At 63.4% G+C, this 110,000-nt stretch carries 96 protein-coding genes, 6 tRNA genes and 2 rRNA genes (2 of these 104 running past the window's edge); 42 read left to right on the forward strand and 62 right to left on the reverse strand.

Going from position 1 to position 110,000, the window contains the following annotated elements; genetic code table 11:
- The 4 genes in view from ACT7DK_RS17700 to ACT7DK_RS17715 are tightly spaced (at most 12 nt apart) and all read right to left on the reverse strand, a layout consistent with a single transcriptional unit that may run on beyond the window.
- Positions 1–664, reverse strand: the 5' portion of a protein-coding gene (locus ACT7DK_RS17700; RefSeq protein ID WP_445401475.1) for an ABC transporter ATP-binding protein. 314 nt of this gene lie to the left of the window's left edge; 664 of the gene's 978 nt are visible here — the first part of the coding sequence; its start codon is at positions 662–664; the stop codon falls past the left edge of the window.
- The gene (locus tag ACT7DK_RS17705; protein ID WP_445401477.1) at positions 664–2,466 is read right to left on the reverse strand and encodes an extracellular solute-binding protein; all 1,803 of its coding nucleotides are present in this window, start codon (positions 2,464–2,466) and stop codon (positions 664–666) included. The genes ACT7DK_RS17700 and ACT7DK_RS17705 overlap by 1 nt, the downstream gene beginning before the upstream one ends.
- Positions 2,467–2,478: 12 nt before the next feature.
- The gene (locus tag ACT7DK_RS17710; RefSeq protein WP_445401479.1) at positions 2,479–3,525 is read right to left on the reverse strand and encodes an ABC transporter permease; all 1,047 of its coding nucleotides are present in this window, start codon (positions 3,523–3,525) and stop codon (positions 2,479–2,481) included.
- Positions 3,518–4,537 carry an ABC transporter permease subunit gene (locus ACT7DK_RS17715; RefSeq protein ID WP_445401481.1) on the reverse strand — a complete coding sequence of 340 codons (1,020 nt, stop codon included), beginning with the start codon at positions 4,535–4,537 and terminating at the stop codon, positions 3,518–3,520. The genes ACT7DK_RS17710 and ACT7DK_RS17715 overlap by 8 nt, the downstream gene beginning before the upstream one ends.
- Before the next feature lie 248 nt (positions 4,538–4,785).
- Between ACT7DK_RS17715 and metN the strand changes: the two genes are divergently transcribed.
- The 4 genes from metN to rfaH all read left to right on the forward strand — a co-directional run bounded on the left by metN (position 4,786) and on the right by rfaH (position 7,907).
- A complete protein-coding gene (metN, locus tag ACT7DK_RS17720; RefSeq protein ID WP_445401483.1) occupies positions 4,786–5,829 on the forward strand; it encodes a methionine ABC transporter ATP-binding protein MetN in 1,044 nt (347 codons plus the stop codon).
- Positions 5,810–6,463: a methionine ABC transporter permease gene (locus ACT7DK_RS17725; protein ID WP_445401485.1), complete on the forward strand. Its 654-nt coding sequence runs from the start codon at positions 5,810–5,812 to the stop codon at positions 6,461–6,463. The genes metN and ACT7DK_RS17725 overlap by 20 nt, the downstream gene beginning before the upstream one ends.
- A 19-nt stretch (positions 6,464–6,482) precedes the next feature.
- Positions 6,483–7,313, forward strand: coding sequence for a MetQ/NlpA family lipoprotein (locus ACT7DK_RS17730; RefSeq protein WP_445401487.1), 831 nt, complete (start codon positions 6,483–6,485; stop codon positions 7,311–7,313).
- A 96-nt stretch (positions 7,314–7,409) separates the two neighbouring features.
- Positions 7,410–7,907 (forward strand): transcription/translation regulatory transformer protein RfaH, encoded by a 498-nt coding sequence (gene rfaH / locus ACT7DK_RS17735; protein WP_445401489.1) that lies wholly within the window; start codon positions 7,410–7,412, stop codon positions 7,905–7,907.
- A gap of 15 nt (positions 7,908–7,922) precedes the next feature.
- Here the strand turns inward: rfaH and ACT7DK_RS17740 are convergent, their stop codons facing one another.
- The 3 genes from ACT7DK_RS17740 to arcB form a co-directional block, all read right to left on the reverse strand.
- The gene (locus tag ACT7DK_RS17740; RefSeq protein WP_445401491.1) at positions 7,923–9,110 is read right to left on the reverse strand and encodes an inverse autotransporter beta domain-containing protein; all 1,188 of its coding nucleotides are present in this window, start codon (positions 9,108–9,110) and stop codon (positions 7,923–7,925) included.
- A gap of 95 nt (positions 9,111–9,205) precedes the next feature.
- Positions 9,206–10,558: a dGTPase gene (dgt, locus tag ACT7DK_RS17745; protein ID WP_445401493.1), complete on the reverse strand. Its 1,353-nt coding sequence runs from the start codon at positions 10,556–10,558 to the stop codon at positions 9,206–9,208.
- Complete coding sequence (arcB, locus tag ACT7DK_RS17750) at positions 10,555–12,885, reverse strand: aerobic respiration two-component sensor histidine kinase ArcB (protein ID WP_445401495.1); 2,331 nt, start codon at positions 12,883–12,885, stop codon at positions 10,555–10,557. The genes dgt and arcB overlap by 4 nt, the downstream gene beginning before the upstream one ends.
- Positions 12,886–13,491: 606 nt before the next feature.
- Between arcB and gltB the strand changes: the two genes are divergently transcribed.
- The 6 genes from gltB (at position 13,492) to ACT7DK_RS17780 (ending at position 22,687) form a co-directional block, all read left to right on the forward strand.
- Positions 13,492–17,949, forward strand: coding sequence for a glutamate synthase large subunit (gene gltB / locus ACT7DK_RS17755; RefSeq protein WP_445401497.1), 4,458 nt, complete (start codon positions 13,492–13,494; stop codon positions 17,947–17,949).
- 12 nt (positions 17,950–17,961) lie between these two features.
- A complete protein-coding gene (locus ACT7DK_RS17760; protein WP_445401499.1) occupies positions 17,962–19,377 on the forward strand; it encodes an FAD-dependent oxidoreductase in 1,416 nt (471 codons plus the stop codon).
- Positions 19,378–19,560: 183 nt separating this feature from the next.
- Positions 19,561–20,259: a 5'-methylthioadenosine/S-adenosylhomocysteine nucleosidase gene (gene mtnN, locus ACT7DK_RS17765; protein ID WP_445401501.1), complete on the forward strand. Its 699-nt coding sequence runs from the start codon at positions 19,561–19,563 to the stop codon at positions 20,257–20,259.
- Between the two features lie 6 nt (positions 20,260–20,265).
- Positions 20,266–21,189 carry a cobalamin biosynthesis protein gene (locus tag ACT7DK_RS17770; RefSeq protein ID WP_445401503.1) on the forward strand — a complete coding sequence of 308 codons (924 nt, stop codon included), beginning with the start codon at positions 20,266–20,268 and terminating at the stop codon, positions 21,187–21,189.
- The gene (locus ACT7DK_RS17775) at positions 21,182–21,994 is read left to right on the forward strand and encodes a cobalamin-binding protein (protein ID WP_445401505.1); all 813 of its coding nucleotides are present in this window, start codon (positions 21,182–21,184) and stop codon (positions 21,992–21,994) included. Before ACT7DK_RS17770 ends, ACT7DK_RS17775 begins: the two co-directional genes overlap by 8 nt.
- Before the next feature lie 63 nt (positions 21,995–22,057).
- A complete protein-coding gene (locus ACT7DK_RS17780) occupies positions 22,058–22,687 on the forward strand; it encodes a trimeric intracellular cation channel family protein (protein WP_445401507.1) in 630 nt (209 codons plus the stop codon).
- A gap of 85 nt (positions 22,688–22,772) precedes the next feature.
- Here the strand turns inward: ACT7DK_RS17780 and tyrS are convergent, their stop codons facing one another.
- Positions 22,773–23,969, reverse strand: a complete 1,197-nt coding sequence (gene tyrS, locus ACT7DK_RS17785; RefSeq protein ID WP_445401510.1) for a tyrosine--tRNA ligase — start codon at positions 23,967–23,969, stop codon at positions 22,773–22,775.
- Between the two features lie 214 nt (positions 23,970–24,183).
- On the opposite strand from tyrS, the gene ACT7DK_RS17790 reads away from it, so the two are divergent.
- Positions 24,184–25,476 (forward strand): peptidoglycan DD-metalloendopeptidase family protein, encoded by a 1,293-nt coding sequence (locus tag ACT7DK_RS17790; RefSeq protein ID WP_445401512.1) that lies wholly within the window; start codon positions 24,184–24,186, stop codon positions 25,474–25,476.
- Between the two features lie 275 nt (positions 25,477–25,751).
- Positions 25,752–26,180: a universal stress protein gene (locus ACT7DK_RS17795; protein ID WP_445401514.1), complete on the forward strand. Its 429-nt coding sequence runs from the start codon at positions 25,752–25,754 to the stop codon at positions 26,178–26,180.
- 64 nt (positions 26,181–26,244) lie between these two features.
- Here the strand turns inward: ACT7DK_RS17795 and ACT7DK_RS17800 are convergent, their stop codons facing one another.
- The 4 genes from ACT7DK_RS17800 to ACT7DK_RS17815 are packed head-to-tail and all read right to left on the reverse strand — an operon-like array spanning position 26,245 to position 28,040.
- Entirely contained in the window at positions 26,245–26,673 is a 429-nt protein-coding gene (locus ACT7DK_RS17800) for an HIT domain-containing protein (protein ID WP_445401516.1), read from the reverse strand.
- Positions 26,670–26,993, reverse strand: coding sequence for a glutaredoxin family protein (locus tag ACT7DK_RS17805; RefSeq protein WP_445401518.1), 324 nt, complete (start codon positions 26,991–26,993; stop codon positions 26,670–26,672). Before ACT7DK_RS17805 ends, ACT7DK_RS17800 begins: the two co-directional genes overlap by 4 nt.
- Positions 26,994–27,001: 8 nt before the next feature.
- Positions 27,002–27,346 (reverse strand): iron-sulfur cluster insertion protein ErpA, encoded by a 345-nt coding sequence (gene erpA, locus ACT7DK_RS17810; protein ID WP_445401520.1) that lies wholly within the window; start codon positions 27,344–27,346, stop codon positions 27,002–27,004.
- A 55-nt stretch (positions 27,347–27,401) separates the two neighbouring features.
- A complete protein-coding gene (locus ACT7DK_RS17815; protein WP_445401522.1) occupies positions 27,402–28,040 on the reverse strand; it encodes a DUF6776 family protein in 639 nt (212 codons plus the stop codon).
- A 154-nt stretch (positions 28,041–28,194) separates the two neighbouring features.
- Between ACT7DK_RS17815 and hemL the strand changes: the two genes are divergently transcribed.
- On the forward strand, positions 28,195–29,481 hold the full coding sequence (hemL, locus tag ACT7DK_RS17820; RefSeq protein WP_445401524.1) for a glutamate-1-semialdehyde 2,1-aminomutase: 1,287 nt from the start codon (positions 28,195–28,197) through the stop codon (positions 29,479–29,481).
- Positions 29,482–29,502: 21 nt separating this feature from the next.
- Here hemL and ACT7DK_RS17825 read toward each other — a convergent pair whose 3' ends face one another.
- From ACT7DK_RS17825 to hrpB, 3 genes are all read right to left on the reverse strand, one after another.
- The gene (locus tag ACT7DK_RS17825; RefSeq protein WP_094041021.1) at positions 29,503–29,928 is read right to left on the reverse strand and encodes a VOC family protein; all 426 of its coding nucleotides are present in this window, start codon (positions 29,926–29,928) and stop codon (positions 29,503–29,505) included.
- Between the two features lie 61 nt (positions 29,929–29,989).
- Positions 29,990–32,335 (reverse strand): penicillin-binding protein 1B, encoded by a 2,346-nt coding sequence (gene mrcB / locus ACT7DK_RS17830; RefSeq protein WP_445401527.1) that lies wholly within the window; start codon positions 32,333–32,335, stop codon positions 29,990–29,992.
- A 1-nt stretch (position 32,336) separates the two neighbouring features.
- Positions 32,337–34,769, reverse strand: a complete 2,433-nt coding sequence (gene hrpB, locus ACT7DK_RS17835; protein WP_445401529.1) for an ATP-dependent helicase HrpB — start codon at positions 34,767–34,769, stop codon at positions 32,337–32,339.
- 64 nt (positions 34,770–34,833) lie between these two features.
- Here hrpB and thpR point away from each other — a divergent pair, with 64 nt between their 5' ends.
- On the forward strand, positions 34,834–35,352 hold the full coding sequence (gene thpR, locus ACT7DK_RS17840; RefSeq protein WP_445401531.1) for an RNA 2',3'-cyclic phosphodiesterase: 519 nt from the start codon (positions 34,834–34,836) through the stop codon (positions 35,350–35,352).
- Here thpR and sfsA read toward each other — a convergent pair.
- Positions 35,342–36,046 carry a DNA/RNA nuclease SfsA gene (gene sfsA, locus ACT7DK_RS17845; RefSeq protein ID WP_445401533.1) on the reverse strand — a complete coding sequence of 235 codons (705 nt, stop codon included), beginning with the start codon at positions 36,044–36,046 and terminating at the stop codon, positions 35,342–35,344. The genes thpR and sfsA overlap by 11 nt on opposite strands.
- 293 nt (positions 36,047–36,339) lie before the next feature.
- Between sfsA and dksA the strand changes: the two genes are divergently transcribed.
- From dksA to panD, 7 genes are all read left to right on the forward strand, one after another.
- Positions 36,340–36,792 carry an RNA polymerase-binding protein DksA gene (gene dksA / locus ACT7DK_RS17850; protein WP_094039516.1) on the forward strand — a complete coding sequence of 151 codons (453 nt, stop codon included), beginning with the start codon at positions 36,340–36,342 and terminating at the stop codon, positions 36,790–36,792.
- Positions 36,793–36,808: 16 nt separating this feature from the next.
- Positions 36,809–37,732 carry a tRNA glutamyl-Q(34) synthetase GluQRS gene (gene gluQRS / locus ACT7DK_RS17855; RefSeq protein WP_445401535.1) on the forward strand — a complete coding sequence of 308 codons (924 nt, stop codon included), beginning with the start codon at positions 36,809–36,811 and terminating at the stop codon, positions 37,730–37,732.
- Positions 37,733–37,804: 72 nt separating this feature from the next.
- Positions 37,805–39,166 (forward strand): polynucleotide adenylyltransferase PcnB, encoded by a 1,362-nt coding sequence (pcnB, locus tag ACT7DK_RS17860; protein ID WP_445402402.1) that lies wholly within the window; start codon positions 37,805–37,807, stop codon positions 39,164–39,166.
- Complete coding sequence (gene folK, locus ACT7DK_RS17865) at positions 39,163–39,651, forward strand: 2-amino-4-hydroxy-6-hydroxymethyldihydropteridine diphosphokinase (protein ID WP_445401537.1); 489 nt, start codon at positions 39,163–39,165, stop codon at positions 39,649–39,651. The genes pcnB and folK overlap by 4 nt, the downstream gene beginning before the upstream one ends.
- A gap of 12 nt (positions 39,652–39,663) precedes the next feature.
- Complete coding sequence (gene panB / locus ACT7DK_RS17870) at positions 39,664–40,458, forward strand: 3-methyl-2-oxobutanoate hydroxymethyltransferase (protein ID WP_445401539.1); 795 nt, start codon at positions 39,664–39,666, stop codon at positions 40,456–40,458.
- A gap of 9 nt (positions 40,459–40,467) precedes the next feature.
- The gene (gene panC / locus ACT7DK_RS17875; protein WP_445401541.1) at positions 40,468–41,313 is read left to right on the forward strand and encodes a pantoate--beta-alanine ligase; all 846 of its coding nucleotides are present in this window, start codon (positions 40,468–40,470) and stop codon (positions 41,311–41,313) included.
- Between the two features lie 183 nt (positions 41,314–41,496).
- A complete protein-coding gene (panD, locus tag ACT7DK_RS17880; protein ID WP_445401543.1) occupies positions 41,497–41,883 on the forward strand; it encodes an aspartate 1-decarboxylase in 387 nt (128 codons plus the stop codon).
- Positions 41,884–42,283: 400 nt separating this feature from the next.
- Here the strand turns inward: panD and ACT7DK_RS17885 are convergent, their stop codons facing one another.
- From ACT7DK_RS17885 to mpl, 5 genes are all read right to left on the reverse strand, one after another.
- Entirely contained in the window at positions 42,284–43,057 is a 774-nt protein-coding gene (locus ACT7DK_RS17885) for an ABC transporter permease (protein WP_445401545.1), read from the reverse strand.
- Positions 43,054–43,974 (reverse strand): ABC transporter ATP-binding protein, encoded by a 921-nt coding sequence (locus tag ACT7DK_RS17890; protein WP_445401547.1) that lies wholly within the window; start codon positions 43,972–43,974, stop codon positions 43,054–43,056. The genes ACT7DK_RS17885 and ACT7DK_RS17890 overlap by 4 nt, the downstream gene beginning before the upstream one ends.
- An 86-nt stretch (positions 43,975–44,060) precedes the next feature.
- Entirely contained in the window at positions 44,061–44,591 is a 531-nt protein-coding gene (gene hpt / locus ACT7DK_RS17895) for a hypoxanthine phosphoribosyltransferase (protein ID WP_445401549.1), read from the reverse strand.
- 81 nt (positions 44,592–44,672) lie between these two features.
- Complete coding sequence (locus tag ACT7DK_RS17900) at positions 44,673–45,305, reverse strand: flavin prenyltransferase UbiX (protein ID WP_445401551.1); 633 nt, start codon at positions 45,303–45,305, stop codon at positions 44,673–44,675.
- Positions 45,298–46,656: a UDP-N-acetylmuramate:L-alanyl-gamma-D-glutamyl-meso-diaminopimelate ligase gene (gene mpl / locus ACT7DK_RS17905; protein ID WP_445401553.1), complete on the reverse strand. Its 1,359-nt coding sequence runs from the start codon at positions 46,654–46,656 to the stop codon at positions 45,298–45,300. Before mpl ends, ACT7DK_RS17900 begins: the two co-directional genes overlap by 8 nt.
- A gap of 195 nt (positions 46,657–46,851) precedes the next feature.
- On the opposite strand from mpl, the gene ppa reads away from it, so the two are divergent.
- The 3 genes from ppa (at position 46,852) to ACT7DK_RS17920 (ending at position 49,063) form a co-directional block, all read left to right on the forward strand.
- Positions 46,852–47,382 (forward strand): inorganic diphosphatase, encoded by a 531-nt coding sequence (ppa, locus tag ACT7DK_RS17910; protein WP_094039527.1) that lies wholly within the window; start codon positions 46,852–46,854, stop codon positions 47,380–47,382.
- A gap of 128 nt (positions 47,383–47,510) precedes the next feature.
- On the forward strand, positions 47,511–48,056 hold the full coding sequence (locus ACT7DK_RS17915; protein WP_445401556.1) for a YtfJ family protein: 546 nt from the start codon (positions 47,511–47,513) through the stop codon (positions 48,054–48,056).
- 200 nt (positions 48,057–48,256) lie between these two features.
- The gene (locus ACT7DK_RS17920) at positions 48,257–49,063 is read left to right on the forward strand and encodes a TIGR03899 family protein (RefSeq protein WP_445401558.1); all 807 of its coding nucleotides are present in this window, start codon (positions 48,257–48,259) and stop codon (positions 49,061–49,063) included.
- On the opposite strand, the gene cysG is transcribed toward ACT7DK_RS17920, so the two are convergent.
- From cysG to ACT7DK_RS17950, 6 genes are all read right to left on the reverse strand, one after another.
- Entirely contained in the window at positions 49,060–50,460 is a 1,401-nt protein-coding gene (gene cysG / locus ACT7DK_RS17925; protein WP_445401560.1) for a siroheme synthase CysG, read from the reverse strand. The two genes, ACT7DK_RS17920 and cysG, sit on opposite strands and share 4 nt — an antisense overlap.
- Positions 50,461–50,551: 91 nt before the next feature.
- Entirely contained in the window at positions 50,552–50,953 is a 402-nt protein-coding gene (locus ACT7DK_RS17930; protein ID WP_445401562.1) for a CBS domain-containing protein, read from the reverse strand.
- Between the two features lie 26 nt (positions 50,954–50,979).
- A complete protein-coding gene (locus ACT7DK_RS17935; RefSeq protein ID WP_445401564.1) occupies positions 50,980–51,747 on the reverse strand; it encodes a phosphoadenylyl-sulfate reductase in 768 nt (255 codons plus the stop codon).
- On the reverse strand, positions 51,737–53,440 hold the full coding sequence (gene cysI, locus ACT7DK_RS17940; protein WP_445401566.1) for an assimilatory sulfite reductase (NADPH) hemoprotein subunit: 1,704 nt from the start codon (positions 53,438–53,440) through the stop codon (positions 51,737–51,739). The genes ACT7DK_RS17935 and cysI overlap by 11 nt, the downstream gene beginning before the upstream one ends.
- A complete protein-coding gene (locus ACT7DK_RS17945) occupies positions 53,430–55,232 on the reverse strand; it encodes an assimilatory sulfite reductase (NADPH) flavoprotein subunit (RefSeq protein WP_445401568.1) in 1,803 nt (600 codons plus the stop codon). Before ACT7DK_RS17945 ends, cysI begins: the two co-directional genes overlap by 11 nt.
- A 125-nt stretch (positions 55,233–55,357) precedes the next feature.
- Positions 55,358–55,816 (reverse strand): copper chaperone PCu(A)C, encoded by a 459-nt coding sequence (locus ACT7DK_RS17950; protein WP_445401570.1) that lies wholly within the window; start codon positions 55,814–55,816, stop codon positions 55,358–55,360.
- Between the two features lie 84 nt (positions 55,817–55,900).
- Between ACT7DK_RS17950 and ACT7DK_RS17955 the strand changes: the two genes are divergently transcribed.
- Positions 55,901–56,653, forward strand: a complete 753-nt coding sequence (locus ACT7DK_RS17955; RefSeq protein WP_445401572.1) for an enoyl-CoA hydratase-related protein — start codon at positions 55,901–55,903, stop codon at positions 56,651–56,653.
- 63 nt (positions 56,654–56,716) lie between these two features.
- Here the strand turns inward: ACT7DK_RS17955 and rpoC are convergent, their stop codons facing one another.
- The 14 genes from rpoC to ACT7DK_RS18025 all read right to left on the reverse strand — a co-directional run bounded on the left by rpoC (position 56,717) and on the right by ACT7DK_RS18025 (position 70,478).
- A complete protein-coding gene (rpoC, locus tag ACT7DK_RS17960) occupies positions 56,717–60,928 on the reverse strand; it encodes a DNA-directed RNA polymerase subunit beta' (protein WP_445401574.1) in 4,212 nt (1,403 codons plus the stop codon).
- Between the two features lie 85 nt (positions 60,929–61,013).
- A complete protein-coding gene (gene rpoB / locus ACT7DK_RS17965; RefSeq protein ID WP_445401576.1) occupies positions 61,014–65,042 on the reverse strand; it encodes a DNA-directed RNA polymerase subunit beta in 4,029 nt (1,342 codons plus the stop codon).
- Between the two features lie 224 nt (positions 65,043–65,266).
- Positions 65,267–65,632: a 50S ribosomal protein L7/L12 gene (gene rplL / locus ACT7DK_RS17970; protein WP_094039539.1), complete on the reverse strand. Its 366-nt coding sequence runs from the start codon at positions 65,630–65,632 to the stop codon at positions 65,267–65,269.
- A gap of 54 nt (positions 65,633–65,686) precedes the next feature.
- The gene (gene rplJ / locus ACT7DK_RS17975; RefSeq protein WP_445401579.1) at positions 65,687–66,190 is read right to left on the reverse strand and encodes a 50S ribosomal protein L10; all 504 of its coding nucleotides are present in this window, start codon (positions 66,188–66,190) and stop codon (positions 65,687–65,689) included.
- A 238-nt stretch (positions 66,191–66,428) separates the two neighbouring features.
- Positions 66,429–67,127 carry a 50S ribosomal protein L1 gene (rplA, locus tag ACT7DK_RS17980; RefSeq protein WP_445401581.1) on the reverse strand — a complete coding sequence of 233 codons (699 nt, stop codon included), beginning with the start codon at positions 67,125–67,127 and terminating at the stop codon, positions 66,429–66,431.
- 4 nt (positions 67,128–67,131) lie between these two features.
- Positions 67,132–67,560 carry a 50S ribosomal protein L11 gene (gene rplK / locus ACT7DK_RS17985; protein ID WP_445401583.1) on the reverse strand — a complete coding sequence of 143 codons (429 nt, stop codon included), beginning with the start codon at positions 67,558–67,560 and terminating at the stop codon, positions 67,132–67,134.
- Positions 67,561–67,690: 130 nt separating this feature from the next.
- On the reverse strand, positions 67,691–68,233 hold the full coding sequence (gene nusG, locus ACT7DK_RS17990; RefSeq protein WP_445401585.1) for a transcription termination/antitermination protein NusG: 543 nt from the start codon (positions 68,231–68,233) through the stop codon (positions 67,691–67,693).
- Positions 68,234–68,242: 9 nt separating this feature from the next.
- Positions 68,243–68,614: a preprotein translocase subunit SecE gene (secE, locus tag ACT7DK_RS17995; protein WP_445401587.1), complete on the reverse strand. Its 372-nt coding sequence runs from the start codon at positions 68,612–68,614 to the stop codon at positions 68,243–68,245.
- 64 nt (positions 68,615–68,678) lie between these two features.
- Positions 68,679–68,755, reverse strand: a tRNA-Trp gene (locus ACT7DK_RS18000).
- 52 nt (positions 68,756–68,807) lie between these two features.
- The gene (tuf, locus tag ACT7DK_RS18005; RefSeq protein ID WP_445396129.1) at positions 68,808–69,992 is read right to left on the reverse strand and encodes an elongation factor Tu; all 1,185 of its coding nucleotides are present in this window, start codon (positions 69,990–69,992) and stop codon (positions 68,808–68,810) included.
- Between the two features lie 98 nt (positions 69,993–70,090).
- Positions 70,091–70,166, reverse strand: a tRNA-Thr gene (locus ACT7DK_RS18010).
- 2 nt (positions 70,167–70,168) lie between these two features.
- Positions 70,169–70,243, reverse strand: a tRNA-Gly gene (locus ACT7DK_RS18015).
- Between the two features lie 64 nt (positions 70,244–70,307).
- Positions 70,308–70,392: transfer RNA gene (locus ACT7DK_RS18020), tRNA-Tyr, on the reverse strand.
- A 10-nt stretch (positions 70,393–70,402) separates the two neighbouring features.
- Positions 70,403–70,478 (reverse strand) — tRNA-Thr (locus tag ACT7DK_RS18025).
- Positions 70,479–70,706: 228 nt separating this feature from the next.
- Between ACT7DK_RS18025 and coaA the strand changes: the two genes are divergently transcribed.
- Positions 70,707–71,648: a type I pantothenate kinase gene (coaA, locus tag ACT7DK_RS18030; RefSeq protein WP_445401589.1), complete on the forward strand. Its 942-nt coding sequence runs from the start codon at positions 70,707–70,709 to the stop codon at positions 71,646–71,648.
- A 140-nt stretch (positions 71,649–71,788) separates the two neighbouring features.
- Here the strand turns inward: coaA and birA are convergent, their stop codons facing one another.
- Complete coding sequence (gene birA / locus ACT7DK_RS18035) at positions 71,789–72,760, reverse strand: bifunctional biotin--[acetyl-CoA-carboxylase] ligase/biotin operon repressor BirA (protein ID WP_445401591.1); 972 nt, start codon at positions 72,758–72,760, stop codon at positions 71,789–71,791.
- A complete protein-coding gene (gene murB / locus ACT7DK_RS18040) occupies positions 72,748–73,782 on the reverse strand; it encodes a UDP-N-acetylmuramate dehydrogenase (protein ID WP_445401593.1) in 1,035 nt (344 codons plus the stop codon). The genes birA and murB overlap by 13 nt, the downstream gene beginning before the upstream one ends.
- Before the next feature lie 190 nt (positions 73,783–73,972).
- Between murB and ACT7DK_RS18045 the strand changes: the two genes are divergently transcribed.
- The 3 genes from ACT7DK_RS18045 to ACT7DK_RS18055 are packed head-to-tail and all read left to right on the forward strand — an operon-like array spanning position 73,973 to position 75,848.
- Entirely contained in the window at positions 73,973–74,383 is a 411-nt protein-coding gene (locus tag ACT7DK_RS18045) for a ketosteroid isomerase-related protein (protein WP_445401595.1), read from the forward strand.
- Complete coding sequence (locus ACT7DK_RS18050) at positions 74,380–74,979, forward strand: GNAT family N-acetyltransferase (RefSeq protein WP_445401597.1); 600 nt, start codon at positions 74,380–74,382, stop codon at positions 74,977–74,979. Before ACT7DK_RS18045 ends, ACT7DK_RS18050 begins: the two co-directional genes overlap by 4 nt.
- Before the next feature lie 2 nt (positions 74,980–74,981).
- Positions 74,982–75,848 (forward strand): carbon-nitrogen hydrolase family protein, encoded by an 867-nt coding sequence (locus ACT7DK_RS18055; protein WP_445401599.1) that lies wholly within the window; start codon positions 74,982–74,984, stop codon positions 75,846–75,848.
- 6 nt (positions 75,849–75,854) lie between these two features.
- Here the strand turns inward: ACT7DK_RS18055 and ACT7DK_RS18060 are convergent, their stop codons facing one another.
- The 8 genes from ACT7DK_RS18060 to ACT7DK_RS18095 form a co-directional block, all read right to left on the reverse strand.
- Positions 75,855–77,027: a trypsin-like peptidase domain-containing protein gene (locus ACT7DK_RS18060; RefSeq protein WP_445401601.1), complete on the reverse strand. Its 1,173-nt coding sequence runs from the start codon at positions 77,025–77,027 to the stop codon at positions 75,855–75,857.
- Between the two features lie 82 nt (positions 77,028–77,109).
- The gene (locus tag ACT7DK_RS18065) at positions 77,110–79,062 is read right to left on the reverse strand and encodes a DNA topoisomerase III (protein ID WP_445401603.1); all 1,953 of its coding nucleotides are present in this window, start codon (positions 79,060–79,062) and stop codon (positions 77,110–77,112) included.
- A 54-nt stretch (positions 79,063–79,116) separates the two neighbouring features.
- Positions 79,117–79,578: a hypothetical protein gene (locus ACT7DK_RS18070; protein WP_445401605.1), complete on the reverse strand. Its 462-nt coding sequence runs from the start codon at positions 79,576–79,578 to the stop codon at positions 79,117–79,119.
- Positions 79,579–79,618: 40 nt separating this feature from the next.
- Positions 79,619–80,239, reverse strand: a complete 621-nt coding sequence (locus ACT7DK_RS18075; RefSeq protein WP_445401608.1) for a protein-methionine-sulfoxide reductase heme-binding subunit MsrQ — start codon at positions 80,237–80,239, stop codon at positions 79,619–79,621.
- The gene (msrP, locus tag ACT7DK_RS18080; RefSeq protein ID WP_445401610.1) at positions 80,239–81,252 is read right to left on the reverse strand and encodes a protein-methionine-sulfoxide reductase catalytic subunit MsrP; all 1,014 of its coding nucleotides are present in this window, start codon (positions 81,250–81,252) and stop codon (positions 80,239–80,241) included. Before msrP ends, ACT7DK_RS18075 begins: the two co-directional genes overlap by 1 nt.
- 63 nt (positions 81,253–81,315) lie before the next feature.
- The gene (locus ACT7DK_RS18085) at positions 81,316–82,656 is read right to left on the reverse strand and encodes a sigma 54-interacting transcriptional regulator (RefSeq protein WP_445401612.1); all 1,341 of its coding nucleotides are present in this window, start codon (positions 82,654–82,656) and stop codon (positions 81,316–81,318) included.
- Complete coding sequence (locus ACT7DK_RS18090) at positions 82,653–83,150, reverse strand: hypothetical protein (RefSeq protein WP_445401614.1); 498 nt, start codon at positions 83,148–83,150, stop codon at positions 82,653–82,655. Before ACT7DK_RS18090 ends, ACT7DK_RS18085 begins: the two co-directional genes overlap by 4 nt.
- Entirely contained in the window at positions 83,151–84,581 is a 1,431-nt protein-coding gene (locus ACT7DK_RS18095) for a sensor histidine kinase (RefSeq protein ID WP_445402404.1), read from the reverse strand.
- 509 nt (positions 84,582–85,090) lie between these two features.
- On the opposite strand from ACT7DK_RS18095, the gene ACT7DK_RS18100 reads away from it, so the two are divergent.
- Positions 85,091–85,498 carry a CBS domain-containing protein gene (locus ACT7DK_RS18100; protein ID WP_445401616.1) on the forward strand — a complete coding sequence of 136 codons (408 nt, stop codon included), beginning with the start codon at positions 85,091–85,093 and terminating at the stop codon, positions 85,496–85,498.
- A gap of 66 nt (positions 85,499–85,564) precedes the next feature.
- Here ACT7DK_RS18100 and asnA read toward each other — a convergent pair whose 3' ends face one another.
- Positions 85,565–86,557, reverse strand: coding sequence for an aspartate--ammonia ligase (asnA, locus tag ACT7DK_RS18105; protein ID WP_445401618.1), 993 nt, complete (start codon positions 86,555–86,557; stop codon positions 85,565–85,567).
- Positions 86,558–86,699: 142 nt separating this feature from the next.
- Here asnA and asnC point away from each other — a divergent pair, with 142 nt between their 5' ends.
- Complete coding sequence (asnC, locus tag ACT7DK_RS18110) at positions 86,700–87,170, forward strand: transcriptional regulator AsnC (RefSeq protein WP_202087934.1); 471 nt, start codon at positions 86,700–86,702, stop codon at positions 87,168–87,170.
- A 6-nt stretch (positions 87,171–87,176) separates the two neighbouring features.
- Here the strand turns inward: asnC and ACT7DK_RS18115 are convergent, their stop codons facing one another.
- Positions 87,177–87,647 (reverse strand): hypothetical protein, encoded by a 471-nt coding sequence (locus ACT7DK_RS18115; RefSeq protein ID WP_445401621.1) that lies wholly within the window; start codon positions 87,645–87,647, stop codon positions 87,177–87,179.
- Between the two features lie 182 nt (positions 87,648–87,829).
- Here ACT7DK_RS18115 and ACT7DK_RS18120 point away from each other — a divergent pair, with 182 nt between their 5' ends.
- From ACT7DK_RS18120 to ACT7DK_RS18135, 4 genes are all read left to right on the forward strand, one after another.
- Entirely contained in the window at positions 87,830–88,555 is a 726-nt protein-coding gene (locus ACT7DK_RS18120; protein ID WP_445401623.1) for a response regulator, read from the forward strand.
- Positions 88,545–89,912, forward strand: coding sequence for an ATP-binding protein (locus ACT7DK_RS18125; RefSeq protein WP_445401625.1), 1,368 nt, complete (start codon positions 88,545–88,547; stop codon positions 89,910–89,912). Before ACT7DK_RS18120 ends, ACT7DK_RS18125 begins: the two co-directional genes overlap by 11 nt.
- 66 nt (positions 89,913–89,978) lie before the next feature.
- Positions 89,979–91,247 carry an O-acetylhomoserine aminocarboxypropyltransferase/cysteine synthase family protein gene (locus ACT7DK_RS18130; RefSeq protein WP_445401627.1) on the forward strand — a complete coding sequence of 423 codons (1,269 nt, stop codon included), beginning with the start codon at positions 89,979–89,981 and terminating at the stop codon, positions 91,245–91,247.
- A gap of 129 nt (positions 91,248–91,376) precedes the next feature.
- Positions 91,377–93,134, forward strand: a complete 1,758-nt coding sequence (locus ACT7DK_RS18135) for a trans-sulfuration enzyme family protein (RefSeq protein WP_445401629.1) — start codon at positions 91,377–91,379, stop codon at positions 93,132–93,134.
- On the opposite strand, the gene ACT7DK_RS18140 is transcribed toward ACT7DK_RS18135, so the two are convergent.
- Positions 93,129–93,758, reverse strand: coding sequence for a LysE/ArgO family amino acid transporter (locus ACT7DK_RS18140; protein ID WP_445401631.1), 630 nt, complete (start codon positions 93,756–93,758; stop codon positions 93,129–93,131). The two genes, ACT7DK_RS18135 and ACT7DK_RS18140, sit on opposite strands and share 6 nt — an antisense overlap.
- Before the next feature lie 97 nt (positions 93,759–93,855).
- Between ACT7DK_RS18140 and ACT7DK_RS18145 the strand changes: the two genes are divergently transcribed.
- The gene (locus ACT7DK_RS18145) at positions 93,856–94,779 is read left to right on the forward strand and encodes a LysR family transcriptional regulator ArgP (RefSeq protein WP_445401633.1); all 924 of its coding nucleotides are present in this window, start codon (positions 93,856–93,858) and stop codon (positions 94,777–94,779) included.
- A 271-nt stretch (positions 94,780–95,050) separates the two neighbouring features.
- A complete protein-coding gene (locus tag ACT7DK_RS18150) occupies positions 95,051–97,309 on the forward strand; it encodes a heavy metal translocating P-type ATPase (RefSeq protein WP_445401635.1) in 2,259 nt (752 codons plus the stop codon).
- A 63-nt stretch (positions 97,310–97,372) separates the two neighbouring features.
- Here the strand turns inward: ACT7DK_RS18150 and metF are convergent, their stop codons facing one another.
- The 3 genes from metF to csiR all read right to left on the reverse strand — a co-directional run bounded on the left by metF (position 97,373) and on the right by csiR (position 101,521).
- Positions 97,373–98,269: a methylenetetrahydrofolate reductase gene (gene metF, locus ACT7DK_RS18155; protein WP_445401637.1), complete on the reverse strand. Its 897-nt coding sequence runs from the start codon at positions 98,267–98,269 to the stop codon at positions 97,373–97,375.
- A gap of 34 nt (positions 98,270–98,303) precedes the next feature.
- Positions 98,304–100,592 carry a 5-methyltetrahydropteroyltriglutamate--homocysteine S-methyltransferase gene (metE, locus tag ACT7DK_RS18160; RefSeq protein ID WP_445401639.1) on the reverse strand — a complete coding sequence of 763 codons (2,289 nt, stop codon included), beginning with the start codon at positions 100,590–100,592 and terminating at the stop codon, positions 98,304–98,306.
- Between the two features lie 239 nt (positions 100,593–100,831).
- Positions 100,832–101,521: a DNA-binding transcriptional regulator CsiR gene (csiR, locus tag ACT7DK_RS18165; RefSeq protein ID WP_445401641.1), complete on the reverse strand. Its 690-nt coding sequence runs from the start codon at positions 101,519–101,521 to the stop codon at positions 100,832–100,834.
- A gap of 163 nt (positions 101,522–101,684) precedes the next feature.
- On the opposite strand from csiR, the gene glaH reads away from it, so the two are divergent.
- Together glaH and lhgO are read left to right on the forward strand one after the other, a co-directional pair.
- Positions 101,685–102,653 (forward strand): glutarate dioxygenase GlaH, encoded by a 969-nt coding sequence (gene glaH / locus ACT7DK_RS18170; protein WP_445401643.1) that lies wholly within the window; start codon positions 101,685–101,687, stop codon positions 102,651–102,653.
- A gap of 110 nt (positions 102,654–102,763) precedes the next feature.
- The gene (lhgO, locus tag ACT7DK_RS18175) at positions 102,764–103,975 is read left to right on the forward strand and encodes an L-2-hydroxyglutarate oxidase (protein ID WP_445401645.1); all 1,212 of its coding nucleotides are present in this window, start codon (positions 102,764–102,766) and stop codon (positions 103,973–103,975) included.
- Between the two features lie 85 nt (positions 103,976–104,060).
- Here the strand turns inward: lhgO and ACT7DK_RS18180 are convergent, their stop codons facing one another.
- Entirely contained in the window at positions 104,061–104,669 is a 609-nt protein-coding gene (locus ACT7DK_RS18180; RefSeq protein WP_445401647.1) for an OmpW family outer membrane protein, read from the reverse strand.
- Positions 104,670–104,911: 242 nt separating this feature from the next.
- Between ACT7DK_RS18180 and rnk the strand changes: the two genes are divergently transcribed.
- The 3 genes from rnk to ACT7DK_RS18195 all read left to right on the forward strand — a co-directional run bounded on the left by rnk (position 104,912) and on the right by ACT7DK_RS18195 (position 107,361).
- The gene (rnk, locus tag ACT7DK_RS18185; RefSeq protein ID WP_094041004.1) at positions 104,912–105,316 is read left to right on the forward strand and encodes a nucleoside diphosphate kinase regulator; all 405 of its coding nucleotides are present in this window, start codon (positions 104,912–104,914) and stop codon (positions 105,314–105,316) included.
- A gap of 122 nt (positions 105,317–105,438) precedes the next feature.
- The gene (locus tag ACT7DK_RS18190; protein ID WP_445401650.1) at positions 105,439–106,395 is read left to right on the forward strand and encodes an AEC family transporter; all 957 of its coding nucleotides are present in this window, start codon (positions 105,439–105,441) and stop codon (positions 106,393–106,395) included.
- Between the two features lie 66 nt (positions 106,396–106,461).
- Positions 106,462–107,361 (forward strand): LysR family transcriptional regulator, encoded by a 900-nt coding sequence (locus ACT7DK_RS18195; protein WP_445401652.1) that lies wholly within the window; start codon positions 106,462–106,464, stop codon positions 107,359–107,361.
- A 1-nt stretch (position 107,362) separates the two neighbouring features.
- On the opposite strand, the gene ACT7DK_RS18200 is transcribed toward ACT7DK_RS18195, so the two are convergent.
- The 4 genes from ACT7DK_RS18200 to ACT7DK_RS18215 form a co-directional block, all read right to left on the reverse strand.
- Positions 107,363–108,061, reverse strand: coding sequence for a phosphatase PAP2 family protein (locus tag ACT7DK_RS18200; RefSeq protein ID WP_445401654.1), 699 nt, complete (start codon positions 108,059–108,061; stop codon positions 107,363–107,365).
- 143 nt (positions 108,062–108,204) lie between these two features.
- Positions 108,205–108,281: transfer RNA gene (locus ACT7DK_RS18205), tRNA-Asp, on the reverse strand.
- A 67-nt stretch (positions 108,282–108,348) separates the two neighbouring features.
- Positions 108,349–108,463 (reverse strand): 5S ribosomal RNA (rrf, locus tag ACT7DK_RS18210).
- An 80-nt stretch (positions 108,464–108,543) separates the two neighbouring features.
- A 23S ribosomal RNA gene (locus tag ACT7DK_RS18215) occupies positions 108,544–110,000 on the reverse strand (it continues 1,434 nt past the right edge of the window).

Raw genomic sequence — 110,000 nt, forward strand, 5'->3', positions numbered from 1 at the left:
GGGCCACCACTCCTAGGTCGTGGGTGATAAAGATCACCGCCATGCCGGTCTTTTGCTGCAGCTCCCGGATCAGGTGCAGGATCTGCGCCTGTATGGTCACGTCCAGGGCCGTGCTGGGCTCGTCGCAGATCAACAGGTCAGGCTCGCAGGCCAGGGCCATGGCGATCATCACCCGCTGGCGCATGCCGCCGGACAACTGGTGGGGGTAGGATCCGAGCCGGGCTTCGGGCTCGGGGATCCCCACCTGGCGCAGCATCTCCGCCGCCAGGGCCCTGCGCTCCCGCTTGCCAAGTTCGGGCCGGTGCAGCTCGTAGACTTCCATCAACTGACGGCCGACGCTGTGCACCGGATTGAGCGCCGTCATCGGCTCCTGGAAGATCATGGCTATCTTGTTGCCGCGGATGCGGTAGCGCTGCTCGGGCGACAGCGCCAGCAGATCCTGCCCCTGGAACAGGGCTCGCCCGCCAACCACCCGGCCGGCGGGCTTGGGCAGCAGCCCCAGCAGGCTCAGCGCGGTCACGCTCTTGCCGCAGCCGGACTCCCCCACCAGCCCCAGGGTTTGGCCCGCCGTCACCGAAAAGCTCACGTCGTCCACTACCCGGAAACTGCCGGCTTCGGTGGTAAAGCTCACCGCCAGATTGTCGACCTTGAGCAGGGGCGTCATCAGGGCTCCTTGCGCCGCCAGGTTTCCACCACTTCCAGCACCGGCTCATAGTGCTTGCCGCCTGCCTTGATCTCGGCCTTGAGTTCCTGGTCGATCCAGAACAGGCCGCCGGTGCTGTGGGGAGCGCCCTCCATCGGCCAGAACAGGGACGGCGACTGGGCCGTACCCTTGGCTTCGGGCAACTTCACATAGCGCCAGTAAGCCTCCCGGGTATAGGGCACCTGGTAGCCGGGGATAAAGATGGCCAGCTCATGCACCCGCTGCTGGATCCGGCGGGAAATGGCCGCCTTGGCGTCCAGATCCATGGTGATCCGGTATTCCTCTATCAGGGTGTCCAGCTGTTCGTCGCTGATATTGAACAGGTTGTTGGTCTGGGGCTTGTCGGCGTTGACCGAATGGAAGAATTCCCAGTACTGGGGATAGAGACCACCGCCGCCCCAGCCCAGCCAGGCCGCCTCATGCTTCTTTTCCAGCATGGCCTTGAAGCCGGTGGCGCCGTCCACCAGGTTGAGCTGCAGATCCAGCCCCGCCTTGCGCGCCTCTTCCCGCAATATCGCCAGCCTGGCGGTATGTTCCTGGGTGGTGTAGGTCACCGCCAGGCTGAGGCGATCATTGGCGGCGTTCATCAGTATGCCGCCGGGACCCTGGCGATCGTAGCCGGCCTCGGCAAACAGGGCCCGCGCCCGTTCGATATCGAACTCCCGGGCCCGGATATCGGTGTCGATAAAGTCGCCATAGCCAGTACCGAAGGTGTGCATGCGCTCGTAGTCGCCCCGCAGTATGGTGTCCAACATGCGCTGCATGTTGATGGCATGAGCGATGCCCTCCCGCACCCGGACGTCCCGCAACCGCGGATGGGCGGTGTTGAGATGCAGCCCCTGGGGCCCCTGCTGGGTGTCGTTGTAGAACCAGATTCGATTGATAAGGCCGTTGCGGTACTCGGGGGTGTCGGTCTTGTCGTGCCACCACTCGGGCAGGATCAGGCCGAAGGTATCCACATCGCCCCGCAGAAAATGCCGGTAGGCGATGTTCAGATCCCGCACCACGCTCAGGCGGATCTCGTCCACGTTGAAACGGTGTTGGTAGTAGCGGAGCTCGTTGCCCCACCAGTCGTCCAGCCGCTTGAAGGTGATGACGCGGCCGCGCTTGACGTCGCTGATCACATAGGCGCCGGTCACCGGCACCACTTCCCAGTTGTAGCGGCGCACCCAGTCTTCGCTCAGCTCGTAGAAATGTTTGGGCTGAGGGGTAAGGCCAAGGGTATTGAGCAGTTCGCGCCGGCTTTTGGGACTGCCGGCCGTCACCGAGATGGTATGGTCGTCGTACTTGGTGATGTCGACAATTTCTTCCGAATAGTAGTTGTTATACCAGGGAGCCCGGATCACCTCGGAGCGCATGAACTCCAGGGCGAACAGGAAATCGTCGGCGGTGACCGGCACCCCGTCGGACCAGCGAGCCGCGGGGTTGAGCCTGAAATACATGGTCTTGTCGTCGTCGCCGAAGGCCCAGTGCGTGGCCAGGGCGGGAAACGGGTTTTCGGTGTCGGGATGCAGGCCGTAGAGGCCGAGCTGGTTTTCCAGGATAAAGGAGCGGAAGGCGGTATTGGAGTCCGGCCCGACGGTGCGGAAGGTAAGCGGGAAGCTCAGCATCATCATGTTGAACTCACCACCCCGCCTGGCCTCGGGCGAGGCGAAGAGGGGGTCCGCGTCATTGGTCTCCCACTGGAGATTGGCGGGCAGTTCGGCGGCCGCCAGGCCGAAGACCAGGCACCAGAGGGTCAGTATCGCAGTCAGTTTTTTCATCGCGTTCCCTGCCTATTCGTAACGGGAAAAATGTTTGGGATCGAAGGCTTCCCGGATCGCCTCGCCGATAAAGGAGACGGTGATCAACACCAGCGACACCGCCGTCACCACCGATGCCACTATCCAGGGCGCATCCAGGTTGTTGACCCCCTGGCGCAGCAGTTCGCCCCAGCTGGGGGTGGGCGGCGCCAGGCCGAAGCCCAGGTAATCGAGCGCCGTCAACAAGGAAATATTGGCCACCACGGTAAAGGGCGCCAGGGTCACCACCATCACCAGGGTATTGGGCAGTATGTGGTGCACTATGACGCGCCAGAGGCCTGCCCCCTGGGCCCGGGCCGCCAGCACATAGTCCCGGGCCTTTTCCTTGTAGGTGAGGGTGCGCATGTACCAGGTGATGCCCATCCAGCCGAACAGCACGTTGATGCCCACGAACAGCAGGAAGTTGGGCTGGGTCAGGGACACCAGTATCATGATCACATAGAGGAAGGGCACCTGGGACCAGATCTCGATAAAACGCTGGAACAGCAGATCGAAGCGCCCGCCGACAAAGCCCATCAGGCAACCCAGCATCACGCCGATGGCATAGCTGGCGGTCAGCGCGATAAAGGCAAAGCCCACCGCCGTGCGAAAGCCGTATACCAGCCGGGCCAGTATGTCCCGGCCCGAGCTGTCGGTGCCGAGCAAGTGCCGACTTTCCAGGCTGGGGGCATGGGGCGGAAAACCGTCGGCGCTGTAGTCCTGCTCATAGGGGCTCCAGGGCACCGGCGGCAGCAGCACCCAGTTGCCGGGCTGGCCGGCCAGATGCTGCTTGAGCTCGCGGTAGTTGGTCTCGTACTGGTAGCCCAGGCCGAAGGTCTCACCGGTGATCACCGCCCCGTAAGTGGGGAAGTAAAGCCGGCCCTCGTACTTGACCAGCAGCGCCCGGTTGCTGGCCCACAGCTCGGCACAGAGTGCCAGCAGTACCATCAGCATAAACAGGCAGAAGGCGTAGTAGCCGCGGCGGATGCTGCGAAAACGCCGCAGTTTCTTCAGGGTCAGGTCGGAGAACAGGCTAGCCATCGAAACGCACCCTGGGATCTACCAGCGCCACACAGATATCCGACAGGATATTGCCCACCAGCATCAGCAGGGAAGTGATGGCCAGTATCCCCATCACCACCGGATAGTCCCGCTCCACCACCGCCTCATAACCGAGCAGGCCCAGGCCGTCGATATTGAAGATCACTTCGATCAGGAAAGATCCGGCGAAGAACACCGAAATCACGTTGCCAAAATGGCTGGCAATGGGGATCAGGCTGTTGCGCAGGGCGTGGCGGGTCACCGCCTTGCGAAAGGGCAGCCCCTTGGCCACGGCGGTGCGCACGTAATCGGCGGACAGGTTTTCCATCAGGCTATTCTTCATGGTCATGGTCAGTACCGCGAAGTCGCCGATGGCATAGGCGACAAGCGGTAGCAGGGCATGATGGAACAGGTTGAGCGCCTTGGGCCAGAAGCCGTCCAGATAATGAAAGTCGTCACCCACGAAGCCCCCCATGGGAAACCAGCCGAGCTGAAAGGCGAACACGGTGAGCAGGAAGATGCCCACCACATAGGCCGGCAGGGCATAGCCGGCGTAGATCAGCATGGAGCTGATGCTGTCGAAACGGCTATTGTGCCTGAGCGCTTTGAGGATGCCGAGGGGGATGGACACCAGGTAGCTGAGGAGGAAAGTACAGATGCCGAAGAAGGCGGAGACCGGCAGCCGCTCCTTGATCAGCTCCCACACCGGCAGGTAGTAGCGGGTCGACTCGCCCAGATCCAGCCGCATCAGCTTGCCCAGCCAGTCCCGGTAGGCTTCCAGCATGGGCTTGTCGAGGCCGTAGAAGGCTTTCAGCTCGTCTATCTGCTCGGAAGACAGCACCTGACTGCCTCGACTGCTCTGGCTGAATTCGCTGGTCTGCAGCTGGCTCTCCATCAGCATCCGTTCCACCGGGCCACCGGGCACGAAACGGGTAATGGCGAACACGACCAGGGTAATGCCCAGAAAGGTGGGGATCAGTAACAGTAACCGGCGCAGAAAATACTGGCCCATAAATTTCCTTTGCTCTCGTTCCCTGAACACGGATTGGCGGGGTCACAACGAATACCCTATCCCATTAACAAGTTATATAGCAAGACCGGTACCAACCGCCGATGATCGCCAGGCTGGCGGGGAAATTTACATTGACTTGGACGTCCAGACGGCCTAGCATCCTCTGCCATTAATAACGCTTGCATGACTTGTCTCTACAGCCATCTGTTATTGCAGTGGATAACCATACCGGAAGGGCTCATCCTCCGATGATCAAACTAACAAATATCACCAAACGCTACGGCGAGGGCGTCGATGCCGTCCACGCCGTGAAGAATATCGATCTGGAGGTCTCCGCCGGCCAGATCATGGGCGTGATCGGCGAGTCCGGTGCCGGCAAGAGTACCCTGATCCGCTGCGTCAACATGCTGGAACGCCCCACCGAAGGCAGCGTGGTGGTGGACGGCCAGGAACTGACCGGGCTCGACAGCCATGAGCTGCCCCGGGCCCGGCGCAAGATCGGCATGATCTTCCAGCACTTCAACCTGCTCTCTTCCCGCACCGTGTTCGCCAACGTGGCGCTGCCACTGGAGCTGGCAGGCATGGACAAGGCCGCCATCCGGCAACGGGTGGACGAGCTGCTGGATCTGGTGGGTCTGTCGCACCGGGCCAAGGCCTACCCCAGCGAACTGTCCGGCGGCCAGAAACAGCGGGTGGCCATCGCCCGCGCCCTGGCCCCCAAGCCCAAGGTGCTGCTGTGCGACGAGGCCACCTCGGCGCTGGATCCGCAGACCACCCAGTCGATCCTCACCCTGCTCAAGGACATCAACAACAAGCTGGGGCTGACCATACTGCTGATCACCCATGAGATGCAGGTGGTCAAGAGCATCTGCGATCGGGTAGCCATCATCAACGACGGCGAGCTGGTCGAGCAGGGCGAGGTGTCCTGGTTTTTCGCCAATGCCAAGACCGATCTCGCCCGGCGCTTTATCGCCTCCACCATCCATCTGGAAATCCCGGAGGAATACCAGCGTCGGCTGTCGGCGGAGCCGGTGGCGGATGCCCTGCCACTGGTGCGGCTCGGCTTTACCGGCGAAACCGTGGACACCCCGCTGATCTCCATCTTGAGCCGGGAGCTGGGCGTGGACGTGACTATCCTCAGCGCCGACATCGAATACGCGGGCGGAGTCAAGTTCGGTTTTATGCTGGCCGAGCTGGACGGCCAGCCGGAGCAGACCCGGACCGCCCTCGCCTATCTTCAGGATCACAAAATTCAGGTGGAGTTACTCGGTTATGTCCGACGCCATGATTAATCTGCTGCTCTCGGCACTGTGGGAAACCCTGATCATGACCTTCGGCTCTGGTGCCATCGCCTGTGCCTTAGGCGTTCCGCTGGGCATTGCCCTGCACGTCAGCAAGCCCGGCCAGATCTGGGAAAACCGCGCCTTCAACAAGGTGCTGGGCACCGTGGTCAACATCGGCCGCTCCATCCCCTTCATCATACTGCTGGTGGCCATCATCCCCTTTACCCGCTTCGTGGTGGGCACCAGCATCGGCACCGTCGCGGCGGTGGTGCCGCTGACCGTGGCCGCCATCCCCTTTGTGGCACGGCTGATGGAAGGCGCCCTGATGGAAATCCCGGCCGGCCTGGTGGAAGCGGCCCAGGCCATGGGGGCCCGCCGGCTGCAGATCATCTACAAGGTGCTGCTGCCCGAGGCCCTGCCCGGCATGCTCAACGGCATCATCATCACCCTGGTGACCCTGGTGAACTATTCGGCCATGGCCGGCGCCATCGGCGGCGGCGGCCTGGGGGATGTGGGCATTCGTTACGGTTATCAGCGCTTCGATCCCCAGATCATGCTGATCACCGTGGTGATGCTGGTAGTACTGGTACAACTCATTCAGAGCGCCGGCGAACGCCTGGTGGCTTATGTGGATCATCGTTGATTTATAAAGGAGTTACCCCATGAAATTAGGTTTCAAATCGCTCGCCACCGTCAGTGTTCTGGCCTCCGCCCTCGCCCTGGCCGGCTGTGGTGAACAGGCCCAGGAAAGCACCCAGGAAGCCGCACCAGCCAAGCCGCTGCGCCTGGGCGTGATCGCCGGCGCCGAAGAGCAGGTGGCGGAAGTGGCGGTCAAGGTGGCCAAAGAGCAGTACAACCTGGAGGTCGAGCTGGTTTCCTTCAGCGACTACGTCACCCCCAACGTGGCTCTGAACGACGGCAGCCTGGACCTCAACGCCTTCCAGCACCAGCCCTACCTGGACAAGCAGATTGCCGACCGCGGCTACAAGCTGGTGGCCGTAGGCAATACCTTCGTTTACCCCATCGCCGGCTATTCCAAGTCCATCCAGTCGCTGGATGAGCTGGCCGAGGGCGCCAAGGTCGCCGTGCCCAACGATCCCACCAACCTGGGCCGCACCCTGCTGCTGCTGGAGCAACAGGGACTGATCGAAGTGAACGATGAGGCCGGGCTGGAAGCCACCACCCTGGATATCACCGCCAATCCGAAAAACCTGCAGATCATCGAGCTGGAAGCCCCCCAACTGCCCCGCTCGCTGGAAGACGTGAGCGTGGCGGTGATCAACACCACCTATGCCTCCCAGATCGATCTGCTGCCCACCCGCGACGGCCTGTTCGTGGAAGACAAGGAATCCCCCTACGTGAACCTGATCGTGGCGCGGGAAGACAACCGGGACGACGAGCGAGTGCAGACCTTCGTCAAGGCCTACCAGAGCGAAGAGGTGTATCAGGCGGCGCTGGAGCTGTTCAAAGGCGGTGTGGTCAAGGGCTGGTAAAGATCCGCTCACAAAGACAGCAAGGCCACGGCAAGCCGTGGCCTTTTTTATTTGTACTGTCATAATAATCATTTAAACCACGCGCCAGGGTGTTCTATGCATAAGTGGTATCTGGCCCATTGCCGGCCCCGGGAAGAAAGCAGGGCACTGCAGAACCTGAACAACCAGGACATCGAGGCCTTCTATCCCTTCGTGGAAGTCCAAAAAATCGTCCGGGGCAAAAGGGTCTGCCGCACCGAAGCCTTGTTTCCCGGCTATCTCTTCGTGCGTGCCGATCTGGATATCACCAGCTCCACGACCATCAGTTCCACCCGCGGTATTCGTAACCTGGTCCGCTTCGGCATCCTGCCCTGCGTGGTCCCTTCTGAACTGGTTTATGAACTGATGTGTCGATCGGACAGTGATGAGCTGCGAGAAAAGCTGAGCGACCTGCCCAAATGCGGCGAGCGTGTGCAGATCAGCCAAGGACCTTTCGCCGGCCTGGAAGCCATCTACCAGGAAGCCGACGGCAATACCCGCGCCATATTGCTACTGACCCTGCTACAGAAGGAAACCCCGGCCAGCATCGCCAACAGCGACTATACCCGTCTGTAAGCCGCCACTCGCAGCCTATTGGCGCTCCAGCACCATCACCTTGTGATACTGCAGGGGCAGGTAGCCATCATAGCGGGCCCCCTTCTCCGGATTTTGCCACCAGTGCCCGGGAGCCATCAACAGGGGCAGCTCTATGCCCAGCCTCAGCCGGGATTCAAATCTGGCCTCGTTATTGGTCAACAGGGAGCCCTGTACACGGAAGACGCGCCAGGGGATGTAGCTGAGCGACCACTGGCGGGAGGCTGCCGCCTCGTATTTGTCACCGCTGCCGAACAGGTTGAGCTGCCGTCCCTGCCATTGGTACTGCTGGCCGGACAGGGTGACCCCGGGCAAGAATGGCAGCCGACCCTCGCCAAACCAGAGTTCGCCCGACGCGGGCCGCTCCCTTCCTCCGTTTCCCGCCCGCCAGGCGGACATGGCACGGTATCGTCCCGCCCCCAGGCTCCAGTCGGCATGACTCAGAAACAACAGCAGGCCACCCCGACGGTGGGAAAACGGTTCCTGATAATCGACCACCGGCTCCAGATGCGCCGCGATCCCTCCCCCCAGCTCCGCTCTATAGCGTAGCCCCAACTGATAGGTCAGCCGCTCCTCCCGGTAGTCCACGCCCAGTTCGCTATGGAATTGCGGCGCCACCGGCAACGCCATGCGGCTGTTCAGGCGGGGGCTTTTGTTGAACAGGGGGAGCTGGTAGTCCCATTCCCAGTCATCGGGATTGAGCCAGGGCAGGGCGGTCAGTTGGCGGGTACCGAAAGACAGGGTGTCGTCGGTCAGGCTGGTGGTCTGCTGCTCCACAAACTTGCCTAGCTCGTCGGTGGCCGCCGCCTTGGCCGCGCTGGCGATGGCCAGCAGCAGTTGGTCGCTCTTGGGGGCAGCGGCGGGGGCCGGAGGCCCCAGCAGAGGCAGCTCTGTCACCGGCCATGGTTCGACCGTCTCCCTGGGTGGAGGCTCGGTGCCGGCAGCCACGGTCACAACCGGCTGCGGTGGCCGATCCGGTACCCAGACCCAGTCGCCGGCGACCAGGGGAGTCATGAAGCGCTCGCGGTTGAACTCCATCCGCAGGACAGGCTCGCTCACCTGATAACGCCTGGCCAGGGAAGGCCAGTCTTCACCGGGAGACACCTGATGCATCACCATCACGGGGCCGGAGGCCAGCACCGGGCTATTCAGGAACAACGAAAAAACCAGTAGCAGATAAAGCATGTTCAGGCTTCCTTGGATCATCCCTCGACATGCCGGGCCTACCGACCGTCGCCAGCGCCTTCTTCCATCCCCTAACCTTTGGTTTCATGGCCGGATCAGCCCTGAAAGCCGCACAACAGGCGGTACTCCTCCAGGACATAAGTGTCGGTCATGCCACTGACGAAATCCAGCAGCAGCCGGACCCGGAAGTACCACTCCCGCTCTCGCTCATCCTCGAAGTAGGCGGCACCCTGGCTGTCCCGACGGTAGGCCGCGAGATGACGGGGCGGCAGTCGATGATAGAGCCGCCGCAGCACCAGGCCGTTGGCATCCTGGCGGCTGTCCAGGCTGGTGAATTCCGCCGCCGACAGCGCCAGCAGGGGGGAAAAGGCCTCCAGCACTCCTTTGAGAGCGGCGAAGCCGGACAGCTCCAGCGCCTCCACTTCCCGTCGCTTGAATACCCGCCGGTGGGCGAATTCCTTCAGCCACTGCAACGCCTGGGCCGGCGCTTCCTCCACCGCCAGCAGGGGAGAGTCATGTATCCCCTCGAGGATGGCCTGGTGGTGCCGGAGATACTGCTCGCTGACCAGGGTCAGCAGATCCCGATTGATGCCCTGGCGGAAGCGGCTGAAAAAACCGGGCTCGGCCATCGTCGCCTGCTGCCAGCAGGATTTGAGGTAGTCATTGCCCTCGCTCAGGAGCGCCTGCTCCAGCTCCGCCAGGCTGAGCACCCCCCGGTCCACCGCGTCTTCCAGATCGGCCACCCCGTAGGCCATGTCGTCGGCCGCCTCCATCAGGTAGGTGAGCGGGTAACGCCCCCTGGCGGTACTCGGGAAGCGGGCCCGGACCTGCTGTACCAAGGGTCGTTCACTGAAGAAATGCCCCGGCTTCTGCTGCCACAGCCCCGAGGTCTTGCGCTGGTAGGCACCGCGCACGTACTTCTGCAGCGCGGCGAGCTGGCTCAGGGTCAGGTTCAACCCCTGCAGGCTGTGCAGCAGCCGCAGGCTCTGGGCATTGCCCTCGAACTGACGCAGATCCGCCATCAGCATGGGCCATTGGCGGGAGCCCTTGCCCACCGCCTGGCGGAACAGCGCCGGCAGGCGTGAGCCGAGCCAGTCGATGATCACCACCTCGCCGAAATGCCCGAAGGGCGGGTTGCCCACGTCGTGCAGCAGACAGGCCATTTCCACCAGGCTGATAAAGGCTTCCTTGTCCACTTCCTGCGCCACTCCGGGCAAGACCCGGAGCGCCAGCTGCCGGCCGGTCTCCTTGACCTCCAGGGAGTGGGTCAGGCGGCTGCGCACCGACGCCTTGACGTCGAGGGGAAACACCTGGGTCTTCTGCTGCAGCCGGCGCACCGGCGAGCACTGCACTATGCGGCTGCGATCCGCCTCTATCGCTTCCAGCGGCGTCTCATCCGTTGTCCCCTGCCACCGTTCACCCAAGATCAGCTCCCGATAAAGGCTCATGCTCTGCTCTCCAGCCAGTGCCGCAAGATCGCCAGGTCGGCGGGCAGCAGCCGGTTCAGCTCCTCGACCCAGTATTCCACCTGTTGCCACCAGCCGGGCAAATCGGGGCTCTGGATCCGCTGGGCCAGTTGCTGTACCCGCTGCAGCCCCACCGAGCCGGCTGCGCCCTTGATCTTGTGGGCTTCATCGACGATATCCTGCTGCTGTTTTTCCATCATGTATTGGTTGAGCCGCGCCAGATAACCGCCCGCCATGTTTTCCAGCAACTCGACGCTGGACAGCAGGGTCAGGGCGCCGACCGTCGCCACATAATCCTCCAGAAAGACCCGATCAAGCACCCCCTCTGTCTCCGGTTCGATTTGGGGACAAGCCGTCGTCACCGGCTGCGGACGGTGGGCGAAGAAACGGGCCAGCACTCCCTTGATGGCCTTGGAAGAGAGAGGCTTGCTGATGGCATCGTCCATGCCCTTGGCCAGGTATTGCTGCTTGTCGCTGATCAGGTTGGCGGTCAAGGCCACCAGGGGTGGCAAGGACTGGCTCCTTTCCCGCGCTTCGTCCCGCAGCCGGGCGGCGATATCGAAGCCGGTCATGTCCGGCAACTGGATATCGAGGAACACCAGGTCGAAGGCCTGTCCGGCCAGCAGGGCGAAGGCCTCGGCCCCATCTCGGGCCACGGTGACCCTGTGGCCCAGCTTTTCCAGCAGGGCGCAGGCGACCGTGATGTTGAGTTCGACGTCCTCCACCAGCAGCACCGACAGGCAGGGCAGCCGGGACAGGGCAGGATCCTCCACCGGCGCCTGGGCGGTGGGTACCGTGATGGTGACGCTGAAACAGGAGCCCTCCCCCGGCTCGCTGTCCAGCTCTATGGTGCCGTGCATGGCGTCCACCAGTTGCTGGGACACCGCCAGGCCGATGCCGGTGCCGGTCGCATGCTTCTTGCCTTCGATCTGGAAGTAGAGGGCGAAGATCTTCTGCTGCAGCTCCGCCGGAATGCCGATGCCAGTGTCCTCGATATCGAAGCGCAAGGTCACCTGTCCCGGCGTCAGTTCGTCGGCCATGCAGCGGATGGTGACGCCGCCGTCGTCGGTGAACTTGACCGCGTTGCCCACCAGGTTCCACAACACCTGACGCAGCCGGGTACCGTCGGCCAGTATCCATTCGGGTATGTCTCCGTCCCGGTCGAAGTGCAGGTAGAGCCCCTTCTGCTCCGCCTGCAGCCGGGCCAGGCTCTCCAGATCGTCGAGAAAACCGGGGAAGTCCATCGGCTCCGGCGCCAGTTCCAGTCGGCTGCGATCCAGTTTGTCCAGGTCGATGATGTCGTTGAAGATGTTGCCCAGGGTGACGGCGCTGAAATGGATGGTCTTGAGGTGCTGCCGTTGCTCGGTGCTCAATTCGGTAGCCAGCAGGATCCGGCTCAGGCCCACTATCCCGTTGAGCGGGGTGCGCAGTTCGTGGCTGATGGTGGAGATAAAGGTGGTCTTGTCGCGGCTGGCCTTTTCCAGCTCCTCCTGGTAGCGCTTGCGCTCGGTGATGTCGCGACCGAAGCCGAGCAGCCCCAGCCGCTTGCCGTTGCGATCGAAAAAGGGCACCTTGCGCAGTTCGAAGCAGGCCCGCCGTCCGTCCGGATACTGCAACCACTGTTCGTAGGTCTGGCTCTCATTGCGGGCAAACACTTCCTTGTCGGTTTCCACCACCTTTTCCGCCACGTCCTCCGGGTAGACGTCATGGGGGGTCAGGCCGATAAGCTCCTTCTCCTGACGGCCGAGCAAGTTCTCCATGGCCCTGTTGCAGCCGGAAAATTCTTCCAGCTCATTGCGGTAATAGACCAGATCCGGAGAGGTATCGATAAAGGAACGCAGCAGGGCCGAGCGCTCCTGGGATTCCATCTGCGCTTTTTCCCGCTGATAGACTTCCGCCTCCAAATCCTCGATGGCCTGCTGACGAGCGGCCTCCGCCCTGTGGGTTTCCTCTATCTGGCGGTTGAGCAGCTGTATCTTCTCCTGCAATTCACTGTTGAGCTCCAGATCCCGCTCCCGCATCTGCTGCAGCCGCTGCACCAGGCGACTGAGCCGCTGGCGGGAGTCTTCCAGCTGATCCACCACCACCGACAGGAAATACACCGCCCAGGGTGTGACCAGCAAGCCGAAGAAGATGGAACGCACCAGATCAATGGACTCAACAGAACCTCTCAAGAACAGGGTTACTCCCACCTGGATAAAGATCGCCAGCAGGATGATGCAGGCCGCCAGCAGCATGCTGAAGCGCACTATGCCCAGCTTGGTCATCAGATCAACATAATATTGGGCCCAGGTTTTTATGGGTTTCATCGACTTTTTCCTGTCAACAACGACAAGGAGGCAGGATACCGGCTTAGGGACAGGCTGTCATGCCGAGTGCGGTGCTAACGAAGTCGCCCCGATCCTGAACGAGGATTGTCGTTGTCGGTCAACAAGTAACTTTATGTCAGGCGTGCCTTTTCGGGTTGCCAGCGACTAAAAAAAGAAATATTATGCATTAAAAATGAATTTATAGGCATATGATGTAAAAGGATTTTCTCTCTGCGGTCTCTCCCCAGGCGGTCGGCTCAGAGGTAAAAATTGCGAGCCAGCTCAAAGCTTGCTGTCAAAGTGTAGTAAAAAAACAACAAAAAACGTTGTAATTTATATTATCCTGCAACATCACCATAACCAAGATAAAGTATCGAAAAAAAACATATATGTGAGATTTATAACCAAACATCTGGGTTTTTCATTGAAATATCCTACTTCAGGTCATGCCAAGCAGCCACTTAAGGCGTTGTTTCTTTAATTGACCTCACAAAAAAATCCCTATAGTTTGGTAAATTAGCCACCAATGGCAACGGACGCTTCAGAGCATGTCGTGCTGACAAAAGTAGTCGCTCGGCCCAACGGCTTGAGCAATGGAGGAATGCAATGTCTCTTTATGACCCCGCGCTTGAGAAGGATAACTGTGGTTTCGGCCTAATCGCCCACACAGAAGGCGAAGCCAGCCATAAGCTTGTCCGACTCGCGATTTCGGCGTTGGATCGCATGCAACACCGGGGCGGTATCGCCGCCGACGGCAAAACCGGCGACGGTTGCGGCTTGTTGATGCAAAAACCCGATAGCTTCTTCCGCGCCGTAGCGGAAGACAAAGGATGGAACCTGGGCCGTAAGTATGCCGTCGGCATGCTGTTCCTCAACCCGGATCCGGTGCTGGCCGAACAGGCCCGGCAGATCGTCAACGAAGAACTGGAACGGGAAACCCTGAGCCTGGTCGGCTGGCGCGACGTGCCGGTCAACACCGGCGTGCTGGGCGAGATCGCCAAGGCTTCCCTGCCCCGTATCGAGCAGGTGTTCGTCAATGCTCCCACCGGCTGGGTTGCCAAGGATCTGGAGCGCCGTCTCTATATCGTCCGTCGCCGCATCGAAAAGCGGATCAATGACGACTACTTCTACGTGGTCAGCCTGTCCAACCTGGTGATGACCTATAAGGGACTGTGCATGCCCGCGGATCTGCCGCGCTTCTACCTGGATCTGGCCGACATCCGGTTGCAGTCCGCCATCTGCGTTTTCCACCAGCGTTTCTCCACCAATACCCAGCCCCGTTGGCCCCTGGCGCAGCCGTTCCGCTTCCTGGCCCATAACGGCGAGATCAATACCATCGGCGGCAACCGCCAGTGGGCCCAGGCCCGCGCCTACAAGTTCGCCTCGCCGCTGCTGCCGGACCTGCACGACGCCGCTCCCTTCGTCAATACCCAGGGCTCCGACTCCTCCAGCCTGGACAACATGCTGGAACTCTTCCTGGCCGGCGGCATGGACCTGTTCCGCGCCATGCGCATGCTGATCCCGCCCGCCTGGCAGAAGAACCCGGCCATGGACGAGGATCTGCGCGCCTTCTACGACTTCAACTCCATGCACATGGAGCCCTGGGACGGCCCCGCCGGCATCGTTATGTCCGACGGCCGCTTCGCCGCCTGCGCCCTGGATCGCAACGGCCTGCGTCCGGCCCGCTTCGTGCGCACCAAGGACGGCTTTATTACCCTGGCCTCCGAAATCGGCATCTGGGACTACACCCCGGACGAGGTACTGGAGAAGGGCCGGGTCGGCCCCGGTGAGCTGTTCGTGGTCGATACCTATACGTCCAAGATCTGGACCAGTTTCGAGATCGACGACGACCTCAAGACCCGCCACCCCTACAAGGAATGGATGACCAAGCACAAGCGCCGCCTGACCCGCTTCGAGGATCTGCCCGACGACAAGGCCGGCCAGTGCGAGCTGGACCAGACCTCCCTGCGCACCTACCAGAAGCTGTTCGGCTACTCCATGGAGGAGCTGGATCAGGTGATCCGGGTGATGGGCGAGAACGGCCAGGAAGCGGTCGGCTCCATGGGTGACGACGCCCCCATGGCGGTGCTGTCCAGCCGGGCCCGCTCGGTCTATGACTATTTCCGTCAGATGTTTGCCCAGGTGACCAACCCGCCCATCGATCCGTTGCGGGAAAACCACGTCATGTCCCTGGCCACCCTGATCGGCCGCGAGCAGAACGTGTTCAACGAGACCCACGGCCATGCCCACCGGGTTCAGTTCGAGTCGCCGATCCTGCTCTATTCCGACTTCCACCAATTGCTGGAGCTGGAGCAGACCCACCACAAGCATCATATTCTGGATCTGAACTTCGCGCCGGAAGAAGGTCTCAAGGCAGCCATCGAACGTCTCTGTGCCGAGGCCAAGGCCGCGGTACAGGATGGCACCGTGCTGCTGGTGCTGACCGACCGCCACATCAGTAAGGACAAGCTGCCGATCCCGGCCGCCATGGCGGTAGGCGCGGTACAGCGCACCCTGGTCGAAAACAACCTGCGCTGCGACTCCAACATCATAGTGGAAACCGCCAGTACCCGGGATCCGCACCAGTTCGCGGTCTTGCTCGGCTTCGGCGCGACCGCCATCTATCCCTACCTGGCCTACGAAACCCTGGGCCGCATGGTAGAAGACGGCGTGCTCAAGATGCCCCTGCGCGAAGCCGTGCTCAACTTCCGCAACAGCATCAACAAGGGGCTGTACAAGGTGATGTCCAAGATGGGCATCAGCACCGTGGCCTCCTACCGCTGCTCCCAGCTGTTCGAGGCCATCGGCCTGCACCAGGACGTGGTGGAGCTCTGCTTCAAGGGCGTGTCCAGTCGGGTACAGGGCGCCAGTTTCGAGGATTTCCAGCAGGATCTGTTCAACCTGAGCCGGGTGGCCTGGATCGCCCGCAAGCCGCTGAACCAGGGCGGTCTGCTCAAGTATGTGCACGACGGCGAGTACCACAGCTATAACCCGGACGTGGTCAACAGCCTGCAGCAGGCAGTGCGCTCCGGCAGCTACGACGACTACAAGAGCTACGCCAGGCTGGTGAATGAGCGGCCCGTCGCCATGCTGCGCGACCTCTTCACCCTGAAGGACAGCGGCCAGGGCATCGGCCTGGACCAGGTGGAGCCGGCCCAGGATCTGTTTCCGCGTTTCGACAGCGCCGCCATGTCCATCGGCGCCCTCGGCCCCGAAGCCCACGAATCCCTGGCCATCGCCATGAATCGCCTGGGCGGCCAGAGCAACTCCGGCGAGGGCGGCGAGGATCCACGCCGCTTCAACAGCCTGAAGAACTCCAAGATCAAGCAGGTGGCCTCCGGCCGTTTCGGTGTGACCCCGCACTACCTGATGAACGCCGAGGTCATCCAGATCAAGGTGGCCCAGGGCGCCAAGCCCGGCGAGGGCGGCCAGCTGCCCGGCCACAAGGTGACCGCCGAGATCGCCAAGCTGCGTTATGCGGTGCCGGGCGTGACCCTGATCTCGCCGCCGCCGCACCACGACATCTACTCCATCGAGGATCTGGCCCAGTTGATCTTCGACATCAAGCAGATCAACCCGAGCTGCATGGTGTCGGTCAAGCTGGTCTCCGAACCCGGAGTGGGCACCATCGCCACCGGCGTGGCCAAGGCCTACGCGGACCTGATCACCATCTCCGGCTACGATGGCGGCACCGGCGCCAGCCCGCTGACTTCGGTCAAGTATGCCGGCTCGCCCTGGGAACTGGGCCTGGCAGAAACCCAGCAGGCGCTGGTGGCCAACGGCCTGCGCCACAAGGTGCGGTTGCAGGTGGACGGTGGCCTCAAGACCGGCCTCGACATCGTCAAGGCCGCCATCCTCGGCGCAGAGAGCTTCGGCTTCGGTACCGGTCCCATGGTGGCCCTGGGTTGCAAGTACCTGCGCATCTGCCACCTGAACAACTGCGCCACCGGCGTGGCCACTCAGGACGAGAAGCTGCGTAAAGACCACTTCCTCGGCCTGCCCGAAATGGTGGAGAACTACTTCCGGTTCATCGCCGAGGAGACCCGCGAACTGATGGCCAGCCTCGGCGTGGCCAAGCTGACCGATCTGATCGGCCGTACCGATCTGCTCGAGGTCCTGCCCGGCATCACCGCCAAGCAGCAGAAGCTGGACCTGTCCGGTATCCTGGCCAAGCCCGAGCCCAAGCCGGGTCTGGCGGTATTCTGCCAGGAGTCGAACCCCACCTTCGACAAGGGTCCGCTCAACCTGAAAATGACCGAAGACGCCCTGAAGGCGGTGGAAGCCAGCAGCGGTGGCGACTTCTATTACAGCATCCGCAACACCGACCGCTCGGTGGGCGCCCGCCTGTCCGGCGAGATCGCCAAGCGTCACGGCAACCAGGGCATGGCCGCGGATCCCATCCGCATCCATCTGGACGGCACCGCCGGTCAGAGTTTCGGGGTGTGGAACGCCGGCGGCCTGGAAATGATCCTGACCGGTGATGCCAACGACTACGTGGGCAAGGGCATGACCGGCGGCAAGCTGGTGATCAAGTCCCATGTGGGCGTGGCCTTCGCGTCCCATCAAGCCACCCTGGTGGGCAACACCTGCCTGTACGGCGCCACCGGCGGCCACCTTTACGTGGCCGGCCGCGCCGGCGAGCGTTTCGCGGTGCGCAACTCCGGCGCCATCGCCGTGGTGGAAGGCGTGGGCGACAATGGTTGTGAATACATGACCAGCGGCATCGTCACCGTACTGGGCCGGACCGGCGTCAACTTCGCCGCCGGTATGACCGGAGGCTTCGCCTATGTGCTGGATGAAGAGGATGACTTCCACCTCAAGACCAACCACGAGCTGGTCGAGTTGCTGGAACTGGACGAGCTGGTGATCCATCAGGAGCACCTGCGCGGCATCATCACCCAACATCTGCAGGAAACCGGTAGTGACCGGGCGCAGGAGATACTGGCCAACTTCAACCAGTACCTGCCCAAGTTCAAGCTGGTCAAACCGAAATCCAGCGATGTGAAATCCCTGCTGGGCCACCAGAGCCGCTCTACCGCAGAGCTGCGGGTCCATGCGCAGTAAAGGAAGATTGTGATGAGCCAGAACGTATTTCAATTTATAGACGTGCAACGTGTCGATCCGCCCAAGAAGGCCATCGGCACCCGCAAGATCGAGTTCGTGGAGATCTACGAACCCTTTTCCGACAGCCAGGCCCAGATGCAGGCCGATCGCTGCCTGGATTGCGGCAACCCCTACTGCGAGTGGAAGTGCCCGGTCCACAACTACATCCCCAACTGGCTGAAGCTGGCCAACGAGGGACGTATCTTCGAGGCGGCGGATCTGTGTCATCAGACCAACAGCCTGCCCGAGGTATGTGGCCGGGTCTGCCCCCAGGATCGGTTGTGTGAAGGCTCCTGTACCCTCAACGACCAGTTCGGTGCCGTGACCATCGGTAACATCGAGAAGTACATCACCGACAAGGCGTTCGAGATGGGCTGGCGCCCGGACATGTCCAAGGTGGTCAAGACCGACCGCAAGGTCGCCGTCATCGGGGCCGGCCCCGCCGGCCTGGCCTGTGCCGACATCCTGGTGCGCAACGGCGTCACTCCCGTGGTGTTCGACCGCTATCCGGAAATCGGCGGTCTGCTGACCTTCGGTATCCCCGCCTTCAAGCTGGAGAAGTCGGTGATGAGCCGGCGGCGGGAAATCTTTACCGAGATGGGTGTGGAATTCCGCCTGAACACCGAAGTCGGCAAGGACATCGGCTTCCAGACCCTGCTGGACGACTACGACGCCGTCTTTCTCGCCGTGGGCACCTACAAGTACCTGCGCGGCGGCCTGGCCAACGAGGACGCCAATGGCGTGTACGACGCCCTGCCCTTCCTGATCTCCAACGCCAACCGGCTGTTGGGCTTCGAGAAGCAGGCGGCCGACTACATCGACATGTCCGGCAAACGGGTGGTGGTACTGGGCGGCGGCGACACCGCCATGGACTGTGTGCGCACCTCCATCCGCCAGGGCGCCGAACACGTGGTCTGTGCCTATCGCCGGGACGAGGCCAACATGCCCGGCTCCCGTCGCGAGGTGCAGAACGCCCGGGAGGAAGGAGTGAACTTCATGTTCAACCTACAGCCCACCGGCATCCGGGTGGATGACAACGGCAAGGTTACCGGCGTGGAAGTGGTCACCACCCAGCTGGGCGAGCCCGATGCCAACGGGCGCCGCCGCCCCGAACCGGTGCCCGGCTCCGAGCAGGTACTGGCCGCCGACGCGGTGATCATGGCGTTCGGTTTCCAGCCCCACGATCAGCCCTGGCTGAAGGAATATGGCATCGAGGCCGATAAGTGGGGGCGCATCATCGCCCCCGAACAGAGCGACTTCGCCTTCCAGACCAGCAATCCCAAGATCTTCGCCGGCGGTGATGCCGTGCGCGGCTCCGATCTGGTGGTGACCGCCATCGCCGAAGGCCGCAAGGCCGCCGAAGGCATCATGGACTATATCGGGCTCTGAACCCGCTCGACTCCAGGTTACAAGGCCGCTCATCGAGCGGCCTTTTTATTGCTCATAAAGTCTCCGTTATCGCCTAGTAAGCTCAACCCAAGAGCCAACTCCACCGACATTCATCGCCGATCGGCCTTTCCATCGGATAGTGGTACACTCCTGTCCATCTTTTTCGTTGCGGGAGAATCCCTTATGACTATCGGCATTATCGGCGCCATGGAGCAGGAAGTGGCCGCACTCAGATCCCGGCTGGAGCAGGCAAAAACCACCAAAGTGGCGGGCTGCGAGTTCTACCAGGGCCAACTGGCCGGCAGGAAGGTGGTGCTCACCCGCTCCGGCATCGGCAAGGTGGCCGCCAGCGTGGCCACCACCCTGCTGCTCGAGCGCTTCGCTCCCGCCCTGGTCATCAACACCGGCTCCGCCGGCGGTTTCGATCCGACACTGCACGTGGGCGATGTGGTGGTCTCCGACGAGGTTCGTTTCCACGATGTGGACGTGACCGCCTTCGGCTACGAGATGGGGCAGATGGCCCAGCAGCCGGCGGCCTTTGCCGCCGATCCGGCCCTGATCGCCCTGGCCCGGGAATGCCTGGCCGGGCAGCAGGAGATCCGCTCGGCGGTGGGACTGATCTGTACCGGAGATCAATTTATGCACCGGGAAGATCAGCTGAACAGGGCGGTCACCGATTTTCCTCTGATGAAAGCCTGCGAAATGGAGGCCGCCGCCATCGCCCAGGTGTGTCATCAGTTCCAGGTACCTTTCGTGGTGGTGCGCGCCCTGTCCGACATCGCCGGCAAGGAGCAGGCCCAGTCCTTCGAAGCCTTTCTGGAAGTGGCGGCCCGCCATTCCTCGGCCATGGTGCTGGCCATGGTGGAACGGCTGCCAGGCTGATCCCCGATGCCCGCCCTGCTGGAACATCCGCTCGCCCTGCTGAGCCTGGCCCTGCTGCTCAACCTGGCCCTGCCCGCCGCCCGGGTGCAGGCCGCCCTGGTCGGTGGCCTGACGCGGCTCGGCCGCCGCCTCAACGGCGAGCACTATTCGGCCCGCTACCTGCACGGGGCCGGCCTGGCCCTGCTGCTCTGCCTGCTGCTGCCACTGACCATGGCCTACTGGGCGCTGGCGGTGCTGGCACCCTGGCCGGTGCTGCTGGAACCCTTGCTGCTGTGGTGTGGCCTGGATCTGGGCCGGCTGGCCCGGGCCCTGCCCCGCTGCCTGCAGCAGGTGGAACAGCAGCGCCCCCTGGCCCGGCTGACCCTGGCGCCGCTGTGCCTGCGCCAGACGGATCCCCTTTCCCCCCTGGGGCTACACAAGGCGGTGGCGGAGGTGGCACTGCTGCGCCTGGCCGGGGACTTCGCCTTGCTGTGCTGGTACCTGGCTGGCGGCATCTACGCCGCCCTGCTGTTCGCCCTGCTGCGTCTCTGCGCCCAGGCCTGGCCGATGAAGCTGGTACGCTGGCGGGCCTTCGGCCTGTTGCCCTCCCACCTGTACCGGGCCATGGCCTGGTTGCCGTTCCACTTGCTGGCCCTGACCCTGCTGCTCTATCCGGGCTCCCTGAAGGCGATCAGGGCCTGGCCCCAGGGCCGGCTCTGGCCCTGGCCGGCCGCCGGCCGGCTGCTGGCGGTGGCCGGCAGCGGGGTGGATGCGACGCTGGGAGGCCCCCGTCGCTACAGCGATGCCACCGAATACTATCCCAAGCTCGGCGGTAAACAGTACCTCACCGAAGCCCAGGTACGGGCCCTGCTGTGGCGGCTGACGCTCGCCCTGCTGTTTTGGCTGTCCCTGGCCTGGGCCGGGATGCTGGTGCCCCTGAGCCATGCTTAGGCCACTGCTCCTGCTGCTTGGCCTGTGCTGTGGAGCCCAGGCAGTCGCCGCCGAGCCGGCCCGTCGCATCGTCAGCCTGAGCCCCCATATCACCGAGATGTTGTTTGCCATCGGCGCGGGCCCGCAGGTCATCGCCGTCGACGAGGCCAGCGATCATCCCCCCGCGGCCCTGGCCCTGCCCCGGGTCGCCAACTACCAGTCCCTCAACCTGGAGCGAATACTGGCGCTGCGGCCGGACCTGATCCTGGCCTGGCGCAGCGCCCAGCAACTGCAGGTACAGCCGCTGCTCCGCCTCGGTGTTTCCGTCGCCTATTCCGAGCCATTGCGACTGCGGGATCTGGCCAGGGAACTGGAATACCTGGGCGAGCTGAGCGGGCATCGGCAACAGGCCCTGGCCCAGGCCCGGCATTACCTGCAGCAGCTGGAAGCGCTGGAGCGGCACTACCAGGACGCCCGTCCGGTGTCGGTGTTCTACCAGCTGGGCTCGGCCCCGCTGATGTCGGCCAACGACGGCACCTGGGTAGGCCAGGCGATCCGCCTGTGCGGCGGGGTCAACCTCATGGCCGACAGCCCGGCCCCCTATCCCCAGTTGAACGCCGAATTCGTGCTGGCCCGGGATCCCGAAGTGATACTGGCCTCGAGCGAACAGGAGCTGGCCCTGTGGCGCCAGTGGCCCGCCCTGCGGGCGGTGCAGGGGGAGCGTCTGCTGACGGTGGACGCAGATCTGCTGCACCGCGTCACCCCCCGCACCCCCGAGGGTATCCGCCAGCTGTGCCGGCAGCTGGACCGGGCCCGGGCAGAATGAGGGTGATTGTGTTCACCCGGGCGCCTCTATACAATGCGCCCCTTTTCTGTGAGGTAGAGAGCAATGCTGGCCCTGGTCGATGCGGTATTCTACTGGAGTGATTTGTTCGGCACCGCCGTGTTCGCCTTTTCCGGTGTACTGGTGGCGGGCCGTTTGCGCATGGACGGCTTTGGCGTGATAGTGCTGGCGGCGGTCACCGCCATCGGCGGCGGCACCATCCGGGATCTGATCATCGGTGCCGAGCAGGTGTTCTGGGTGGCGGACACCACCTACCTGTGGGTGATACTGGCCACCGCCCTGCTGGGCCAGTACATTGCCCGGCTGCCGCGGCGGCTGCCCTGGTACATATTGCCCCTGGCCGACGCCTTCGGCCTGGCGCTCTTTACCGTGATCGGCACCGAGAAAGCCCTGGCCCACGGCACCTCTGGCATGGTGGCGGTGGTGATGGGGGTCATCACCGGAGTGGCCGGCGGCATGATCCGCGACGTGCTGGCGCGGGAGGTGCCCATGGTGCTGCAGCGGGAAATCTACGCCACCGCCTGCATCCTGGGCGGTATCCTCTATACCGCCACCCTGACCCTGGGCGTCCCCCCCCTGCTGGCCACCCTGGTCGGCATGCTGGGCACCTTCGTCCTGCGAGTGGCCGCCATCCGCTGGCACCTGTCGCTGCCGGCCTTCTCGCTGATCCGGTGAGGAGGAACGTAGGGAGCGAGGCGTAACGCAACAGGGCAGGCCCATGGGCCTGCCCTGTTGCTTCTGTTCGCTCAGCCGAGCCAGGTCAGGCCACGGTCACCCGGGCGAATTTGCGCTTGCCCACCTGGTATACGGCCTGGCCTGGTTGAACCAGCAACTTGCCGTCGTCCAGCTTGTCGCCGTCCACCTTGACCGCCCCCTGCCTGATCATGCGCAGTGCCTCCGAGGTGGAGTCCACCAGGCCGGCGTCCTTCAGCAGGTTGGCAATGGCGATACCCTCCGCACCGACGGTCAGGGTGACTTCCGGCAGGTCCTCGGGAATGGCGTTCTTCTGGAAGCGCAGCACAAAGTCCTGGTGCGCCTGCTCGGCCGCCGCCTCGCTGTGATAGCGGGTGATGATCTCCTTGGCCAGCAGGATCTTGACGTCGCGCGGATTGGCGCCTTCGGCCACCTGCCGGCGCAGCTCGGCCAACTCCTCCAGACTGCGACGGGACAGCAGCTCGAAGTAGCGCCACATCAGCTCGTCGGACAGGGACATGATCTTGCCGAACATCTGCTCCGGTGCCTCGTCCACCCCTATGTAGTTGCCGGCGGACTTGGACATCTTCTTAACACCGTCGAGTCCCTCCAGCAGCGGCATGGTCAGCACCACCTGGGGCGACTGGCCCGCGTCCTTCTGCAGCTCGCGGCCCATCAGCAGGTTGAACTTCTGATCGGTGCCGCCCAACTCCACGTCCGCCTTCAGCGCCACCGAGTCGTAGCCCTGCAGCAGCGGATACATGAATTCGTGGATGGCGATGGACTGACCGGAGTTGTAGCGTTTCTTGAAGTCGTCCCGCTCCAGCATGCGGGCCACCGTCAGCTTGGAGGCAAGCTTGATCATGCCGGTGGCGCCCAGCTCGCCCAGCCAGCTGGAGTTGTAGACGATCTGGGTCCTGTGCGGGTCCAGCACCTTGAAGGCCTGCTCGGCGTAGGTCTTGGCGTTGTCCGCCACCTGCTCCGGGGTCAGCGGCGGCCGGGTGCTGTTCTTGCCGCTGGGATCACCGACCTGGGCGGTGAAGTCCCCGATCAGCAGCAATACCTCATGGCCCAGATCCTGGAACTGACGCAGCTTGTTCAGAATGACGGTGTGCCCCAGATGGATATCTGGCGCCGTGGGATCCATGCCCAGTTTGATCCGCAGCGGACGGCCTTCCTTCAGTTTTGCGACCAGTTCTTCTTCAACCAGTATCTCTTCGGCACCGCGCTTTATTTCCGCTAATGCCGCTTCCAGCTGGGACATGACGACTATACTCCTGTGCTGTAAACCCTTATCGCTGCTGGCGGGTGGCGCCGGTCGGGCAAATTTCGTGTTACCGGAAAAACGGTAGAACACCCTGGTACCATGATGCAGCGATTAAGGACGACCCAAACAAATCAAGGAAGGCATATTACTGGAATGGCGGAGAAATTGGAAAGGCTGTAGAATCGCCGCGGAATTCAGGGAAGAGCACAGCATGCCCGTTATCAGAATATTCAAACTCTTGCCCCGTGGCCACCAGATCGCCATCGGTGCCCTGAGCACCGCCATGGCGGTGCTGGTCATGGTCCCTACCGAGTCGGCCCAGGCCAGCCGCGACCGGACAGAACGACCGGTCGTCGAAGGGGCGCATCGTCAGTTGCCCTTGAAAGTGGAAGACCAGCCCCTCGTCGACGACGGCCTGCCTGACCGGGAACTGGTGGTACGCGTCAACGCCGGCGATACCCTGTCCTCCATCTTTGCCCGCAATGGATTCTCCTCGAGCCTGCTACACGACATCAGCCAGCTTGGCGCCGACGCCGATCAGTTGAAGCAGATCCATCCCGGCGAACGGCTGACCTTCTTTCTCGACAAGAAGGGACAGTTCAAGGCCCTCAGCTATCCGCTGGACGTCGCCCGTACCCTGGAGATCAGGCAGACCACCGGTGGCGGCCTGCACAGCCGTATCATCAGTGCCGAGCTGGAGCACAGGACCCAGTACGCCCAGGCCGAGGTCAATTCCAATTTCTGGAACGCCGGCATCAGCGCCGGTCTGAACCCGGGGCAGATCCTGAGCCTGGCCGCCATGTTCGCCTGGGACCTGGATTTCGCCCTGGACATCCGCGCCGGGGATCGCTTCGCGGTGCTCTACGAACAGCGCTACAAGGACGGCATCCACGTGGACACCGGGGATATCCTGGCCGCCGAGTTCATCAATCAGGGTAAAGTGTACCGGGCCGTGCGCCACGACGACGGCAATTACTATTCCCCCGAGGGTCGGGCCATGCGCAAGAGCTTCCTGCGGGCACCGGTGAATTTCAGCCACATCAGCTCCAACTTCAACCCCCGCCGGCTGCATCCCGTTACCGGCCAGATCAAGGCCCACAGAGGCATCGACTACGCGGCCCGTACCGGCACCCCTGTGGTGGCGGCCGGCAGCGGCGTGGTGGTGGAGTCGGGCTACAACCAGTTCAACGGCAACTATGTAGTGATCCGCCACGACGGCACCTACCTCACCAAGTACCTGCACCTGCACCAACGCACGGTGAACAAAGGTGAGAGGGTGAAGCAGGAGCAGCAGATCGGCACCGTCGGTGCCACCGGTCGGGTGACGGGCCCCCACCTGCACTACGAATTCCTGGTCAACGGCGTGCACCAGGATCCCAAGACCGTCAAGCTGCCCCAGTCAGCCATCCTGTCCAGGGCGGAGCTGGCCCGTTTCAAGCCCAAAGCCGAACAGTTGCTGGTCCAGCTCGATCGGGTCAGCGAGGTGATGCTGGCCAGGCAATAGCGAAAATCCCATTGGCCTGCCGGCCACTTTCTCTCCTCGCAAGTATCTTCATGTAAAACTTTATGTGAAAATTGTGCGCCGTGCCGGGTTTCACATCCGCCGCCGCTGCTATATTGGCCGACGCTGCAACCGGGTGGAGATGGAGTGAGCCGTTGATGAGCTCGCGCCGCTCTCCTCTGGCCGCTAAGCCACCCGCCGATAACAGCGCAATCAATATCGCCCGTCTTCCCCGGTCGGGTCTCACTAAACTCACTAATGGAATAAGAGTATTAATAATGAGTGGATATCAGCATATTCTCGTCACCATCGACCTGTCCCCCAATTACCAGAAGGTGCTGGACAAGGCCGTCGCCCGGGCCAAGGCCAACCAGGCCAAACTGTCGATCGTGCACGTCAACCTCAAGATGCAAAGCCTGTACAACCAGATGTACGAAGTCTTCACCCACGAGCTGGAGGACAAGCCGCTACTCGCCGCCAAGAGAGAGCTGGAGCAGATGCTGGCGTCCGTGGACTACCCCCTGGAGAAGCAGATACTGATCAGCGGTGACCTGGTGGAGCAAATTTGCGAGGCGGTGCGACTCTGCGATGCGGACTTGCTGATCTGCGGTCACGAACATCATCTGTTTCGCCAGAACTCATCCGTGGCCCACCAGCTGATCGAGAATATCAACTGCGACCTGCTGGTCATTCCCCTGGAAAAATAAACCGGGAGCCAGGCGCCGCCCTCTGTTCAACAGCGGCGGTGCCTGGCCCTCGCCTTACAGGGAGCTATTCCGCGGCGGAAAAACCCTCGAGGCCGGCCAGCCGCCGGCGCCAACGTTCGGCTTCGGCACCGAGGTCAGGATAGGGCAGGGCGGGATGCCTACCCCATATGGGTCCTGGCCAGGCATCGTCGGTGGTGAAACGGGCCACGTGGTGCAGATGCAACTGGGGCACCATGTTGCCGAGGGCGGCAATATTCATCTTGTCCGGCGACAGGGCCAACTCCATCAGGCCGGCGACGGCGCAGGACTCCCGCATCAACTGCAGTTGCGCCGCCTCGTCCAGCCGGTGGATTTCCCGGAGATCGGCCCGCTGCGGCACCAGAATCAGCCAGGGATAGCGACCGTCTTTGGCCAGCAGCACCAGACAGAGGGGCAACTCCCCCAGCACCAGGCAATCCGCCGCCAGCTGCGGATGCAACCGGAAGTCGCTCATGCCCGATCTCCGAAATGGCGGCGCAGGTAGGCGATGATATCCATGGACTCGTACAGCCAGTAATAGCGCCCCTGCTCGAATTCGATGCGCAGGCAGGGCACCATGCGCTGACCACCGCCCGCCAGCAGCGCCTGCAGGTGTTCCGGCTCGCTGGTGTCGTATTCGGCGATGTCGAGGCCCAGCTCGGCGATGACCGCCTTCACCCGCTGGCAGTAGGGGCACCAGGCCTTCTGGTAGAGTGCCAACCGCTCGACCGAGTACACTACCGGCGCCGGCGCACCTTCGTTATCGGCTCCCTTGAGCCAGTCAAACAGGGACATGGGATGCCTTACACGCTGAAGGAGGAGCCGCAGCCGCAGGTGCTGGTGGCGTTGGGATTGGTGACCAGGAAGCGGGAGCCTTCGAGGCCCTCGACATAATCTACGGTGCCACCCACCAGATACTGCAGACTCATGGCATCCACTACCATGATGACGCCATTTTTTTCGATCACGGTGTCGCCGTCGTTGGTTTTCTCATCGAAGGTAAAGCCATACTGAAAGCCGGAGCAACCACCGCCGGTAATGTAGACCCTGAGCTTGAGCTCGGGATTTTCCTCTTCGGATATCAGGGCCTTGACCTTGTTGGCTGCCGAATCGCTCATCTGGATCGGCAAGGGGATTGCATCACTCATCACTACCTCTCGGGTTGGTTATCGCCCAAAATTATCCAATACCCGAGTAAACAGTTCAAGTATTGTCCGGAATAGGCCAGGTCAGGCTCAGGGTCCGCCGGCGGTTGCCCTCCAGTTCCAGGCTGACTTCCAGGGTCTGGGCCCGGGCCCCGGGGGGCAGCCGCAACTGGCCGGATAGCACCTGGAAATGGCGAAAATCCAGGGTGACCGGTGCCACTCCCAGGGTGTCGTCATCCAGGATCAGGGCCCGGCCGTCCTGCACCGCCCGTACCTGCAGCCGGGCCTGTCCCGTTACCCTGCTGCCCCCCATACCCGGCTGCAGCAGCACCAGCCGATAACCGAACAATCCGGGCTCCGCCTGAGCCGCTATGTCCTCCTGGGCCAGCAGCAGTTCGGGGCCTTCATCCGGCGCCAGTACCTGCCGATAGAGCGCCAGTTGCTGGGCCTGTTCCGCCAGTTGACGGGACTGCTGCTCCAGTTGGGTCAGTTGACTGCTCTCGGCGCTCAGCAGGGCCTGCAGGTCGACCCGCAGCGCCAGCAGCTCCTGCCGGCTGCGCTCCGTCTGCAGCTGGCTCTGCTCCAGCCGGCTACCTAGCTCCCGATATTTCAGCCCCAGGTAGACAGCCACCGCCAGCAACAGCAGATTGACCACCAGGGAAGCGATCAGGATACGACGATCGAGCGGTTTGTTCATGGACGACTCTCCATTTAGACAGCGGCGGATTGTGCCAAAGCCGAGGCAACGACGCCAGCGGCAAAGGGACTGCCATTCTCGCCCCGTCCGCTTTTTGCTATAGTCGGGCCACTTCGGCCCAGCGCCACCTCAGACCCATGCAAAGGATACCGACATGACCAAGTCCGACGATTTGTTTGCCCAAGCCCGCCGGGTGATCCCCGGCGGCGTCAACTCCCCGGTCCGCGCCTTCAACGGCGTGGGCGGCACCCCGCGTTTCATCGAGCGGGCCGACGGTGCCTATCTGTTCGACGTGGACGGCCAGGCCTATGTCGATTATATCGGCTCCTGGGGGCCGATGATCCTGGGCCATAACGCAGCCGTGGTGCGCGAGGCGGTGATTGAAGCGGTAGAGCGGGGCTTGAGCTATGGCGCCCCCACCGGGGTCGAAGTGACCATGGCGGAAATGGTGACCCGGCTGGTGCCCTCCATGGAGCAGGTGCGCATGGTCAACTCCGGCACCGAGGCTACCATGAGCGCCATCCGCCTGGCCCGCGGCTTTACCGGCCGGGACAAGATCCTCAAGTTCGAGGGCTGCTACCACGGTCACGCCGACTGCCTGCTGGTCAAGGCCGGTTCCGGCGCCCTCACCCTGGGCCAGCCCAACTCCCCGGGCGTGCCGGCCGATTTCGCCAAGCACACCCTGACTGCCACCTTCAACGATCTGGCGTCGGTCAAGGCCGCCTTCGAGGCCGCCCCGGCGGACATCGCCTGCATCATAGTGGAGCCGGTGGCCGGCAACATGAACTGTATCCCGCCGGCCCCCGGCTTCCTCGAGGGCCTGCGCGCCCTCTGTGACCAGTACGGCGCCCTGCTGATCTTCGACGAGGTGATGTGCGGCTTCCGCGCCGCCCTGGGCGGTGCTCAGGCGCGTTACGGGGTAAAACCGGACCTCACCACCCTCGGCAAGATCATCGGTGGCGGCATGCCGGTGGGCGCCTTCGGCGGCCGTCGTGAGGTGATGGAACATCTGGCACCGACCGGGCCCGTCTACCAGGCCGGCACCCTGTCCGGCAACCCGGTGGCCATGGCCGCCGGCCTGGCCACCCTGAACGCCATCAGCCAGCCGGGCGTGTACGAGGCCCTGGAGCAGAAGACCCGGACCCTGGTGGAAGGACTGCAGGCGACGGCCGACAGGCACGGCATCCCCTTCACCACCACCCGGGTGGGCGCCATGTTCGGCTTCTTCTTTACCGGGGAGAAGGAGATCAGCCGCTACGAGCAGGTCACCCGCTGTGATCTGGCGGCGTTCAAGCGTTTCTTCCACCTGATGCTGGAAGAGGGCGTCTACCTGGCCCCCAGCGCCTTCGAGGCCGGCTTCATGTCCCTGGCCCACGGCGACAAGGAACTGGCCCATACCCTGGCCGCCGCCGATCGGGCCTTCGCCGCCCTGAAAGGCTAACCCGCCCGGGGCGAACCTGCCCTACTCCGGCCGCTGGATCTCCACCAGCGGCCCTTCCAGTAATTCCACGCTGTTGCCGTCCGGATCCAGAATGAACACATAGCGGGAGCAGGTCTGTCCCTTCACCGGGGAGGGCTTGTCGGTGAGCATGCCGGCGCCGTGCAGCGAGCTGAGGGCCCGGTCCAGATCGTCCACCTGCAGGGCGAAGTGGCGCAGCCCCAGGCGGAAACCATTGGCCCAGGGGGGAAAGCTGGGCAGTTCGGCTTCATCCTCCGGACGGAAACAGTAGAGCTCCAGCAGGGCCTGCCCCAGGCGTAAATGACAGATCTGCAGGCGGCCTTCGGCGTCCTGCCAGCGATAGACCGGCTCGAATCCCAGTCCCTTGTAGAACCCTTCGGCCACGGACAGGTCACGCACGCTCAGGGTGACATGATGAAAAGAAAACATGGGAAGCTCCTCCATCTCCATACTATTGAGCATATACAGAGATGGAGGCTTTCACCCTGCCTCAGCGGGCGAAATTGAAAATGTCCCTCAGCCAGTCGCTGATCGGCTCGCCGGACGACGGCCGCTGGGGCTGCTGCACCGGCACCACCGGCCGGCAGTCGCGAATGCCCGGCAGGCCGGCGGCCTTGGCCGGCAGCAGCCGGGTCTGCTCGCAGCGCGGATCCGCGGGCTGGCCGTCGCGTACCGCGAAATTGACCTGATCGATACCGGCGGGTGCCGTCAGCTCCAGGGAATCGACGCCGCGTCCGTCCAGGTAGCGGCTGTAGACCCGCAGGGCGCCGCTGGCGCCGGTCAGGCCGGTCACCCCGTTGTCGTCACGCCCGACCCAGACGCTGACCAGCTCCTCGTTGTCCAGGCCCGCGTACCAGGTATCCCGCAGATCGTTGGTGGTACCGGTTTTGCCCGCCATCACTCGGTTGGGGAAACGGGCCGCCAAGTGGGCCGCGGTGCCGCCACCCACCACCTTGGTCATGGCGTATAACGTCAGGTAGCCGGCCTCCGGCTCCAGCACCCGCACCGCCCTGGCCTCATGCTGGTAGAGCAGCTCGCCGTGCTCGTCCTGGATAGCGCGGATGGAGGTGAGCGGCTGGTACAGCCCCTGGTTGGCCAGGGTCAGGTACAGCTGGTTCACTTCCATGGGCGTCAGCTCCAGGGTACCGAGCAACAACGACGGATAGGCCTGGATCGGCTGTTGCACCCCCAGCCGCTTGAGGCCGTCGACTACCTTGTCGAGGCCGATGGCCATGCCCAGGTTGACGGTAGGCACGTTCAGGGACTTGGCCAGGGCGTCATAGAACATCACCTGGCCGCGGAACTGACGGTCGTAGTTGTTGGGGCGCCATACCTGCCCGGCGTCGCTGCGCAGGCTGATGGGCTCGTCCTTGAGCGGCGTCGCCAGGGTGTAGCCGTTGGCCAGGGCCTCGGCGAACACCGGCGGCTTGATCAGGGAGCCGATGGGGCGGCGGGCCGCCAGGGCCCGGTTGAAACCGGCAAAGCTGGGGTCGGCCCCGCCGACCACGGCACTGACTTCCCCCTTGCGCCAGTTGGATACCACCACCGCCGCTTCCAGATCGTTGCGCTTGGTGTTGGCCCTGAGTTGCTTCACCTGCTCCACCACCGCCTGTTCGGCGCTATGCTGGGCGATGGGATCCAGACTGCTGAAGATCTTGAGCCCGTTCTGCCGCAGGAAGTCGGCGCCGAAACGCTCGCGCAGCTCCTGGCGCAGCAGCCCCATGAAGGCCGGGGTGCGGCCGTAGCCCATGCGTCCGCGCTCGATAAGCCCCAGCGCCCTGCTGCTGGACTGCTCGTAGGTGGCCCGATCGATATGGCCTTCGTTGGCCAGCAGGCGCAGCACCAGATCACGCCGCTCCTGGGCCCGCTCCGGGTTGCGCCAGGGATCGTAGAAGGAAGGTCCCTTCACCAGAGCCACCAGCAGGGCGATCTGGTCCGGGTTGAGCTCGTTCAGGGGCAGGCCGAAATAGAAGTAGCTGGCCAGGCCGAAGCCGTACACCCCCTGGGCCCCGTTCTGGCCGAGGTAGACCTCGTTGAGGTAAGCTTCGAGGATCTCGTCCTTCTCGTAGCGGAAGTCGATGATCAGCGCCATATAAGCTTCCTGCACCTTGCGCCACAGGCTGCGATCCTGGGTCAGGAAGAAGTTTTTGGCCAACTGCTGGGTCAGGGTGCTGCCCCCCTGCACGGTGCGACCGGCCTTGAGGTTGACCACCAGGGCACGCAGGATCGCCAGGGGCGAGACCCCGTCATGCTGATAGAAATCCCGGTCTTCCACCGTCAACAGGGTGGTCACCAGCAGTTCGGGCACCTGATCCAGCCGCACCAGCAGCCGATCCTCCCGCTGCTCCACACTGAGCCGGTCGAGCAGCACCGGATCCATGCGGGCATAACCCAGCTCCCGGCCGTTGGCCGGGTTCTGCATCCGCGCCAGCCGCTGGCCGTCGAAGGTCAGCAGGATGGAGCGGGCCGCCTCGGCGCCATCGGCGAAATTGAAGGGCCGGCGGTGGATCTCGATGCGGTTGTTGGTCACCGCGTATTCGCCGGGCCGGCCGGGATCGGCCACCTTGCGGTAATTCAGCAACTGCAGCTCGCGCAGCATCTGCTGGTGGGACAGCTTCTGCCCCGGAAACAGCTCCAGCGGCCGGCTGTAGACCAGGGCGGGCAGGGCCCATTTCTGGCCCTCGAAGCGCTCCCGCACCTGGCTGTCCAGATAGATGCCGAAGATGCCCAGCAGCACGGCCATCACCAGGCCGAGCTTGAACAACAGGCCCCAGCCCAGCCAGGAGCGGCGCCGTTTGACCGGCTTTTTGGTCGACTTGCGTTTTCGGGTTGCCATATCAGTCTTTCATCTGCCTCTTGGTGTGCCGGGTCGGCGCCGTATTGGCGGGATCCTCGGGCCACACATGTTTGGGGTAACGCCCCTTCATCTCTTTTTTCACATCCTGGTAGGACCCGGCCCAGAAGGCGGCCAGATCCCGGGTAACCTGCAGCGGACGCCGCGCCGGCGACAGCAGTTCCAGCACCAGCGGCACCCGTCCGTGCGCCAGTTCGGGCGTGCCCGACTGGCCGAACATCTCCTGCAGCCGCACCGGCAGCACCGGATCCTCGTCCACCCGGTAACGGATGGCGGCCCGGGTACCGGTGGCCAGCTCGAGGTAGCCGGGTAGCAGGGTATCCAGCAATTGCTGCCGTGACCAGTCCAGCCGGCTCTTAAATATGCCGAGCCAGTTCAGCCGGCCCAGCTCTTCCCAACGACTGAGCCCCGCCAGATAAGGCAGCAGCCAGTGTTCGGCCTCCGCCAGCCACTGCGCCTCGTCACAGGGAGCGAAGCCGCAATCGGCCAGCTTCTGTCCGGCCAGTTTCAATCTGAGCCAGTACTGGCGAGCCTCCTCGTCCAGGGGCAGCGCCGCCCAGCCCCGGCGCACCAGCTCTTCCAGCAGGCAGCGGGCGCGCAGCTCGGGGCTGACCTCGCCGAGGGGGCTGCGCTGCAGCACCAGCTTGCCGAAGCACCACTGGCGCTCGGCCCGCACCCGGTTGGCCGCGGCATCCCACTGCAGTTGCTCACGCTCCTCGAAGCGCGCCGGCAGGTAACGGTGCAACCGCTCTTCCGTCACCGGCTCGGCGCCCTGGATAAAGACGCCTCGCTCACCGCGGCCCAGGGCCGCCACCGCCAGCATGGGTTTGCCGAACAGGGGGCTGCCCTGGGGCAGATCGGCACTCAAGCCGCCGGCCAGGCCGTAACGGCCCTGCTGGCGCAACAGCCCCACCCATTCCGGCCGGGCGTTGGCCAGCAGCAGCCCCAGGTAATGGCCGCCCGGTGCGGTCGGCGGCTGTTCCAGCCGGCGGAACCAGCGCTCTGCCACCGGCTTCAGCCGGCCCTGCCGGGCCAGCAGCTGCCCCGACAGGGGAGCCTCCTCCAGCCGCCCTTCCTCCAGCAGGGCCACCAGGTAGACGGCATCGGCCAAGGCGCCCTCCCGCCCCTGCCCCTGCCAGTCGAGGGCGGTGAGCAGCAGCTGGCCCAGCCAGGGCTCGGTTCCCAGTTGCCAGACCCGCCGCCCGAGCGGACTCAGCTGGTTGCCGTGTAGCAACCCCAGCGCCGCCAGCTGGCGCCGGGCCGCTGCCAGCAGCGGGGCCGGCGGCGGGGTCAGCAGGGGCAGGCCTTCGGGCTCGGCGCCCCAGGCGGCACACTCCAGCACGAAGGCGGCCAGGCAGCTCTGCTCGATTTCCGCCGGCCGACGGGGCGCCAGCCGCTCCTGCTGCTCCCGGGCCCAGAGCCGCAGGCAGACGCCGGGGCCCAGTCGCCCGGCCCGGCCCGCCCGCTGGGTGGCGGAGGCCTGACCTATCTGCCGGCTCAGCAGACGGGTGATGCCGGCCTCGGGGTCGAACTGGGCCTGCCGCTCCAGGCCAGAGTCGACCACGATGCCGATGCCGTCGATGGTGAGGGAGGTTTCCGCCACATTGGTCGCCAGCACCACCTTGCGCCGGCCCGCCGCCGCCGGTGCTATCGCCGCCTGCTGCTCGGCCAGGGTCAGGCGGCCATAGAGGGGCCTGAGCTCGACGCCGTCGGGCACCTTACCGGTCAGCCAGTCATGGGTGGCGCGGATCTCCCGCTCACCGGGCAGGAAGGTCAGCACGCCGCCCGGGTGCCGTTCCAGGGCCGCCAGCACGGCCCGGCCCACCGCCTCTTCCAGCCGGCTGTGCTGGTTGCGGGGCTGGTACTCGAACTCGACCGGAAAGCTGCGGCCGGCGCTGCTGACGGTAACGGCATCGGGCAGCAACCGCTCCAGCGCCAATCCCTCAAGGGTGGCGGACATCACCAGTATCTTCAGATCCTCCCGCAGGGCCTGGCACTCCAGGGCGAAGGCCAGGGCCAGATCCGCCTGCAGGCTGCGCTCGTGGAATTCATCGAATACCAACAGGCTCACGCCTTCGAGTTCGGGATCCGCCTGCAGCATCCGGGTCAGTACCCCCTCGGTCACCACCTCCAGCCGGGTGTGCTTGCCGAGCCGGCTTTCGCCACGCATGCGGTAGCCCACCCGTCCGCCCGGGGCCTCCCCCAGCTGCTGTGCCAGGTACTGGGCGATGGTGCGGGCCGCGAGCCGGCGCGGCTCCAACATGATGATGCGCCCCTTGATGTCCGGCTGCTCCAGCAGCCAGAGCGGCAGCCGGGTGGATTTGCCGGCGCCGGGAGGGGCTTCCAGAATGATTCGGGAGGCGTCGAGCGCCTGCCGCAACCGCGGCAGGGCCTCGAGAATGGGGAGTGGGTCCACGCTGTTACCTGACTGGCCGAAAACCACTATATTGTGCCAAAAGCCTCCGCAAAGGACCACGACGATGAAGGAGCCCGACAACCGGTTGTTCCTGGCCTTTCCCGCCGACGACCTGGCGCCCGCCCTGGGCCGGTTGCAGGACTGGCTGGCCCTGCCCGGGCGGCGGATACCGTCCCACCAGTTCCACCTGACCCTGCGCTTTCTGGGCCAGACCGATATCGCCCAACAGGGAGCCCTGGAGCGCTGGTTGGGCCGGCGCACACTGCCCGCCTTCACGCTGCGCCTGGACCGTCTGGGCTGCTTCCCCAGGGCCGCCGTGGTGTGGACGGGGCCAAGCCGGATACCCGGGGCGCTGGCGCACTTGGCCGAGGAGGTGGGGCTGTATTGCGCCAGCCTGAAGCTGGGCCCGCCCCACCGGGCCCTGCGCCCCCATGTCACCCTCTTTCGCCACTGCGCGGCCTGCCCGTTGCCGGAGACGGAGCCACTTGTCTACCGACCCCGCTCACTCTGCCTCTACCGCTCTGCTCAGACCGAACAGGGGCCCCGCTACGAGCCGTTGTACAGCTGGCCGCTCAAGGGGTAAAGGGCAGCGCCCGGGCCAGCCGCATCCCCTCTGGGCTGATGTCGGCGCCCCAGGCCAGGCACTCCACCCCGGCCAAAAGCGCCTCGTCGATCAGCCGGCCATAGGCCGGGTCCAGGTGGCGGGCCGGGCCGACCCGGTCGATGCCGGTATGCAGCACGCAGAACAGCATCACCGCCCGCCGTCCGTCGCGCACGCACTGGATCAGTTCCCGCACATGCTTCTGCGCCCTCAGGCTGACGGTGTCGGGGAAATAGCCCCGGCCGTCCTGCTCCAGCAGGGTCAGGCTCTTCACCTCCACATAGCAGTCGGGCCGGCCGCCGCCGCTCAACAGGAAGTCGATGCGACTGCCCTCGTCGCCGTAGCGGACTTCCGCCTGTACCCGGCCATAGCCGGCCAGCTCGGGGATGAGCCCCTCGGTCAGGGCTTCCGCCGCCAGCTGGTTGGCCCGCGCCGTGTTGACACAGATAAACTCGCCCCGCTGGTTCTCGCTCAGTTCCCAGGTGTGAGCGTACTTGCGCTTGGGATTGGCAGAGGTGGAAAAATACACCGTAAAGGAGGGCTCGGCACAGCCGGTCATGCGGCCGGTATTGGGGCAGTGCAGAGTCAGGGTCTGGCCCTGGTGGATGACATCCGCCAGAAAGCGCTTATAACGCCTTATCAAACGGCCCCGGCATAAAGAAGAGGAAAACTGCACGATAAAACCTATAGTTCATAAATGGAGTGAAATGGTACCTGCGGCATGGGTGCCTTCTCCACCCTTGAAAGTGCCATGCCTCACCCCCATTAAGGAGGGCTTACCAAAGCGTCGCTACCCTCTTTCGTTATCTTGTCGAAAGAAGTGAGAGAGAAAAAGGTGGCCACGATCGTATTCAGGAAGCAGTATCCGCAGAAATCACAACGCAAAATTGCCTTGTCAACGTGCTTTCTGCTATAGATAGCCGCTTCTTGAACTGGGTTGGCGCAATATTGCTTTTTAGGAGATACGGAATGCCAGCAGTCGAAACCAAAAAATCTCTCGGTATTCTGGCCATTGCCGGTGTTGAGCCCTACCAGGCGAAGCCCGACGAAGAATACATGAACGAAGCGCAGAAAACGCACTTTCGCAAGATCCTGGGTGCCTGGCGCAATCAGTTGCGCGAAGAAGTGGATCGCACCGTTGGCCACATGAAGGACGAGGCCGCCAACTTCCCCGATCCGGTGGACAGGGCAGCCCAGGAGGAAGAATTCGCCCTCGAGCTGCGGGCCCGGGATCGGGAGCGCAAGCTGATCAAGAAGATCGAAAAGACCCTGCAGAAGATCGAAGACGACGACTTTGGCTATTGCGAGCACTGCGGCGTGGAAATCGGCATTCGCCGGCTGGAAGCCCGTCCTACCGCCGACCTGTGCATCGATTGCAAGACCCTGGCCGAAATCAAGGAAAAACAGATGGCCGGTTACTGAGCCGGCCCAGCATCCTATGACCTACAGTGCGCCCGACCGCTATATTGGGCGCTTTGCTCCTTCGCCCAGCGGTCCCCTCCATTTCGGTTCCCTGATCGCCGCCCTCGGCAGCTATCTCCAGGCCAAGGCCAACCAGGGTCTGTGGCTGGTGCGCATCGAGGATCTGGATCCGCCCCGGGAAGTCCCCGGTGCCGCCGACGACATATTGCGTACCCTGGACGCCTTCGGCCTGCACTGGGACGGCGAGGTGGTGTACCAGAGCCGGTGCCATGACCGCTACCAGGCGGTGCTGGACGACTGGGCCGGGCGGGGGCTCAGCTACCACTGCCATTGCACCCGCCGGATGATCGCAGAAGCCGGCGGCTTCTACAGTGGCCACTGTCGGGATCTGCGCCTCCCCGCCGCGGGAGCGGCCGTGCGGCTGCGGCTGGAACGACCGATCCACGACTTTGAAGATCGTCTGCAGGGCCGGGTAGCCGTCGCGGGCCCCTTGGCGGAGGAAGACTTTATCATCCGCCGTCGTGACGGCCTCTATGCCTACAACCTGGCGGTGGTGCTCGACGATGCCGAGGCGGGAGTGACCGAGGTGGTGCGCGGCGCCGATCTGCTCGAACCCACGGTGCGCCAGATCGCCCTCTACCGGCTGCTGGGTGCACCCGAGCCCGGTTGGCTGCACCTGCCGCTGGCCACCCGGGGTGGCCACAAGCTGTCCAAGCAGAATCACGCGCCGGCCTTGGACAGACGCCGCCCGGAAATGCCGCTGTGGCAGGCGCTGGCCTTTCTGGGCCAGCTGCCGCCACCGGACCTGGCCGGTGCCGGTGTGGCCGAGTTGCTGGCCTGGGCCAGACAACACTGGCGGCTCGAACGGGTGCCCAAAGGACCCCATATAGAGCTGAAACACGCCTGTAGTTCGCATTTAGAGCGCCCTGCGCTATCATAGTGCGCCGATTTTTTAGCTTAAGGCCTTGCGAGGTGTCCCATTTTTTCCCAGATTGCCGGCTTTTGTAAAAAGCTGCTTACCCGACAACAGGAGGCGTTGCCGTTGCAACCCGTGGTGCTAGAGCGCGACCAGCATGGCATTTCGCGCCGACAAATCAGTGAGAACGCCCTCAAAGTGCTGTATCGCCTGAACAAGGCCGGCTACGACGCCTACCTGGTCGGCGGCGGTGTGCGTGACTTGCTGCTGGGCCGCCAGCCCAAAGACTTCGATGTCGCCACCAACGCCACTCCCGAACAGGTCAAGCAGCTTTTCAGCAACTGCCGCCTGGTGGGGCGCCGTTTCCGCCTGGCCCACGTCTTGTTCGGTCGCGACGTGGTCGAGGTGGCCACCTTCCGTGGTCACCATCACCAGGTGAACACCAACAAGCACGTCTCGGCCCAGTCCTCTGAAGGCATGCTGCTGCGCGACAACGTCTACGGTACCATCGAAGAGGACGCCGAGCGGCGCGACTTCACCGTCAACGCCCTGTACTACAACATCGCCGATTTCAGCGTGCTCGGCTTTGCCGGCGGGCTCAAGGATCTGGAGGCCCGCCGGCTGGAACTGATCGGTGATCCCGAGACCCGTTACCGGGAAGACCCGGTACGCATGCTGCGGGCGGTGCGCTTTTCCGCCAAACTGGGCCTGTCCATCAGCCCGCGCACAGAGGCTCCCATTCAGAGCCTGGCGCCGCTGCTGTCCGATATTCCCCCGGCCCGGCTGTTCGAGGAAACCCTCAAGCTGTTCCTCGCCGGCCAGGGCCAGGAAACCTATCGCCAGATGCAGCGCTACGGCCTGTTCGCTCCCCTGTTCCCGGAAACCGCCGAGGTCATGGGCCGGGGCAACAACCGCTACGGCCGCTTTATCGAACTGGCCCTGGCCAACACCGACGAGCGCATCGCCCAGGATCTGCGGGTCACCCCCGCCTTCCTCTACGCCGCCCTGCTGTGGGGACCGGTGGAGACCCGCACCCAGGAATTCGTCAACGACGGCGGTCTCGGCTACCACGACGCCTTTATGCTGGCAGCCGATGACGTCATCGGTCGCCAGGTGAAGACGGTGGCCGTGCCCCGCCGCTTCAGCACGGTGGTGCGCGATATCTGGCAACTGCAGGACCGACTGACCAAACGCGCCGGCAAGCGGCCCCACCGGCTGCTGGAGCATCCCAAGTTCCGCGCCGGTTACGACTTTCTGCTGTTGCGCGCCGAACTGGATCCGCGGCTCAAGGAACTGGCCGAGTGGTGGACCGACTTCCAGGCCACCAACCCGGTCGACCAGAAACGCTTGAGCCAGACGGCGGCCCATGAGCAGGACGAGGAGCAGGATAGAGCGGCCCCGCGCAAGTCGCCGCGCAAGCGCCCCCGCCGCCGTCCGCGCCGGAGAAAAGAGGCGTGACCAGGGTCTTCGTCGCCCTAGGCGCCAACCTGAATGACCCCGAGGCCCAGCTCCGGGCCGCCCGGCAGGCGCTGGCGGCCCTGGCCGTGCCCGGCAGCCTCCGCCATTCGCCGCTGTACCGGAGCCGCCCCATGGGGCCGGCGGACCAGCCGGCCTATGTCAACGGCGTTTCGAGTTTCGACACTCTGCTCTCCCCCCATGCCCTGCTCGACGCCCTGCAGGCGATAGAGCTGGCCCAGGGACGGGAGCGCAAGGAAGAACGCTGGGGCCCCCGCACCCTGGATCTGGACATCCTGCTCTACGGCGAGCGGCAGATCGAGGACGAGCGGCTGACCATACCCCACTACGGCATGAAACAAAGGGAGTTCGTGCTCTACCCGCTGGCCGACCTGGTGCCGGATCTGGTGCTGCCCTGCGGCACGCCCCTGACCCGGCTGCTGCAGGACTGCCCGCCCAACGGCATGATCCGGTTGCCAGCGCAGTAACAGGAAACCACCATGAGCAAAATCACCACCGCCCGCCTGCTGGCGATGAAACAGGCCGGCCAGAAAATCGCCATGATCACCGCCTACGACGCCACCTTCGCCGCCCTGTTCGAGCAGGCCGGGGTCCATTCCATCCTGATCGGCGACTCCCTCGGCATGGTGCTGCAGGGCGAGGCCAGCACCCTCAAGGTCAGCGTGGACGACGTCGCCTATCACACCCGCTGTGTGGCCAATGGCAGCGAAAAGACGCTTATCGTCGCCGATATGCCGTTCATGAGCTATAGCACCCCGGAACAGGCCTGTGCCAGCGCCGCTACCCTGATGCGGGCCGGCGCCCACATGGTCAAGCTGGAAGGCGGCGACTGGCTGGCGGACACCGTCACCCAACTGACCCGCCAGGGCGTGCCGGTGTGCGGCCATCTGGGGCTCACCCCCCAGTCGGTGCACGTATTCGGCGGCTTCAAGCTGCAGGGCCGCGAGGCCGAGCAGGCGGAGCAGATCAAGCGCCACGCCAAGGCCCTGGAGGCGGCCGGCATGCAGCTGCTGGTGCTGGAATGCGTGCCCAGCCCGCTCGCCGCCGACATCAGCCGGGAGCTCCGCATACCGGTGATCGGCATCGGCGCCGGCCCGGACACCGACGGCCAGGTGCTGGTGATGCAAGACGCCCTGGGGCTGACCTCCGGCTACGTGCCCAAGTTCACCAAGAACTTCCTGGCCGAGAGCGGCAACGTCCGGGCCGCCATCGAAACCTACGTGGCCGAGGTGGCCGAGGGCCGCTTCCCCGGCCCCGAGCACAGCTTCAACTGAGGAAAGAAGATGCAACTGGTCAGCACCATAGATGAACTGAGGACCGTCATCACCGGCTGGCGCCGCAACGGCGAGCACATCGGCTTTGTGCCCACCATGGGCAACCTGCACCAGGGCCACCTGGAGCTGGTGCAGCAGGCCCGGGCCCGTGCCGACAAGGTGGTGGTGAGCATTTTCGTCAATCCGCTGCAGTTCGACCGGGCCGCCGATCTGGCCGCCTACCCGCGCACCCTGGAGCAGGACTGCGACCGTCTCGGCGACCAGGCGGATCTGGTGTTCACCCCCAGCCCCGAGCTGATGTACCCGGCCGGTCAGCAGCAGCAAACCAGGGTCAGCGTGCCCGGCATCGCCGAGGTGCTGGAAGGCGCCCTGCGCCCTGGCCACTTCGACGGGGTCAGCACAGTAGTGTGCAAGCTGTTCAACCTGGTGCAGCCGGATCTGGCCTGCTTCGGCGAAAAGGACTACCAGCAGCTGGCGCTGATCCGTAAAATGACCGTCGATCTGAACCTGCCGGTGGAGATCATCGGCGTGCCCACGGTGCGCGCCGAGGACGGCCTGGCACTCAGCTCCCGCAACGGTTACCTGACCGCGGCGGAGCGGGCCCTGGCCCCGATGCTTGCCGCCACCATGAACCGGCTGGCCGAGCGCCTGGCCGCGGGCGAGCGGGATCTCGAGCGGCTGGCGAAGGAAGGCGCCGCCCGGCTGGACGGCGCCGGCTTTTGCACCGACGGCATCGATATTGTCGATGCCGATACCCTGGCGCCGCTCGGCGAGCAAAGCCGGGCAGCGGTGATTTTAATGGCCGCCTTTCTGGGCAAGGCCAGACTGATAGATAACCAGGTAGTGCCCCTGTAGTGACACTCAGGTCTTGCTGGGAGGGGGAGTCAGGCTCTAAGCCGACCGTTGGCGCCAGGGATGGCGCCGTCGAGCCCCCAGGGATGGGTTCACGGCGAGTCGGCGTGAGCCTGGCTCCCCCCTCCGGGCACTGTCGCAAAACCATAAGCCCTCAGGGCGGTAATTGACGGAGACAAGCTAAACATGGATATGCAACGCATCATGCTCAGGGGCAAGCTGCACCAGGCCCGGGTCACCCACGCCGAGCTCAACTACGAAGGCTCCTGCGCCATCGATCAGGATCTGCTGGACGCGGTCAATATCCGCGAGTACGAGCAGATCGACATCTACAACATCGAGAACGGCGAGCGCTTCCACACCTACGCCATTTCCGGCGAACGCGGCTCGAAGATGATCTCCCTGAACGGCGCCGCCGCCCGCAAGGCCGCGGTGGGCGATCGCATCATCATCTGCGCCTACGCGCCCATGACCGAGCAGCAGATCGCTGGCTACAAGCCCAGCCTGGTGTACCTGGACGCCCAGAACAATATAGTGCGCACCAGCAAGGACATCCCCCTGCAGCTGGCCTGATCGCGGATATTCCCTTTCAGTTCAAGACAAAAGGCAGCCGATTGGCTGCCTTTTTGCTAAAGAGTCGCTGATCAATAACACAGTAGTCAGCCAAAGCGCACTGCTCCGCCGGCACGCCGTGAATACATCCCTGTAGGCTCAGCCGCGCCATCCCTGGCGCGGATGGCCGGCGACGCAGCACCCTTTGTCCTCTCCAAAGCTCAGTGCCTCCTGTTGACGAGACCATCAGACAACAGCGGGGCTTGGAAGAGGCAACAGGGATTGCCTCCACCGACCGTCACATGCCAGGGATGGCATGTGCGAGCGTACAGGGATGTATTCACAGCGTGTCGGTGGAGGTGGCCCTGTTGCCTCTTTTATCAGCTTGTAATATACAGGATCGTAACCAAGCCTTGCTTCCTCAGTGCCGCAGTCCCCGCCCGGTCCGGATCAGGTACCAGGCCGCGCCGTAGAACAGGGCGATAAAACCAAGGATGATGCCGTAGGCCAGGGTCAGGGGCACGTCGCTGATGCCGAGAAAGCCGTAGCGGAAGGCGTTCACCATGTACAGCACCGGGTTGGCCTGGGACAGCCCCTGCCAGAACCCGGGCAGCAGCTCGATGGAGTAGAAAACCCCGCCCAGGTAGGTCAGCGGCGTCAGCACGAAGGTGGGGATGATGCTGATGTCGTCGAAGGTGCGGGCGAAGATGGCGTTGATAAGCCCCGCCAGGGAGAACAGCACCGAGGTCAGGAAGACGATGGCCACTATGCTGAACAGGTGGCTCACCGGCAGGGTCACGAACAGCAGGGACACCAGGCTGACGATCAACCCCACCGCCAGTCCCCGCACCACGCCGCCGCCCACGTAGCCGGCGATGATCACATAGGTCGGCACCGGCGCCACCAGCAGCTCTTCCACGTTGCGCTGGAACTTGGCACTGAAAAACGACGAGGCCACATTGGAATAGGAATTGGTGATCACCGACATCATGATGAGACCGGGCACGATAAAGGCCATGTAGGAATAGCCGCCCATCTCGCCGATGCGGCTGCCGATCAGGCTGCCGAAGATCACGAAATAGAGGGTCATGGTGATGGCCGGCGGCACCAGGGTCTGTACCCAGATACGGGTGAAGCGGACTATCTCCTTGTGCAATATACTGCGAAAGGCGATGTAATACTGCCTGGCGTTCATGCTTTCCTCCCCTGCTCCACCAGTGTCACGAACAATTCCTCCAGTCGGTTGGCCTTGTTGCGCATGCTCAGTACCCGGATGCCCTGCTCGTTGAGCTGGCCGAAGACGCCGTTAAGCCCCTGCTCCTTCTTCACCTCCACCTCCAGGGTGTGATCGTCCAGCAATTGCCAGTTGAAGCCCGACAGGAAGGGCTCCCGGCAGTCGGGGGCCAGATCCAGGATAAAGGTTTCCACGTTGAGCTTGCCGAGCAGCCCCTTCATGGTAGTGTTTTCCACCAGCCGACCCTTGTCGATGATGCCGATATGGCGACACAGCATCTCCGCCTCTTCCAGGTAATGGGTGGTCAGGATGATGGTAATGCCCTGGCCGTTGATCTCCTTGAGAAAATCCCACATGGCCCGGCGGATCTCGATATCCACCCCGGCGGTGGGCTCGTCCAGGATCAGCAGGCGGGGCTGGTGCATCAGGGCGCGAGCGATCATCAGCCGGCGCTTCATGCCACCGGACAGGGTGCGGGCCGGCTGGTCCCGTTTCTCCCACAGATCCAGCTGCTTGAGGTAGCGCTCGGCGCGCACCTTGGCCTCGGCCCGCTCCACCCCATACAGCCCGGCCTGGTTGACCACTATCTGCTGTACCTTCTCGAACTGGTTGAAATTGAACTCCTGGGGCACCAGGCCAATCTGGGACTTGGCCAGTTCCAGCTGGCTGTCGATGTCGTAGCCGAACACCTTCACCTTACCGGCGCTCTTGTTCACCAGGGAGGAGATGATGCCGATGGTGGTGGACTTGCCGGCCCCGTTGGGGCCCAGCAGGGCGTAGAAATCGCCCTGCTCCACGGTCAGATCGATGCCCTTGAGCGCCTCCACGCCACCGGCGTAGGTTTTGCGCAGGCCCTCGATCTCCAGTGCTTTGGTCATTGCTTGGCTCCGGTTCAAAAACATATGCCTGGGCGAAGGCCAGGCATATGCGCAATTCTTGTTATGGGGGGAACCGACTCGCGGGGTTATTCCAGCGGCACCACCTTGCCGATGTAGGGCAGGTTGCGATAGCGCTGGGCGTAGTCGATGCCGTAGCCTACCACGAACTCGTCGGGGATGGTAAAGCCGACCCAGTCCACCGGCACCTGGGCCTCGCGCCGCTCGGGCTTGTCGAGCAGGGTGCAGATGCGCAGCGACGCCGGGTCGCGCAGGGACAGGATCTCCTTCACCTTGCTCAGGGTGTAGCCGGTGTCGATGATGTCCTCGACGATCAGCACGTGCTTGCCGTGGATCTCGTCGTCCAGATCCTTGAGGATGCGCACGTCCCTATTGCTCTCCATGCCGCTGCCGTAGCTGGAGGCGGTCATGAAATCGAGCCGCACCGGCAGCGCTATCTGGCGGCACAGATCGGCCATAAATACGCAGGAGCCGCGCAGCAGCCCGACCATCACCAGCTCGTCGACGCCCGCGAAATGGGCGTTGATCTGTTCGCCCAGGGCCTGGATCCTGGCGTTCACCTCTTCGGTGCTGATCAGGACATCCACTCGGTGTTTCATGTTTTAGCTCCATTCGGGCCCAAAACCCGGCTGTTGGTAAAGCGATATTCTAGCGGAATTCGCGAAAATCTGCATTCCGGGTCAACTTTCTTCGCCGCCATAGCCCCAACGTTGCACCAAATCCTGCTCCAGTCCCAGGTGATCCAGGATCCGCGCCACCATAAAGTCGACCAGATCCGCGATGGATTGGGGCTGGTGGTAGAAACCCGGCGCCGCCGGCATGATGGTGACCCCGAGGCGGGCCAGCCGGAGCAGATTTTCCAGGTGCAGGGCCGAGAAGGGGGTCTCCCGCGGCACCAGGATCAGTTGCCCCTTCTCCTTGATCACCACATCGGCGGCCCGCTCAATCAGGTTGTCCGACGTCCCCGCCGCGATGGACGCCACCGTGCCCATGGAGCAGGGGCAGATCACCATGCGTTTGGGCGCCCCCGAGCCCGAGGCTACCGGCGAGAACCATTCCTCCTTGCCGTAGGCGCGGATCTGGCCAGGCTCGGCGCCAAACCGTTCGCCCAACCAGGCGGCCAGCGCCTCCGGCTTGCCCGGCCACTGCTCCCCCTGCTCGGTGGCCAGCACTACCCGGGCGGCGCCGGACACCAGCAGGTGCACCTGGATGCCGGAGGCCAGCAGCCGCTCCAGCAGCGCCAGGGCGTAGGGCGCGCCGGAGGCGCCGCTCAGGGCCAGGGTGACCTGCCGCTCGCGGGGATACTCAGCCATGGGCCGCCTCCAGCGCCGCCAGCAGCCGGCCGTGGATACCGCCGAAGCCGCCGTTGCTCATCACCAGTATCTGATCCCCGGGGCGGGCATCGGCCACCAGGGCGGCGATCAGCGTGTCCAGTTCCTCGAACAAACGCCCCTGGGGGCAAGCCGCCGCCACCGCCGCCAGATCCCAGCGGATTTCCGCCGGCCGGAACAGGTAGGCGGCGTCGGCCCCTTGCAGGGAGTCGGCCAGTTCCTGTTGATGCACCCCCATCTTCATGGTGTTGGAGCGGGGCTCCAGCACCGCCAGCACCCGCCCCTCGGTGGTGCGGGCCCTGAGCCCGGCCAGGGTGGTCTGGATGGCGGTGGGATGGTGGGCGAAGTCGTCCCATACCCGGATGCCGGCCACTTCCCCCTTCGGCTCCATCCGCCGCTTGGGCGGCATGAAGCGGCACAGGGCGGCGATGCCATCGGCCACCGGTACCCCGGCGTGGCGGGCGGCGGCCAGGGCCATCAGGCCGTTGTGCACATTGTGCAGGCCGATGCAGGGCCAGCTCACCTCGCCCACCGGCCGGCCCTCGAGCAGCACGGTGAAGCGGCTGCCGTCGGCGGCCAGGGGCTCGGCCTGCCAGAGGCCGCCCTCGCCCACGTATTCCAGCTCGCTCCAGCAGCCCATGGCCCTGACCTCTTCCAGCGCCGGAGCCCGGGTCGGCATCAGGATGCGGCCATGGCCGGGCACCATCCGCAACAGATGGTGGAACTGCCGCTGGATCGCCGCCAGATCCGGGAAGATGTCCGCGTGATCGAACTCCAGGTTGTTGAGGATCAGAGTGCTGGGCCGGTAGTGCACGAACTTGGATCTCTTGTCGAAGAAGGCGCTGTCGTACTCGTCCGCTTCGATCACGAAGAAGGGCGCCTCGCCCAGACGGGCGGAGACCTCGAAGTTGCCGGGCACGCCGCCGATCAGAAAGCCCGGTTTCAGGCCGCAATCCTCCAGGATCCAGGCCAGCATGCCGGAGGTGGTGGTCTTGCCGTGGGTACCGGCCACCGCCAGCACCCAGCGGTGTTGCAGCACATGCTCCAGCAGCCATTGGGGACCGGAGGTATAGGGGATGCGCCGGTCGAGCACGGCTTCCACGCAGGGGTTGCCCCGGCTCATGGCGTTGCCGATCACCACCAGGTCGGGAGCCGGCTCCAGCTGGGCCGGATCATAGCCTTCGATCAGCGCTATACCCTGTTGCTCGAGCTGGGTGCTCATGGGCGGATAGACGTTGGCGTCGCTGCCGGTCACCTGGTAGCCGAGTTGGCGGGCCAGCACCGCCAGCCCGCCCATGAAAGTGCCGCAAATACCGAGAATATGAATGTGCATAACCTGCCCCTGGCTGCTGTGAAGGCCGCATTCTAACAATCCGCGGCGGCTTTGGGCACTTGTATGGTGATCCCTGCGACAGCGGTTATAATGTCGCCCCTGACCCGCCCTTACCCCTTGGTATAACAGATACCCAGGAGCAAGGGTGGTAAACTCGAGTCGCAACCCCGTTACTGACCATATAAAGGAAACGTCATGAGCCTGAACCAGGTACCGGCCGGAAAAAGCCTGCCCGAAGATATCTATGTAGTCATCGAGATCCCGCAGAACGCCGATCCCATCAAGTACGAGATCGACAAGGACACCGGCGCCGTGTTCGTGGATCGCTTCATGGCCACCCCCATGTTCTACCCCTGCAACTACGGCTACGTGAACCAGACCCTGTCCCTGGACGGTGACCCGGTGGACGTGCTGGTCCCCACCCCGCATCCGCTGGTGCCCGGTGCGGTGATCCGCTGCCGCCCGGTGGGCGTGCTGAAGATGACCGACGAGTCCGGTGAAGACGCCAAGGTCGTGGCCGTGCCCCACAGCAAGCTGACCAAGGAATACGACCATATCCAGGACGTGAACGACCTGCCCGAGCTGCTCAAGGCCCAGATCAAGCACTTCTTCGAGCGTTACAAGGAGCTGGAAGCGGGCAAGTGGGTCAAAGTGGACGGCTGGGAAGACAAGGCCGCCGCCGAAGCCGAGATCCTGGCCTCCGCCGAGCGTTACAGCAAGGCCTGATAGCCCACGCCACCCGGGTTCAAAAAAAGAGCACTTCGGTGCTCTTTTTTTATGCGTATTTGTTTGACAAAAAATCAACATTCCTTAGGCTAACGAGGTCAGACCTCATACCACAAGGAGAGAAACCGATGAAAGCATGGATACTGCTGGCCTGCCTACCCTTCGTGGCCTCGGCCCACAAGTTGCAATTCGACCAACCGCTGCCGCCGGTCAGCGTCAGTGACCGAGGCGAGCTGGTGCTGGAACAGGAAGAGATCAAACCCCGTACCTGGGGCGTCAGCGAATTGCGGGGCAAGGTGAGAGTGATCCAGCATATCGCCGGGCGCGGCAGCGCCAAGGAGCTCAACGCGCCGCTGATCGAGGCGATCAAGAGCGCCGACCTGCCCCGGGACCGCTACCAGACGGTGACCATCATCAACGTGGACGATGCGGCCTTCGGTACCGCATCCTTCGTGCGCAGCAGTGCCGAAGGCAGCAAGCAGGAGTTTCCCTGGTCCACCATCGTGTTGGACGAGCAGGGGCGGGTCGCCCAACAATGGCAATTGCAGCCGAAGAACTCGGCCATCATAGTGCTGGACCAGGAAGGGCTGGTGCGTTTCGCCAAGGAAGGCTCCCTGACCCCGCAGGAGATCGAGCAGGTGCTCACACTGGTGCGGCAGACGCTGGAGCAATAAAAATAAGGCCCGTTCAGGGCCTTATTTTTTGCGGTTGCTTAGCCTATCATGGTGGCCAGTATCCCGAGGCTCGATATATAGCCAACAAGAAGCAACCAGGTCATCTTGGGCTTACCTTTTTGCATCCGGCGCTCCTTTTAAAATTCGGTGGTGAATTTTAACATGGAGTCAACATAATTCACAATCGAAAGCCGAAGCCGATGGCGCACAAACCTGCCGCACTGGATCACAAAGTCAGAAACAGCAAGACCCTGCTGTTACAACTCGCCGAGCAGCGCGGCCTGGCCGGGCTGCTGCACGGCGACTCGCCCCTGAGCTTCGGCGATCGCTTCGAGATCCGCCGCCAGCTCGACGAAGCCGCCCGCCAGAAGAACCTGGAAACCATAGTCCAGTTGGCTCACAAGAGCAGCTCCGATGACGTGGGCAGCGAGCCGGACCCGGACTGGCTGAGTCACTTCCTGGTCCTGGCGGAAAATATCCGTCATCCGGCCATGCAACAGTTCTGGGCCGGCATCCTGGTCCAGGAGCTCGCCCGCCCCGGCCACTGTTCCATCCAGGCGCTCACTTGCCTCAAGCAGATGACCCAGAAAGACGCCCTGTTGCTGCAAAAAGCCAGTGCCCTGGGCTGCCATTTCGGGGATGAACAATTACGGTTGCTGTTCGGCTACCAGCACAAGACGCTGCTGCAGGGGCTACGCCAGCACAAGCTGAGCCTGGGCCGCTATCGCCTGCCCTACGCCGGCCTGCTGCAGCTGTTCGAGCTGGGCTTGCTGCACCAGGCCGAACTGGAGTCTGGCGAATTGCCGGCCGGCGGCTCGCTTAAGCTGGTGCTCCACGGCCGGCAACTGGTACTGACGCCGGCGAGAAAAGGGGTGCGCCTGCTCTATTATCGTTTTACCAGTGTGGGCAACGAGCTGGCGGCCCTGATGTCGGACAGCACGCCTGGCGACTACCTGCGTGAACTGGGTGACCTGCTGGCCCCCCTGGGACTGCTGGAAGGGGCCTAGCCACAGCGCTCCACGGCCGGGGGAGCATCGGCCGCTGGCGGCCTGAACCAGGCCAGGGAATCGGCCAGGGCCGCCACCTCGCCTATCACCATCAGCGCCGGGCTTTCCACCCGCTCGGCCAGCTCGGCCAGCTCCTGCAGCCGACCTCGGATCACCTTCTGCCGCGCCGTGGTGCCCCGCTCGATCAGCGCCACCGGCGTGGCACCGTCCAGCCCTTGCTGCATCAATTGCTGCCGGATATGCCCCGAGCGCATCAGCCCCATATAGATCACCAGGGTCTGCCGCCCCTTGGCCAGGGCGGCCCAATCCGGCTCCTCGCCATCCTGCTTGCAGTGGCCGGTAATAAAGACGGCGCTCTGGGCGTGGTCCCTGTGGGTCAGGGGAATGCCGGCGTAGGCGGTGGCGCCGGCGGCGGCGGTGATACCGGGCACCACCTGATAGCCAATACCGGCCGCCTTCAGGGTCTGCAACTCCTCGGCACCGCGGCCGAACATAAAGGGATCGCCGCCCTTGAGCCGCACCACCCGCTTGCCGGCCCGGGCCTGCTCCACCAGCAACTGGTTGATCCTTTCCTGGGGCACGCTGTGGTGACCGGCCTTCTTGCCCACCGCAATCCGCTCGGCCTCGGGACGGATCAGTGCCAGTATCTCCTCGGATACCAACTGATCGAACAGCACCACATCGGCCTTCTGCAGTTCGTTCAGCGCCTTGATGGTGAGCAGATCCGGATCGCCCGGCCCCGCTCCTACCAGTATCACCTCGCCCCGGGCCGGCTGCCCCATCTCCCGGCGCAGCCAGGCCTCGGCCCCTTGCTCATCCTGTCGTTGCAACAGGGCGCCAAGGGTCGGGTCGTCCTGCACCCGGGCCCAGAACCGGCGCCGCTCGGCGGGGCTGGCAAAGGCCTGCTGCACCTGCCGGCGCAGCCGGCCCGCCACCCGGGCCAGCCCCCCCCAGTGGCGTGGCAGCAGGGCATCCAGCCGGGCCCGCAGCAGGCGGGCCAGCCAGGGAGCACCACCACCGGTGCTGAAGGCGATCTGCAGAGGAAAGCGTTCGACGATGGAGGGGAAGATGACCGCCGAGCGTTTGCTGTCGTCGGCCTTGTTGACCAGGATGCCGCGCCGGTTGGCGAGCTGGTAGACCCGGGCATTGACCTCGGCGTTGTCGGTGGCCGCCACCACCAGGAAGGCGTCGTCCAGATGCGGTTCGGCAAAGGACTCGGCCCGCCAGTCCAGACGATCACGGAGGCCGGCCAGTTCCTCGCCCAAGGCCGGCGCCACCAGGATCACCCGGGCTCCCCTGGCCAGCAGCAGCCGGGTCTTGCGCGCCGCCACGGCACCGCCGCCGACCACCAGGCAGGGCTTGTGCTTGATACTGATGAAAAGAGGCAGGTGTTCCATGGCCGGTTCCGCTTATCCGTTGAGATAGCCGACTATAGACAGAAATATATATCTCACAAAATAATAAAAAATGATTTTTTATTCTTTATGGTTATTTCATAAGGGTGCGCAGCAGATCTTTCCAGGAGATGATCCCCTGCAGCCGCCCCTCCGCCACCACCGGCAGGCAGCTGATCTGGTGTTCCAGCAACAGGGCGGCGGCGGTGTCCAGCCCGGTCTCGGGCGCTATGGTCACCGGGTGGCGGCTCATCACCTGGTGGGCTCGCCGCTGCAGGGTATCCCTGTCCCGCTCCAGCTCGGCATCGGTGGCCAGGTAGGGGCTGAGGGCACGGTACATATCGGCATGGGTGATCACCCCGCACAAGCGCTCCTCATCATCCACCACCAGCAGGTGGCGGAAGGGCGCCTGCTCGAAGATGGCACGCACCACGCTCAAGCGATCGTCCTGGTGAACGGTGGCAAGCCGCCGGGTCATTATCTGCTGTACCTGCATGGACTCTCCTTAGACGGAGCGGCCGATCAGATACCGCTGCCGTCGGCTTCCTGGGGTTCGTGAAGACCACATTCCCGCTTCATGCCGAAGAAACGGGTGTCCGCCTCGCTCATGCCCGGCTCCCACTTGACGGTGGTGTGCACATCGCCGACCGACACGTAACCCTGCTCCCACAGAGGATGGTAGGGAAGGTCGAATTCCTTCAGGTAATAATGCACGTCTTTGTTGCTCCAGTCGATGATCGGCAGGAACTTGAACAGGCCATTCTGCAGACTCAGCACCTGCATGTTCTGCCGGGTATCGGACTGGCTGCGGCGCAGGCCGGAAAACCAGGTACCGGCCTTGAGCTCGCGCAGCGCCCGCTGCATCGGCTCCACCTTGTTGAGCTGGTTATAGCGGCTGATGCCTTCCACCCCCTGCTCCCACAGCTGGCCGAAGCGGGCCTCCTGCCAGGCGGCGGAGGTCTGGGCCCGGTAGATCCTGAGGTTCAGCTGCAGCCGCTCGGTCAGCTCATCGATGAAGCGGTAGGTCTCGGGGAAGAGGTAGCCGGTGTCGGTGAGGATCACCGGGGTGTCCGGCTTCTCCCGGGTCACCAGGTGCAGCATCACCGCCGCCTGGATGCCGAAGCTGGAGGAGAGCACATGCTCCCCTTCCAGGGTTTCCAGGGCCCAGCGCACCCGCTCGGGTGCGCTCATGGCCGCCAGTTCCTGATTAAGCGGGGCCAGGGCCTCCGCTTGATCGGCACGGGACAGGCTGTTCAGCTCTTCCAGGCTGGGCAACAGGCTATACGGCATAAAAATCCCTCGCGGAGTCCACCACCGGCGCTATGATGCCGGCCCGGATCACAAAGTCACCGAAACCCTCGCCCGCTTCCCGCTCCTTGGCCCAGCGGCCCACCAGGGCGTCGATGTCCTCGAGGATCTGGCGGTCGGTGATGTTTTCCTTGTACATGCGCGGAATGCGGGTCCCTTCCCGGTTGCCGCCCAGGTGCAGGTTGTAACGCCCGGGCGCCTTGCCCACCAGGCCGATCTCGGCCAGCATGGCGCGGCCACAGCCGTTGGGGCAGCCGGTGACCCGGAAGATGATGCTGTCGTCGGTCACCCCGTGTTTGGCCAGCACGCCCTCGATCTCGGTGACGAAGCCGGGCAGAAAACGCTCGGCCTCGGCCATCGCCAGCGGACAGGTGGGCAGGGCCACGCAGGCCATGGAGTTCTTGCGCTGCTCGGACAGGGTGTCGTCGATCAGGCCATGGGCCAGGGCCAGCTTCTCGATCTTGGCCTTGTCCTTCTTGGGCACGCCGGCGATGATCAGGTTCTGGTTGGCGGTCAGGCGGAAGTCGCCCTTGTGTATCTTGGCGATCTCGCGCAGGCCGGTCTTGAGCGGCTTGCCGGGGAAGTCCAGGATACGGCCGTTCTCGATGAACAGGGTCAGGTGCTGCTTGCCGTCGATGCCGTCCACCCAGCCGAAGCGATCGCCGCGGCCGGTGAATTCGTAGGGGCGACTCTCGGCGAACTGGATGCCGGCCCGCTTCTCCACTTCGGCCTTGAACACCTCCACGCCCACCCGCTCCAGGGTGTATTTGGTCTTGGCGTTCTTGCGCTCGACCCGGTTGCCCATGTCACGCTGGGTGGTGACCACGGCCTCCGCCACCGCCAGGGTGTGGGACAGCGGGATAAAGCCGAAGTCGGTGGCCTTGCGCGGATAGGTGGCGGTGTCGCCGTGGGTCATGGCCAGGCCGCCGCCCACCAGCACGTTGAAGCCCACCAGCTTGCCGTTGTCGGCGATGGCCACGAAGTTCAGATCGTTGGCGTGCACGTCCACGTCGTTCTGGGGCGGGATCACTACCGTGGTCTTGAACTTGCGCGGCAGATAGGTGGCGCCCAGGATCGGCTCTTGGTCCGGGGTGTCCAGACGCTCGCCGTCCAGCCAGATCTCCAGGTAGGCCCGGGTCTTGGGCAGCAGGTGCTCGGAGATCTTCTTGGCCCAGTCGTAGGCTTCCTGGTGCAGCTCGGATTCCACCGGGTTGCTGGTGCACAGCACATTGCGGTTGACGTCGCCGGCGGTGGCGATGGAGTCGATGCCGGTGCTGTTCAGGGTCTGGTGCATGTGCTTGATATCGCGCTTGAGCACGCCATGGAACTGGAAGGTCTGGCGGGTGGTCAGGCGGATGCTGCCGTACATGGTGCTTTCTTCCGCGAACCTGTCGATTACCAGCCACTGCTCGGGGGTGATGATGCCGCCGGGCAGGCGGGCGCGCAGCATGACGTTGTGCAGCGGCTCCAGCTTTTGGGCGGTACGCTCGTTGCGGATGTCGCGGTCGTCCTGCTGGTACATGCCGTGGAAGCGGATCAGCATGAAGTTGTCGCCGTTGAAGCCGCCGGTCAGTTCGTCCTGCAGGTCCTGGGTGATGGTGCCGCGCAGAAAATTGCTCTGCCCCTTGAGGCGTTCGTTATCGGACAGTTTTTGTTCGCTCATCTTAGTAAACATCCCTTTGGTAACGCTTGGCGCTGCGCAGCGCATCGACATATTCTTCGGCCTGTTCACGGCTCTTGTTGCCGTGCTCGGCCACCAGCTCGATCAGGGCCTCGTGCACGTCCTTGGCCATCTTGTTGGCGTCGCCGCACACGTAGAAATGGGCGCCCTGCTCCAGCCAGGCATAGACCTCGGCCCCCTGCTGCCTGAGCTTGTGCTGCACATAAACCTTGTCGGCCTGATCCCGGCTGAACGCCAGGGAGATCCGGCTCAGCAGGCCGGACTTGACGTAACGCTGCCACTCGAGCTGGTAGAGGAAATCCTGGGTGAAGTGGGGGTTGCCGAAGAACAGCCAGTTCTTGCCCTCGGCATCCCGCGCTTCCCGCTCCTGCATAAAGGCGCGGAAGGGGGCGATGCCGGTGCCCGGCCCCACCATGATCACCGGGGTGCTGTCGTCGGCAGGCAGGCGGAAGTTGTCGTTGTGCTCCACGAACACCCGCACCTGGCCGCCCTCGGCCAGCCGGTCGGCCAGGAAGGAGGAGGCGCCGCCGGCGCGGGGCTCGCCCTTGTTGTCATAGCGCACCACGCCCACGGTCAGGTGCACTTCTTCTTCCACCTCGGCCTGGGAGGAGGCGATGGAGTAAAGTCGCGGCGTCAGCCGGCGCAGGGCGCCCTGCAGTTGCTCTGCGGTGAGCTTGGTCTTCTTCTCCCGCACGATGTCCAAGATCTGATGGCCGGCGCAGTACTCGCGCAGGGCGGCCTTGTCCTGTGCCAGCTTCTGCAGCTTCTTGGCACCGGACAGCTCGGCATAGGCCTGCACAAAGCCGGCATAGCCCTGGGTCAGCTCGTAGTGCTGGATCAGCGCCTCGCGGATGGAGAGCAGCTCGTCGTCCACCTTGACCTTGGCGTCGGCGGCCACGCCCACCTGGGCCAGCAGGGCATCCACCAGGGCTTCGTCGTTGGCGAACCAGACCCCCAGGGCATCGCCGGGCTGATAACTCAGGCCGGAGCCTTCCAGGGAGATCTCGATATGGCGGATATCCTTGTCGGAATCGCGGCCGGTGATCTTCTGGTTGGTGACCAGCTCGGCGGCGAAGGGATGCTTCTTGCTGTAGAGGCTGGCGGTACCATGGGTCAGGCTGACCACCGGCGCGGCGTGATTGGCGGCCTCCACCTGCAGGGCGTCCTTCAGCAGACCCAGGGCCGACTGGCTCCAGCCCTCGGCGGCGCCTTCATAGTCCACGTCGCAGTCGATGCGCTCCAGCAGGCGGGTGGCACCGGCCTTGGCCAGGTAGTCGTCGAAGTCCTTGCCGGTCTGGCAGAAGAATTCGTAGGAGGAGTCGCCCAGGGCCAGAACACCGTAGTGCAGGCCTTCGAGCTTGCCCACCTTGCCGCCCTTGAGTTGCTTGTGAAACTCGATGGCGTCATCGGGCGGCTCGCCCTCGCCGTTGGTGCTGGTGACGATCAGCACATGGGTCTCTTTCTTGAGCTGCTTGACCTTGTAGTCGGCCACGTTGAACAGCTCCGCCGCAACCCCGGCGGCGTCGGCCTGGGCCTTGAGCGCCTCGGCCACGCCTTTGGCATTGCCGGTCTGGGACGCATAGAGGATGGTCACCTTGCCGGCCGGCTGGGCCGCCGCCGCGGGGGCCGCCACCGGCAGGCCCTGGGCCTGCTGGCTGATACCGTAAAAATAACCGCTGACCCAGGCCAGCTGGGTGGCACTCAGCTCGGCAGCCACCTGAGTGAGCTTATGGACTTGTTGTTCATTGAGCGGGCTGGCTGCCGCCGCGAGTTCCTTTAAAAGCATGACATTGTCTTCCACTTTTCCAGATAAGGGATAGCTTATGCCAGGTCAACGAACAACAATAAAGAATAAAAGATGATTTTTTATATCATCAGGTAATAACAGACCTTATTTCTTCGGCTTACTCCTTAATGCTGATGGTCGTGGCCAGCAGCGGCCTGGGACGGCGCCCGGATATCCCTGACCGGCAGGGTCAGTTGCTCGGTGTCGCCGTTGTCCCAGCGCAGTTCCAGGCTGACCTCATCCCCCGCCGCCAACGGCTGTTTCACGCCCAGCAGCATGATGTGCAAGCCGCCCGGCTGCAGGCTGACCCTTTCACCGGCCGGCACCGCTATCCGCTCCACCTCCCGCATCCGCATCACCCCTTCCTGCTCCAGCACGGTGTGCAACTCCGCCTTCTCCGCCTGGGGCGACTGGACGGCGACCAGGGCCAGTTCCCGATCGCCGTTATTTTCCAGCTGCATAAAGACGGCGGTATTGGGTCCCATCGGCGGGGTCGCCCTTACATAGCCCTCGCTGACGGTCACCTGAGCCCAACTGGCGCCGCTTAACAAAACCAGGCCGAAGAGGTATCCGACTTTTTTCATCTGTGTTTTCCTTGTGCTACGAAGAGAACAAAGCTTACCCCAAGGGGAAAGGCCAGACCATGATGTAACGCATAAGGAGCCGTGATGAACACAGAACACGGGCAGGACGGCGACGGTGTCCGCCATATCCGCCTCAACCGACCGGAAAAGCGCAATGCCCTGGATCTGGCCCGCTACCAGTGGCTCAGGGAACAGTTGCGGAGCGCCATCGAAGATCCCGGGGTCAGGATCATCGCCTTCGCTGCCGAAGGCCCCGACTTCTGTGCCGGCAACGATTTGGCCGACTTTCTCGCCGGCCCCGAACTCGGCCCCGAGCACCCCATCATCGAGCTGCTGCACGCTCTGGCGGACTGCCCCAAGCCGCTGCTGGCCGGGGTGCAGGGCAATGCGGTCGGCATTGGCGCCACCCTGCTGCTGCACATGGATCTGGTGCTGCTGGCCGAGGACGCCCGGCTCAGCTTTCCCTTTGTCGATCTGGGGCTGGTACCGGAGTTCACCTCCAGCCTGCTGCTGCCCCGACGTCTCGGCCATGTGCGCGCCTGCCAGTTGCTGCTGCTGGGCGACAGCCTGGATGCCGCTACCGCCCGGGACTGGGGCCTGGCCAACCAGTTGGTGGCAACCACCGAGCTGCCGGCACGGCTGGAAGAGACGGCGCGCCGGCTGGCGGCCAAGCCCACCCGGGCCTTGCTGGCCAGCAAGGCCCTGCTCAAGGCCCCGGAGCAGACGCTGCTGCACCGGGCCATCGACCAGGAAATCGAGGTGTTCCGCCAGGCCCTGGCCGGCGACGAGGCCCAGGCCCTCATCGCCGCCCTGCTGGCCCGGATAGGCGGACGCTGAACGGCGGACATAAAAAAGGGCCCCCTTGCGGGAGCCCTTGTCTTATCAGCGAGTCGAGATAACTTATTCGTCGTTGCCGCCGGCGGCGTTGAGCAGATCGGCCAGACTCTGCTCGGCTTCGTCCGCCGAAATCGGTACCGGCTGCTCCGGCTGACGTTTGGCCTGGCGGCCCTGGTGGTAGGCAAAGCCGGTACCGGCCGGTACCAGACGACCCACGATCACGTTTTCCTTCAGACCGCGCAGGTCGTCGACCTTGCCGGACACCGCCGCTTCGGTCAGCACCCGGGTGGTTTCCTGGAAGGAAGCCGCCGAGATAAAGGATTCGGTGCTCAGCGACGCCTTGGTGATGCCCATCAGCACGTGCCGGTAGCTGATCAGGCGCTTGCCCTCGGCTTCCAGTGCCCGGTTGGCCTGGCGGATCCGCACCACTTCGGCCTGTTCGCCTTCGATAAAGTCGGAGTCACCGGCATCCATGATCTCGGCACGGCGCAGCATCTGACGGACGATGGTCTCGATGTGCTTGTCGTTGATCTTAACGCCCTGCAGACGGTAAACCTCCTGCACCTCGTTGACGATGTAGTTCGCCACCGGGCTGATACCGCGCAGGCGCAGGATATCGTGGGGAGATTCCGGGCCGTCGGCCAGCACTTCGCCCTTCTCGACCTTCTCACCCTCGAACACGTTGAGGTGACGCCATTTCGGGATCATCTCTTCGTAGGCCTCGCCCCCTTCCAGCGGGGTGATCACCAGGCGGCGCTTGCCCTTGGTCTCTTTCCCGAAGGAGATGGTGCCGGATACCTCGGCCAGGATGGCCGGCTCTTTCGGCTGACGGGCTTCGAACAGGTCGGCAACCCGCGGCAGACCACCGGTGATGTCCTTGGTACCGCCGGATTCCTGCGGGATACGCGCCAGGGCGTCACCCACGTTGAGCACGGCACCGTCTTCCAGGCTGACGATGGCACGACCGGGCAGGAAGTACAGGGCCGCCAGGTCGGTACCGGGGATGAACACGTCCTTGCCGGACTCGTCCACCAGCTTCACGGTCGGGCGCAGTTCCTTACCGGCACTGGGACGCTCGTTCACATCCATCACCACGATGCTGGACAGACCGGTCAGTTCGTCGGTCTGGCGGCTGATGGTGATGCCGTCGATCATGTCGATGAACTTGATGCGGCCCGCCACCTCGGTGACGATGGGGTGGGTGTGTGGATCCCAGTTGGCCACGATCTGGCCGGCCTGTACGGTTTCGCCGTCGGCTTTCTCCAGCAGGGCACCGTAGGGCAGCTTGTGGTTTTCCCGGGTCTGGCCCATGTCGTCGATGATGGTCAGCTCGGAAGAGCGGGACACGATCACCGTCTTGCCATCGGCGTTGGTAACGAACTTGGCGTTCTGCAGCTTGACGGTACCGCTGTTCTTGACCTGGATGCTGCTCTCGGCCGCCGCCCGCGATGCCGCACCACCGATGTGGAAGGTACGCATGGTCAGCTGGGTACCCGGCTCACCGATGGACTGGGCGGCGATAACGCCGACCGCCTCGCCCTGGTTGACCAGGTGGCCACGGGCCAGATCGCGACCGTAACAGTGGGCGCAGACGCCGTGGTCGTTGTCACAGGTGATGACGGAACGCACCTTGACCCGATCGACGGAGTTGCCTTCCAGCACGTCACACCACTTCTCGTCGAGCAGGGTGTTGCGGGCGACCAGCACTTCCTCGTCGGTACCGGGCTTGATCACGTCCTCGGCCACTACCCGGCCCAGCACGCGCTCGCGCAGGGGCTCGACCACGTCGCCGCCTTCGATCAGCGGGGTCATCCACAGACCTTCGTGGGTGCCACAGTCGTCGGAGGTGATCACCAGATCCTGGGCCACGTCCACCAGACGACGGGTCAGGTAACCGGAGTTCGCGGTCTTCAGCGCCGTATCCGCCAGACCCTTACGGGCACCGTGGGTGGAGATGAAGTACTGCAGTACGTTCAGACCTTCGCGGAAGTTCGCGATGATCGGCGTCTCGATGATGGAGCCGTCCGGCTTGGCCATCAGGCCCCGCATACCGGCGAGCTGACGGATCTGGGCGGCACTACCCCGGGCGCCGGAGTCGGCCATCATGTAGATGCTGTTGAAGGAGTCCTGCAGCTCTTCCTGGCCGTCACGGTTGACGACCACGTCCTTCGACAGGTTTTCCATCATCGCCTTGGACACCCGCTCGTTGGCGCTGGCCCAGATGTCGATAACCTTGTTATAGCGCTCGCCCGCGGTCACCAGACCTGACTGGAACTGATCCTGGATTTCGGTGACTTCGGCTTCGGCCTCTTCGATGATGTCCTTCTTGGCATCCGGGATCACCATGTCGTTGATGCCGACGGACACGCCGGACAGGGTGGCGTAATGGAAGCCGGTGTACATCAGCTGGTCGGCGAAGATGACGGAGTCCTTCAGGCCCAGACGGCGGTAACAGCCGTTCAGCAGCCGGGAGATCTGCTTCTTGCCCATGGCCTGGTCGACCATGCCGAAGGGCAGGCCCTTGGGCACGATCAGGGACAGGATGGCGCGGCCGATGGTGGTGTCACGGATGGCGGTCTTTTCCACCATGGTGCCGTCTTCCATCTTCTCGAAGTCGGTGATGCGCACCTTGACCCGGGCGTGCAGCTCGGCGTGGCCGGCGCGGTAGACCTTCTCGGCCTCCTTGGCGCTGGTCAGCAGCATGCCCTCGCCCTTGGCGTTGATCTTTTCCCGGGTCATGTAGTACAGACCCAGCACCACGTCCTGGGACGGGACAATGATCGGTTCGCCGTTGGCCGGTGACAGGATGTTGTTGGTGGACATCATCAGCGCACGGGCTTCGAGCTGGGCTTCCAGGGTCAGCGGTACGTGGACCGCCATCTGGTCACCGTCGAAGTCGGCGTTGTAGGCCGCACACACCAGGGGGTGCAGCTGGATGGCCTTGCCTTCGATCAGCACCGGCTCGAATGCCTGGATCCCCAAACGGTGCAGGGTCGGTGCCCGGTTCAGCAATACCGGGTGTTCGCGGATGACGTCGTCCAGGATATCCCAGACCACGGCTTCCTCGCGCTCGACCATCTTCTTGGCCGCCTTGATGGTGGTGGCCAGGCCACGGGCTTCCAGCTTGCCGTAGATGAAGGGCTTGAACAGCTCCAGCGCCATCTTCTTGGGCAGGCCGCACTGGTGCAGGCGCAGGGTCGGGCCCACGGTGATCACGGAACGGCCGGAGTAGTCGACCCGCTTGCCCAGCAGGTTCTGACGGAAACGCCCCTGTTTACCCTTGATCATGTCGGCCAGGGACTTGAGCGGACGCTTGTTGGAGCCAGTAATGGCGCGGCCACGACGACCGTTATCCAGCAGGGCGTCGACGGACTCCTGCAGCATGCGCTTTTCGTTGCGCACTATGATATCGGGCGCGGCCAGATCCAGCAGGCGCTTGAGACGGTTGTTGCGGTTGATGACGCGACGGTAGAGATCGTTCAGATCCGAGGTCGCGAAGCGACCGCCGTCCAGGGGCACCAGCGGACGCAGGTCCGGCGGCAACACGGGCAGCACCGTCATCACCATCCACTCGGGCTTGTTGCCGGAGAAGTGGAAGGCTTCCATCAGCTTGAGGCGCTTGGTGATCTTCTTGCGCTTGGTTTCGGAGTTGGTCTGATCCAGCTCCTCGCGCATGGTGTTGATCTCGCCTTCCAGATCGATGCCGCGCAGCAGGGCCAGCACCGCTTCGGCGCCCATCTTGGCGTCGAATTCGTCACCCCACTCTTCCAGCGCGTCCAGATACTGCTCTTCGGACAGCATCTGGCCGCGCTCCAGGTTGGTCATGCCCGGCTCGATCACCACGAAGGATTCGAAGTAGAGCACCCGCTCGATGTCGCGCAGGGTCATGTCCAGCAGCAGGCCGATACGGCTCGGCAGGGATTTCAAAAACCAGATGTGGGCGACCGGGCTGGCCAGCTCGATGTGGCCCATGCGCTCGCGGCGCACCTTGGTCTGGGTAACTTCAACGCCGCACTTCTCGCAGATCACCCCGCGGTGCTTGAGGCGCTTGTACTTGCCACACAGACACTCATAGTCCTTGACCGGACCGAAAATCCGGGCACAGAAAAGGCCGTCACGCTCCGGCTTGAAGGTACGGTAGTTGATGGTCTCAGGCTTCTTGACTTCGCCATAGGACCAAGAGCGGATCATGTCCGGCGAGGCCAGACCGATTTTGATACCGTCAAACTCTTCAGTCTTACTCTGCGCTTTCAAAAACTTAAGCAAGTCTTTCACGTTAGTCTCCTGTGAGGAGTTCTACCTGGGCGCCCCCCTCCCCTGAAGAAAAGGGGCGCCGTTATTTCCGAGGCAGTCTCTCGCCTTAATTCTCTTCCAGCTCGATGTTGATACCGAGGGAGCGGATTTCCTTCAACAGTACGTTGAAGGACTCGGGCATGCCAGGCTCCATGCGGTGATCGCCGTCCACGATGTTCTTGTACATCTTGGTCCGGCCGTTGACATCGTCCGACTTGACGGTCAGCATTTCCTGCAGGGTATAGGCGGCGCCGTAAGCTTCCAGCGCCCACACTTCCATCTCCCCGAAACGCTGGCCGCCGAACTGGGCCTTACCGCCCAGCGGCTGCTGGGTAACCAGGCTGTAGGAGCCGGTAGAACGGGCGTGCATCTTGTCGTCCACCAGGTGGTTCAACTTCAGCATGTACATGTAGCCCACGGTGACCGGGCGCTCGAAGGTGTTACCGGTCCGGCCGTCGTACAGGGTGATCTGGCCGGACTCCGGCAGATCCGCCAGCTTCAGCAGGCGCTTGATCTCGTGCTCGCGGGCACCGTCGAAGGCCGGCGTGGCGATCGGCATGCCCTTGCGCAGGTTCTCGGCCAGCACCCGAACCTCGTCGTCGGAGAAGGTGGACAGATCCACTTTCTGCCGTACTCCGTCACCCAGATTGTAGACCTCCTGGATGAAGTCGCGCAGACGGGCGATCTCCTGCTGCTCCTTGATCATGCGGTCGATCTTCTCGCCGATGCCCTTGGCCGCCAGGCCGAGGTGGGTTTCGAGGATCTGACCGATGTTCATCCGCGAGGGTACGCCCAGCGGGTTGAGCACGATGTCGACCGGGGTGCCGTGTTCGTCGTGGGGCATGTCTTCGATCGGCACTATGGTGGAGATAACCCCCTTGTTCCCGTGGCGGCCGGCCATCTTGTCGCCGGGCTGGATGCGACGCTTCACCGCCAGGTAGACCTTGACGATTTTGAGCACGCCCGGCGCCAGGTCGTCCCCTTGGGTGATCTTGCGGCGCTTGTTCTCGAACTTCTTGTCGAAGTCGGCCTTCAGCTCGGCGTACTGCTCGGCGATCTGCTCCAGCTCGATCTGTTTGCCTTCATCGTCCAGGGCCTGCTCCAGCAGCTTGGCGCGGGCGATCTTGTCGACCTTGTCGGCGCTCATGCCGGCGGCGATCAGCACGGAACGGGCGCGGGCGAAGATGCCTTCTTCGAGGATGCTGAACTCTTCGGTCAGGTCTTTCTTGGCCTGCTTGAGCTGCATCTGTTCGATGTCCTGGGCACGCTTGTCCTTCTCCACGCCATCGCGGGTAAAGACCTGCACGTCGATGACTGTGCCGTACACGGAGTTGGGCACCCGCAGGGAAGAGTCTTTCACATCGGAGGCCTTTTCACCAAAGATGGCACGCAGCAGCTTCTCTTCCGGGGTCAGCTGGCTCTCTCCCTTCGGAGTGACCTTACCGACCAGGATGTCGCCGGGCTTCACTTCGGCACCCACGTAGACGATACCGGACTCGTCCAGCTTGCTGAGGGCGGCTTCACCCACGTTGGGGATATCGGCGGTGATCTCTTCCGGGCCCAGCTTGGTATCCCGGGAGATGCAGGACAGTTCCTGGATATGAATGGTGGTCAGGCGATCTTCCTGTACCAGCCGCTCGCTCAGCAGGATGGAGTCCTCGAAGTTGTAGCCGTTCCAGGGCATGAAGGCCACGCGCAGGTTCTGGCCCAGGGCCAGTTCGCCCAGGTCGGTGGAAGGGCCGTCGGCCAGCACGTCGCCGCCCAGCACCCGTTCACCCGGCATCACGCAGGGACGCTGGTTGATGCAGGTGTTCTGGTTGGAGCGGGTGTACTTGGTCAGGTTGTAGATGTCGATACCGGCTTCGCCCGGCAGCATCTCTTCCTCGTTGACCTTGACCACGATGCGGGAAGCGTCCACGTAGTCGACCACACCGCCACGCTTGGCAACCACGGTCACACCGGAGTCCACCGCCACGGCACGTTCGATACCGGTGCCCACCAGCGGCTTGTCCGACTTCAGGGTCGGTACCGCCTGACGTTGCATGTTCGAGCCCATCAGTGCCCGGTTGGCGTCGTCGTGCTCGAGGAAGGGGATCAGCGAGGCCGCGACCGAGACGATCTGTTGCGGGCTCACGTCCATGTACTGGACCTGATCGGCATTCATGTAGGTGGCTTCGCCCTTGTGACGGGACGGTACCAGTTCGTCCAGGAGGCGGCCTTCCTCATCGGTGGCGGCGTTGGCCTGGGCGATGACGAAGTGGCCTTCCTCGATGGCGGACAAGTAGTCCACCTCGTCGGTGATCTTGCCGTCCACCACCCGGCGGTACGGGGTTTCGAGGAAACCGTACTCGTTGGTGCGGGAGTAGCAGGCCAGGGAGTTGATCAGGCCGATGTTCGGACCTTCAGGAGTCTCGATCGGACACAGACGACCGTAGTGGGTCGGGTGCACGTCGCGCACTTCAAAGCCGGCACGCTCACGGGTCAGACCGCCCGGGCCCAGGGCCGAGATACGGCGCTTGTGAGTCACCTCGGACAAGGGGTTGTTCTGGTCCATGAACTGGGACAGCTGGCTTGAACCGAAGAACTCCTTCACCGCGGCGGAAATCGGTTTGGCGTTGATCAGATCCTGGGGCATCAGGGTGTCGAGGTCGCCCAGGGACAGGCGCTCCTTCACCGCCCGCTCGACGCGAACAAGGCCGACACGGAACTGGTTCTCGGCCATTTCACCCACGGAGCGAATGCGGCGGTTACCCAGGTGGTCGATATCGTCCACCTCGTCGTTGCCGTTACGGATGGCGATCAGCTGCTTCATCACGTCGACGATGTCGGACTTGGTCAGGGTACCCGGACCGTTCAGCTCTTCGCGGAACAGGCGGCGGTTGAACTTCATCCGGCCCACGGTGGACAGATCGTAGCGATCTTCGGAGAAGAACAGGTTCTCGAACAGGGTTTCGGCCGCTTCACGGGTGGGCGGCTCGCCGGGACGCATCATGCGATAGATTTCCACCAGCGCCTCGAGGCGGGTGCTGGCGGAATCGATACGCAGGGTCTCGGACATGTAGGCGCCGTGATCCAGTTCGTTGGTGAACAGGGTCTCGAACTGCTTGAAGCCGGCCACAGACAGGTTGGCCAGATTTTCCAGACTCAGTTCGCTGTTGGCGGCGACGATCACTTCGCCGGTGTCGGCGTTGATATAGTCCTTGGCCGACACCTTGCCGACGGCATATTCCACCGGCACTTCAATCTGTTCGACGCCGGCTTTTTCCAGCTGACGAATATGGCGGGCGGTGATGCGACGGCCGGTTTCCACCACGGTTTCGCCATCGACCACGATGTCGAAGGAGGCGGTTTCACCACGCAGACGCTCGGGTACCAGTTCCATCATCAGCTTGCCATCGACCACTTCGAACCGGGTGGTATCGAAGAAGGTGGCCAGGATGTCTTCGGTGCTGAAGTCGAGCGCGCGCAGGATAATGGACGCCGGCAGCTTGCGGCGACGGTCGATCCGCACGAAGAGGTTGTCTTTGGGATCGAATTCGAAATCGAGCCAGGAACCACGGTAGGGGATCACGCGGGCATTGTACAGCACCTTGCCGGAAGAGTGGGTCTTGCCGCGGTCGTGATCGAAAAACACACCCGGGCTGCGGTGCAGCTGGGAGACGATTACCCGCTCGGTACCGTTGATCACGAAGGTACCATTCTCAGTCATGAGCGGGATTTCGCCCATGTAGACTTCTTGCTCCTTGATGTCCTTGACAGTGCCGGCGGCGGCTTCTCTGTCGTACAGGACCATCCGCAACTTGACGCGCAGGGGCGCCGAGTAGGTCACGCCACGAATTTGACATTCCTGCACGTCAAACACGGGCTCACCCAGTCGGAAACTGACGTACTGCAACTCGGCAGTGCCGGAATAGCTGGTGATGGGGAAAACGCTGCGAAAAGCCGCTTCCAGACCGTACTCGCCTTGAGGATCTGCTTCAATAAACTGTTTGAAGGAGTCAAGCTGGATTGACAGCAGGTAAGGCGTGTCCAAGACTTGGTCACGCTTACCGAAGTCCTTACGAATGCGTTTTTTCTCGGTATAAGAGTAAACCATAGGGTTCCTCAGCTCGCTGATAAGTGACCCACTCTGTCCAAATGGGACAGCTCTAAAAACATCGTTTTTTGTCAGGCCGGGTCTCTCGACAACACCCGGTGGCTGGAACAACAAGGGGCGCAAACGATGTGAAAATTCCCCTCATCCCACAGCGCAAAAGGGCCGGTGAATAAAGATTCACCAGCCCTAGCCCGATTGCTCAGGCCGCTAAGCTACAGTGTAGCTTATTTGAGCTCAACAGTAGCACCAGCTTCTTCGAGCTCTTTCTTCAGTGCTTCGGCTTCGCCTTTGCTCAGCTGCTCTTTAACAGCGGCAGGAGCGGACTCAACCAGAGCCTTGGCTTCTTTCAGGCCCAGACCGGTAGCGCCACGAACGGCTTTGATAACGGCAACTTTGTTCGCGCCGGCAGCAGCCAGGATCACGTCGAACTCGGTTTGCTCTTCTACGGCAGCAGCAGCTTCGCCAGCAACGGCTACGGCAGCGGCGGCAGAAACGCCGAACTTCTCTTCCATGGCTTCGATCAGTTCAACAACTTGCATTACAGACATTTCTGCAACGGCTTCGATGATTTGGTCTTTAGTGATAGACATGACTCAAATTCCTAATGTTCTGAAGTAGACGGTAATCAAGCAACCAGAAGCGCCTTAGGCAGCTTCGGCTTCTTTCTTGTCGCGCAGGGCAGCAAAAGTACGAACCAGCTTGCCGGCAGAGGCTTCCTTCATGGTAGCCATCAGCTTCGCAATTGCTTCGTCGTAAGTCGGCAGCTTGGCGAGGCGGTCAATTTGGGCCGCGGGGATAAATTCGCCCTCGTAAGCCAGACCTTTCACCTCGAACGCGCTTTGCTCTTTGGCAAAGTCCTTGAACAGACGAGCGGCAGCGCCCGGGTGTTCGTTGGAAAACGCGATCAGGGTGGGACCTACGAATACCTCTTTCAGGCACTCGTAGTTGGTGTCTTCCACTGCCAGGCGAGCCAGGGTGTTACGGACTACCTTGAGGTAGATACCGTTGTCACGGGCTTGCTTGCGCAGGGTGGTCATGGCAGCTACGGTCACGCCGCGAGAATCGGCAACGACTGCAGACAGGGCGCCCTTGGCAGCTTCGTTGACTTCAGCAACAATTGCTTTTTTGTCGTCGAGTCTTAATGCCATTGGCTAAACTCCTGGATTCCACCTGGGATGATCCCAGATTAAACACACGCCCCGGTTATCGGGGCACCAAGGTGGCAGATTCCAGAAGAAAGGAATGCTTTCTAACTGGGTCCCGGCACCATCTACGCTGGAAGATTAAGCCTTGCGGCTCCAGCGGTCTTGGACGGGAGTCGAAGCCCCCAACCAAATAACAAGGCGCAAAATTCTACGAGAAACCTTGCACCTTGTAAATGCTTAATTAAGCAACGTCCAGGCTGGACTGTTCGATTGCCACGCCGGCGCCCATGGTGGTGGACAGGCTGACTTTCTTGATGTACTGGCCTTTGGAGGAAGCCGGCTTGGCACGCTTCAGCGCAGCCAGCAGGGCCTCCAGGTTGCCTTTCAGCTTGTCGTTGTCGAAATCAACCTTGCCGATGGTGGTGTGGATGATACCGTTCTTGTCGTTACGGTAACGCACCTGACCGGCCTTGGCGTTCTGCACGGCTTCGGCCACGTTCGGGGTAACGGTGCCCACTTTCGGGTTCGGCATCAGGCCGCGCGGGCCCAGGATCTGGCCCAGCTGGCCCACCACGCGCATCGCATCCGGAGAAGCGATCACCACGTCGAAGTTCATTTCGCCTTTCTTCACCTGTTCGGCCAGGTCGTCCATGCCGACCAGGTCGGCACCGGCGGCCTTGGCGGCGTCGGCGTTGGCACCCTGGGCGAACACGGCAACGCGCACGTCACGACCGGTACCATGGGGCAACACGGTAGCGCCACGGACGTTCTGGTCGGATTTACGGGCGTCGATGCCGAGGTTAACGGCCACGTCGATGCTCTCAACGAACTTGGCGGTGGCCAGTTCTTTCAGCAGGGAGATGGCTTCGTTGATCTCATAATCTTTGGTGGCGTTCACACGCTCACGGATGGTGCGCATACGCTTGGTCAGTTTTGCCATTGTCTTAGCCCTCCACTACCAGGCCCATGGAACGGGCAGAACCTTCGAGGCAACGCACGCGGGCGTCAACGTCAGCGCCAGTCATGTCCGGCTCTTTGGTCTTGGCAATTTCTTCCAACTGAGCACGGGTCACGGTACCCACCTTGTCTTTGTTGGGCTTGCCGGAACCGGACTTGACGCCGGCGGCTTTCTTCAGCAGGAAGGAAGCGGGCGGGGTCTTGGTCTCGAAAGTGAAGGAGCGGTCGCTGTACACGGTGATCACGACCGGAGTCGGTGCGCCTTTTTCCAGGCTTTCGGTACGGGCGTTGAACGCCTTACAGAATTCCATGATGTTCACGCCGTGCTGACCCAGGGCAGGACCAACGGGCGGACTCGGGTTAGCTGCACCAGCTGCTACCTGCAGCTTGATGTACGCTTGTACTTTTTTTGCCATTTGAAAATTACCTCAAAAATGGGTGATAGCGCCTCGGAGCAATACTCCTCTAACGGCTCCCCAACGTTAAAAGGGCGGCAAATTGTAGTTTTATTTGCCGCCCCCCGCAAGTTTTATGGTTGAAATACGCTCAGGTTTTTTCGACCTGGCCGAACTCCAGCTCCACCGGTGTGGAGCGTCCGAAGATCAGCACGGATACCTTGACCCGGCTCTTCTCGTAATCCACTTCTTCCACCACGCCGTTGAAGTCGGCGAAGGGGCCTTCGGTAACCCGTACCACCTCACCCGGCTCGAACAGAGTCTTGGGTTTCGGCTTGTCCACCGCGTCCTGCAGACGATTGAGGATAGCGTCGGCTTCTTTGTCGGAAATGGGGGCCGGCCGCTCGGGGGTGCCGCCGATAAAGCCCATCACCCGGGGGATGCTGCGCACCAGGTGCCAGGTGGCATCATTCATCTGCATTTGCACCAGCACATAGCCCGGGAAAAACTTGCGCTCGCTCTTGCGCTTCTGGCCGGCGCGCATTTCCACCACCTCTTCGGTGGGCACCAGCACTTCGCCGAACTGATCTTCCATGCCGTGCATCTTGATATGCTCACGCAGCGACTTGGCGACACGGCCTTCATATCCGGAAAACGCCTGGACCACATACCAACGCATTCTTTGTTCTGACATGGCTAATCCTTATACTCCGGTAACCAAGTTGACCAACCATACCAGCAGGCCATCCAGCAAAAACAGAAAGAGGCCAACCAGAGCGGTGACGGCCAACACGATCAGGGTGGTCTGGATGGCTTCCTGACGAGTCGGCCAAACGACCTTGCGCATTTCCAGACGGGATTCCTTGGCGAAGGCGAAGGCCCCCCTGCCCTTCTGGGTCTGATAGGCCAGCAACCCCGCAATACCCGCCGCCACTACCACGCCGGCAGCACGAATGAAGACCGCCAGATCACTATAGAGATAATTGGCGACCACGGCCGCGATCAAAATAATGAAAACCAGACCCCACAGCAGGGTATCTTTGGCCCCGCCCTGGTTCTCGGTGTTTACACTCATAAGCTACCTGTCTAAAAACTTGAGTCTGTCACAGACGCGAAAACCCCGCTGTCGGCGAGGTAAGTGGCAGGGGCGGAGGGACTCGAACCCCCAACCGTCGGTTTTGGAGACCGCCGTTCTACCAATTGGAACTACGCCCCTAATACAAGAAAGCCCCTATTATAGGGGCTTTCCGGTGTTATTGTAAGCGCTATTACTCGATGATTTTGGCAACAACGCCGGCGCCAACGGTGCGGCCGCCTTCACGGATGGCGAAGCGCAGACCGTCTTCCATCGCGATCGGGGCGATCAGGGTCACCACCATCTTGATGTTGTCGCCCGGCATTACCATCTCAACGCCTTCCGGCAGTTCGATGGTGCCGGTCACGTCGGTGGTACGGAAGTAGAACTGCGGACGGTAGCCCTTGAAGAACGGGGTGTGACGACCACCTTCTTCCTTGGACAGCACGTACACTTCGGATTCGAACTTGGTGTGCGGCTTGATGGAGCCGGGCTTGGCCAGAACCTGGCCACGCTCAACTTCTTCACGCTTGGTACCACGCAGCAGGGCACCGATGTTCTCACCGGCACGGCCTTCGTCCAGCAGCTTGCGGAACATCTCGACGCCGGTACAGGTGGTGGTGACGGTGTCTTTGATACCGACGATTTCGATGGTATCACCCACTTTCACGATACCGCGCTCAACACGACCGGTTACCACGGTACCACGGCCCTGGATGGAGAACACGTCTTCGATCGGCATCAGGAAGGCACCGTCGATGGCACGCTCGGGCTCGGGGATGTAGGTATCCAGGGCGTTGGCCAGCTCCAGGATCTTCTCTTCCCACTGGGGGTCGCCTTCCAGGCCTTTCAGGGCGGAACCCTGGATGACCGGAATGTCGTCGCCCGGGAAGTCGTACTCGGACAGCAGCTCGCGCACTTCCATTTCTACCAGCTCGAGCAGCTCTTCGTCGTCGACCATGTCACACTTGTTCATGAACACGACGATGTAGGGTACGCCTACCTGGCGGGCCAGCAGGATGTGCTCACGGGTTTGCGGCATGGGGCCGTCGGTAGCGGCAACCACCAGGATGGCGCCGTCCATCTGGGCCGCACCGGTGATCATGTTTTTCACGTAGTCGGCGTGGCCGGGGCAGTCAACGTGAGCGTAGTGACGGCTTTCGGTGTCGTACTCAACGTGAGAAGCGGCGATGGTGATACCACGGGCTTTTTCTTCCGGCGCGTTGTCGATTTGGTCGAACGCGCGGGCAGCACCACCAAACTTCTTGGCCAGGACGTTGGTGATGGCAGCGGTCAGGGTCGTTTTACCGTGGTCAACGTGGCCGATGGTACCAACGTTAACGTGCGGTTTTTTACGTTCAAATTTTTCTTTAGACATGCTCGTCCCTCTAACTGGTTGGGTGGTGAGCTATACCACGCGAGTCGCAAGTAGGAAGTATATAACAAAAAAGGCTTGAGGGTGCCTGGGCAAAGAAGTGGTGCTGATACCCAGAATCGAACTGGGGACCTCACCCTTACCAAGGGTGCGCTCTACCATCTGAGCTATATCAGCACTGGAGCGGGCAGCGGGAATCGAACCCGCATCATCAGCTTGGAAGGCTGAGGTAATAGCCATTATACGATGCCCGCGATTTTCTTTACTTAAACGACCTCAAACCGCTTTTTCAGTCCCGCCTGGGCGAACACTGGAAACTGGTGGAGGGGGCTGGATTCGAACCAGCGAAGGCTGAGCCGTCAGATTTACAGTCTGATCCCTTTGGCCACTCGGGAACCCCTCCAGATTTTAAATGGTGCCGGCAGAAGGAGTCGAACCCTCGACCTACTGATTACAAGTCAGTTGCTCTACCAACTGAGCTATGCCGGCACACGAGCGAGGCGAATTCTAGGGCAAGCCGGCCCGCAGATGCAACACCCCAGGCCAAGTTTTTCACTCCTCCCGGTTCAAGCGCACAAAAAAACGTCAGCAACCGGCAGCACAATCCGGACCGGCCGCGTCGCCTGGCTCCGGCTGCGACCAAAGAGCGACCCCGAACCGCCTTGTTCATCACCACACCATGGTGTATCGTCGCCGGGCGACTCACAGGACTTTCCGATGAAGATAGATAACTATTCACCCTATCTGGCCTTTTCCCGCGAGACCTGGTCAGAATTGCGCGACGCCGTGCAACTGCCCCTGAGCGAGGCCGAGCTCAGACGCCTGCAGGGGATCAACGACAAGGTATCCCTGGCCGAGGTGAGGGACATCTATCTGCCCCTGTCCCGCCTGCTCAACCTCTATATCAAGGCCAAGCAACGGCGCAACCGGGTGCTGGATCAGTTTCTCGGCAAGGAGCCGCACCACGTCCCCTACGTGATCAGCATCGCCGGCTCGGTCGCGGTAGGTAAAAGCACCACAGCCCGCATCCTGCAGGCCCTACTGGAGCGCTGGCCCCAGCACCCGCGGGTGGCCCTGGTCACTACCGACGGCTTCCTCTATCCCAATCACGTGCTGGAGCAGCGCGGCCTGATGCGCAGGAAAGGCTTTCCCCAGTCCTACGATATCCGCCGTCTGGTCCAGTTCGTCTCCGACATCAAGTCGGGAAAGCCCAGGGTCACCGCTCCCGTCTATTCCCATCTGGTGTACGACATAGTGCCGGACCAGGAGGCGGTGGTGGAGCAGCCGGACATCGTCATCATAGAAGGACTCAACGTGTTGCAGAGCGGCATGGACTACCCCCACGAGCCGCACCGGGTGTTCGTGTCCGACTTCGTGGACTTCTCCATCTTCGTGGACGCGGACGAACGGTTACTGAAGACCTGGTATGTGGAGCGCTTCCTCAAGCTGCGCTCGGGCGCTTTTACCGATCCCGAGTCCTATTTCCATCACTACGCCCGGCTCAGCGAAGAAGAAGCGGTGACTGTCGCCAGCCGTATCTGGCAGGAAATCAACTACAAGAATCTGAAGCAGAATATTCTGCCCACCAAGGACAGGGCCGAACTGATCCTCACCAAGGGCAAGGATCATGAGGTGGAACAGGTCTGGCTGAAGAAGTGAGCCTTTCAGACCCTGCGGAGTGAAAGGGGAAACCTGGGCGCCAAGGTATCCGCCTCACGCCTCACGCCTCACGCCTCACGCCTCACGCCTCACGCCTCACGCCTCACGCCTCACGCCTCACGCCTCACGCCTCACGATACTCAACCAGCGGTTCCGCGCAACGATATTTCCCCGCCGAGGAAGCGGCGCAGCTCCCCCGTTTCCAGCTCCAGCAGCAAGGCGCCCTGGTCGTCTATGCCCCGGGCCGTGCCGTGTATCTCCTGCTCCCCCATCAGCACCCGCACCGTCCTGCCGTTAAAGTAGTCGAGCCGGTTCCACTGCTCGCGAAAGGCGGCAATCCCCTCCCGCTCGAACAGCGCCAGATAGCGATGCAAATAATCGACCAGGGCCACCACCAGGGCGTTGCGATCTGCCACTTCGCCCAGTTCGGCCAGTTCGGCCCAAGGCTGGTCGATACGCTCCCGCTCTCCCTTGGGCAGCAGCAGGTTGAGCCCCATGCCAATCACCAGATGGCAAGGCCCGCCGGCGGTACCGGACATCTCCACCAGTATGCCCGCCAGCTTGCGGCCGCCCAGGTAGAGGTCGTTGGGCCATTTCAACTGCACCCCGCCGAAGCCCTGGGCCTTCAGGGCCTCCACCACGGCGATACCCACCACCAGGCTGAGCCCCATGGCCGCCGCCATACCCTGCTCCAGCCGCCAGTACAGGCTCAGGATCAGCTGGCCGCCGAAGGGGGACACCCAATGCCGGCCCCGCCGGCCCCGTCCGGCGGTCTGGCATTCGGCCAGGCAGACGTCCCCCTTCGCCAGTTGGGGAATGAACTCCAGCCAGTACTGGTTGGTGGAGCCGATCACCGGTACCACCTCGACCCGGGTCGGGGCCAGCTCCCGGGTCAGCCGTGCCGGGTCCAGCAGACTGAGCGGCACCGCCAGCCGGTAACCCTTGCCGCTCACGCTGTAGATGTCGAGTCCCAGGCTCTTCAGCGCCTGCACGTGCTTGCTCACCGCCGCCCGGCTGACCGACAGCGCCTCGCCCAGCTGCTCGCCGGAATGAAAGTGGCCATCCGCCAGCATCCGCAGCAGGCTTTCCCGCAGCGGTGTCAGTTCAGACATGCCAGCACCTCGTCCAGATTGGTTTCATCCCGGGGGCCCATCATGCGCACCTCGGGCTCGAGGCGGACGCCGAACTGCTGTTCCACCCGCTCCCGCACCAGCGCCGCCAGCCGGACGATCTCCTCGGCGGTGGCCCCGCCCAGGTTGACCAGCACCAGGGCCTGGTGCTCGTGCACTCCAGCCCCGCCCAGACGGCAACCCCTGAGGCCGGCCTGGTCGATCAGCCAGCCGGCAGCCAGCTTGACCAGCCCGGGCTCGGCCGGATAGACCGGCAGTGCGGGCCAGGCCAGCCTGAGCGCCTCGGCCTGGGCCTCGCCCACTTTGGGATTCTTGAAGAAGCTGCCCGCATTGCCCAGCGCCCCGGGATCCGGCAACTTGGATCTGCGGGTGGCGCACACCTGCTCGAAGATCTGTCCGGGGCTGGCCGTTGCCCCCAGCGCCGCCAGGGGGCCGTAGCCCAGCACCGCTTTCCAGGCCTTGGGCAGGCGCAGGGTCAGGCTCAGGATCAGGTGCCGGCGCGCGGCATGCTTGAACACGCTGTCCCGGTAGCCGAAGGCGCAATCGGCGGCCGACCAGTGACGGATTTCGCCGCTGTCCCAATCGAAGCTTTCTACCGCCTCGCAAAATTGCGCCAGCTCGACCCCGTAGGCGCCGATGTTCTGGATGGGGGCGGCGCCGACGGTGCCCGGGATCAAAGCCAGGTTTTCCAGGCCCGGCATGCCCTGCTCCAGGGTCCAGCATACCAGTCCATGCCAGCCTTCCCCGCCTTCCGCCCGCACCAGCCAGGCATCCCCGACATCGCTGACGGTAATGCCCTTCAAACGGTTGACCAGCACGGTTCCCTCGAAGGGGGCGGTGAACAGCAGGTTGGAGCCTTCCCCCACAAACAGAGGCAGCTCACTGCGCAATGACCGCCACAGCTCGGGCAACTGACTACGTTGCTCCAGTACCAGCAGGGTGCGGGCATTCTGGGCAAGACCGAAGGTATTGAAGGGAAGAAGGGACACCGGGCTCGTCGACATGATGGAATATCCTGAATAAAGGCGGACCCAGTGTACCTCAAGACGGCGGTCGGGTTAACCGACCGCTCGCCCGCACCGTCTTTGCCCGGGAGTAAAAGTCATTTACCGACCATGGGGTAAAGCCGTCTTGATCCCGCCGCCGTTTTGACCTGAAATCGAACTCCCTTTCGTCAACCGCGGCTGGAGCATGATGAGCAAGCAGCAAAGCACCCAACTGATCCGGGATTATTACCAGGCATTCAACAACGGCGACATGGAGGCCTTCCTCGGCCTGCTGAGCGACGAGGTGATCCACGACATCAACCAGGGCGGACGGGAAACCGGTAAGGCCGCCTTCGCCGACTTCATGGCGCGCATGAACCGCCACTACCGGGAGCAGCTGACCGACCTCCAGATCCTGGTCAGCGAGGACGGCAGCCGAGCCGCCGCCGAATTCGTGGTGCTGGGGGAATACCTGAATACGGATCAGGGACTGCCCGAAGCCCGCGGCCAGCGCTACCGGCTGCCGGCCGGGGCCTTCTTCGAGATCCGGGACAACAGGGTGGCGCGGATCAGCAACTACTACAACCTGAACGACTGGCTCGCCCAGGTCGGCGGATGAACGGCCCAATCCGTATACTGGCGGTCAGGGGTGCCGAGCTGGCCCCCTGGCTCAACGCCCTGGCCGAACTGCGCATCCGGGTGTTCCGGGACTACCCCTATCTCTACGACGGCAGCCTGGAATACGAGATGGCCTATCTCGCCCCCTACCTGCAATGCGAGGACAGCCTCTGCCTGCTGGCCCTGGACGGCGATCGGGTGGTGGGCGCCTCCACCGGACTGCCTCTGGCCCGGGAGGTGGACGAGTTCCAGGCGCCCTTCCTGGCCCGGGGCGTGACGGTGGAGGACATCTTCTACTGCGCCGAGTCGGTGCTGCTGCCGGACTACAGGGGCAAGGGCCTGTACCGGGCCTTCTTCGCCGGACGGGAAGCCCATGCCCGTAGCCTGGGCTTCGGCCGGGCCGCCTTCTGCGCCGTGGTGCGTCCCGAGGATCATCACCTGAAGCCGGCCGGCTACCGCCCCCTCACCGCTGTCTGGGCCCGTTTCGGCTACCACCCCGTCCCCGGACTGGACACCCGTTTCCGCTGGAAGGACAGGGACCAGGCGGAAGAAACCGACAAGCCCATGCAGTTCTATCTCAAGTCCCTGGAGGCCTAGCCATGACTCCCGCCCTCACCCTCGCCAGCGCCCAGTATCCCATCGAGTTTATCGGCAGCTGGGCGCGCTTCGAGCAGAAGCTGGATCGGCTGCTGGAAGAGGCACTCGACCAGGGCGCCAACTTCCTGCTGTTGCCGGAATACTTTTCCATGGAGCTGGCCTCCCTGTTCGATGAAACCGTCTACCGCTCCCTGCAGCGCCAGTTGGACGCCCTGCAGGCGCTGCTGCCCGACTTTCTCGGCTATTTTTCCCGCCGGGCCCGGCGCCACGACCTGCATATCCTGGCCGGCACCTTCCCGATACGGCGGCAAGACGGCCGCTACGTCAACCGGGCCCATCTGTTCCGCCCCGACGGCGGCCACGACTGGCAGGACAAGCTGCAGATGACCCGCTTCGAGCGGGAACAGTGGGGCATAGAGCCGGGCGAAGCCATCAAGGTGCTGGACACCGCCTTCGGCAAGGTGGGGGTCGCCGTCTGCTACGACAGCGAGTTCCCGCTCATCGTGCGCCGGCAGGTGGAGGCCGGCGCCCGGCTGATCCTGGTGCCCAGTTGTACCGACACCGAAGCCGGCTTCAACCGGGTCAGGATCGGCAGCCAGGCCCGGGCCCTGGAGAACCAGTGTTTCGTGGTCCAGTCCCCCACCATAGGACAGGCGCCCTGGTCGGAGGCGGTCGACCTCAATACCGGCCGGGCCGCCGTCTATACCCCGGTGGATTACGGCTATCCCGCCGACGGCGTGCTGGCCATGGGCCGGGCCGACCAGCCCGGCTGGGTGCTGGCCCGGCTGGACCTCGACGCCCTGGAGCGGGTGCGCATCCAGGGCCAGGTGTTCAACCACAGGGACTGGGACGGCCAGCTTCGGTTTTAGGCCTTTCTACTCCGAGAGAAAGGCCTGCACCTCATCGGCCGCTATGGCAAAGTTGAAGTGGCCCCCCGCCAGCACCCCCTTGGTGGTAATGCCGATCAGCATGCCCTGGGCATCGAAGAGGGCCCCACCTGACGAGCCATAGGTCACGGGTGCGGTGGTCTGGATAAGCCGCACGTCCCGCTCCCTTCTCAGGGCCGAGACGATGCCTTCGGTCAAGGTTTTTTCAAAGCCCGCCGGCGCCCCTATGGCAAAGACCCGTTCCCCGACCCGCACACTGTTGTACGACCTCATGGTGTTGGTAAAGTTGAGCTCCTGGTTCGGCTCAAACAACTCCAGCAAGGCGAGATCGCGCCGGGGATCCGTCTTGGTCACCCGCCATATCAGCACATCGCTCTCCCTGATGAGCTCCCCCTGCGCCGTGATACTGACGGGAACCCCGCCGGCGGCCACCAGATGGTAGTTGGTGACGGCCCGGAATTTATCGATGGCGATGGCCGATCCCAGGCTGAGGGGCTTGAGATCGCCGTCGAGCCGTTCATAGACCGTTATCTTGTAGATGCTGGGTTCATGCCGCGTATACAGCGCGATCGCCTGCTGCGACAAGGCTTCCGCCGAAATGCCGGCAGTAGAAGGCGCGGTGAGGACCGGCCCCGGCGGCGTGATGGTTCCGCGCTCGGTGATGCCGCTTGCAATACGATGCTGTTCACTCTGGCTTCCGGGCTGGGCGGCAATGATGGCCAGGGCAGGGGACTGAGCGAGGCGCTCCAGTCCACGGGAACATTCCGCCAGCCCCTGCTCGGCACAAGCCCTATAGTGCTCCAGGGCTTTTTGCGGGTGCTGGTACCGTGTTCCATGCTCGCCTTGATAGATGGTCCCCAGGCGGAGGTGGGCCTGAGGGCTCCACACCGCATCCGCGGCATCGGCAGCCCGGCTGTACCAGATGATCGCCCGCTCCATATCCCGAGCAGTCCCCCTGCCCTCGAGATACATATCGGCGAGGGCAACCTGAGCCTTGGGAGAGGCATTGATCTGCGCCGCCCTGAGGTAATGCTGAAATGCCTGGGCGTCATCCCCCTGCCGTTCGGAATTGTACGCCTCCTGTAACTGGGCTTCCTCCGTCAGGTTGCAGCCACCGAGCAGGATGGCGAAGAGGACGTGTGGCAGTCGTTTCTTATCCATGCTCCACCTGTGTGCCAAGGGGGTCTAGCGGTGCGGCTCAAAGCCTAAGCATAGCAGCAGAACCGGAGGCGGACGCCAGGGTTCAGGCCTGGAGCCTCTTACCGCCACGATGCCCCCGACCGCCCCTGTGGCGCCCCTTGGACTTGCGCCCTCCCCCTGGCCCGGGGCCGGTGGGCAGACCGCGCAATGAGGCCGGATCAAGTTGTTGCATCAAGGTGGGCAGAAACTGCTCCAGCTCGGTCATGAAGGCCTGGTAGCTGCCTTCTTTACGGCTGATGGCATCGAGGGCGGCTTCCCAGCGGGCGGTCATGTCGGGGGTGGTGGCCACCTCGGGCAGGCTGGCGATCAGTTGCCGGCCCGCCTCGGTGGCGCGGATCTGCCTGCCCTCCCGGCGCAGGAAGCCGCGAGTGAACAACAGCTCTATGATGCCGGCCCGGGTCGCCTCGGTCCCCAGGCCGTCGGTTTCACGCAGTATCTTCTTGAGTCCGGAGTCGGTGACGTAGCGGGCAATATGGGTCATGGCCGACAGCAGGGTGGCGTCGGTGAAGTAGCGGGGCGGCTGGGTCAGCTTGTCGAGCAGTTCCCCCTCCAGGCACAGCAGCGGCTCTCCCGGCCGCAACTCGGGCAGGGCGGGCTGCAGCTCGGGATCCTCCTCCGGCTCACGCTGGTCCGGCCGGGCGAAAAGCGCCTTCCAGCCGGGCTCGACCTGCTGTCGGGCCCGGGCCAGGAAGCGGCCGCCGGCGATCTCGACCTCCAGTTGCCGATCGTCGTATTGCCAGTGGGGGTAGAACTGGGCCAGGTACTGGCGGGCGATCAGGTGGTAGATGTGGCGCTCGGTGGCGGACAGCCGGTCGCCGTCCATGGTCCGGGCGGTGGGGATGATGGCGTGATGGGCCTCCACCTTCCTGTCGTCCCAGGCCTTGCCGCGCCGGGCCAGATCCGCCCCCGCCAGGGCCGCCGCCAGCTCGGGGCAGACCCGGGTCAGGGCCCCGGTCACGGCGCCGGCCTGGGGGAAATGTTCTTCCGGCAGGTAGCGGCAGTCGGAACGGGGATAGGTGATCAGCTTGTGCCGCTCGTACAGGGCCTGGCAGGTGTCGAGCACCTGCTGGGCGCTGAGTCCAAAGCGACGGGCGGCGTCTATCTGCAGGGCCGAGAGGTTGTAGGGCAACGGCGGCGCCTGCCGCTGGCGCTGCCGCTCGGCCTTGAGCACCCGCCCCGGCTGGCCGGTGATGCGTCGGATCACGTTTTCCGCCAGCGCCCGGGACAGCACCCGGCCCTCCTCGTCCTGCCAGGGCTGGCAGGCCTCGCTCGGCTGCCACTTGGCCTTGAACCGCTCGCCGCCTTCGGTCTGCAGCAGGGCCAGCACCTCGTAGTAGGCTCTGGGCTCGAAGGCGTCTATCTCCCGATCTCGCCGCACCACCAGCCCCAGCACCGGGGTCTGCACCCGCCCCACCGACAGCACCCCCTGGTAACCCTGGCTCCGCCCCGCGATGGTGCACAACCGGCTCATGTTGATGCCGTAGAGCCAGTCGGCCCGGGAACGGGCCAGGGCCGAGACCGACAGGGGCACGAAATCGCGGTTGGGCCTGAGGTTGTCCAGGGCCCGTCGCACCGCCGCCGGGTTGAGATCGCTGATCAGGCAGCGCCGCACCGCCTCCCGCCGGGTGGCGGGCACGCCGCAGAAACGGATCACCTCGTCCACCAGCAACTGCCCTTCCCGGTCCGGATCACCGGCGTGGACGATGGCGTCCGCCTCCTTCAGCAGCTTTTTCAGCACCGCCAGCTGGCCGTGGGTCTTGGCCTTGGCCTCGAGCTTCCACTCCCGGGGAATGATGGGCAGGTGCTCCCGCCGCCACTGCTTGAAGGCGGGATCGTAGGCATCGGGCTGGGCCTGCTCCAGCAGATGGCCGATGCACCAGCTGACCACGTCGCCGTTGCCCAGGCGGATAAATCCCTCCCCCTTGTGGTGGGGCTTGGGCAGTACCTCGGCCAGGGCCCGGCCCAGGCTGGGTTTTTCGGCGATATAGAGGATCATGGCGGCGCAGGATAACTGTATGTATGAACAGGGTAGCAGCCGGCCCCGGCCGGCTCAATAATCCCCGTGCAGCAAGAAGTCGTCCATGGCCTCCACCAGGTAGGGCCAGTCGGCCTCGGGCACCGGCGTGGCCGGGTCTTCCTCGCCCTCGCCGTACTCATCCCAGTAGTGGGCGCGCAGGGCCAGGGGAAAGTCGCCGTAGTCCTCGGCCAGGGCCCGCAGCGGCCCGAACCAGAGGATGCGGGTCAGGCCGGCGGTGAGATCGTTGAGGTATTCCACCAGGGTCTCGGGGGCGGGGAACTGCTCCATCAGCAGTTCGAAGCGCTCCCGGGCCGCGGCGGTCTGGTCGGGATCCAGCTCGCCCAGCTCGGCCACATGGTGCAGGTAGTCCTGCAGCAGGTAATGGCGGGCCTGCTCCTCGCCGGACAGCCACTGGCAGCGGGTTTCCTTGCGGCTGATCACCGACAGGGCCACCCCCTCGTCGAGAAAGCACAGTGCCCACAACTGATCGTCCATTCGCTACTCCGGAGCTTGATTGAAAGGGCCGCAGTGTAGCCTAAAGCGCGCCGCGCCGGTATGCCCCCCGCCACCAGCGGGCGAACTTGTCCCGCCGCCACCACAGCAGCGCCAGGCTGAGGCCCAGATAGATGGCGGGCTCCAGCCAGCCGGACTTGACCGCCCACCAGAAATGCACCGGCACCAGCAGCGCCGCCAGGTAGATACCGTTGTGCAGTTGTTGCCAGCGTCGCCCCAGCCGCCGCTGCCAGCCCTGGGTGGAGGTAACCGCCAGCAACAGCAGGACCAGCCAGGCCGCCATGCCCAGGGTGATAAAGCCACGCTCGATGATTTCGGCGCCGATCTGGCCCCAGGCCAATTGCAGGTCCAGCACCAGCCACACCAGCAGGTGCAGGCAGGCATAGGCGAAGCACCAGAGTCCCAGCAGCCGTCGCACCCGTATCAGCCAGCCCGCCTTCAGCCCCTTGGCCAAGGGCGAGACACACAGCGTCAGCAGCAGCAGGCGCAGGGCCCAGTCACCCAGGTACTGCAGCAGTTCGGGCACGGGGTCGGCACTGAAGCGGCCGGTGGCCAGGGCCCAGGGCAGCCACAGCAGCGGCAGCGCGGCTCCCAGCTGCAGGACCGCCTTCAACCCGGGCAGCTGTTGCGGGCTCAGCTTCATCAGTAGAATCTCCTCAGGTCCATGCCTTGATACAGGGACGCCACCTCTTCCTCATAGCCGTTGAACATCAGCGTCGGCTGGCGTCGGCTGCCGAACAGGCCGCCTTCTCCGATGACCCGTTCGGTCGCCTGGCTCCAGCGCGGGTGATCGACGGTCGGGTTGACGTTGGCGTAGAAGCCGTACTCGTGGGCCGCCAGCCGATTCCAGGTGGTGGGGGGTTCCTGCTCGATCAGCCGGATGCGGACGATGGATTTGATGCCCTTGAAGCCGTATTTCCAGGGCACCACCAGCCGCACCGGCGCGCCGTTCTGAGGTGGCAGCGTCTTGCCGTACATGCCCACCGTCAGCAGGGCCAGGGGGTGCATGGCTTCGTCCAGGCGCAATCCTTCCACATAAGGGTAATCGATACCGCCCCCCACGAAACGGGAAGCCTGGCCACGCATCTGCCCGGGGTCATAGAGCGTTTCGAAGGCCACGTATTTGGCCCTGGAGGTTGGCTCGGCAGCGTTGATTATTTCGGCCAGGGGCACCCCCAGCCAGGGGATCACCATGGACCAGGCCTCCACACAGCGATGCCGGTAGATGCGCTCTTCCAGCCGTTGCCGCTCGATCCAGGCCCAGACATCCAGGGTCCGGGGCCTGGCCACCTCCCCTTCGATCACCAGGGTCCAGGGGCGGGTCTTGAAATCCTGGGCATAGCGGGCCGGATCCGACTTGTCGGTGCCGAACTCGTAAAAGTTGTTGTAGCTGGTGGCGACTTGCTCGGCGGTGAGCGGCAGCTCGGGGCGGTAGGCGGCGGGCTGGTCGAACGCAAGCGGCAGGGTCCTGGCCCCCTGCTGCGGGTCGTCGCCCAGCAGGTTGCCGAGCAGGCCGGCATGGGCGGGGCCGCTCAGAGCGGCGGCGCCGAGCCCCAGCCCCAGGCCTTGCAGGATCCGGCGGCGGTCGCGGTACACCGCTTCCGGGGTCACCTGGTTTTCGGACAGGGTCGATTTCTTCTTGATGTTGATCCGCATGCAGGCTCCGTGATTGAGCATAAGGTTGTATACAAAGAGCCTTGATGCGGCGGAAAAATTTCGTCAGCCGCCCTTGTCCTTGTAGGCGCCGGACTCGATGCCGTGGCGGTTGAGCAGCTTGTAGAAGTCGGTACGGTTGCGCCCGGCCAGGGCCGCCGCCTGGGTGACGTTGCCGTCGGTCATGCGCAGCACCTTGTTGAGGTAGACCCGCTCGAATTCCGCCCTGGCCTCGTTGAAGGAGGGGAAGTGATCGCTGTTACCGGCCAGTATGGTCTCGATCGCCTGGGGCCCTATCACCGGGGCGGCAGCCAGCGCCACCGCCTGCTCCACCACGTTGAGCAGTTGCCGTACGTTACCCGGCCAGTTGGCCGCCGCCAGCATCGCCAGTGCCTCGGGGGCGAAACCGGTCACCTGGGTGGCCTGGCGCTGGCGGATTTGCTCCAGGAAGTGGCGGGCCAGCAGCGGTATGTCCTCGGGCCGTTCACGCAGCGGCGGCAGCGACAGGTTGACCACGTTCAGCCGGTAGAAGAGATCCTCGCGAAAACGCCCCTGCTCCATGGCGGCCACCAGATCCCGGTTGGTGGCGGAGAGAATGCGCACATCGGTCTTGATATTGCGGGTACTGCCGAGCGGACGGACCTCCTGCTGCTCCAGGGCCCGCAGCAACTTGACCTGCAGCGGGGGCGGCATGTCGCCGATCTCGTCCAGGAAGAGGGTGCCGCCCTGGGCGGCCAGGAAGATACCGGGGTGATCGGAGATGGCGCCGGTGAAGGCACCCTTGACATGGCCGAACAGCTCCGACTCCAGCAACTGCTCGGGCAGGGCCCCGCAGTTGAGCGCGATAAAGGGATAGTCCCGGCGCGGGCTGGCATCGTGGATGGCCTTGGCCATCAGTTCCTTGCCCGCCCCCGAGGGGCCGGTGATCAGCACGCTGATGTCGAGCGGAGCTATGCGCCGGGCCTGCTCCAGTACCGCGGCCATCACCGGGCTGCGGGTCAGGATATTGTGCTGCCATTCGTCGTCGTCCGCCGGCAGCGACACCGCCAGCGCCTCGTTGATGGTCTTGCGCAGGGCTTCCTTGTCGATAGGCTTGGTCAGGAAACCGAACACCCCGGAACGGGTGGCGGTCACCGCATCGGTGATGGAGCCATGGGCGGTCATGATCACCACCGGCAGGCCCACATGGCTGCGCTGGATACGATCGAACAGGGCCAGACCGTCCATGCCGTCCATCTTGAGATCGCTCAACACCAGATCGGGCCTGTCCCGTTCCAGCCACTCCAGCGCCTCGGCCCCGGAAGTGGCGGTATTGACCGCGAATCCCTCGCTCTTGAGCCGCAGCCCCAGCAGCTTCAGCAGGCTGGCATCGTCGTCCACCAGCAGTATCTTGGCCTTACGCTTCATTGGGCCGACTCTTGGTATCTGCGTTCATTGATCTGCTCGTCGATGGTGGCCAGTTCGTTGAGCTTCTTGGTCAGGCTATCGACCTGCTGCTGCCGTTCGCCCAGTTGCCGGTCCAGGCTCAACAGCTCCTGGTTATAGCCCTGGTACAGGGAAAAGAACTGCTGCAGACGGGTATTGACGCCCGCCGTGCCCTGCCGGAACAGCTGCTGGGCCCGCTGGCGCTGGCCGGCACTGGCCCGGGGATGGCTGAGCCAGAGCGCCAGCCGCAGCTGGTCTTCGCCCTGGCCGCCCTGCAGCCGCTGTAGCTGCCGCTGCCGTTCGGCATCATTGCTGGCCATGACGGTGGCGGCCAGCTGCAGCCAATCGTGCAGCTCCTCCGCGTCGGAGGCCGGGCTCCAGGCCGGTTCGGGCTGCCGCTGATGCGGCAGTGAATAGGGCAACGAACAACCGGCCAGGGCCAGCGCCAACACGCCGCACATCCATACTCTCGTCATTTATGATTCCTTATCCGCACTCTTGGGTAGACATAATTCAAAGCAGACCAGCTCCGTCATCGCCGTATTCAACGTCAGCCGTCCCCCCATGCTGATGGCCGCTTCCCGGGCGATGCTCAGGCCGATGCCGGAGCCCTTCAGCACACCCTTGCGCTCCTGACCGCCCTGCACGAAGGGCTCGAAAATCCGCTCCCGATCCCGCTCCGGAATGGGCTGTCCGCTATTGGCGACAGTCAGGCAATAATGCTGTTCCAGGAGCCGGGCTTCGATACGGATCTGACCACCGACATCTCCGTAATTTACCGCATTGGAGATCAGATTATCCAATACCAGCTTGAGCCGGTGGGCATCCGCCAGCGGGGGCCGCTCGTCCAGTGCCAGGCTGACCCGCAACCCCTTGTGCTCAATGGTCAGGCGATGGGCCTCCAGGCTCTGCTCCAGCAAGGGCAGCAGAGCCACCTCTTCCTGGTACACCTGCACCTGCTGCACCCTGTTGTAGTCGAGCAGTTGCTCGATAAGCCCCTGCAGGCGATAGCTGTTGTGCACCAGCAACTCGCAGATCTCCTCCTGCTCGGGCGTGAGCGGCCCGGTGACCTTTTCCGCGAGCAGGTCGGCCCCTTCCCGCAGACTGGCCAACGGGGTTTTCAGCTCATGGGACAGATGACGCAGGAACTGCAGCTTCTGGGCTTCCAGCTCCCGCAGCCGCTGGTGCAGCCACTGCAACTGCTCTCCCAGCTCCACCAGCTCGGCCGGCCCCCGTATCGGCCGTTCGTCCGGGTCAATCCCCGCGCCCAGGCTCAGGATACGGCGCTCCAGCTGGCGCACCGGACGGATGATCAGGTAGGTGAACAACAGCACCAGCAACAGGCTGGCGCCGCCCAGGGCCGCGCTCAGCGCCCACAGCTGCTGACGCACCTGGATCACGTGGCTGCGCACCTGCTGGATACGCCCGTCGATCTGCACCCGGGTCAACTTGTCCAATGCCAGTGTGGCACTATTGAAGGCATCGAACACCCCCACCTGCTCCCGGATCTGCTCCCCGTCGGCCTGGGCCAGATCCACCAGATAAATCAGTTGCTGCTGCAGGTCATCGGCCAGCGGGCCGGCTTCTATCACCTGCAACAGGCTCTCCAGCTCCTGCCGGTAGCGCTCCAGCAGACGCAGGTAGGACAGCCGCAGTTCGGGATTCTCCAGCACCGCGTAGCGGCGGATGGTGCGCTCCATGTCCAGCGCCAGATCGTTCATGTCTGATGCCCGTCGGGTATCCACCACCGCACTTTCGATACCGTCCTCCGCCAGTTGGATCACCTGTTCCAGGCTGCGGCTGTTCTGGATCACCAGCAGGATCAGCGGCAACAACACCAGGGTAAAGGCAATCAGCACCAATCTCAGCAAGGAGCGAGGGGCAAACCCCCTGACCGCTTTTGACATCATCCACATACTCGTCGACCACAGAGGGAAACAGGATAACAAAAGCACCGTCGCGCCAGATAAAAAAAACCGGTCGGGAGGCGACCGGCATTAAAAGAAGTACAGAATGTGCATCCTTGCACAGGTCCGACACACTCTCGTGCCGCGGGGGCGGCAGTATCAGACCAGCAGCATTAAGCAAATACGAGGCCAAACAATAAAAAATCAATTTACTCAATACGTTATAAAAACACCTTCCGTCTTTAAGGCCGCTATCTGTTGCAATAAGGAGACAGCTTTTGCGAGAAAAATATAAAACACTTATTAAACAAGAGCTTATAGTGTCGCTTTTTTTATACACCCCTTTCACCGAAAACGTTCCCAACCTTTGATGTCATCGTCTTTTCAGTAGATACGCTATGCTGATAATGAACCGGGTCGGAGGCTATCAGGCATCCATAAGGCACCGATTGGATCATCGATAAAAAGGATGTCACACTCGGTTTATCAAGTATTTAAGGAGAATGGCCATGGCAACAGTAAACGAGATCATGAGACACAGCCTGCCGATGCTGACAGTGGACATGTCGATTTCCGAGGCGCTGGACCGCATGCTGGAGTCCGGCCTGAGCGGCCTGCCGGTGGTGACGGCCCAGCGGCACATCATCGGCTTTCTGTCGGAGCAGGACTGCATTCCCACTCTGATCAATGCCAACTACCACTGCGACAGCAGGGCCAAGGTGAGCGATCTGATGCGTAATGAGCCGCTGACGGTCACCCCGGACACCGATGTGTTTGAGCTGGCCCGTACCATGGGCGGCGCCAAGCCCAAGCTTTATCCGGTGGTCGAGGGCAAGAAGGTCATCGGTATCGTAACCCGCCATCAGGTAATGAGTTTTCTCAATAACCAGTTGAAGACCTGCCTGGCTACCTACTGAGCCGGCAGCGAGGAATAACCAAAGGGCGCCGCGGCGCCCTTCTTGTTTAGCTGGGTGGATACCGGTTCAGAGCAGGCCGTCAACCGACTCACCCAGCTCTGCCGGCCAGACCCCGCACTGCACCTGGCCGATATGGCCGAGCTGCAGCAGCAGCATGGCCAGCCGCGACTGGCCGATACCGCCGCCGATGGTCTGGGGCAGCTTGCCCGCCAACAGCGCCTGGTGCCATTCCTGGTCGGCCCTGTCCTCGTGGCCGGTCAGGGCCAGTTGGCGGCGCAGGGCGTCCTGATCCACGCGAATGCCCATGGAAGAGATCTCGAAGGCGTCCTCCAGTACCGGGTTCCACACCAGGATGTCGCCGTTCAGGCCGGCCAGGCCGTCCTTGCCCGGGCTGGACCAGTCGTCGTAATCCGGAGCGCGCACGTCGTGGATCTCGCCATGGCTGAGCTTGCCGCCGATGCCCACCAGGAACACCGCCCCCAGCTCCCGGGCCGCGGCCCGTTCCCGTTCCTTGGCGTCCAGCTCCGGATAGCGGGCCAGCAGCTCTTCCGCGTGCAGTACCTTGATCTGTTCCGGCAGGAAAGGGGTGAAGCCGAACTCAGCGGCGGCGGCCTGTTCGGTGCGCTTGATGGCGCCGTAGATGCGGTTGACGGTGGCCACCAGGAAGTCGGCATGACGGTCCTGCTCGGTCATCACCTGCTCCCAGTCCCACTGGTCCACATAGACGGAGTGGATGGGACTCAGCCGGTCTTCGTCCGGACGCAGTGCCTTCATGTGGGTGTAGATGCCTTCGCCCGGCTCGAAGCCGAAGCGGGCCAGGGTATGGCGCTTCCACTTGGCGAGGGAATGCACCACCTCGAAGGTGGCGGCGGGAATGGCCTTCACCTTCACCTGCACCGCCTTCTCGGAGCCGGACAGGTTGTCCTGCATGCCGTCGCCGAGGCGGCTGAGAATGGGCGCCTGAACCTCCAGCAGATTCAGCTGCTGGGCCAGTTGACCGGAGAAATACTCCTTCACGAAACGGATCTGGCGTTGGCGTTCAATATAGGCTTGCTTCATCTCATTCACCTGGGCTTGCTGATTGGTTTTGCAGGATAATCAGGTAGGTGACGCAGGAATTCAATATCATGTAGAAAAAACTCCCGCTTTAATCTACATTCATCAAAAAATTCGACTCAGATAGCAGGATAATCATAATTCCATGGAAAAAGGCGACTTTCATTACCGGATCGACAATCTGGACAAATCCATCCTGATGGCGCTGATGGACAACGCCCGGGTGCCCTACGCGGAGCTGGCCAAGCGCTTCGAGGTCAGCCCCGGCACCATCCACGTGCGGGTGGAGAAGATGAAGCAGGCGGGCATCATCGAAGGCACCCGGGTGCAGGTCAACCCCAAGAAGCTGGGCTACGATGTCTGCTGCTTTATCGGCATCATCCTGAAGAGCGCCCGGGACTATCCCCAGGCGCTGGCCAAGCTGGAACAACTGGAGGAGGTGGTGGAGGCCTACTACACCACCGGTCATTACAACATCTTCATCAAGGTGATGACCCGCTCCATCGACGAGCTGCAGCGGGTCTTGATCAGCCGGCTGCAGCCCATCGACGAAATCCAGTCCACCGAAACCCTGATTTCCTTGCAGCAGCCGATCGACCGGGACGTCACGCCCTAGCGCTGCTCAGCCCCGCAGCTTGTCCAGGGTATCCTGCATCAGCTCGAGCCGCTGCTGCCTGAGCTTGCTGTCGGCGGCAATCTTCTCCAGGGTCGCGGCCTTGAGCTCAGCGTCTTCAATATCGGCCGCCTTGTCCTCGGCCACCAGCTTGTGCATCAACAGCTGTTGTTCCATGGACGCCAGCCGGGCCTGTTGGGTGGCGAAGAACTGCGCCTTCAGCTCCGGGCTGTCCAGCTCGGCCAGCCGCTCGCTCAGGTGCTGCTCGAAACGGGCCGGATCCATCATCCGCTCCCCCTGGTGCCGCCCCTGGTGCTTGCCGTGGCGGCCTTCCTTCATGCCCCGCGGGCCGCAGTCTTCCTTCATCTGCCCTTTGTGCCAGCCCGGCTGGCCTTCGGCCGCCATATCGGCGGCGCTGACCAGGGCGGGAACGGCGATAAGGGTGGCGGCAAGCAACAGGGCGCTGTGTTTGGTTTTCATGATCGTTTTCCTCTCGGGTGCGATGACTTCGCCGTCAAGTAAAACAGTCCCCTGTCAGCAAACTGTGTCGTCACCCGCCTTTTTTGTAGCAAAGTGTGACGTCCGTGGCCGCTGACATACTTTGACATTATTTCCCGCCTCAAGGGCCTTATACTGGCGGGGTCACGGCAAGAGGAAAGAAGATGAACAAAGGCAGGCAGTTGCTGGTGGTGGACGATCACGGCGAGATCCGCGATCTGCTGAAACGCTTCCTGGAGCAACACGGCTATCAGGTACAGGGGGTGCGGGACGGGCGGGAGATGCGCCAGTACCTGGAACGTCACGCCGTCGACCTGCTCATTCTCGACCTGATGCTGCCCGGCGACGACGGCCTGACCCTGTGCCGGGAGCTGCGCGGCCAGGGCAACAACGTGCCCATCATCATGCTCACCGCCATGGGCGAGGATACCGACCGCATCGTCGGCCTGGAAATGGGGGCCGACGACTACCTGCCCAAGCCGTTCAACCCGCGCGAGCTGCTGGCCCGTATCAAGGCGGTGCTGCGCCGCCACCCGGAGCCGGGCCAGACGCCGGCGGCCGAGGAGCCGAAAAAGATTCGTTTCAACCACTGGACCCTGGACCTGGCCCGGCGGGAGCTGATCGACGACAAGGGCGTGACCATCAGCCTGAGCACCGCCGAGTTCGACCTGCTGCGGGTCTTTATCCGCCATCCCAACCGGGTACTGAGCCGGGATCAACTGCTGGACCTGGCCCGGGGGCGGGAAGCCCAGGCCTTCGACCGGGCCATCGACACCCTGGTCAGCCGGCTGCGGCGCAAGCTCGAGCCCGATTCCAGGAACCCCCAGCTGATCAAGACCATCTGGGGCGGCGGCTACATGCTGGTGGCCGAGATCGACCATGGGGATTGAACGCCTGCGCTACTGGCTGGGCAGCCTCACCGGCCAGGTGATACTGGTGGCCCTGTGCGCCCTGGTGCTGGCCCAGTTGATCAGCGTCCAGATCTACCGGGTGGAGCGGGAAGAGGCCCTGGGGTTGGTCAACAGCCGCTTCACCCTGCAGCGGCTGATCGCGGTCACCCGCCTGCTCAACCAGTCGCCGCCCGGGCTGCACCAGGAGATACTGCGCGCCAGCCGCAGCGAGACCCTGCTGCTGACCGTCGACGTAGCCCGCCCCCTGCCCGGTGAACGCAGCGAAAACTTCGAGCGCATCGTGCGCAGCAAGCTGAACTACCCCGCCGGACTCGATATCCATATCAGCGCCGAAACCCGCAACGGCCGGCTCGACTGGCCACCCCGGGAGCACCGGCCCCACCGCCGGCCTCCGCGGCCGCCCGACATCCGCCTCTACGGCACCATCGAGCTGGCCGACGGCCGCTGGCTGAGCTTTACCTCGCTGATCGACCGGGAAATACCGGAATGGTCCGCCAAGGCCATACTGTCGCTGGTGCTGCTCGCCGCCCTGCTCACCGGCCTGATGATCTGGCTGCTGCAACGCACCACCCGGCCGCTGAAGGAGCTGGCCCGCCAGGCCGAGCGGCTGGGCCGGGGCGACAAGGCCGAGCCTATCGCCGAGCGCGGCCCGCGGGAGATCCGCGAGACCCTGTCCGCCTTCAACCGCATGCAGGACCGGCTGGACCGCTTCGTGTCCGATCGCACCCGCATGCTGGCGGCCATCTCCCACGACCTGCGCACCCCCATCACCACCCTGCGGCTGCGCAGCGAATTCCTGCCCGAGGGGGAAGACAAGCAGAAGCTGCAGGAGGGGCTGAAGCGCATGGAGCAGATGCTGGCCGCCACCCTGCAGTTCGCCCGGGAAGACGGCCTGGCCGAACCGGTGCGGGACCTGGATCTGCCGAGCCTGCTGGAAAGCCTGTGCGACGACCTGCTGGACAACGGCCACGACGTCAGCCTGGAAGAGCAGGCGCCCATCGTCTACCGGGGCCGTCCCACCGCCCTGCGCCGAGCGCTGCAGAACCTGCTGGAAAACGGCGTCAAGTACGGCGGCCGGGTGGAAGTGCGGCTGCTGGCCGGCAAGGACAAGGTGCGCATCCTGATCCGCGACTTCGGCCCCGGCATCCCGGAAGAGCAACTGGAGGAAGTGTTCAAGCCGTTCACCCGGCTGGACAGCGCCCGTAACCTGGAGGACGGCAGCGTCGGCCTGGGCCTGGCCATCGCCCGCACCCTGATCCACCAGCACGGCGGCGAACTCGAGCTCGGCAACCATCCCCAGGGCGGCCTGCTGGTGACCGTGACCCTGCCCCGCTGACGGCTTTACAGCCAGGGGGGAACTGCCTAGAGTGGGGTTTCAATCGAGCATAAGGAAAGGACCCTGATGAGAGACGAAACCCTGGCCATCCACCATGGCTACAGCACGGATCCCGCCACCAAGGCGGTGGCCACCCCCATCTACCAGACGGTGGCCTACGAATTCGACAGCGCCCAGCACGGCGCCGACCTGTTCAACCTGGAGGTGCCGGGCAACATCTATACCCGCATCATGAACCCCACCAACGACGTGCTGGAGCAGCGGGTCGCGGCGCTGGAAGGCGGTATCGCCGGCCTGGTGGTGTCGGCAGGCAGCGCCGCCATCCACTACGCCATCCTCACCCTGGCCCAGGGCGGCGACAACATCGTCTCCACTCCCCAGCTCTACGGCGGCACCTATACCCTGTTCGCCCATATGCTGCCGAGCCTCGGCATCGAGGTGCGCTTCGCCGAGGACGCCAGCCCCGCCGCCATCGCCAAACTCATCGACGACAACACCAAGGCGGTGTATTGCGAGAGCATCGGCAACCCGGCGGGCAACATCGCCGACATCCGGGGCCTGGCCGACGCGGCCCACGCCCGGGGCGTGCCGCTGGTGGTCGACAACACCGTCGCCACCCCCATACTGTGCAAGCCCATCGAGTTCGGCGCCGACATAGTGGTGCATTCACTGACCAAGTATATCGGCGGCCACGGCAACTCCCTGGGCGGCATCATAGTGGACAGCGGCCGCTTCCCCTGGGCCGAGCATAAGCAACGCTTCCCCCAGTTGAACACCCCCGAGCCGGCCTACCACGGCGTGGTTTACACCGACACCTTCGGCCCGGCAGCCTTTATCGCCCGCGCCCGCACCGTGCCCCTGCGCAACACCGGCAGCGCCCTGGCGCCACTCAACGCCTTCCTGCTGCTGCAGGGGCTGGAGACCCTGCCTCTGCGCATGGAACGCCATGTGGACAACACCTTCAAGGTGGCCGACTTCCTGCAAGGCCACCCGGCGGTGGCCTGGGTCAACTACGCGGGGTTGCCGGAGCACCCGGACTTCGAGCTGGCCCGACAATTCATGCAGGGCAAGCCGTCGGCCATCCTCTCCTTCGGGCTCAGGGGCGGCTTTGAGGCGGGCGTGCGTTTCTATGACGCCCTCAAGCTGGTCAAGCGGCTGGTCAATATCGGCGACGCCAAGTCCCTGGCCTGCCATCCGGCCTCCACCACCCACCGCCAGCTGACCCCGGACGAACTGGTGCAGGCCGGCGTCAGGCCGGAGATGATCCGCCTGTCCATCGGCATAGAGCACAGCGACGACATCATTGCCGACCTGGCCCAGGCCCTGGAAGCCTGAGCCCAGGGGCCGCCCCTCTGGCGGCCCCTGTTCCTGTCCCGCCGTCGCGCCCAGTCGCACCGCCCCTGCAGCGCCGTTATCTTCACCTATTCTTAACATTGCTAGTCCCTCCCTCGTCAAGGAGCCACCATGGCCGTCAATCCGGAACTCTCGCCCCTGCGCCACAGCCATAGGGGCGACAGCGAAGACACCCTGGTCCGGGAGCAGTTGCGCCACTTCGGTATCGATCCCGCCAGCCCTTTCGGCCAGCACCTGGCCGGAGCCGCACTCGGCCTCTATCGCACCAACCAGGACATCCACGCCCTCTGGCGACTCACCCAAGAAAGCCTGGACAAGCTGCCGCCGGAAGAACGCATCAGCCGTTTCAACGCCAAGAAGTTCCTCGTCTTCCAGCTAGCCAAGGTGCTGGACAACCTGCAGGCCCCCTTCCGCGCCCAGTGGCGCGGCCTCGGGCTCGAACCGGCCTCCCTCCTGGCCAAGGGCGCCTATCCCCTGTTCGACCGGGTCCCCATGCTGTTCGGCGCCAACCCGCCGATAGTGCGCACCGCCACCTACATCTATGCCTGCACCGAATGGATAGACGACGCCTTCCAGGGCCGGGAGAGCACCCATCCCATCTACAGCCGCCTGCTCAACCCCACCGCCCTGGCCCTGGCCAACACCCTGGTGGAGCTGGAGGCCGGCCCCGACAGCACCGACTACCTGGCCCTGACCTTCAACTCCGGCATGGCGGCCATCGACGCCCTGCTCGGCACCCTGCTGGAGCGGGGCGACATCCTGCTGGTCAGCCGTAACCTCTACGGCGGCGTGCACCAGCTGCTGCAGGACTACTACGCCCGGCCGGAGAAGCTCGGCATCCGGCTGGAATGGTTCGACGGCACCGAGGCCCGGGATTTCCGTCTGGCCCTCAACCGGGTGCTGGCGGATCGCCGTGAAGCGCTGGCCGCCGGCGCGCGGCTGCGGGTCTATCTGGAGTCTCCCTGCAACCCCCACGGCCTGATGCTGGACGTGCCCGGCATCTGCCGTCTGGCCCACGAGGCCGGCGCCCTGGTGATGTTGGACGCCACCCTGGCCACGCCGGTGCTGTTCCGCCCTCTGCAGCAGGCGGAGCCGGCGGAGCGCCCCGACTTCGTGGTGCATTCCTGCACCAAGGACATGGCCGGCACCGGCAGCACCACCGCCGGCGTCGTCATCGGCCGCCAGCCGCTGATGTTTCTGCCCAAGGGCGAGCCGGGCTGGCAACACACCCTGTTCTGGCAGTGCTACTACGTCAAGGGCGCCTTCCTCGACGCGGACAAGGCCTACGAGGTGCTGACCGGGCTCAAGACCCTGGAGCTGCGCATGTTGGCCAAGGGCATCAATACCCTGGTGTTGGCCCGCTTTCTCGCCTCCCACCCGCGCCTGCGGGTCGGCTCCCACGCCCTGGACCGGCACCCCAACAGCCCCCTGCGCCAAGAGTTGCTCCACCTGGGACTGCCCTGCCCCCTGTTCACCTTCGACATGGAAGGCGCCGGGCTGCCCCGGGACGCCTTCGTGCGTTTCTTCGACGCCCTGGAGCCGGCCTTCGGCCACATGGTGAGCCTGGGCCAGACCAACACCCTGGTGCTCTGCCCGGCGCAGACCTCCCATTCGGAGCTGGACGCCGACGCCCTGGCCGCCGCCGGCATCAGTGCCACCACCATCCGGGTGGCGGTGGGCATAGAGCCGGTGCGGGAGCTGATCGCCCACCTGGTACTGGCGGCCCGCCGCCACCTGGATCCGGCCTGCCCCGGCTTCAGCCAGGGTTTTATGGCCCCGGCCGAGGTGGACGCCCTGGTGGAGCAGGTCACCCTGGATATTCAGCGGGCCCGGCTGGCACAGCAGACGCGGCTGGCGGAGCTGTTATAGCGGCGTCCCGACGGCCGCCAACCCCAGCGCCAGCTTGCCGGCCAGCAGCCACATCAGGGTGCCGATGGCCGCGTCCATCGCCTTCTGCACCCAGGGCCGGACGAGCCAGGCACTCATCCGCGCCGCCGCCAGCGCCAGGGTGAAGAACCAGCCCAGCGAGGCGCTGATGCAACCCAGGGCGAAGGCCCACTTGTGCTCCTCGGCGAAGCCACCGCCCACCGAGCCCAGTATCATCAGGGTTTCGATATAGACCTGGGGATTGAGCAGGGTCACCGCCAGTACCCCGATAATCACCGCCTTCAGCCCCCGCTCCCGGCCGTCCACCGCCAGTTGCTGCCCGTGCCGGAAGACCCGGCGCCAGCAGTGGGCGCCGTACAGCAGCAGAAAGGCCATGCCCGCCAGGCTGATGCCCCAGTACAGCAGGCCGTGGGCCTGCAGGGCGGCGCCGCCGCCGAACACGCCCAGGCTGATCAGCAGCACGTCGAACAGGCTGCAGATGGCCGCCACCAGCAGGTGGTGCTGGCGCCGGATGCCCTGGTTGAGCACGAAGGCATTCTGCGCGCCGATGGGGATGATGAGCCCCGCCCCCAGGGTGAAGCCCTGTATCCAGGGTAACCAATACATGATCTCGCTCCCGTTTATCTTGCCGACTGGCGGCCAGACTAGAGCGCCCCTAAAATTAAGTAAAACTAATAAAAATTGAGGTTAATAAGAAATTTTAATGAGCGAACTGGACTATAAACTGCTGACCGCCCTCGACCGGGTGGTGAGTGAACAGAGTTTCGAGGGGGCCGCGCGCCAGCTGCACCTGACCCAGTCGGCGGTGTCCCAGCGTATCAAGCAGCTGGAGCAACGCCTGGCCCAGCCCCTGTTGGTGCGCGGCCAGCCGCCCCGCCCCACGGAAGCGGGCCGCCGGCTGCTGGCCCACTATCGCCAGGTCAGCCAGCTGGAAAACGCCGTGATGGCCGATCTACTGCCGGATGCACCGCAAAAACCTCTGGGGGTGACCATCGCCACCAACGCCGACAGCCTGGCCACCTGGCTGATCCCGGCGCTCACTCCCCTGTTGCACGGCCATCCCATCGAGCTCAACCTGCTGATCGAAGACGAATCCCGCACCCTGGACCGGCTCAGGAGCGGCGAGGCCTTCGGCGCCATCAGCATCAATGCCGAGCCCCTGCCCGGTTGCCGCTGCGATCCCCTGGGCCAGATGGACTACCTGCTGGTGGCCACGCCCGGCTTCCGCGCGCGCCACTTTGCCGACGGCCTGACCCAGGATGCCCTGCGCCGGGCACCGGCGGTGGCCTTCGACCAGAAGGACGACATGCACGACCGCTACATAGCGCGCCACTTCGGCCTGCCCGCCGGCAGCTATCCCTGCCACGCGGTGCGCTCCTCCGAGGCGTTTGTGGCCATCGCCCGGGCCGGCGCTGCCTACTGCCTGATTCCCCGGCAGATGATCGCCGGGGATCTGACGGCCGGCCGCTTGCTCGAACTGCATCCGCAAGGCCGCCTGATCCAGCCCCTGTACTGGCACCGCTGGTTGCTGGAGCGGGGCGTGCACAAGCTGCTGTCGCGCCGGCTGATCGAGCACGCCCGCGCCGTGCTGCCGGCTATTGACCCTGGAGGTGCCTCCAGGGTCTAAACTCCGGGTAAAAGCCCAGAGCTTGTCTGCCAAGAGGGGCTGGCCACCGCCTAAGCCAACCGTCGATGGCAGGGATGCCATCGCCGAGCATACAGGGGCGAGCTTGCTCGCTAGTCCCGAGCTTTTTGCCTGACCGAACTTCCGGGGGAAGTTCGCAGCAGGCAAGAAGTGAGGGCGACACTTTCTGCTGCCTGTTGGCGTGGCGGCGGTCTGCCCCGAGACGCCTTGACTGAACTGCATAACGGGTAAAAGCCATCATCAGGAGATCACCATGGGACACTGCTGTCATCACCATCATTCCAAGGCGAACGCCGCCGGACATCGCCACGATGCGGGCTGCGCGCCCCGTACCGAACAGGCCCCCTGCTGCGCGGCTCCGGCTGTCGCCACCGATGACGCCGACAGGCCGGACGGACCGCCGTCCGACGAGGAGGACGACAGGCGGGGCAGTCGCCACCACTGGCGCATCGCCGGCATGGACTGCCCCAGCTGCGCCGCCAAGATTGAGACCGCGGTGCGCCGCCTGCCCGGTGTGCTGAGCGCCGAAGTGCGCTTCGCCACCGAGCGATTGCAGGTGCGGCTGACCCCGGAAATCACCCCCGCCACAGTGGAGCAGGCCATCACCGCCGCCGGCTTTACTCCCCTGCCCGCCCGGACGACGGCGCCCGGTAGCGGCGCCCCCTGGTGGCGTCGCTACCGGGATATCCTGCTCCTGCTGGCGCTGATGCTGGCCGGCGCCGCCGGTGTCCGGCTGTCCGCTCCCGCCGGCTCGGCACTCTTTACCCTGGCCACCCTCTGGGGGCTGGTGCCCATCGCCCGCCAGGCCTGGCGCCTGGCCCGCAGCGGCTCGCCTTTCTCCATCGAGACCCTGATGACGGTGGCCGCCACCGGCGCCCTCTTCCTGGGGGAAACCGCCGAGGCGGCCATGGTCTTGCTGCTGTTCATGATGGGGGAAAAACTGGAGAGCCTGGCCGCCAGCCGGGCCCGCCAGGGAGTGAAGGCGCTGATGGCCCTGGTGCCGGACCGCGCCCTGAAGGTCACGGCGAACGGACTTGAGCCGGTGGACGCCGGGCGGCTCGGCCCCGGCGACGAGATTGAAGTGCATCCGGGCGGGCGGCTGCCGGTGGACGGCGTGCTGCTGACCCCGCTCGCCGCCTTCGACGAGAGCACCGTCACCGGCGAGTCGTTGCCGGTGGAGCGCAAGGAAGGCGAGCGGCTGGCCGCCGGCAGCCTGGTGGTGGACGTGGCGGTGCGGCTGCGGGTAACCTCGGCCCCGGGCGACAACACCGTGGATCGCATCCTGCACCTGATGGAGCAGGCCGAGGCCAGCCGGGCCCCCATCGCCCGCTTTATCGAACGCTTCAGTCGCTGGTACACCCCGGCGATGATGCTGGCTGCCCTGCTGGTGATACTGCTGCCGCCCCTGGTCCTGGGCGCCGACTGGCAGACCTGGATCTACCGGGGCCTGGCGCTGCTGCTGATCGGCTGCCCCTGCGCCCTGGTGATCAGCACACCGGCGGCGGTGGCGTCGGCCCTGGCCGCCGCCACCCGGCTGGGCGTGCTGATCAAGGGGGGCGCCGCCCTGGAGCAGCTCGCCCGCGTCGACACCCTGGCCTTCGACAAGACCGGCACCCTGACCCGGGGCCAGCCGGCGCTGACCGCCCTGACCGTCTACCCGCCCTACCGCCGGGAACAGGCGCTGACCCTGGCGGCGGGGCTGGAAGCCGGCTCCCATCATCCCCTGGCCCGGGCCCTGGTGACGGCCGCCGAGCAGGCCGGGCTAACGCCCCCGACGCTGTCCCACCGGCGTACCCTGCCCGGGGCCGGCATGGAGGGGGATTGGCAGGGGCAGCGGCTGCTGCTCTGTACCCCGGAACACCTGCCCACCGGCACCCTGAGCGAGGGGCAGCAAGCAACCATCGACCAGTTCCGCCAGCGGGCCCAGACCCTGGTGGTGCTGGCCCTGGGGACCCGGGTCGTCGCCCTGTTCGCCCTGGCCGACCAACTGAGGGAGGACGCGGAAGCCGGCATCCGTGCCCTTCGGGCCCTGAACATCGATTGCCTGATGCTGACCGGGGATCACCAGCAGGCGGCGGCCCGCGTCGCCGGCGAACTCGGTATCGGCTACCGGGCCGGACTGAAACCCGAGGACAAGCTGGCAGAAGTGGAACGGCTCGGCCGGAAAGGCTGCCTGGCCATGGTGGGGGACGGCATCAACGACGCCCCGGCGCTGCGCCGGGCCGGCGTGGGCATCGCCATGGGTCAGGGCACCGACGTGGCGCTGGACAGCGCCGACGTCGCCCTCGGCCACAACCGGCTGACCGGGCTGGCGGACGCCATCCGGCTGTCCCGCGCCACCCACGCCAACATCCGCCAGAACGTCACCCTGGCGCTGGGGCTCAAGGCCATCTTCCTGATCACCAGCCTGACCGGACTCACGGGACTCTGGCTGGCGGTGCTGGCCGACACCGGCGCCACCGCCCTGGTCACCCTCAACGCCCTGCGGCTGCTGAGGTTCCGGGCCGGCTGAGACACAACCAACAAAAAGCCCCCGCAGGTCAGGCCTGCGGGGGCTTTGCTTATCAGCAGGGGATTACTTGGCCGCTTGGGGCCGCACGCCCAGGGTGTGGCAGATGGCGTAGGTCAGCTCGGAGCGGTTCAGGGTGTAGAAGTGGAAATCCTTCACCCCTTCCCGGCTCAGTACCCGCACCTGATCCATGGCGATGCTGGCGCCTACCAGGTTGCGGGTATTCTGATCGTCGTCCAACCCCTGGTAACGCTGGTGCATCCAGCCCGGGATCTTGACGTTGGAGAAGCCGGCGAACTTGATCAGGGTTTGGTAGTTGGACACCGGCAGTATGCCCGGCACTATCTCCACATCGATGCCGATGGTCACGCAGCGATCGCGAAAGCGCAGGTAGGACTCGACGTCGAAGAAGAACTGGGTAATGGCCCGGTTGGCACCCGCGTCGATCTTGCGCTTCAGGCTGAGCAGGTCAGCCTGGGCGCTCTTCGCCTCCGGGTGCACCTCGGGATAGGCCGCCACCGAGATGTCGAAGTCGGCCTCTTCCCTTAGCAGGCTCACCAGATCGGCGGCGTACATGTCCGGCTTTTCCATGCCCTGGGGCAGGTCGCCGCGCAGCGCCACTATCTGGCGAATGCCGCTGTTCCAGTAGTCCCGGGCGATGCCGCGCAGTTCATCGCGGCTGGCATCGATGCAGGTCAGGTGCGGCGCGGCCACCAGGCCGGTCTTGTCCTGGATGTCCTTGATCACCTTGTGGGTGCGATCCCGGGTGCCGGAGTTGGCGCCGTAGGTCACGGAGACAAACTTGGGCGCCAGCGTCTTCAACCGCTCGATGGAGTGCCACAGAGTCTGCTCCATCTGCTCGCTGTTGGGCGGAAAGAACTCGAATGACACATTGATATCGCCGTTCAGTTCGGCCAGCGATTGGTTGAGCGCCTCGACATGACGCGCGCTGTGAAAAGCCATGATTGTCTCCTGATTGCTTATTCAATAATGATAGTTATACCTGAGCCTCGGCGTAGGCGGCCCGCAGTTCGCGGGTGGCCACCACCATGTTGGCCAGGGCCGCGCGGGTTTCCTCCCAGTTGCGGGTCTTGAGACCACAGTCGGGGTTGACCCAGATGCGCTCCTTGGGCAGGCGCTCCACGGCTTTTTCGATCAGTTTGACCATCTCCTGCACCGAGGGGATCCGCGGCGAGTGAATGTCGTAAACCCCCGGGCCTATTTCGTTGGGATAGGCGAAGTCCCGGAACACATCCAAGAGTTCCATGTCGGAACGGGAGGTTTCGATGGTGATCACGTCCGCATCCAGGCGGGCGATGGACTCGATGATTTCGTTGAACTCAGAATAACACATATGGGTGTGGATCTGAGTAGTGTCCGCCACCACGGAGGCGCTCAGGCGGAAGGCCTTTTCGGCCCAGGCCAGGTAGGCCGCCTGGGGCGCCTTGCGCAGCGGCATCAGCTCGCGGAAAGCCGGCTCGTCGATCTGGATGATGCCCACCCCGGCCGCTTCCAGATCCGCCACCTCGTCACGCAGGGCCAGGGCGATCTGGTAGGCGGAATTGAGGTCGCTCTCGTCTTCCCGCGGGAAGGACCAGGACAAAATGGTCACCGGGCCGGTGAGCATGCCCTTGACCGGCTTGTCGGTCAGGCTCTGGGCGTACTGGGTCCAGCTGACGGTCATCGGCTTGGCGCGCCAGACGTCGCCGAAGATGATGGGCGGCTTGACGCAGCGGGAGCCGTAGCTCTGTACCCAGCCGAAGCGGGTGAAGGCAAAGCCTTCCAGCAACTCGCCGAAATACTCCACCATGTCGTTGCGCTCGGCCTCGCCGTGCACGAACACGTCCAGCCCCAGGGCTTCCTGCTCATCGATGGCTTGCTTGATATGGCCCTTGATGCCTTCTTCGTAGGCCTGCTCATCGAGGCTGCTCGCCTTGTAATCCCGGCGCAGGGCGCGGATCTCGGCGGTCTGGGGAAAGGAGCCGATGGTGGTGGTGGGGAACAGCGACAGTTGCAGCTTGGCCGCCTGCGCCCGGACCCGCTCCGCATAGGGGACGCCGCGCTGGTCGTCGCCGGCCTTGATGGCCGCCACCCGCGCCTTGACCGCCTCGTTGTGAATACGCCTGGAGATCTGGCGTGACGCCACTCTGGCATCGGAGGCGGCCAGCTCGGCGGCGATGGCCGTTTCACCCTGGTTGATGCCCCGGGTCAGGATGATCACTTCCTGCACCTTCTGGGCGGCGAAGGCCAGCCAGGATTTCAGCTCCTGATCGAGCTGGTCTTCCGAGTCCAGATCCACCGGCGAGTGCAGCAGCGAGCAGGAGGGAGCTATCCACAGCTTGTCACCGTAGCGCTCGGCCAGGGGCTTGAGCTTGTTCAGCGAGGCGCGCAGATCGTTGGCCCAGATGTTGCGGCCGTTGACGATACCCACCGACAGCACCTTGTCCTGGGGCCAGGCGGCGGCGATGGTGTCGAGGCTGTCGCCCAGCACCGCGTCCACGTGCAGGCCGGCCACCGGCAGTCGGCTCACCAGCGCCAGGTTGTCGGCCAGGGGGGCGAAGTAGGTGGTCAGCAGCAGCTTGAGCTCGGCCTGGGCCAGCTCGGCGTAGGCTTGGGTCACCGCCTGCTGCCACCCGGGCGCCAGATCCAGCACCAGCAGCGGCTCGTCGATCTGCAGCCATTCCACGCCCTGGGCGGCCAGCTTGTCCAGGATCTGCCGGTACGCTTCCAGCAGTCGGGGCAGCAGGGTCAGCCGGTCGAACTCCTCGCCCTTGACCTTGGCCAGGTACAGCCAGGTCACCGGCCCCAGCAGCACCGGCTTGACGGCAATGCCCTGCGCCCTGGCTTCCTGCACTTCATCGAACAGCTTGGTGCTGGCCAGGCGGAACGCCTGATCGGCGGCGATTTCCGGTACCAGGTAGTGGTAGTTGGTGTCGAACCACTTGGTCATCTCGCTGGCGAAGGTGTCTTCGCCGGTCGGCGCCCGGCCGCGGGCCACGCGGAAATAGGTGTCCAGGCTTACCGGCACCTTGTCGTCCTGGCCAAAACGGGCGGGAATGACTCCCAGCAGGGCGCTGGTGTCCAGCACATGGTCGTAGAAGGAAAAATCGCCCACCGGTTGCAGATCCAGCCCCTGCTGGTACTGGCGTACCGCCTTGCGGGTCTGCCGGGCGATGGTGTCGAGTTCGCCGGCATCGGACTGCCCTTTCCAGTAGGACTCGAGGGCGAACTTCAGTTGGCGGCGGTTACCGATGCGGGGAAACCCCAGGTTGTGTGACAAAGCCATTGTTGTTATCTCCGTGCTCTCTTCGGCTATAAAGACGTTTAGACGTCTGAATGGCTTTATATTTACACCGCTGCACTTCTGGGGGCAAGGACTTCTTTTTAAAAAGTGATAAGCACTAATTTTTTAGCACTGAAAAACATATATGGAAGAGAAAGACTCTTTTGAGTGGGATTTATGACTGAACAGAGAATGAGGGAATAAAGGGAAAGGCGGGATCGGGCAGCCCGATCCCGCAAAACTCAGCGCACACCCTGTTCGGCCAGCACCTGAGCGATGATGGCGATGGGGCTGTGCAGGTGTTCGCGCATCATGGCCACTGCCTGTGGCTTGCGCGCCAGTATGGCCTCGAGCAGGGCCTGGTGTTCACGCTGCTTCTCCGCCAGCGCCTGCTCGCTGAACACGGTACGTTTCAGCCACAGGTAGCGATAACGGGCCGCCTGATCCATCAGGGTCTGGCGCACCACCAGTAACTGGGGTGAGCGGCAACCGGCGGCCACCGCATTGTGAAAGGCCTGGTGGCGGCTGTCCCACTGGCTGAGCTGCTCCTCCACCGATTCGAGGTGGGTCACCTTGGCCAGGGCGTGGTGGGCCGCCACCACCCCCGCCTCCCAGAGATCGTCGCCCCGGGCCATGGCCAGCTCCACCACCAGTCCTTCGAGCTGGGCACGGGCGTCGTAGATGTCCTTCAACTCCGCCACCGACATGGGGCTGACCCGAAAACCGCGCTGGCTCTCGGCGGTGACCAGCCGTTCCGACACCAGTTGTGACAGCGCCTCCCGCAAGGGGCTCACACCCAGGCCGTAACGGCTCTTGAGCGTGCTCATCAACAGCTTCTCGCCAGGGCCGAAGTGGCTGCGGATGATGTCCTGCTTCAGCTGCTGATAGGCCGTTCGCGCCAGATTTTCCCGGGGTGCGTCGAGGTTGTTCATGCTCTGTTCCTGCATAGTTTCGTCCCTCCATTATAACGAAATTGCAACGGAGATCATAAAATCAGCACCATTCATTGACAAAAATCAAAAATGTCGACATTTTATAAATACAGCGATATTAACCGCCTTAACCTACACCACGTGAAATAACAAGGAAGCCATCATGTCCAACGTTGCCACCGCCGATTTCGTCAATCACAAATACCAGGGCTTCAGCCTGGCCCCTTCCGCCCAATCCGCACGCCTGCTGGAGCTGCGCTTCGACGAGAAGACCGTCAAGGCCTTCCTCGATGCCACCACCGCATGGCCGGTACAGGCGCTGGAATACAAGTCCTTCCTGCGTTTTCGGGTCGCCCAGATCCTCAACGAGCTGTGCGGCCAGGCGCTGCAGCCCCTGCTGGTCAACACCCTGGTGGATCGCGACACCGGCGCCCTGCTGATCACCCCGGAAGGGCTGGACAAGGTCGCGCAGGCGGAAGACATGGTCAAGTTCACCACCGCCGTGGCCCACCTGTTCGGCCGCTCCAACTTCGACGCCATGAGTGGCCAGTACTACGCCCGCTTCGTGGTGCAGAATCAGGACAACTCCGACAGCTACCTGCGTCAGGCCCACCGGGTGATGGAGCTGCACAACGACGGCACCTTCGTCGAGCAGGATACCGACTACGTGCTGATGCTGAAGATCGACGAGCAGAACATGGAGGGCGGCAACTCCTTGCTGCTGCACCTGGACGACTGGGAGCACCTGGAGCGCTTCTACGCCGACCCCATGGCCCGCCGGGTGATGCGCTGGGCCGCGCCGCCCAGCAAGAACACCACCAAGGACGTCTATCACGCGGTGTTCGACACCGATCGCAGTGGCCAGCCAATCATGGCCTACATCGACCAGTTCGTGCAGCCCAAGAACTACGAGGAAGGCGTCTGGCTGGCGGATCTGTCCGAGGCCCTGGAAACCAGCGCCCGCAAGCTGTCGGTGCCGGTGCCTACCGGCTCCTTCCTGCTGATCAACAACCATTTCTGGCTGCATGGCCGTGACAAATTCATCGCCCATGACGGCCTGCGCCGGGAGCTGATGCGCCAACGCGGCTACTTCACCCATGCCAAGACCCTGAAAAACCCGACCCAGGGCTAAAGGCTTTGACAGGGTGCCGCCGGGCGCGGCACCTTGTAATACAACAATCATATAACGGTGCCGGGGCCAGCCCCGGCTTTCGCCTCTCTAACATACAGGTGAACAGAGCAGTGTTTGATTTCATCATCATCGGCGGCGGCATCGTCGGCATGTCGACCGCCTGGCAGCTGAAAAAAGCCTATCCGGACAGCAAGATGCTGTTGCTGGAGAAGGAATCCGGCCCGGCCCAACACCAGACCGGCCACAACAGCGGCGTGATCCACGCCGGGGTCTACTATACCCCGGGCAGCCTCAAGGCCAGGTTCTGTCTGGAGGGCAATCGCGCCACCAAGGCGTTTTGCCAGGAGCACGCCATTCCCTATGACGAATGCGGCAAGCTGCTGGTGGCCACCAGCGAACTGGAAATGGAGCGGATGAAGGCGTTGTGGGACAGGAGCGAGGCCAACGGCCTGGAACGCTACTGGCTCAATGCCGATGAGCTGAAGGAACGGGAGCCCAATATCACCGGCCTGGGCGGCATCTTCGTGCCCTCCAGCGGCATCGTCAACTACAAGCAGGTGACCGCCGCCATGGGGCGGGAGTTCGAGCGCCAGGGCGGTGAGATCCGCTACCACGCCGAAGTGACCGGGCTGAGGGAGGAAGCCAGCCGGGTGGTGGTGCAGACCGGCCAGGGCGAGTTCCAGGGCAAGTACCTGGTGTCCTGCTCCGGACTGATGGCGGATCGGGTGGTGCGCATGCTGGGGATAGAGCCCGAGTTCAAGATCTGCCCCTTCCGCGGTGAATACTACCTGCTCAAGCCCGAGCACAACCAGATAGTGAACCACCTGATCTACCCGATCCCGGATCCGAACATGCCCTTCCTCGGGGTGCACCTGACCCGGATGATCGACGGCACCGTCACCGTGGGTCCCAATGCGGTGCTGGCGTTCAAGCGGGAAGGCTACAACAAGAGCGATATCTCGCTGAAGGACACCCTGGAGATGTTCACCTACCCGGGCATCCTCAAGGTGCTGCTGAAAAACCTGAAGCCGGGGCTGACCGAGATGAAAAACTCCCTCAACAAGGCCGGCTACCTGGAGCTGGTGCGCAAGTACTGCCCCAGTCTGCAGGTGAGCGATCTGCTGCCCTACCCGGCCGGCATCCGCGCCCAGGCGGTGTCGAAGGATGGCCGGTTGGTGGACGATTTCCTGTTCGTCAACACCAAGAGGACCATCAACGTCTGCAACGCCCCCTCGCCGGCGGCCACCTCTGCCATTCCCATCGGCGGCTATATCGTCGACAAGGTGAAGGAGCAGGTTGAACTACCCGCCGCCATCGCCTGATCTTTTCCGGTCATAAAAAAGGGCAGACTTAGTCTGCCCAAACACTGCCGAGGTTTAAAACCTCTCAACCCACATTGCAAATCGACTAGAAACGGTAACCCAGGCCCACCATCAGCACCATGGGATCGATATTGGTTTTAAAGGTTCCGACCGCAGTTTCCACATCGGTATCGATATCGATATACCAGGCGGAGGCATTTACAAACCAGTTGTCAGTGACCTTCATATCCAGGCCGGCCTGGACCGCCAGGCCCCAGGAATCGTCGAGCTTGACACTGGTTCCGTCCAGGGCGCCACGACCCTTTTCATCGAAGAAAGTGGTGTAGTTGATGCCGGCACCCACATAGGGACGCACCTTGCCCTGAGCATCACCGAAATAATACTGCCCCATCAGCGTCGGCGGCAGGTGCTTTATCTTGGCGACCTCGCCCAGACCCGCAGTGCTGACAGAATGGGAAAATGGCGTGGCGGCCAGCAGCTCAACCCCCCAGTTATCGGTGATCATATAGGACAGAGTCAGACCGAGCTGAGTATTGGTATCGGCATTGAGGTAGCCGGTATTCAACACATCGTCACCACTGCTATTGGGGCTGACAGTAGCAGCACCGCCCCGAACCAGAATATCGCCGGCCTGGTGGGCATGGGCGACAGGGACCATTAACGCAGCGGCAACCAGCAGGGAAAGTTTTTTCATGCTCTGTCCTTATTTCTTTTGAGGTATGTAGGATATCTGGCGGGCAGTTTGCCCTACAAAGCGCAGGGCTTTTTTGATTTAACGCAAAGTCACCCCGAAAATTAACCCCAGGGTGGCAATTCCATGCCATTCCCCACAAATTGCTAACCACAAGGCTGGCTTAAGTCGCCGGCTTGGGGTATATCTTAGGCATCGGTTCAGGCAGCGCTTTCGGCGTTGCCTGCTTTTTTATGGAGGTTGATATGGCCCAGTTGCCGCCTATTACTATTTCCACCCTGGATCTGGCCCGGCTTGAAGCCCTGCTCGAAAACCAGCCCGACTCTCCCGCCATCCGGCGGCTGGAGGACGAGCTGGACCGCGCCCGGGTCGTGGCACCGAGCGACATGCCGGACAATATCGTCACCATGAACTCGACCATCAGGTTCACCATGGCCGGTGACGAAACCTTCACCAAGACCCTGTGCTATCCCCGCGACATGGACGGCGCCAAGGACAAGATCTCGGTACTGGCTCCCATCGGCAGCGCCCTGCTGGGGCTGGCCGTCGGCCAGAGCATCGAGTGGCCCGGCCCCAACGGCAAGATGCTGCAGGTCACCATCACCGCCGTCGATTACCAGCCGGAGCGGGCGGGCGATTATCAGTCATAAATGGAAAAAGGCGCGGCAATGCGCCTTTTTCCATTTATGACTGCTGCCAACACCAAGGACTATTGCCCTGCACCTCTGCTCGCGGCATGCTTGAGTCCCCCCTGCCTCTTATTGCGATTTCCATGAACGAGCTTATCAACAGCCTGCTGTTTTCCCTTTCGATTACCGGCCCCATCTGCCTGATGCTGCTGCTCGGCATCGCCCTGCGCCGCACCCAGATGATGAACGAAGGCTTTATCGACGGTGCCAGTAAGCTGGTGTTCAATATCGCCCTGCCCATGCTGCTGTTCACCAGCATCGCCCAGACCGACTTCAGCCAGATGGCGAGCCCGGCGCTGATCCTCTACGGCATCGGCGCCACCCTGGTGGCCTTTGTGCTGCTGGAGCTGCTGGCCCGCCGCATGACCCCCGACCAACGGCTGCGCGGCATACTGGTGCAGGGCGCCTTTCGCGCCAACATGGGCATTGTCGGCCTGGCCTACGTCAACAATGCCTACGGTTCCCAGGGAGTCGCATCCGTTGCCATGTATGTCGCCTGTCTCACCATCCTCTTCAACATACTGGCGGTGGTGACCCTGAACCGCAGCCTGAACCAGGGCCAGGGCCTGCAGCTGGGTAAAATCCTCAAGGGCATTGCCCAGAATCCGCTGATCATCGGCATAGTTGCGGCCCTGCCCTTCGCCGCCAGCGACTGGCAGGTGCCGGCCGTGCTGATGAAGACCGGCCATTACCTGGCACAGATGACACTGCCAGTGGCGCTGCTCTGCACCGGGGCCACCCTGAGCCTGAAACGGGGCCAGGAGGAAACCGGCCTGGTCCCTCCCGTCGCCCTGCTGCGGCTGCTGGCCATTCCCGGCCTGATCACCCTGGGTGGCTACCTGGTGGGCTTTCGTGGGGCCGAACTGACCATGTTGTTCCTGATCAACGCCTCGCCTACCGCCGCCGCCAGCTATGTGATGGTACGCGCCATGGGCGGCAACGCCGTGCTGGCCGCCAATATCATCGCCGTCACCACCCTGGGCTCCCTGCTCAGCACCAGCCTGGGCGCGGCCCTGCTGAAAGGAATGGGCTGGTTCTAGCGGATGAGTGCAACCGCCGGGCGGCTGCGTTATTGTGGGCGAATCCCAATTGTCTGATAGCGAGTTATGTCTAGAGAAAAAGCCCTGACCCTGGAAGCCCTGCGGGTGCTGGATGCCATCGAACGCCGGGGCAGCTTCGCCGCCGCCGCCGACGAACTGGGCAAGGTCCCCTCGGCCCTCAGCTACACCATCCAGAAGCTGGAAGACGAGCTGGATCTGGCGCTCTTCGATCGCTCCGGTCACAAGACCCAGTTCACCCCGGTAGGCCGACTGCTGCTGGAACGCGGTCGCCAGTTGCTGCACGCCGCCACCCAACTGGTGGAGGATGCCCGGGCCCTGGAGCGGGGCTGGGAAACCCGCATCACCCTGGCCGTGGACGGCATCATGCCCAGCGAGCGGCTGTTCCCGGTACTGGATGCCCTCTCCCGCCAGACCGAGACCGACATCAAGCTGGCCCACGAGGTACTGGCCGGCACCTGGGAGGCCCTGGAAACCGGCCGCGCCGATCTGGCCATCACCCCCCTACGCGAAGACGCGGTGATGAGTCCAGGCATCAAGACCCAGTTTCTCTACCAGGAAACCTTCGTCTATGTGGCCCATCCGGCTCACCCCATCCATCAGGAAACCGGTCCACTGACCGAGGAAGTCTTCAGCCGCTACCGGGCCATCGCCGTGGCCGACACCGCCCGTTTCAAGCCCCCGCTGACCTTCCGCCTGTTCGACAAGCAGTCGCGGCTGACCGTCAGCACCATGCAGGACAAGATCACCGCGGTCAAGGCCGGGCTCGGGATCTCGTCGGTCCCCTTGTCCTGGTTGGGCGATATGCTGGAAAGGGGCGAGTTGAAGGAAGTCTCTACCGGTTGCCGGGAAACCACGGACGTGGTGCTGGCCTGGCGGCGAGATGCCATGGGCAAGGCCAAGAGCTGGCTTATCCGCCAGATCCCGACCCTGTTTCAACAGCAGTAGTTCAGGCACCCTTGAGACGGGGGAGCCTTCGGTTCAGCCCGGAAACGGCCGCATCCATCAGGCCGGTCTGCAGCAGCCAGGCCAGGCCGAAGGCCGCCACCGCCAGGGCACCGACATAGATATCGGTCCACCAGTGGGCACCTCCCATCACTCTGGGGGCGGAAAACACCACCACGAACAGGCAGCCCCAGAGACCCGCCTTCCAAGACAAATAGCGCCAGACGAAGGCGGTGTAGATCATCAGCATCAGGCCATGATCACCGGGAAAACTGTCGCCGGAAGAATCCTTGGTCTTGAAGCCGGCCAACTCGGTCAGCCGGTGAATGTTGTCGAAGGTCAGGGTCGGGCTGGGTCTGTCGACAGGTATGGCACGGCCCAGTTGGTTCAGCCCTACGGCGGTCAACAACATCAGCAAGCCGATGATCAGCAGTTGCCGCTGCTGCTCGACGCTGGCCTTACGATAATAGCGGTAATACAACAGCCCCATGGCCAGCAAGGCGATGCCATCGAATGCCCTGTTATTGGCAACTGCCACGGCATTGACCCAAGCCTGACTTTCACCCAGCTTGTTGTTGAAAAAATAAAAGACAGCGCTATCGATGTGGAACCAGACACCATGATCCGGCAACCAGTACCAGCTGGCGAAAACAACCACCGCCAGCAAATTCCACAGGATTAGTTTATTGAATTGAATCGGCATGATCCCCCCTTGTAATAAGGCGGGCATTGTACGGAATTTTATAATACCTGTGCACGGCCTTAGTGCTGATAGAGGTAAACTTCGTCGAGTCATAACGCAGAAAACAAAAAAGCCCTGACCAACTGGTCAGGGCTTTGAGGTAATGGCGGAGCGGACGGGGCTCGAACCCGCGACCCCCGGCGTGACAGGCCGGTATTCTAACCAACTGAACTACCGCTCCGCAAAAGCGGTTTGTAGGGTCCACTTCAGTGGACCGGTCGAATTTAATCGACGCTACAAATTTGGGTGCCTGGCAGTGACCTACTTTCACATGGCAGCTGCCACACTATCATCGGCGCGGGTGCGTTTCACTTCTGAGTTCGGCATGGGGTCAGGTGGGACCACAACGCTATCGCCGCCAGGCATAAACTGGGAATCCGGAAAAGCTATCTTTTGATGAATTCGCTCTCGACCTGCAAGGTCTCACACTTCTTGGGTGTTGTATGGTTAAGCCGCACGGGTCATTAGTACAGGTTAGCTGCACGTATCGCTACGCTTCCACACCCTGCCTATCTACGTCCTAGTCTCGGACGGCCCTTCAGGAGGTTCTAGACCTCTGGGATGACTCATCTCGGGGCTCGCTTCCCGCTTAGATGCTTTCAGCGGTTATCGATTCCGAACTTAGCTACCGGGCAGTGCCATTGGCATGACAACCCGAACACCAGCGGTTCGTTCACTCCGGTCCTCTCGTACTAGGAGCAACCCCCCTCAATCATCCAACGCCCACGGCAGATAGGGACCGAACTGTCTCACGACGTTCTGAACCCAGCTCGCGTACCACTTTAAATGGCGAACAGCCATACCCTTGGGACCGACTTCAGCCCCAGGATGTGATGAGCCGACATCGAGGTGCCAAACACCGCCGTCGATATGAACTCTTGGGCGGTATCAGCCTGTTATCCCCGGAGTACCTTTTATCCGTTGAGCGATGGCCCTTCCATTCAGAACCACCGGATCACTATGACCTGCTTTCGCACCTGCTCGACCTGTCCGTCTCGCAGTTAAGCTGGCTTATGCCATTGCACTAACCGTACGATGTCCGACCGTACTTAGCCAACCTTCGTGCTCCTCCGTTACGCTTTGGGAGGAGACCGCCCCAGTCAAACTACCCACCAGGCACTGTCCGCAACCCCGATTAGGGGCCTACGTTAGAACATCAAACATACAAGGGTGGTATTTCAAGGTCGGCTCCACGGCAACTGGCGTCACCGCTTCACAGCCTCCCACCTATCCTACACATGTAGGGTCAATGTTCAGTGCCAAGCTATAGTAAAGGTTCACGGGGTCTTTCCGTCTAGCCGCGGGTACACCGCATCTTCACGGCGATTTCAATTTCACTGAGTCTCGGGTGGAGACAGCGTGGCCATGGTTACACCATTCGTGCAGGTCGGAACTTACCCGACAAGGAATTTCGCTACCTTAGGACCGTTATAGTTACGGCCGCCGTTTACCGGGGCTTCGATCAAGAGCTTCACCTTGCGGCTAACCCCATCAATTAACCTTCCGGCACCGGGCAGGTGTCACACCGTATACGTCCTCTTACGAGTTTGCACAGTGCTGTGTTTTTGATAAACAGTCCCAGCCACCTGGTCACTGCGACTGGCTCAGGCTCCATCCGCAAGGGACTTCACCCGCTCCAGCGTACCTTCTCCCGAAGTTACGGTACTATTTTGCCTAGTTCCTTCACCCGAGTTCTCTCAAGCGCCTTGGTATTCTCTACCCGACCACCTGTGTCGGTTTGGGGTACGGTTCACACACATCTGAAGCTTAGAGGCTTTTCCTGGAAGCCGGGCATCAATGACTTCGTCACCGTGGTGACTTCGTCTCGGGTCTCAGTGTTGTGCGTCCGGATTTGCCTAAACGCACCACCTACTCCCTTTCACCAGGACTACCAACGCCT

It is taken from the genome of Zobellella sp. An-6 (genome assembly GCF_052487945.1).

Excerpts from the sequence above, each read along its gene's own strand:
- ACT7DK_RS18095 (WP_445402404.1), bottom strand. The coding sequence starts at position 84,581 with ATGTCAAAAGCGGTCAGGGGGTTTGCCCCTCGCTCCTTGCTGAGATTG.
- ACT7DK_RS17740 (WP_445401491.1), bottom strand. The coding sequence starts at position 9,110 with ATGCTTTATCTGCTACTGGTTTTTTCGTTGTTCCTGAATAGCCCGGTG.
- ACT7DK_RS17930 (WP_445401562.1), bottom strand. The coding sequence starts at position 50,953 with ATGCAGGTACAGCAGATAATGACCCGGCGGCTTGCCACCGTTCACCAG.
- panC (WP_445401541.1), top strand. The coding sequence starts at position 40,468 with ATGCAACTGGTCAGCACCATAGATGAACTGAGGACCGTCATCACCGGC.
- ACT7DK_RS17730 (WP_445401487.1), top strand. The coding sequence starts at position 6,483 with ATGAAATTAGGTTTCAAATCGCTCGCCACCGTCAGTGTTCTGGCCTCC.
- rplJ (WP_445401579.1), bottom strand. The coding sequence starts at position 66,190 with ATGGCATTAAGACTCGACGACAAAAAAGCAATTGTTGCTGAAGTCAAC.
- metF (WP_445401637.1), bottom strand. The coding sequence starts at position 98,269 with ATGGCTTTTCACAGCGCGCGTCATGTCGAGGCGCTCAACCAATCGCTG.
- ACT7DK_RS18150 (WP_445401635.1), top strand. The coding sequence starts at position 95,051 with ATGGGACACTGCTGTCATCACCATCATTCCAAGGCGAACGCCGCCGGA.
- ACT7DK_RS17915 (WP_445401556.1), top strand. The coding sequence starts at position 47,511 with ATGAAAGCATGGATACTGCTGGCCTGCCTACCCTTCGTGGCCTCGGCC.
- ACT7DK_RS18180 (WP_445401647.1), bottom strand. The coding sequence starts at position 104,669 with ATGAAAAAACTTTCCCTGCTGGTTGCCGCTGCGTTAATGGTCCCTGTC.
- cysI (WP_445401566.1), bottom strand. The coding sequence starts at position 53,440 with ATGTTTACTAAGATGAGCGAACAAAAACTGTCCGATAACGAACGCCTC.
- ACT7DK_RS17950 (WP_445401570.1), bottom strand. The coding sequence starts at position 55,816 with ATGAAAAAAGTCGGATACCTCTTCGGCCTGGTTTTGTTAAGCGGCGCC.
- rpoB (WP_445401576.1), bottom strand. The coding sequence starts at position 65,042 with ATGGTTTACTCTTATACCGAGAAAAAACGCATTCGTAAGGACTTCGGT.
- ACT7DK_RS17725 (WP_445401485.1), top strand. The coding sequence starts at position 5,810 with ATGTCCGACGCCATGATTAATCTGCTGCTCTCGGCACTGTGGGAAACC.
- thpR (WP_445401531.1), top strand. The coding sequence starts at position 34,834 with ATGAAGGAGCCCGACAACCGGTTGTTCCTGGCCTTTCCCGCCGACGAC.
- ACT7DK_RS18195 (WP_445401652.1), top strand. The coding sequence starts at position 106,462 with ATGTCTAGAGAAAAAGCCCTGACCCTGGAAGCCCTGCGGGTGCTGGAT.
- ACT7DK_RS18090 (WP_445401614.1), bottom strand. The coding sequence starts at position 83,150 with ATGACGAGAGTATGGATGTGCGGCGTGTTGGCGCTGGCCCTGGCCGGT.
- arcB (WP_445401495.1), bottom strand. The coding sequence starts at position 12,885 with ATGAAACCCATAAAAACCTGGGCCCAATATTATGTTGATCTGATGACC.
- msrP (WP_445401610.1), bottom strand. The coding sequence starts at position 81,252 with ATGCGGATCAACATCAAGAAGAAATCGACCCTGTCCGAAAACCAGGTG.
- ACT7DK_RS17715 (WP_445401481.1), bottom strand. The coding sequence starts at position 4,537 with ATGGGCCAGTATTTTCTGCGCCGGTTACTGTTACTGATCCCCACCTTT.
- cysG (WP_445401560.1), bottom strand. The coding sequence starts at position 50,460 with ATGGAACACCTGCCTCTTTTCATCAGTATCAAGCACAAGCCCTGCCTG.
- ACT7DK_RS17955 (WP_445401572.1), top strand. The coding sequence starts at position 55,901 with ATGAACACAGAACACGGGCAGGACGGCGACGGTGTCCGCCATATCCGC.
- mtnN (WP_445401501.1), top strand. The coding sequence starts at position 19,561 with ATGACTATCGGCATTATCGGCGCCATGGAGCAGGAAGTGGCCGCACTC.
- coaA (WP_445401589.1), top strand. The coding sequence starts at position 70,707 with ATGAAGATAGATAACTATTCACCCTATCTGGCCTTTTCCCGCGAGACC.
- tyrS (WP_445401510.1), bottom strand. The coding sequence starts at position 23,969 with ATGTCCCAGCTGGAAGCGGCATTAGCGGAAATAAAGCGCGGTGCCGAA.
- ACT7DK_RS17885 (WP_445401545.1), bottom strand. The coding sequence starts at position 43,057 with ATGAACGCCAGGCAGTATTACATCGCCTTTCGCAGTATATTGCACAAG.
- rplL (WP_094039539.1), bottom strand. The coding sequence starts at position 65,632 with ATGTCTATCACTAAAGACCAAATCATCGAAGCCGTTGCAGAAATGTCT.
- ACT7DK_RS18200 (WP_445401654.1), bottom strand. The coding sequence starts at position 108,061 with ATGCCGATTCAATTCAATAAACTAATCCTGTGGAATTTGCTGGCGGTG.
- ACT7DK_RS18120 (WP_445401623.1), top strand. The coding sequence starts at position 87,830 with ATGAACAAAGGCAGGCAGTTGCTGGTGGTGGACGATCACGGCGAGATC.
- metE (WP_445401639.1), bottom strand. The coding sequence starts at position 100,592 with ATGGCTTTGTCACACAACCTGGGGTTTCCCCGCATCGGTAACCGCCGC.
- ACT7DK_RS18115 (WP_445401621.1), bottom strand. The coding sequence starts at position 87,647 with ATGAAAACCAAACACAGCGCCCTGTTGCTTGCCGCCACCCTTATCGCC.
- murB (WP_445401593.1), bottom strand. The coding sequence starts at position 73,782 with ATGTCGACGAGCCCGGTGTCCCTTCTTCCCTTCAATACCTTCGGTCTT.
- ACT7DK_RS18125 (WP_445401625.1), top strand. The coding sequence starts at position 88,545 with ATGGGGATTGAACGCCTGCGCTACTGGCTGGGCAGCCTCACCGGCCAG.
- asnA (WP_445401618.1), bottom strand. The coding sequence starts at position 86,557 with ATGAAGCAAGCCTATATTGAACGCCAACGCCAGATCCGTTTCGTGAAG.
- rplA (WP_445401581.1), bottom strand. The coding sequence starts at position 67,127 with ATGGCAAAACTGACCAAGCGTATGCGCACCATCCGTGAGCGTGTGAAC.
- ACT7DK_RS17710 (WP_445401479.1), bottom strand. The coding sequence starts at position 3,525 with ATGGCTAGCCTGTTCTCCGACCTGACCCTGAAGAAACTGCGGCGTTTT.
- ACT7DK_RS18100 (WP_445401616.1), top strand. The coding sequence starts at position 85,091 with ATGGCAACAGTAAACGAGATCATGAGACACAGCCTGCCGATGCTGACA.
- rfaH (WP_445401489.1), top strand. The coding sequence starts at position 7,410 with ATGCATAAGTGGTATCTGGCCCATTGCCGGCCCCGGGAAGAAAGCAGG.
- ppa (WP_094039527.1), top strand. The coding sequence starts at position 46,852 with ATGAGCCTGAACCAGGTACCGGCCGGAAAAAGCCTGCCCGAAGATATC.
- hpt (WP_445401549.1), bottom strand. The coding sequence starts at position 44,591 with ATGAAACACCGAGTGGATGTCCTGATCAGCACCGAAGAGGTGAACGCC.
- mpl (WP_445401553.1), bottom strand. The coding sequence starts at position 46,656 with ATGCACATTCATATTCTCGGTATTTGCGGCACTTTCATGGGCGGGCTG.
- ACT7DK_RS17775 (WP_445401505.1), top strand. The coding sequence starts at position 21,182 with ATGCTTAGGCCACTGCTCCTGCTGCTTGGCCTGTGCTGTGGAGCCCAG.
- panB (WP_445401539.1), top strand. The coding sequence starts at position 39,664 with ATGAGCAAAATCACCACCGCCCGCCTGCTGGCGATGAAACAGGCCGGC.
- nusG (WP_445401585.1), bottom strand. The coding sequence starts at position 68,233 with ATGTCAGAACAAAGAATGCGTTGGTATGTGGTCCAGGCGTTTTCCGGA.
- dgt (WP_445401493.1), bottom strand. The coding sequence starts at position 10,558 with ATGAGCCTTTATCGGGAGCTGATCTTGGGTGAACGGTGGCAGGGGACA.
- gluQRS (WP_445401535.1), top strand. The coding sequence starts at position 36,809 with ATGACCTACAGTGCGCCCGACCGCTATATTGGGCGCTTTGCTCCTTCG.
- ACT7DK_RS18060 (WP_445401601.1), bottom strand. The coding sequence starts at position 77,027 with ATGGATAAGAAACGACTGCCACACGTCCTCTTCGCCATCCTGCTCGGT.
- csiR (WP_445401641.1), bottom strand. The coding sequence starts at position 101,521 with ATGAACAACCTCGACGCACCCCGGGAAAATCTGGCGCGAACGGCCTAT.
- ACT7DK_RS18055 (WP_445401599.1), top strand. The coding sequence starts at position 74,982 with ATGACTCCCGCCCTCACCCTCGCCAGCGCCCAGTATCCCATCGAGTTT.
- ACT7DK_RS18045 (WP_445401595.1), top strand. The coding sequence starts at position 73,973 with ATGAGCAAGCAGCAAAGCACCCAACTGATCCGGGATTATTACCAGGCA.
- ACT7DK_RS17900 (WP_445401551.1), bottom strand. The coding sequence starts at position 45,305 with ATGGCTGAGTATCCCCGCGAGCGGCAGGTCACCCTGGCCCTGAGCGGC.
- ACT7DK_RS18190 (WP_445401650.1), top strand. The coding sequence starts at position 105,439 with ATGAACGAGCTTATCAACAGCCTGCTGTTTTCCCTTTCGATTACCGGC.
- ACT7DK_RS17825 (WP_094041021.1), bottom strand. The coding sequence starts at position 29,928 with ATGTTTTCTTTTCATCATGTCACCCTGAGCGTGCGTGACCTGTCCGTG.
- ACT7DK_RS17705 (WP_445401477.1), bottom strand. The coding sequence starts at position 2,466 with ATGAAAAAACTGACTGCGATACTGACCCTCTGGTGCCTGGTCTTCGGC.
- rplK (WP_445401583.1), bottom strand. The coding sequence starts at position 67,560 with ATGGCAAAAAAAGTACAAGCGTACATCAAGCTGCAGGTAGCAGCTGGT.
- panD (WP_445401543.1), top strand. The coding sequence starts at position 41,497 with ATGGATATGCAACGCATCATGCTCAGGGGCAAGCTGCACCAGGCCCGG.
- hemL (WP_445401524.1), top strand. The coding sequence starts at position 28,195 with ATGACCAAGTCCGACGATTTGTTTGCCCAAGCCCGCCGGGTGATCCCC.
- ACT7DK_RS18050 (WP_445401597.1), top strand. The coding sequence starts at position 74,380 with ATGAACGGCCCAATCCGTATACTGGCGGTCAGGGGTGCCGAGCTGGCC.
- ACT7DK_RS17795 (WP_445401514.1), top strand. The coding sequence starts at position 25,752 with ATGAGTGGATATCAGCATATTCTCGTCACCATCGACCTGTCCCCCAAT.
- ACT7DK_RS17945 (WP_445401568.1), bottom strand. The coding sequence starts at position 55,232 with ATGCTTTTAAAGGAACTCGCGGCGGCAGCCAGCCCGCTCAATGAACAA.
- ACT7DK_RS17790 (WP_445401512.1), top strand. The coding sequence starts at position 24,184 with ATGCCCGTTATCAGAATATTCAAACTCTTGCCCCGTGGCCACCAGATC.
- ACT7DK_RS18130 (WP_445401627.1), top strand. The coding sequence starts at position 89,979 with ATGAGAGACGAAACCCTGGCCATCCACCATGGCTACAGCACGGATCCC.
- ACT7DK_RS17805 (WP_445401518.1), bottom strand. The coding sequence starts at position 26,993 with ATGTCCCTGTTTGACTGGCTCAAGGGAGCCGATAACGAAGGTGCGCCG.
- secE (WP_445401587.1), bottom strand. The coding sequence starts at position 68,614 with ATGAGTGTAAACACCGAGAACCAGGGCGGGGCCAAAGATACCCTGCTG.
- erpA (WP_445401520.1), bottom strand. The coding sequence starts at position 27,346 with ATGAGTGATGCAATCCCCTTGCCGATCCAGATGAGCGATTCGGCAGCC.
- mrcB (WP_445401527.1), bottom strand. The coding sequence starts at position 32,335 with ATGGCAACCCGAAAACGCAAGTCGACCAAAAAGCCGGTCAAACGGCGC.
- ACT7DK_RS18140 (WP_445401631.1), bottom strand. The coding sequence starts at position 93,758 with ATGTATTGGTTACCCTGGATACAGGGCTTCACCCTGGGGGCGGGGCTC.
- ACT7DK_RS17935 (WP_445401564.1), bottom strand. The coding sequence starts at position 51,747 with ATGCCGTATAGCCTGTTGCCCAGCCTGGAAGAGCTGAACAGCCTGTCC.
- ACT7DK_RS17770 (WP_445401503.1), top strand. The coding sequence starts at position 20,266 with ATGCCCGCCCTGCTGGAACATCCGCTCGCCCTGCTGAGCCTGGCCCTG.
- ACT7DK_RS17815 (WP_445401522.1), bottom strand. The coding sequence starts at position 28,040 with ATGAACAAACCGCTCGATCGTCGTATCCTGATCGCTTCCCTGGTGGTC.
- glaH (WP_445401643.1), top strand. The coding sequence starts at position 101,685 with ATGTCCAACGTTGCCACCGCCGATTTCGTCAATCACAAATACCAGGGC.
- ACT7DK_RS18085 (WP_445401612.1), bottom strand. The coding sequence starts at position 82,656 with ATGAAGCGTAAGGCCAAGATACTGCTGGTGGACGACGATGCCAGCCTG.
- tuf (WP_445396129.1), bottom strand. The coding sequence starts at position 69,992 with ATGTCTAAAGAAAAATTTGAACGTAAAAAACCGCACGTTAACGTTGGT.
- ACT7DK_RS17890 (WP_445401547.1), bottom strand. The coding sequence starts at position 43,974 with ATGACCAAAGCACTGGAGATCGAGGGCCTGCGCAAAACCTACGCCGGT.
- rnk (WP_094041004.1), top strand. The coding sequence starts at position 104,912 with ATGGCCCAGTTGCCGCCTATTACTATTTCCACCCTGGATCTGGCCCGG.
- asnC (WP_202087934.1), top strand. The coding sequence starts at position 86,700 with ATGGAAAAAGGCGACTTTCATTACCGGATCGACAATCTGGACAAATCC.
- birA (WP_445401591.1), bottom strand. The coding sequence starts at position 72,760 with ATGTCTGAACTGACACCGCTGCGGGAAAGCCTGCTGCGGATGCTGGCG.
- ACT7DK_RS18075 (WP_445401608.1), bottom strand. The coding sequence starts at position 80,239 with ATGAAGCTGAGCCCGCAACAGCTGCCCGGGTTGAAGGCGGTCCTGCAG.
- ACT7DK_RS17780 (WP_445401507.1), top strand. The coding sequence starts at position 22,058 with ATGCTGGCCCTGGTCGATGCGGTATTCTACTGGAGTGATTTGTTCGGC.
- ACT7DK_RS18135 (WP_445401629.1), top strand. The coding sequence starts at position 91,377 with ATGGCCGTCAATCCGGAACTCTCGCCCCTGCGCCACAGCCATAGGGGC.
- dksA (WP_094039516.1), top strand. The coding sequence starts at position 36,340 with ATGCCAGCAGTCGAAACCAAAAAATCTCTCGGTATTCTGGCCATTGCC.
- ACT7DK_RS17760 (WP_445401499.1), top strand. The coding sequence starts at position 17,962 with ATGAGCCAGAACGTATTTCAATTTATAGACGTGCAACGTGTCGATCCG.
- ACT7DK_RS18065 (WP_445401603.1), bottom strand. The coding sequence starts at position 79,062 with ATGATCCTCTATATCGCCGAAAAACCCAGCCTGGGCCGGGCCCTGGCC.
- metN (WP_445401483.1), top strand. The coding sequence starts at position 4,786 with ATGATCAAACTAACAAATATCACCAAACGCTACGGCGAGGGCGTCGAT.
- ACT7DK_RS17920 (WP_445401558.1), top strand. The coding sequence starts at position 48,257 with ATGGCGCACAAACCTGCCGCACTGGATCACAAAGTCAGAAACAGCAAG.
- gltB (WP_445401497.1), top strand. The coding sequence starts at position 13,492 with ATGTCTCTTTATGACCCCGCGCTTGAGAAGGATAACTGTGGTTTCGGC.
- ACT7DK_RS18145 (WP_445401633.1), top strand. The coding sequence starts at position 93,856 with ATGAGCGAACTGGACTATAAACTGCTGACCGCCCTCGACCGGGTGGTG.
- ACT7DK_RS18070 (WP_445401605.1), bottom strand. The coding sequence starts at position 79,578 with ATGGACGATCAGTTGTGGGCACTGTGCTTTCTCGACGAGGGGGTGGCC.
- ACT7DK_RS17800 (WP_445401516.1), bottom strand. The coding sequence starts at position 26,673 with ATGAGCGACTTCCGGTTGCATCCGCAGCTGGCGGCGGATTGCCTGGTG.